We start from the raw sequence: 115,343 nt of genomic DNA, 5'->3' as shown, positions 1-115,343 counted from the left end.
AGCGGAGGTGTACCAATGATAGATAAAGATTTAGCAGCAAGATTAAAATCTTATCGGAATTTCAAACATTTGACACAAAAAGATGTTGCAGCATATTTAAAAGTACCTCATTCAGCTATTTCTGATATAGAAAACGGGAAAAGAGATATTACTGTTAGTGAATTACGAATTTTTTCTAACTTGTATGGTAGAAGTGTAGAAGAAATAATGAGCGGGAAAAAGTATGATTATTATAATATTGCAAATATTGCACGTCTTTTAACTGAATTACCTGATGATGATTTAAAAGAGATTATGTTTATTATTGAATATAAAAGAAAAAGAAACGAAGAAAAAATGAAGAAGTAATTTAACGCATTACTTAAATTTAAAAAAGCTGGGTTCATTTCAAGATCCAGCTTTTTTATTTTATAACTTTAACAACTTTTTAAATTCTTCTAAAACCAATTTACCGTCACTTAAAACTAGATCAGTACATTCTTGATAAGTTTCACTATTATAATATTTAACATCTACAATTTCATTTTCAATCGTAACTATTGCATATGTTCCAAAGCCATAAGAACCCCGATTTATCATCACACTACCAGGGTTAATGATATAATGATTATTTATATTGCTTAAAGAAGGGACATGAGTATGTCCATGAAAACAAATATTAATATTATGCTCTACCATATAATTATATAAATAATCATCTCCTTGATATACTTGATGTTGTTGTCCATGAACAACTAAAAAACGATAGTTATCTTTTTGAAACTCAATTTCTAAAGGAAAATCTGCCTCATCATGATTTCCTTTTACAGTAAGATATCCTTTAAGCAGTTTATTATCACGTTCTAGCGACGAATCACCACAATGGATATAAAAATCCATGTCTGGGTATTTCATTGTTATCTGCTCAAATAAATCGTTTTGTAAATGGGTATCACTAACAACTAACAATTTCATTTTAATAAACAAACCTCCTTTATTTATAATTATTCTTTATATATAATAACATGTAATTTTTTAGAATTAAAATATTTATATGTTTTATTAAAAATTTTTTATTGTAAATATTAAATGATTTAATCAAGATAATTTGTATTTTTGTTTATAAAAATAGATTAAAAGAAACAAGAAAGTGTTTACATTCTCATTTTTTCGGTGTAAAATTAACGTAGGTTGAAAAGAAGGAGTGTATATAATTATGAAAACTATTTTATTAGTATGTTCAGCAGGTATGTCTACTAGCTTATTAGTAACAAAAATGGAAGCTGCTGCAAAAGAAGCTGGTGTAGAATGTAAAATCTTTGCATTACCATTCTCTGATGCACCAAGAGTATTAGAAGAAGTTGATTGCATTTTACTTGGCCCACAAGTAAGATTCCAAAAAGCTGCAATCGAAAAATTAGCTGCAGGACGTAAAGCTGGTCCTATCCCTGTTGACGTAATCGATATGAGAGATTATGGAACAATGAACGGTAAAGCAGTATTCGAATCAGCAATGAAAATGATTGGATAATTAATGAAAAGGTATTGTTATAATACCTTTTCTATTATATTTAGAGGAGAAAAAATATGGCAACTAGAATTATGTTAGTTTGTGCAGCTGGTATGTCTACTAGTTTATTAGTAACTAAAATGGAAGTAGCTGCAAAAGAAGCCGGTGAAGAAGTAGAAATCTTTGCTTTACCTTTATCTGAAGGTGAAAAAATCATTAACACTGTAGATTGTGTATTACTTGGCCCACAAGTAAGATATGCAAAAAAAGAAGTAGAGCAAATCATCAAAGAAACAGGTAAAGATATTCCTTATGATGTAATTGAAATGAAAGATTACGGAATGATGAATGGTAAAGCTGTTTACGAATTTGCAAAAAAATTGATGGGTAAATAATTTAAAATGGGTGGCAATACCCATTTTTATTTTTACTAAATTTTATTCAAATTTTTATTTGGGGTTTTATAATATTTGTTACTATGATATAATATCCTAAATATTAGGAGGTAAATGATTGATGCAAAAAGGTATAATTACAGTAGTAGGAAAGGATCAAGTTGGAATTATTGCCAAAGTATGTACTTTTCTAGCTGAAAAGCAAATAAATATCTTAGATATTTCACAAACTATTATTCAAGGATATTTTAATATGATGATGATTGTTGAACTAACATCTGTAATTGATGAATTTGGTTCTGTTTGTGATGAATTAAATAATTTAGGGGCAGAAATAGGTGTAAACATTAAATTACAACATGAAGATATTTTTAATAAAATGCACCGTATTTAAGGAGATTAACGATGATTAATTTATTTGAAGTTACAGAAACAAATAAAATGATTGAACAAGAAAACCTTGATGTCAGAACCATTACACTAGGGATTAGTTTATTAGACTGTATGGATCATGATATCGATGTTTTATGTCAAAATATTTACAATAAAATTACAACAGTGGCCAAAGATCTTGTGGCAACAGGCAAACAAATTGAAATGAAGTATGGTATCCCAATTGTCAATAAACGTATCTCTGTAACACCAATAGGATTTATTGGTGCAAATGCATGTAAAAGCACTGATGATTTTGTAAAAATTGCCAAAACATTAGATGAATGCGCTAAAAAAACAGGGGTAAATTTTATCGGTGGATACAGTGCTATTGTTTCTAAAGGAATGACAAAAGCTGAAGAATTACTAATTCGCTCTATTCCTGAAGCAATGAAAGTAACAAACAATGTTTGTAGTTCTGTCAATGTTGGATCAACAAAGACTGGAATTAATATGGATGCAGTAAAATTAATGGGGGAAATTATTCATGATACTGCAGATTTAACTAAAGAAAATGATTCAATCGGCTGTGCTAAATTAGTTGTATTGTGTAATGCTCCTGATGATAATCCATTTATGGCTGGTGCTTTCCATGGGGTTAGTGAAGCTGATGCAGTAATTAATGTAGGTGTTAGCGGTCCTGGTGTTGTAAAGAATGCAATAAACAAAGCTAAAGGTAAAGATTTTGGTGAGTTATGTGAAATCATTAAAAAAACAGCTTTCAAAATTACTAGAGTAGGACAGTTAGTAGCTTTAGAAGCATCGGAAAAACTAGGTATTCCTTTTGGAATTATTGATTTATCATTAGCACCAACTCCAGCAATCGGAGATAGTATTGCTGATTGCTTAGAAGGAATGGGATTAGAAAGTGTTGGAGCACCTGGAACAACTGCAGCCCTTGCAATTTTAAATGATCAGGTTAAAAAAGGTGGCGTTATGGCTTCTTCTTATGTTGGGGGATTAAGCGGTGCTTTTATTCCAGTTAGTGAAGATCAAGGGATGATCGATGCTGTTAATCGTGGTGCTTTAACTTTAGAAAAATTAGAAGCAATGACTTGTGTATGTTCAGTAGGACTTGATATGATAGCTATTCCTGGTAGTACATCACCAGCTACAATTTCTGGAATTATTGCTGATGAAATGGCAATTGGAATGATCAATCAAAAAACAACTGCTGTTAGAATCATTCCAGTTATCGGTAAAGATGTCGGTGAAGTGGTAGAATTTGGTGGTTTATTAGGTTATGCTCCAATTATGCCAGTCAATAAATTTGATTGTGCAGAGTTTGTAAATCGTGGTGGTAGAATTCCTGCCCCAATTCATAGTTTTAAAAATTAAAAGACGAATTATCGTCTTTTTAAATTATTCACAAAGGAGTAAATATAATATGGATGAATTGATCGTTTTTAATCCTTTATATCAAGATGATGAAATTGAATCATGTTTTAACATGTATAACGAACTAATTAATGGGAATCTTAAAAACAGTAATAAATTTGTATCACTGTTAATAAAATTAGCTGAAAAATATAATTTATATGATAATTTATTTAATAGCTTACTAACTTATCTATTAATTAATAATGAAAATTCATTTACACTTGCTTTAGAAAGAAAAAAACCAATTTCTAGCAACTTAAAAGCAGTAGTAATGAATGATTTTAAAATTATATTTAACATGTTTAATACAAATTTTGAGATGTTAGAACCATTACAAAGAAATCTAATCAATAGTTTTACACCTTCTAAACCAGTAATTAATCAAGAATTATTTGAAGTCTCAACAACTTTACAAGAAAATCTTACAAAATGTAATAATGTAGATGACTTCTATACTATATTAGAAAAATTCTTTTTAACATACGGCGTTGGAAAATTTGGATTAAATAAAGCATTTCGCTATGAAAATAAAAAAATTGTGCCTATAATACATATTGGAAACGGTCGTTTAAACCAATTGATTGGCTATGAAACTCAAAAACAAACCCTAAGAAACAATACAGAAGCTTTCTTAGCGGGTAAAAAAGCTAACAATGTTTTACTATACGGTGATAGTGGAACTGGAAAATCTAGTAGTATTAAAGCTTTATTAAATGAATATTATAAAGATGGATTACGAATGATAGAGGTATATAAACATCAATTTAAAGATTTACCTAAAATCATTCAACAATTACAATCTCGTAATTATAAATTTATTTTATTCATGGATGATTTGTCATTTGAAGAATTTGAAATTGAATACAAATATCTAAAGGCTGTTATCGAAGGTGGCTTAGAGAAAAAACCAGATAATATTTTAATCTATGCAACTAGTAACCGTCGTCATATTGTTAAACAAACATGGAGTGAACGTGAAGACAAAGATGAGGTTAATATTAACGATGCTAAACAAGAAAAAACTTCATTAAGTTCTAGATTTGGTATTAAAATATTATTCATGCATCCTGATCGCATTAATTATTTAAACATTGTCGATGGACTAGCTAAGCAATATGGTTTAAAAATGGATCGTGACGAATTACATCAAAAAGCATTAACATGGGAAATTCGTCATGGCGGTTTTTCAGGAAGAACAGCTAAACAGTTTATTCATGCAATGCTTGGAAAATAGAGTCGAGGTATTATGAAAAAATTATTAATAAGTGATTATGATAAAATCAAAAAATATTTAGATGATGCTAACTATGAAGGCTATAACTCTAATTTTGTAACAATGATGATGTGGGATCATGAATATGAAATCTATTATGAAATTCATGATCATTACTTAATTATGTTGCATACATATTTAAACGAACACTTTTTCTCAATGCCTTTTTGTAAAGAAGAATATTATCAAGAAGCTATTGAGTATATGATGGAGTATGCAAATAATCATCATTTTGCTTTTAGAATAGATCTAGCAGTAGATAAATTTGTCGATAAAATTAAAGAAATTTACCAAGATAAATTCTTATATTTACATAATGAAGATAACGATGATTATGTTTACGAAAAAAAATCTTTAGAAACATTATCAGGTAAAAAAATGCAAAAAAGACGAAATCATTTTAATGCTTTTATAAAAGAACATCCTGATTACGTTTATAAAGAAATTGAAGATGAAGATATTGATAATGTTTTAAACTGTCTTAAAAAATGGGATACTGATCATAGCAATGAAAACAGTGTCGTATCTGAATTTATTGGTATCGTATATCTTTTAGTACATCGTAAAGAATTAAATATCAAAACAGGTTGTATTTATCTTAATGGTCAATTAGAAGCTTTTATAATTGGATCGCCATTAAAGCATAAAACAGTACAAATTCATGTTGAAAAAGCAAATAAAGAAATTCGCGGTTTATATGTTGCAATCGGCAAATTTTTCTTAGAGCAAAACTATGCCGATTATGAACTTGTAAACAGAGAAGAAGATATGGGGCTAGATTCTTTAAGACGAGCTAAAAAAATGCTTCATCCAATTAAAATGATTCATAAATATACAATCGTTACAAACAATCAATCAATTGTTAAAGCAAACAATAGCGATATTCCACAAATAATTGATTTATGGAAAAAAAGTTTTAAAGATGAAAATGAGCAATCAACTAAATTTTATTTTGATAAATGTTATCAAAATGAAAATACTTATTTATTGAAAAATAACCATCATCTTGTTTCAATGGTACAGATTGTCCCTTATACAATAATACTAGATAATAAGGAATGTTTGGCATACTTTATTTTAGGTGTGGCTACTGATAAGAATTACCAAAAACAAGGTTTAATGAAAAAATTAATGAATTATGTTTTAAACTTACCACAATATCAAGGACAAAAAATTCTATTACAAGCTTATCAACCAGAAATATATTATAATTTTGGATTTAAAGAAAATTATTTTCATAAGATAACAAAAGTTAATAAAGAGTACTATCAAAATAATAGTGATTTAAATATTATAACTGATTATGATTGTACTAAGTCATTATCTTTATATCAAAAATTTACCAAAAAATATAACGGTTATCGAAAACGTGATTTAGATTATTACAAAAATTATTTAATTGCTCGCAGTTTAGCGTATGATGAATCATTGAAAATATTTTATGATAAAACTAATGCCATCGGCTACATGATCTATAGCGAAGATGAAAATCAAATTAAGGTTTCTGAATTGATTTATGAAAATGACACTGCATTGAATAAAATGATTGCAGCAATTATTAATGATGATAAAGAATTAATAATTGAATCAGATATGCTTACAAATATTAATGGTGAAAGCCAGGTTATTTGTACAATGTTGACAAACTTCTTAAAAAATAGTTGTCAAGATAATAATTTTTATATCAACGAGTGTCTCTGAGATAATTTTTTATTGACTAACCAACTTCTACATTATAAAATAAAAAAGATTTAAAGGAGGTTAGTTAATGGACTATCAAGATCGTCAATTACATGAAGAGTGTGGTGTTTTTGCTGTATGTGGTTACGAAAATGCCGCAGCAATGTGTTATTATGGTTTACATAGCTTGCAACACCGTGGTCAAGAAGCCGCTGGTATTATTGTAAAAAATAAAGAAGCATTATCAATTCAAAAAGGTGAAGGCTTAGTTACTGAAGTATTTGATCAAGAAAAGATTTCTAAGATGATTGGAGATTATGCAATTGGTCATGTTCGCTACTCAACAGCTGGTGGTGGAGGAATTGCTAATGTACAACCTTTATTATTTAGAACATTAAATGGCTCATTAGGAATTGCTCATAATGGTAATATTGTAAATGCTAATATATTAAAAAGTGAATTAGAAAAAAAAGGAAGTATCTTTTCTAGTACTTCTGATACAGAAATTTTAGGTCATCTTATTATGCGTGAAAAAGGGCATATGATTGATCGAATCTGTAATTCATTAAATAAATTAGATGGCGCTTTTGCATTTTTAATATTAATAGAAAATGCTTTATATGTCGCTCGTGATAAATATGGTTTACGACCAATTTCTATTGGACAACTTCCTAACGGTGCTTATGTATTTTCATCAGAAACTTGTGCATTTGAAGTAGTAGGGGCTAAATTTTTAAGAGATTTAGAACCAGGGGAAATTGTTCGTGTAAAAAATGGTGAAATTAAATCAAAATTATATACAACTGATGTTGTAGATAAAATATGTGCAATGGAGTATATATACTTTTCACGCCCTGACAGTAATCTAGATGGTATAAATGTCCATACTACTAGAAAACTTGCAGGAAAACAATTATTTATTGAATCTCCAGTTGAGGCTGATTTAGTAATTGGGGTTCCAGATTCATCAATTTCTGCAGCTATTGGTTATTCTGAAGCTTCAGGAATACCATACGAAATGGGATTAATAAAAAATAAATATGTTGGAAGAACATTTATTCAACCGACTCAAGAAATGAGAGAACAAGGTGTACGAATGAAACTTTCCGCTGTTTCATCAATTGTAAAAGACAAACGTGTAATCATGATAGATGATTCAATCGTTAGGGGAACAACATCTAAACGAATTGTAAGACTACTAAAAGAAGCAGGGGCCAAAGAAGTTCATGTACGAATCGCTTCACCAGCAATTAAATATCCATGTTTTTATGGAGTTGATATGTCAACAATGGATGAATTAATTTCCAATCGCTTATCAGTTGATGAATTGTGCGAATATATTGAAGCTGATTCACTAGCATTTATTAGTGAAGAAGGGATTGATAAATCAATTCATTTCAACAAAGAAAAACATAAATGTGGTTTATGTCTAGCATGTTTCAATGGCAATTATGTAACTGATATTTATGATGCTTTTGAACATGATAAAGAGAAAAAAGGAAAAATATAAAATTAATTTACATAATAATAATGGTGCTTGTTTAAGCACCATTATTATTAAATTCTACAGGTGGAGTACCAATAATATCTTTATATCGACCAACAGGATTTATTTGATCAATATCAAATTAAATTCCATGCTCATACACCAATTGTAGAGATTTTTAAAGACAAAGTATTAACAGTTGATAATATGGATAAAAAACTATTTACAGAAGCTGATACAATAATTTCTGCTATCGGAAGAATTTCTGTAAAAAATAAGGAATTCGAGTAGTCTCAGTTGGTGCTGCTGTTAAACCACGAAAAGTAGATCAAGCAATACATGAAGCATTCTATGCAGGATTAAATATTTAATTTATAAAGAACAGGGGTAACGTAAATCGCTCCTGTTCTTATTATAATTATATATATAACTTCGCATAATGTATATTATGAAAATCTTTAACGACAGTTTTCTATCTATTCTCTATAAAATAATATGTACAGATAAGGAGAATAGTTTTATGGAAAATTTAGAAAAAGTTATGAAATTTATTGAAAGTGTTGATCGTGATTTAGATTATTTAATCGATTATTTATATCAAGAAGATGATATTTCTCTTTTAGAAGAAATGGAAGATTTATCTGATGATATTTCTAGAGTAATTCGACATTTAGAGAGATTAGGTGGTTTACATGATTAAATATCCACGTATCAATATTCGCAGTCAGTTGCGTATTTGGCTTAATAAACATGAATACGAGTTTATATCTAATGAACAGTTAACTCTTTTAGAAGAATGTGAGTTTTGTGAAGTTCGTATTGATGAATGTCATAGTTCTTTTTGTCGACATTGTTTTAATGTTTATGTAACATTTAAAAAGAATGGCGATACTCAAGATAGATGGTCTGGAGTTTATTTATTTCACATTCGAAAGGATGATTTACAGTGACATGTTATCATCCTTTGCACGCTTTTTTAGATGGTGTTAATCTTAAAAGCGGTAAACCAAATTATAAAATAACTTCTAATAAAGTAAAAAGTGTTATGTTTGATTCTGATACTAATCATTGGTATATGAGTGAGGACCCTAATAAATATCCTAATAATGAATATATTGATATTCCCTGTGGTAAATGTGTTGGTTGTAGATTAGATTATTCTAGATCCTGGGCTACTAGATGTATGTTAGAAGCTCAATATTTTTCTAGAAGTATGTTTTTAACAATTACATATGATGATGAACATGTTCCTCGTTCTTGTTATGAAGTACCGGAGACCGGCGAAATAAAAGATATTTTGACGTTGTCGCCGAGAGATTTCACTTTGTTCATGAAACGTCTTAGATATTATTATAGTGATAAATTTGGTAGTGAACTTCGCTTTTTTGCTTGTGGTGAGTATGGTTCTACTACCCTACGCCCTCATTATCATGCTATTGTGTTTGGTTTAGATTTAGATGATTTACAAGAAGTTAAACAAAGTCGTGGTGGTTTTCCTTTGTATCAGTCCGATTTAGTTGATAAAGCATGGGATAAAGGCTATGTCTTATTATCTGATAACAATTGGCAAACTGCTGCATATACCGCTCGTTACATTATGAAAAAACAGAAAGGTGAAGATGCTTCTGTTTATGAAGAGTTTAATATTGAACCTGAATTTGTTCGTATGAGTAGAATGCCCGGTATTGCTCGCCAGTATTATGATGATCATAAACATGAGATATACAAAAATGATGAAATTATTCTTAATGATGGTATGACAGTTAAGCCGCCCAAATATTTTGATGATTTGTATGCAGATGAATATCCTGAATTATTTGAGCAGGTTCGTGAAAAACGTATTCAAGCCGCTAAAATTTCGGATTCTACTAAAGAAGTTCTTTACGGTGATAAATATCTTCGCTTAGAACGTGAAGAAGTTAATAAAAAGAAATCAATTAGTAAATTGGTTCGTGAACTTTAAAGGAGGTGAAATATATGTCAAAAAAACGTACTGCAGTTCGTAGTCCTAAAAAAGATAAACAATTCTTTAATCGAACCGCTATGCAAACCAAAAGATTAAACGCACACCCACCAACATTTCGAGGAGGTATTAGATTATGAGTGACTTTTACATTATGTTAGTACAGTTTATTTTATTTATAACAGCTTTGTTTGTAGTTTCTATTGTGATATTTGGTGTTTATAGTTTAGCTAAAAATTTTATATTCAGTAGAAGAAAACGAATTAAACAAATCGATTATCAAGAGGAGAATTAAAATGAAATTTTTTGAAAAAATGTCAGATTCATTATTGAAAGTATATTGTGTTAAAGATGAAAAAGTTGGTCAATTTATTGACTCTTTGTCTGTTTTGCCTAATGAAGATTTAGCTATTCATAGTTTTGCTAATTCGTGTCTTAAAACCGACCCTGTTATTGGTCGCTTAGAAGATTATTCACTATATGAAGTTGCTTGTTTTGATGTTAATTCAGGTAAATTTTATTATGATGAACCTAAATTTGTTATCCATGGTTTAAATGCTCGTGCTTTAGCTCTACAACGTGTTAGAGATTTACATTTGGAAGATGAGGTGATTAATGATGATTCAAACGTGGAGACAGAGAGTAAACAATAGACAACATTATTGTATGCCTTGCGGTTGTAATATTCGTAAACAGTATATTTTAAATATAGATGAAAAAGGTTGTGAATATTTAGTTCATTCCGGTGATCATGACCAATATGCTGAAATCCAGTCTTATCGTGAGTCTTGTGATTTACAAATGATTTTAAATACTTTAGACCCTATGGCTGTAAATAGATACGTTTCTAGTTTTAAACCTGAAGATATCTTGAATGTTGGTCTAGTTGATATTGCTGCAATGCCTACCACTTATGGCGGTATGTTTAATTTAGTTAAAAAAGGTGAAAATTTCTTTAATGGTCTACCTGAAGAAATCCGCAGTAAGTTTAATTATTCTGTTAAAAAATTCTGTTCTAGCTTTGGTTCTGATGATTTTATTAATATATTTGGTCAATATATTCAATCTCAACAACCTCAACCACAGCCACAACCTCAACCACAGCCACAACCTCAACCACAGCCACAACCTGTCAAACGTGGTCGTAAGAAAAAAATTGAACCTGAAGGAGATGATGATTAATGTTACTTGACCAAAACTCTAGATTTGGTTTAAATCCTAATATGTCCGGCCAATATCGTTCTAAATTTGATATGTCACATTCTGTTAAAACTACATTTAATGTCGGTGAATTAATTCCGTTCGATGTATTAGAGATTTTGCCCGGTGATACTTTTAATATCGAAACTAATATGTTAGCTCGTCTACAAACACTAATTACTCCGTTAATGGATGATTTATATTTAGATACTTATTATTTCTTTGTTCCAAACAGACTTGTTTGGGACCACTGGAAAGAATTCATGGGAGAAAATAATGCTTCTTCTTGGTATCCTTCTACTACTTATACAATTCCTGTTATTGATATACCTGGTAATGCTGATTTACACGGCTCTATTCTTGACTATATGGGAATACCTACCGATACCGGTGATAATGCTGATGTATCTATTTCTGTTAATGCGCTTCCTATACGTGCTTACGGTCTTATATGGAATGAATGGTTTAGAGACCAAAATTTACAAGATCCTTTGTTAGTTCCTACAAGTGATGCTACTGTTACTTATGATAGGTCTAAGCCTGCTAATGGTGGTTTACCTCTTATGGCTAATAAATATCATGATTATTTTACATCTGCCCTACCTAGTCCGCAGAAAGGTCCTGACGTGACAATTCCCATGTTAGCTGACGCTGATTTTCCTGTATATACTCGTGATGAGACTATTCCTTATGCTGGTTCTTTCCCTGAAATGTTATACGGTCAAGTTAATGGCGCTTTACCTGAAGGACAACAGTATTCACAATTTTTAGATTTTGAAGATGGTGCTTTTCATGCTAGAGTTAGTAATACTCCTACCCCTAACGGTAGTAATGTTGGTTTGACTCCTATTAATCTTTGGTCTAACGTTCAAGGTTTACCAGTAGCCACAATTAACCAACTTCGTCTTGCTTTTGCTACTCAACAACTTTATGAGCAAGACGCCCGTTCTGGTACTAGATATGTTGAAATTATCAAAGGTCATTTCGGTGTTGAATCTCCTGACGCTCGTCAACAAAGACCTGAATTATTAGCATATAATCATATTCCAATTTCTATTAATCAAGTTGTTCAACAGTCCGGTACTAATGCCGATACGGCTTTAGGAGATGTTGCTGGTTTTAGTGTTACTGCTGATAGTGATAATTCTTTCGTTAAGTCATTTACTGAACATGGTTATATTATCGGTTTATGTTGTGTTCGTTATAATCATTCATATCAACAAGGTCTTAACCGTATTTGGTCTAGACAGTCTAGATTTGACTTTTATTGGCCTGTTTTTGCCAACCTTGGCGAACAACCAATTTTAAATAAAGAAATTTTTGTGAATTATGCTTTAAATAAATCTGATGAAGATAATGCAAATGAGCAGGTTTTCGGTTATCAGGAAGCTTGGAGTGAATATCGTTTCATTCCTAATCGTATTTCCGGCGAAATGCGATCAGATTTCCCACAGTCTTTAGATGTATGGGTCTTAACAGATGAATATGATCAGTTACCTGCCCTATCTGATGAATGGATTAAAGAAGACCCTAACACTGTTAATCGTGTCTTAGCTGTTACTGATGAAGTTTCTGCACAATTCTTTTGTGACATTTACTTAAAAATCGAAGCTACTAGACCGTTGCCGGTTTATTCTATTCCTGGATTAACTAGAATGTAGGTGATTTATTGTGAATATGTCTTCATTATTTAATCAAATGCAGTCTATCGCAGATAAAAATAATGCTGTTTCTGCTCATCAAGCTCAAAAACAAATGGATTTTCAAAGTTCAGAAGCTCAAAAATTACGTGATTTTAACTCATCTGAAGCGCAAAAAAATCGTGATTTTCAAGAACGCATGTCTAATACATCTGCACAGCGTTCTGTTAAGGATTTGCAAGCCGCTGGACTTAATCCAATTTTAGCCGCCACTTCAGGCGGTACTTCTGCTTCTACTCCGTCCGGTGCTTCTGCTTCACAAGGCGGAAGCCCTAGCGGTGCTAAAGGTGATGTTGACACTTCTGTTATTGCCGGAATGGCTTCTCTTGCTTCATCTGCTATAAATTCCGCAGCTGCTACTCAAGCCGCTTCTATTGCCGCTAATGCTTCTATGTATAATGCTCGTTTACAAGCTGAAACGCAACGTTATGCCGCTGACCGCGGTTATTGGGCGTCTAGACAGAATAGTCAAGATAGCTTATATTCTTCTCAGTATTCAGCTGATAAAAGCTATGCCGCTTCTAAATATGCTGCAAATAAATCTTCAGCTACTGCTATTGAAACTCAAGGATTAAATTCTTTTGCTGATTTAATCCCTTGGGCTTTTGAGCAAATAGGTAAATTTTTTGGCGGTAGAAAGAAAAAATGATGTATGTTATAATCTCCCTGAAGGGAGATTATTTTATGGAATGGATTTTATTAATTGTTTTCTTTATATTTTTATTTTTAGCATTTAGATGTTATAAAAATAAAGATTTTAAATATTTTGGATTTTATCTCGTAGTAATATTATTAGATTTTTTATTCGTTTGGTTTTGTATGATGATTTTTTGGTATGCCCATGTAATGGGTTTAACTTTATAAAAAAATTTATAACTATAAAAGAAGCTAGCGCTCTTATGGCGCGAAGCTTTTTTTATAGTCGGATTTGCGTAGCAAATTCTTGAGGAAAATTTTAATTTTCCGAACAGTCCACCCCATACTTTCTTGTTGTAATGGGGTGGACTGACAGGAATTATTATGATATAATATATCTAAGAGATAGATAGTTAACTACATTTCATTAAAAACAACATTCCGTAGTTATTCTTCAACAAATAATATATTCTTCAACGTTATTTCTTGTGCAGTGTTTGCATAATGTATATTATGAAATTTTTATGTATGGAATAATGTGAATAAAATGTGCACAATGTGAATAAAAAAGGAAATCTGTTAGATTTCCTAAATTGTATTAATAAATACAACCGTATTTAAAACAAAGAAAAATATTCCTACGATAATTAAATATATGTATATCTTAAATTTTTCATTTTTTCGATAATTATTAAATAAAGCTAATATTCCACAAACAATCAATGCAATCGCAATAATATAAAATAGAACTGTACCAATAAAAGTTCTTGTCAATATTCCTATTGCAAATAAGAAAGTTCCAATCCCATATGCTAATATTGACATTACAATTAATCTTTTAGTCTTATCTTCCATGTATACTCCTTAAATTATATTCTTTAAAATTGATTTTCCAATTTTAGGTAGTTCAACATTAAAGTTTTCTGCAATAGTTGCTCCGATTACTGAAAATGATTCCATTGGTGCTAAACAACGTGGCTGCAATAATTCTTTAGAATAAATGATCAAAGGAACTTGTTCACGCGTATGATCAGTACCTTTATATGTTGGATCATTACCATGATCAGCAGTTATCATTAATAAATCATCAGCTTGTAAATATTTCATCAATTCACCTAACTGTTCATCAAATTCGACAATTGCCTGACCATATCCTTGATAATCACGACGATGACCGTATTTAGCATCAAAGTCAACAAGATTAACAAAGCATAATCCGTTAAAGTTAGTTTTAGCTAATTCAATAGTTTTTTCCATACCATCTTTATTGCTAATAGTCTTAACACTTCTTGTTATTCCCTGATTAACAAAAATATCAGGAATTTTACCTACACCGATTACATCAAAATTATTCTCTTTTAAAGTGTCTAATACAGTTTTATCAAATGGGGCTAAGGCTAGATCATGGCGATTAGCAGTTCTTTCAAACTCCCCTGCTTTTTTACCAATAAATGGACGGGCAATAATTCTACCTACTTTCCATCGTTCATCCATTGCTAGTTCACGAGCAATTTGACAAGCTTCATATAATTCTTCTAGCGGTATTACTTCTTCATTAGCTGCTATCTGGAAGACTGAATCAGCTGATGTATATACAATCCAATCGCCTGTTTTAATCTGGTGTTCACCATATTCTTGAATAATCTCAGTTCCACTAGCCGCTTTATTACCAACACATTTTCGTCCTGTTTTTTCTTCAAATAAACGAATAAATTCATCAGGAAAACCAGTATCAGTAAAAGTGATAAAAGGTTTTTCTGTCTTTAATCCCATCATTTCCCAATGACCAGTCATAGTATCTTTACCATTAGAAATCTCACTTAAAGAAAGCGTATATCCTAATTGTAAGCTTAATTGATGAATACCTTTAAAGTCACCTAAATTACCTAATCCTAGTCCTTCTAAATTCACTACATCTAAACCATTACATTTTTCACAGATATGCTTTAATGTATTAGCACCATAATCATCATATAATGCACTATCACAAGCATTTCCAATCCCTAAAGAATCACAAACTATTAAAAAAATTCGATTATATTTCATCTTACCCTCCATATGTAAACTATTTATCATTATCAATTATCTTTTTCATTCTTGGATGAAACTGCTGGTATTCTTGTCTAATTTTCTGATTAGAAATATGCGTATAAATAGTAGTTGTTGAAATATCACTGTGTCCAAGCAACTCTTGAATCGAACGAAGATCAGCGCCATTTTCTAATAAATGAGTAGCAAAAGTATGTCGAAAAGTATGGGGAGAAATGTTTTTATTTACCGTTGTTGTATTAATAATTGTCTTAAGTATATGATAAAACTCTTGGCGACTTAATGGATTACCATGTTGATTGAAAAATAACAATGAATCATTTTTTAAATTTAATTCATCACGATATTCATTGATATACTGCGTTAATAATTTACCAACATATTTACTTATTGGAACTAGTCGCTCTTTATCACCTTTACCAATTACTTTTACAAACCCCATTTTAATATTTAAATCAGACATTCTTAAATTTAATAATTCTGAAACACGCATTCCTGTTGCATATAGTAATTCAACTAAGCAGCGATTTCTAGAACTTATTGCATCAACCACTTCAATACTATTTAAAAGTTCAGCCATTTCTGACTTAGATAATACCGTTGGTAATTTTTTATCTTTTTTTGGCAGCGTAAAACTACTCATCAAATTATTAGGAACAATTTTTTCTCTCACTAAAAAAAGATAAAACATCCGTAAAGATACAATTTTTCTAGAAACAGAATTAGTACTTTGAATTTTGCCTAGTTCTTTTAAATATAGGCGTATATGTTCTTTATCAATTTTTTCTACCTGATCTATTTCAAATTTTTCATTTATATATTTAAAAAACTTTTTAAGATCTCTATCATACGCACTCACCGTATTTTTGCTTAATCCTTTTTCAACTATTAAGTATTGCTTATATTCATCTAATACCTCTTTTGCTTCCATTTATCAACACATCCTGCCTACTTGGATATTATAACACGTTTAAAAATAATATTGCCAATGATTTGGTAACTAAAGTACATAAACTTTAAATGCCATTGACAGACTTACAATGATTAAAATAATAATAATATAATCTAATATATAATTAATTATTTTACGACTATTAAAAACTTCAGTTGTTAAAAATGATATTGTAAAGCAATTTAATGACAATCTAATGGCAATTATTGAAATTACATATAATAAGGCTAATTCTAAAATAAGTTGTGGAAAAAAGCTAAAAAAAAGCATTGAAGCACTAAATTTGTTTAAAGTAAAATAATAAATAGTAGCAATTGCAATCTGCATTCCCTTTGAAAAAATTACAAAACTATTTAAAATAACTCCTAAAAAACTTGTTGATATTATTAATGATAAAAGTATGTATAAACTAGTTATTGTTAAATAAAGATTGTAATTATTTGTTGCTGTATTATCTTTATAAAAAAATATATATTTATTTAATTGGACTATTGTTTCATTACCATAAAAATAAAATACAATTCCAAATAATAATCCACAAATAAATAAAATTGCTGCAAACGTATTAATTACTAATTTTTCATTTTTAAATATTTTGTTTAAAATACCCATAAGTTTTCCTCCGTTTATATAACTTATGAGCATTTTAAAATTTTATTCTTTTATTTTAAATATTTCTTTTGGGGTTGTTTTTCTTTTTTAGACAAAGCAGAAGCTTTAATAACTAATGGATGATCAAAGTTTTCATTAATTTTATCGATTAACTTATCTAAATTTTCATTTTTTATATTTGGTTGTTGCTCAACTTCAAAAATACTGATCTGCTCTTTTAAATTTTTCTTATTAATAGTGTTATTTAAACTGACCCCCAATAATCGAACTGGTCTACCGTTATAATTACTATCAAATAGCATTTTAGCAGTTGATAAAATTGTTTCATAATCATTGATATATTTAGAAACAGTTGTTTGTCTAGTAACACTTTCAAAGCGAGTATATTTAATTGTTATCGAAATCGAATTAGATACCAGGTTTCTTTTTAAAGCTCGTGTAGATACTTGTTTTGCTAAATTACTTAAAACTTCTTTTAAATATACTTCATCGTTAGTATCAGCTGGTAAAGTTGTTGAATTACCAACTGATTTTAACTCATTATGTCCATAATCAACCGGATTAGTATCGATACCATTAGCTTTTCGATAAACTAGTAAAGCATTTTTACCAATAACCTTTTTTAAATTATCATAATTTTTATAATCAGCTAAATCACCAATAGTATTAATACCAACCGCTCTTAATTTAGGCTGTGTTTTTTTACCTATACCAAACATATCTTTAATATCTAATGGCCACATTACTTCTTTTAAATTATTTCTAGTAAGAACAGTAATTCCCATTGGCTTTTTCATATCGCTAGCCATCTTAGCTAAAAACTTATTAGGAGAAATACCAATTGAGCACTGCAAATTTAATTGTTCATACACTTTAGTCTGGATATCTTTAGCTAAAACAACTGGATGAATTTTTTTCTCTTGAATAATTGATGTAACATCAAGATAACACTCATCAATACTAGCTACCTCTAATATTTCACTGTATGATGCTATTATTGTAAAAAATTCATTTGATAAACGATGATATAACTCAAAATCAGCGGGTAAAATAATTAAGTCTTTACATAATTGTTTAGCTTGAAAAAGAGGCATTGCTGAATGAATCCCGTATTTTCTAGCTTCATATGAAGCAGTTGTAATAATACTTCTTTTAGATTTTCCTGAAATTACGATTGGTTTCCCTTTTAACGAAGGATTTCTAGAAATTTCAGCACTAGCATAAAAAGCATTTAAATCAATGTGAAATATTACTTGCATCATCATTTACCTCCATTATCTAAATATTAAGGTGCTCATTTAGAGCACCTGTTTATTCCTGACTATCCATTTCTAACATCCAATCAATATACAAACCATATCCGGTCATTGGATTATTTCCTGATACATGAGTTACACAACCAACTATCTTATTATTTTGAATAATTGGTGAACCACTCATTCCTTGTACTATACCATTAGCTTTTTCAATAACCTCTTTATCAGTTACTGTAAATTCAATGCCCTTTTCTTTAACCGTATCTTGACTATTTAATTTTGTGATTTCAATTTCACATTTTACAATTTCATTACCTTCTAAAACTGTCAAGAAATAAGCTTTACCAAGTTTCGTTTCTTCAATAGTTGCAGTTTCCATCATTTCACGATTGGAAATATCATAATTATAAGTTCCATAGATACCAAATTGACTATGGCTGTTTATACTACCTATTTCAACATTGGAAATGTCTGCAATTTTATTTCCTGAAGATTGACTTGTTGCTTTTTTGATACTAGTTACATTACTTTCATAAATGCTTCCTTCTTGAAGCAAACTTTCACTATCTAGTTTAGAATCACTCATAGCATGGCCTAAAGCCCCAAATGAATGTGTTTCTGGATTATAGAAGGTCAAAGTCCCTACTCCACTAATAGAATCTTTTACATATAGTCCAGTTGAAAACTGTTGATTATCATAAACAACTTTTAAATCCTGATGAATTACATTATCACCACGTTTAATAGTTAAATCATATGTTAAATCATCAGTTTTATTTTTGATCACATATGTTAAATCTTCAATACAAGTTACTTTTTGATCATCAATGGCTGTTATTAAATCACCAACTTGAAAATCATTACTAATTGGACTATAACTTTTGTTATCGATCTCTATTGCATATCCACCAGTAATAACAACACCTTGATAATCTAATTCAATTCCAATTGAATCGCCACCAGGAATTAGTGATATTGCATAAGCGGCAACTGGATTAATAATGGTCAAAGCCAGGATCAAAGAAAGGAATAGCTTTTTAAAAAGCATAAAAACCTCCTTGTAGCATTAGCTACATTTTAGTTTGGCTATTATGTAATTATTTATTCGCTATTTTCTTTCAATTTTCGAGCGTGTTCAATCGATTCATGAGATACTTCTTTACCAGATATTAATTTAGCAATTTCCATAATACTTTCATCATAATTTAATTTAGTTATTGATACGTTAGTATCATTATCATTAGCTACTTTTTTAATTAAATAATGATTTTTAGCAAAAGCAGCAACTTGTGCTAAATGAGTAATACATAAAACCTGATGATCTTTAGCTATTTTTTTCATTTTAGCACCAATACTTTCAGCAACTTTACCACTAACACCAGTATCAGCTTCATCAAAAATTATAGTTTCAATAGAACTGCTTTTTAAAGATAAAATCTTAATTGCAAGCATAATACGTGACATTTCCCCACCAGAAGCAACTTTATTTAATGGTTTCAATGTTTGACCAGCATTAGTTGAGATTAAAAACTCTACTTTATCTTGTCCATTAGCTTGCAAATCAATTTTTTTTAAATCAATCTTAAACACAACTTTATCTAAATATAATGATTTTAACTCATTAGTTACGGCATCCGTAAACTTTTGCGCTTCTTGTTTTCGAAGCTCAGTTATAGCATCGGCCAGCTCTTTTGCTTCTTGAAATGCAATTGATAATTGTTTTTTTAGATCATTTAAAAATCTTTCACGATTATTAAAGGTTGCAATTTTCATTTCAATTTCTTTTTTGGCTTCTTTGATAGTTGAAATTGATGGTCCATATTTTCTTTTCAAGCGATTTAATTTAAATAAAATTTCCTGTATTTCATTTAAACGATACTCATCAAAATTAGTGCTATTAAATTCACTTATTACTTCATCATCTAAATCCATTAAATTATAGTATAAATCATACATTTTTTCATAGATACTACTATAATTAGGATTATCACTAATCGCTTCTAATTCATTAACGGCATTATTTAAATTTGCTAAAACACCATATTCACCATTAATATATTGGCGATAATTATTAATTTTTTCTTTGATTTTTTCATATTCTTGTAATTGTTTCTTTTCATAGTCAAGACTATCTTCATCAATTGTATCTAGATCAAGACTATTTATCTCATCTAATTGGCTTTGATAATATTCTAATTGCTCATCGCTTAGTTCCTCATTCAAAGCTTTTTGATAATCCCGATTTATTTCTCGATAAGTACGATATGCTAAACTATATTGCTTATTTAAAGATTCAATTGAAGAACCAATAAAATGATTTAAAATATCTAAATGATTATTAGAATCAAATAAACTATGAGTTTCAAACTGTGAATGAATATCAATCAACTCACTCATAATTGATTGCAATACCATCTTTGATACATTTCTATAATTGATTTTAATAACTGTACGGTTATCACGATTAAATGATTTTGATACTACTAGTTTATCATCAAATTCAATTCTAAATTCTTTTAATTTAGCTAAAACTGGTGAATTTTTAGCAATAGTAAAAACACCTTCAATAAAACACTCATCTTTACCAGCTTTGATAAAACTAGTTTGGCTTCTATTGCCCATTAATTGACCAATAGCATCAATAATAATTGATTTTCCAGCTCCAGTTTCTCCAGTTAAAACTGTCATATGATTTAAAAAATCCACCTCTAAACGATCAATTATAGCAAAATTTTCAATATAGATACTTTCTAGCATATTTTCACCTACCTTTTAAAACAATCATGCGCATTATTTACTACTTCATCGATATTTATGTCACTATTAAAAATACCGTCTTTAACAAATAAACCTAAAAATTCAATATTTCCTTCACCACCAGTTATTGGTGAAAATGTTAACTGTTCTAATTCAAAATTATTGTTATGAGCAAACTCAATTACATTTTCAATAACCTGATGATGAATCTTAGCATCTTTTACAATTCCTTTTTTTCCAACTTCTTCTCTTCCTGCTTCAAATTGTGGCTTAATTAAAGCAACAACCTGATCACTTTTAGATAAAATGTCTTTAAGTGGTTCAAAAATATATTTTAAAGAAATAAAGGATACGTCAATACTTGCAAATGATGGTATACCATATTCAAACAATTCTTTTGTTGCATATCTAAAATTAGTTTGTTCTTTTACGACAACTCTAGGATCATTTCTTAATTTCCAAACTAATTGATTAGTTCCAACATCAATAGCATAAACTAATTTAGCACCATTTTGCAGCGCACAATCAGTAAAGCCACCCGTAGAACTACCAATATCAACCATGATTTTATCTTTTAAATCTAAATTAAATTCTTTTATGGCTTTTTCTAACTTTAAGCCACCACGAGAAACATAAGGCAAAACTTTACCTTTAACATATAATTTTGAATCAACTGGTATTTTAGTGCCTGGCTTATCTATAATATCATGTTCATCATGTACTATTCCGGCCATTATCGCTCTTTTAGCTTTTTCGCGTGAATCAAAAAAACCTTGTTCAACTAATAAAACATCAATTCGTTCTTTCTTCATTAATAATCTCCTTTATCCGTTGATAAAAACTATCCATATCTAAACCTTCATCTTTTAAGATTTCATCAATAGTACCTTGTGTAGAATAATGATCATCAACACCAAAACTATAGATATTTTTCAAAATTTTATTTTGTGAATAATAATAAGCTATATTACTTGCAAGCGAATTGATCTTTAAATCTGTTTCATATACAACTAATGGCTTGTCATCAACAATATCTTGCAACATTTGTGTATCCATCGGTTTAATATATAAAGCATTTACTAACCTTATCTTTATTTCTTTATCCTTAAAATATTCATTAATACGTGTTACATTTTGGCCATAACTAATAACTGTAACATCATAGTCATTTGTTATGTCGATTTGCCATTTACCAATCGGTAAAATTTCATCCTCTTCAATTTCATTGTTTTCAATTTCACCACGAGGAATTCTTAAAATATAAGGGTGATCATTATTTTTTAAATATGTATTAATAAATCTTTTAGTATTAGCACTATCATTAGGCGCACAAATAATAACATTTGGTAATTGATTTAAAATTCCTAAATCAAATACTCCATGATGAGTTGGCCCATCAGCACCAACAAAACCACAGCGATCAACACAAATCAAACAACTTAAATCCATTCTAGCAAGATCATGATTTATTTGATCGTAGGCACGTTGTAAAAAAGAAGAATAAACGGAAATAAACGGCTTTTTCTTGGCTAATGATAAACCACAAGTAAAAGTTAATGCATGTTCTTCAGCAATTCCTACGTCAAAACAACGATCAGGATAATGTTTAAACAAGCTATCCATTGCTGAGCCATGAATCATTGCTGGAGTAATAGCGACAATATCCTGATCACTAGCCATTTTCATTTCAATATAATCAGCGACAACTTTAGACCAGCTAACTTTGCCATTCTTTCCAGGATTTTTTAAAGTACCATCAGCAATATTAAATGGAGCAATACCATGCCATTTTCCTGATTTATCATTTTCTGCAAATTTATAACCACGTCCTTTTTTAGTCACTACATGAACAACGACACTTGATTTACTATTTTTAGCCAAATTTAAAACTCTAATCAAATCATCAAAATTATGACCATTGACCGGCCCTAAATACTCAACACCAAAATCTTCAAAAATTGTATCATCAATTAAACCATGTTTAACAAAATCTTTGATTCTTTTAGAAACATTAAAAATCATTTGTCCAAATTTATTATGTGATGTTAAGTTACGATAATCTTCCTTTAAATTATTATAAGTCCCACTAATACGAACAGAAGAAAGAAATTCACCAAAACCACCGATACTTTTACCAATTGCCATTTGATTATCATTTAAGATAATAATCACTTTATTATTAATTGAACCTAAATGATTTAATGCCTCTAATGACTCTCCACCGACCATTGCAGCATCACCAATAACGGGAATAACATGAAAATTTTGATGATTTAAATCACGAGCTACTGCCATTCCTATTGCTGCACTTAATGCGGTAGAAGAATGTCCGGCTTCAAAGCAATCATGCTCGCTTTCACAGCGTTTTTGAAATCCCGAAAGTCCACCATACTTACGCAATGTGGCAAATTGGTTAGCACGACCAGTTAAAATTTTATGAACATATGATTGATGTCCAACATCAAAAAATATTTTATCTTCTGGCGAATTAAAAACATAATGCAAAGCTATTGTTAATTCAACTACCCCCAAATTACTAGAAAGATGCCCTCCAGTTTGCGAAATACTATTGATTAAAAATTGGCGTATTTCTCCAGCTAGTTCATTTAATTGTCTAATATCCAACTCTTTTAAAAAAGAGGGATCTTTAATTTTATTTAGATCCATTATTTCACTCTTTTCTGTAATTTTTCAATAATTTCTAAAATTAAGCCATGATTAATCCTTAATTTATATATTAACTCCATTGCCTCTTTAAATAATTTATTTACTTCCTGACTAGATTGTTCTACTCCCATTAAAGTAACATAAGTAGATTTATGATTTTCTATGTCACTTCCTACTTCTTTTCCTAAAATTTCACTATTTCCAACTACATCAAGAACATCGTCCTGGATTTGGAAAGCTAAACCTATTTTATATCCAATCTCTTGCCAGATTTTTTGATCAGCTTCATTAGCTATACAAGCTCCCATCATTAATGCAGCACTAATTAAGTCACCTGTTTTATGATGGTGGATCATATTTAGTTCTTGCTGGTTTGCTTTTTGGTGTTCAAATTTTAAGTCTAATGATTGTCCAAAAATCATTCCATTGATACCAGCTGCTTGATATAAAATTTTTAGTAATGCAACTTTTTGATTACTTGTAACATTAGTATTTAAAATAATATTAACAGCTTCATTCAACAAACCATCTCCAGCTAAGATAGCTGTTGCTTCATCAAATTGTACATGACATGTAGGTTTTCCACGTCTTAATGTATCGTTATCCATACCTGGTAAATCATCATGAATCAATGAATATGTATGAATCATTTCAATAGCACAAGCAATATCTAGATATGGATGCCAATCTAATCCATAACTATGAATAACTTGAAGCATCATAGCAGGGCGAATTCTCTTTCCACCAGCTTGCAATGAATACATCATTGCATCTTTAACTCTAGAATCTTGATATGGATTTAAAATTGTTTCTAATCGAGTGTTGATTTGTTCAACTATACTATCCATTTTTATCCTCTATTTCTAAATCTTCTAGTTTATCATCAACTAAAATTTTAGCTACTTTATCTTCAATATTATTAAGTTTATCATTACAAATCTTTGATAATTTAATACCTTCTTGAAATAAATCAACACTTTTTTCTAAAGAAACCTGATTATTTTCTAAAGCTGCAACTATTTCTTCTAATCTTTTCATTGCTTCTTCAAAAGTAATATTTTCCAATTCTATCCCTCCTATTTTATAACTGCTTTTTTCAAACCATCTTTCATTTTAATTTCAATTTCATCACCACTGCTTAAAGAATTACTTGAAGCAACAACTTGTTCATTTTTCAAAACAATAGCATATCCTCTTTCTAATGTTTTTAATGGTGATAAAGTATTTAGTTTTGAAATTAAAAACCGATATTTTTCTTGATTGATTTGCAATTTTCGCTTTATTTCCATATTCATAGTATGATCAATAACTTTTAATTGATTTTTTTGATTTGTCAAAAAAAGGTTAGTTTGATGATTAAAAACCTGAATCAAATTAGTAGTCTTATTTTTTTGACTATTCAAATTATCATTAAAAGCATAACAAAGTTTATCGTATAAATAATCAACTTTAGCTTTTTTATCCTCATACAATTTATTTGGATTTTTAAACAAGTAAAACGAACTTAAACGATTAAAATTTTCTTTATATATATTGATTTTTTGTTTCATTAATGTACTTAAAGTATACTCAACGTTTGCCACATTTTGCTTCAATTCCATTAAATCCGGAGTTGCTTTAATTGCAGCTGCAGTAGGTGTAGCTGCACGATAATCAGCAACAAAATCACAAATAGTAAAATCAACTTCATGACCCACTCCACTAATAATAGGAGTTTTACATTCAAAAATAGCTCGAGCTAACAATTCTTCATTAAAATTCCAAAGTTCTTCTAACGAACCGCCACCTCGGGCAATAATAATCGTATTAAAATTTAAACTATCGACATACTTTAACATTCGACAAATTTTTATATATGCATCTTTTCCTTGTACAGGTATTGGAAAAGCTACAATTCTAACAACAGGAAATCTTAACTTGATTGTCCTAACAACATCAGCCAACGCTGCACTTGGATAACCTGATAATACAGCAATTCTACTAGGGAACTTAGGAATCTGTTTTTTATTTTCAGGTGAAAATAATCCTTCCCCAGCTAGTTGTTTTTTTAATTGTTCATATCGTAAAAAAAGATTTCCTAGTCCATCTTGTTCCATTTTATCTACATAAAGCTGATATGTTCCGGCAACATCATAAATTGAAACACTTGCTTGAATAAATACTTTCATACCGTTAGCAGGCTCAAATGGCAATTTTCGAGCCTTTGAAGAAAACATAACAGCATTAACTCGAGAGTTTTCATCTTTTAAAGTAAAGTACAAATGGCCAGAACTATGATGCTTAAAATTGGAAATCTCACCCATTATGTAAATTTTTTGTAATTGACTATCAGCATCAATTTTTGCTTTTAAATAGCGATTTAAAGCAGTAACCGTTAAATATTTTCTTTCCACTATTTCACGACTTTATTTAATAATCCATTAATAAATTTATATGAATCATTATCACAATATTTCTTTGATAATTCTACTGCTTCATTGATAATTATTTCACGACTTTGATCAGTTTCTAATAACTCATAACAAGCTACAATTAATATTGCTAATTCTATTTTTGACAAGCGATCCACTGACCAGTTTTTCTTTAAATGTTTAGCAACTTCATCTTGATACTTGCCAATTTTATTTACAATACTAGTGATCATTAATAAACAATAATCATAATCGCTACGATCAGCACATAATTCTTTATCACTATTTAAATATTCTTTAATTTCTTCTTCACTTGTATCAACTAACAACTTTTGATAAGTTGCAATCACAGCTTTTTCACGTATTAATCTTTTTCTATATTTTCTCATTAAAACCGTCCTTCCAAAATATCTATCATGATTTTACCATATTTGGCATTTAAAATAAACGAATTTACAGCAAATAAAAAGATTATCAAATCGATAATCTTTAGAAATTAATTCCTTTAACATCAATGTTAATTTTAACATTTTTAATTCCTGTCATTTCAAAACAACTTTGAGCAATTTTGTTTTGTAGAGTTGTTGTTAATGTAGTAACATTTAAACCATAATTTACCAATATAGCAACAGTAATTGAAACATGATTATTTTTATTGATTGTTACATTAACTGGTCCATTTCCAGGAATAGGAATCATATTTCCTTCAAATTGAATACCTTCGATAGAATCTACTGCTTTTTCAACAATAGTTTGAAAAACATTTAATCCGATATTCAATTTTCCTAAATTTGATTCATTTTTTACTGAATAGTATTCTTGATTCATATCAATTACTCCTTTTATATACTATAATTGTATATAAAATCAAGACAAAATTCAAGTGTCACTAATAAACTTGACTTCTACTTGATATTCATTGTTAGTTTTTTCCATTATTGTTTTAATAATACTATTGGCATCACTGCTATTGGCTTCTTTTTTATCAACAACAACTTTAATTGTTTTATTTTCTACTTCTACAAAAGCACTTTTAAAACCAGCATCATTAATTATTTTAGTAATTTCTTTTTCTAAAGCTGCTGTTTCCTTAGCTTCACTAATAGATGCTAGAGCACTTGCAATTTCATCACTGCTACTTTCGCTTGAAGCAATGATTGCATTATTTTCACTAATCAAATCAGCTCGCTTTTGATCAAGTTCTTCTTGTAAAATTTCAATTTGCGATAATTCACCTCTATTTACTGCTACTTCATTAGTTTCTGTTTCTGGAGGTAGAAGAACATAATAAATTGAAAGTACTAAAATCAGACTAAATAATGTCAAAAATGTAATAGCTTGTCTATTCATATTATTTCTCCTTTATCACTATTTTATTATATGCATAAAAGAAAAAAATATGAAAAAACACTAGTTTTTAAACTAGTGTTAAGCTCTACCTTGATATTTTCCATCAACAGTATTTACAATTACAACTTCACCTTCTGAAATAAATAAAGGTACTTTAATTTGGAAACCAGTTTCAATAACTGCGTTTTTTGTTGCTCCAGTTGCAGTATCACCTCTTACAGCAGGTTCAGTTTCAATAACTTTAAATGGTACGTTAATTGGTAAAGCAACTCCTAAAACTTCACCTTCATAACTAGTTACTTCAACTTCATCACTTTCTTTTAAGAAATTGATTTCCCATTTTAAATTGTCTGCAGGAATTTCAATTTGTTCATATGTTTCATTATCCATGAATACTAAAGCTTCTCCAGAATTATACAAATATTGCATTTTGCTTTTATCAACATGCGCTTTTTTTACTTTGTCATTTCCACCAAAAGTAATTTCAGTAGTTGCACCAGTACGTAAATTTTTCATTTTAATTCTAATATTTGCAGCTGCACGAGCAGTTTTATTATGAGAATAATCTAATACTACGAATAAATTTCCATCATATTCAAATGTAACTCCTGGTCTTAAATCTCCAACACTTATCATTTTAAAATTCTCCTTATATGTAAATTACTTTGTAAGTATATCAAAAATATTATCTCAAGTGAAGTATTTTTACTAATTATTGATACTCAAAAGAAATTAGAATCAGTTTTTCTAAATCAATTTCTATTTCAAAACCATATTCATCGCTATCTCGAATTACTTTTGTTACAATATAATAATAACTCCCCATATCATCAACAGTATAATTAATCTGATAATCACCAACACTAATTTCATCGCTAAATAAAATACTATTAGCTATCGTTTCTTTATAGTAAGTTATTATTGCCAATTCAATCAGACGATTTTCATCAATTGCTTTTATTCTTGATATACCTCGACTATTTTCTATTACATTAGAAAAAAATGTTGTAATATTTAAAACAATGACCATAAAGATAATTAAAACAATTTGTAAAATAGTTCCCTTAGTTTTCTTCGATTTCTGCACTAGTTTCATTTTCTTCCTCGCTTATTTGATAATCACAGGCAATCAAATAAGTATAATTATTATCATCACGATTTAATTCCATATAAATATTTCTATCATTTTGATAAAAAGATAACTCATCTACATTATGAATCAAAATATCAAATCCTGGTTCTTTTACAACCCGACCATTATCAAGCGATATTGTAAACTGCTCATCATCTTCATTAGTATAGATTAAGCTATCAGATACTTGAATATCTTTAGCAGTAAATAAAATTTTACTAATTTGATTGGCACCTAGTGAGAAGCTGCTTGTAGTAATTTCAAGGTTATCTTTAACTGTAATAACTTTTAAAATTGGTACTGTATTTAAAATAATCAACAAGCATATCGATAATGAAAACAATACCTCTATTAAGGTAAAACCTCGTTTATCATTGTGTACAAATTGTTGCCACTCCATAACTGTCTTTCCTTGATTTTTTGCTGTTCTATATATTGCTTATATTCTTGTTGATTATCTTGATAATGATTTAAAGCCAAATTGTAACAGCTTAAAATAATTACAACACAGCTTACAAAAATATTAAACGCAAGTAAAGTTTCAACTAAAGTAGTTCCTTTTTTAACGAACATAAAAAGCCCCACTACCAACATTTAAAATAATTGTTTTAATTTCATTTGTATTGCCTAGTTCGATCCGACCGCCTGAACTAATATTGCCATTTTTATTAAAATGAAAATCATAGTAATATTTAAAGTAATAAGAAAAATTTAATAACAGTGTACGACTTTTGTTACCTTGACTATACGATATCTGATTTGATGAAATATTGATATCTACTTGATTGTGACTAGTTAAAGCTAACGTTTTTGCTTCCTCTAATAAAGATATAATCTGACTACATTGCTGTTCTATTGCAATTTTAGGACGATTAGAGATACTAAAATGTAAAGTAAAGACACTTAAGACAATCATAATACTTAATACAAATAACATCTCAACCATGGTAAATCCTTTTTTACCTAGCATATGCTTGACCATCACTGATATAAATTGATAAACCACTAGGACAAGTAGCCTGTTTTTGAGTTAAGTAAGGATGATCACCTGATGTTAAATCAGAAATACTAGTTGGTAATCTGCCATGCTCGATCTCATACAATATTATCTGTGAATTAACCACTTCGATTTGAGCGTCACAACTTTTTTCTTTAACAACTCGATTTTTACTAGTTACATTAGGAATAACCAATAACAAAATTACTAAAATAATTGAAATACAAAAAATCAATTCAATCAAAGTAAAACCTTTTTGCATCTTTTTCATTTTCCATCGCTCCCTTTATAAATTATTTACTACATTCATCATTGGAATAATAATGGAAACATAAACCATTATTACAAATACCGCAGTAAAACAATACACAAAAACAACTGCAATTTTAATAATTTTACTAATATGATGATTTAAATTATCAAGTGATAAAGTCAAATAATTGCTCATTGATTTTTGTTTTCGATTATCGTGATACAATAACTTAAAACATGTAACTAATAATGGTTCAAAATAGATAAATTCACTAATTATCTTTTCGAGATCTTCACCTTCTAAAATTTTTAAATAGATTTCATAGATTAACATTTTAATATCACTATCATCTATCTTTTGATAAAGCATAACAATAATATCAGTTGAATCATAACCAATTTCCAAAAGTTCATTGTAATAAAGGGCAAATTTTAATGAATAATACTTTTGGATAGTTGCTTTAGTTATGAACACGTGTTGAACTAAAAAATCCAATAATTGATAATACTGTTTTTTAATAGCATATATCGTTATTGATGAAGCTATAATAAGTATTAAAATTGCAAAAATAATTAAAATGGGAATTATTTTAAATAAGGTAAAAATAAGATTTGTAAAAAAACCAGGTGTGATATCAAATTCAAGAAAGAGCTGACTAACCGATGGTAATAATCCATAGACGATAAAAATTGAAAATGCAACTAAAAAAATAATCAAAATACATGGATATGTTAATTGTTTTTTTAGTTTTGTTTTTGTTTCACTCATTTTCTTCCATATTTTTAAACTTTGTAATATTGCTTTAGAAATATTATTATCTAAACGAAAGAACTTAAAAAATTCTATAAATAAATGATTAAAATTGCTTTGGATAATCGCTTCATCTAAACTATATCCCTCATTTAAAGCCTTTTTTATTGAGTTAATATTTGGATTTTTAGAGACTGCCTGACATAATTGTAAAATATCTTCAATTAAATAACCCTGATTTAAAAATATCGCTATATTTTCTAATAATCGATAATCATCATTCATATCCGATACCGGTTACTTGGCGATAATCAACCAAATCCTTCTCTAATAAATATTTTACATTTTCACTAAAAGTATGATATTTAAAATCCTGATTATTTAAATAATTTAAAACGTTTTTACGATCAATAAACTCAGGTAAAATCAATGGTTTATGACTATATTTATGATAAAGCATTTTTTGCGACAAAACACCAACCAAAACATCTTCAATATCTATTTTTAAAACTCCTAAATTCAATAATCTTCTAATTGCCATTAAACAATCACTTGAATGAAGTGTAGTTAAAACTAAATGGCCAGTCAATGCACACGTAATTGCCAATTTAGCCGTTTGTTCATCACGAATTTCACCTATCATAATTATATCGGGATCATGTCTTAAAATCTGTTTTAAAGAGTTTTGATAAGTAATTCCCAATTTTTCATTTATTTGTAATTGCAAACAATAGTCTTTCTTTATTTCAATAGGATCTTCTAGTGTAACTATATTCTTGCGTCGATATTGATTAATAGTATCTAACAATGCATACAGTGTAGTAGACTTACCAGAACCTGTTGCCCCACTTACAATAAATAAACCAGTATTTTGCAAAGTAATTGATTTTAGAAACTCTATAACATCATTAAATATAGTTAATTCTTCAATCGATAATATTTTATGATTGTTTAAAATTCTAATTACGATACTATCTAAATCTTTACCTGGTAAACTAGAAATTCTTAAATAATAGACTTTATTTTCATACGTATAATTTAAATGACCTGTTTGTGGGCGTAAACGATAATTCATGTCAATATTCGATTTAAATCGAATATAGTTAAATAATTTAGCTCCGATTTTAGTTTCAATTTGATCATGCAAAATCAAATCTCCTTGCTGTCGAAAAGAAATTGTACATCGATTTTTATTTAAAAGGTGGATATCAGTTGTTTTGCTTTCTATTGCTCGATTTAGAATTTTTTCAAAAAGTTCATCCATAAAATTCTACCTCCTACTTATCATTTACACCCCAAACTATAAAATTACTTGCTTAAAATAAAAAAAATCGTAAAAATTACGATTTTTGTAAATATGGATTAGATAATAATTCACTTTTTAAAGTGGAACTAGGTCCATGTCCTGGATATAAAGTTGCATCAAAATTAAATGTTTTAATTTTTTCAATTGAAGTTAATGTATCATATTTAGATGAATTTGGAAAATCAAATCGGCCAATAGAACCATTGAATAAAACATCTCCTGAAAAAATAACATTTTCATCTTCAAGATAAATCATTGAAGCACCGGGACAATGTCCTGGCAAATGAAACCAGCAAATTTTAAAACCGGAAATTTCCATATGCTCACTAGCTGGAGTCACTGGAGCGCTTAAACTAAATGGTTTTTCTAAATACGATAAATTTAGACGCGAATTTGTAAGCATTTCAATATCTTCATGATGAATATAAATTGGACAATGATATTTATCATACAAATAATCCACAGCGCCAATATGATCAAAATGCCCATGAGTTAATAAAATAGCATCTAAAACCAATTCATTTTCTTCTAAATATTTAGCTACTTTTTTTCCTTGTGCTCCCGGATCAATTATCATACAGTGATTTTCATCATTGCTAACAATATAACAGTTAGTTTGCATAACTCCTAAAACAAAAGTTTTTATTTTCATAATTAATGCTCCAATAAAGAAAAAAAGCCCAAGGGCTTATTTCTTTTCCTTATGAACAGTTTTTTTGTTACATCTAGGACAATATTTGTTGATTTCCATTCTTTCTGGATGATTACGTTTATTTTTTGTATTAATATAGTTTTCTTCACCACATTCAGTACATCTATAAATAATATTTTCTCTCATTATTTACACCTCCATCAGTAAACTTTCGACATATATAATATCATAGTCTTTTAATAATTACTAGCACTTTTTTTAATTTACGCCATACTTTTCTACATATTTATCAACAACCTGGCTTGAAACTAGTGGTGCCGAGCTACTTCCACCATTTGAAGCATAAGTTTGACGAAATGCTAAGCAAGCAAAAACTAATACTGGTTCTGATGATTCATCAGCTGCAATATAACCAATTTGTAAATGGTTTGGATAATCGTTTTCAGTATCAGGGTAATCATATATTTCAGCTGTACCAGTTTTAGCCCAAGTTGTATATGATTTTGTACTCCAATAAGAATGACATGTTCCTTGATCACGAGTTACACAAGCACGCATTCCTTCTTTAATTCGACTAAATGCTGTAGCTTGATTGCTTACATCATCTAAAACAGTAGTATCAGATGAATAATTGGTTCCAACATTACCTTCATCATCAGTAGTATAAGAATCTAAAAATAATTTTGGTTGTACACGTTTACCACCATTAGCTAAAGTACAAGCATATTGTGCCAATTGGATATTAGTATAAGCATCATATTGACCAATCATCGCATCTAATAATAGACCACTAGCACGATTATGACCGCGGTATCCAAGAGCTTCATTAGGAACATCAAGACCTGTTTTTACCCCTAAACCTAATTCACCTAAATCACGACGTAACGTATCAAAGGCTTCTTGATTAATTTTTAATGGTCCATCGTAAATATATTCAGCACCACCTAATAACATAGCAATTCTAAACATGTAAACGTTTGATGAATAAGCAATTGCATCAACTTCATTAATATTTCCAAATGATTTCCATGATTTTTTTTCTGTAGTATTTTTTATCTTAATCGGTTCATCCATAAAATACGTATTTGGAGTAATTAAATTATTTTTAAAACCAACATATAAAGAACCGCCCTTGATAGTAGATCCTATCAAGTTAGCATCTAAATAATTTCCAGCGGCGTAGTCTGATACTTCACCGGTTTCTTTATTTATAGTTTTACCAGACATAACAATAATTTCACCAGTTTGAGGATCCATTAGTGTTAAAAACATCTTATTAAAATGTTTATTATTGGCATTACAAGCCTTTAATTCATTTTCAATTACCTGGTCAGCAAATTGTTGCAATTCCCAATCGATTGAAAGACGAATATTAGCTCCTGCCGTTCCAGAAGTAACGTTAGTAATAACGGGATTACCGTCACTATCATAATCTAAAGTATAACTACTATCATTACCTCTTAAAATATCTTCATATTGTTGTTCTAATCCAGAAACACCAACACGAGCATCATTTTGATATCCAAGTGCTAATAGTTCATTTCTTAGCTCAGCTGGTAACCCTTGTTTTTTAGTTGTTACACTTCCTAAAACTTGAGAAAATGAAGAACCATATAATTTTTGTCTTGACCAGTCAGTAGTAATTGTAATACCCGGCAAAATTCCTGAATTTTCACCAATTATACTAGCTTCTTCATCTGTTAATCCTTCAGCTAAAACTGTAGAACCACTAGTACAGTTATTCATTAGATAATAAAAATGAGCATATTTAATATCATTTGCATCCATATATTGATTAATTAACTCTGGTGTAATTCGTTCAATCTGTAAATTATAGATTACTTTACTAGAGTTATCTTGACCTTGAGCCTGTTTTCTTTCTTCATCAGTTATTAATGAATCTGCCACATCTTCATGAAACATAATAAAATAATCTTTTTTTGCACGTTCACTAATTATATCAGTATTATTAACATCTAAATTAATAGTTTTAGCCAAAAAATTTGCTGACTCTTTTAAAACATCATCAGATATTTTTTTAGGTGCATAATATGTAGCACTTATTACATTGACATTATCTACTAATTTAGTGTAATTTCGATCAACAATTTCACCTCGAGGAGCATCAGTAGAATAAGTAGTTGTTCCATATTGTTCTAATTTGACTTCTAATTCATCTGCTTGAACAAATTGGATATATCCTAATCGAAAAGCCATGATAGATGTAAATGCAAGCACTACACAAAGTAATCCTATCAAACGACGACTTACGATATTATCTTGTTTATTTTTTTGATCACGCTCTTGTTCCAAAGCGCCATAAAAACGTACTTTAGGTATTTTCTTTTTAAAATTTAATCTCATCTAGATACCTCCATATTACGAACTTATTATAGACTAATTTAGATATTAAGTAAATTAAAACCGATAATTACCATAAAATTTAGAATCCACCCATAATTGTTTATAATTTTATAATAAAACCGTACGAATTTTTTCATACGGTTAATATTTTAAAATTTTGATATTTATTTTTATTCATCGTCAACAGAAAGAATCGCCATAAAAGCTTCTTGTGGTATTTCTACTGAACCAACTGCTTTCATTCGTTTTTTACCTTCTTTTTGTTTTTCTAATAATTTTTTCTTTCGTGAAACATCGCCACCATAACATTTTGCTAAAACATTTTTACGCATCGCCTTTATTGTTGTTCGAGCAATGATCTTCCCTTGTAAAGCTGCTTGAACAGGAACTTCAAACATCTGGCGTGGAATCAATTCTTTTAATTTTTCACAAATTATTTTTCCTCTACTATAAGCAAAATCTTTATGAACAATAGTTGAAAGAGCATCGACAACTTCACCATTTAATAAAATATCCATTTTTTGAAGCTTACTTGTACGATAACCGATTATTTCATAATCCAAAGAAGCATAACCTTTAGTACTAGATTTTAATTTATCAAAAAAGTCATAAACGATTTCTGATAAAGGAATTTCATAAATAATATTTTGGCGAGTATCATCAATATATTCAATATTTTGATATTCCCCACGTTTAGCCTGGCATAACTCCATAATTGCTCCAACAAACTCATTAGGTGTCATAATCGAAGCTTTTACATATGGCTCTTCAATATGATCTATTACTTGTGGTTCTGGCATTTTTGCTGGATTATCAACGATAACCTCAGTTTTATCTGTTAAATAACAATGATAAATTACTGAAGGAGCAGTTGCTATTAAATCAAGATTAAACTCACGTTCCAATCTTTCTTGAATAACATCCATATGTAATAATCCTAAAAAACCGCATCTAAAACCAAAACCTAACGCTTGTGATGTTTCTGGTTCAAACATTAATGATGAATCACTTAATTTCATCTTTTCTAAAGCTTCTCTTAAATCTTTATACTTCGCATTATCAATTGGATATAATCCACAATAAACCATTGGATTTAATTGACGATAACCAGGTAATTGGGTAAATGATTCATTTTCTAAAGTAGTTACTGTATCACCCACATGAATATCCTGAATTGACTTAATCGATGCAGCAAACCAGCCTACTTCACCAGTAACTAATTCATCTTTTTTAACTTCACGAGGTGTCCGTACCCCTAATTCTGTTACTTCATAAGTAGCACCAGTAGCCATGAATCTAACCGTATCACCTACTTTTATTTTTCCTTCTTTAATTCTTACAAAAACAATTACTCCCCGATAACTATCATAATAAGAATCAAAAATTAAAGCTTGTGTTGGATTATCGATACTACCTCCTGGAGCCGGGAACTCATGAACGATTTTTTCTAAAACTTCTTCAACATTCAAACCACTTTTAGCAGAAATCAAAGGAGCATGATCAGCTGGTAAACCGATAACATCCTCAATTTCTTTTATCGCCCGTTCAGGATTTGCACTAGGTAAATCAATTTTATTTATTACTGGTAAAATTTCCAGATTACTATCTAAAGCCAAATAAACATTTGCCAATGTCTGCGCTTCAACACCTTGAACAGCATCGACAACTAAAACAGCACCTTCACAGGCAGCAAGCGATCTTGATACCTCATAAGTAAAATCTACGTGACCGGGAGTGTCGATCAAATGTAACAAATATGTTTGGCCGTCTTTTGCAGTATAATTTAACTGTACTGCATTTAACTTAATTGTAATTCCTCTTTCACGTTCTAAATCCATACTATCAAGTAATTGTGCTTTCATTTCACGATCAGCCACAGCACCTGTGATTTGTAAAATTCGATCAGCTAAAGTACTCTTACCATGATCAATATGGGCAATGATTGAGAAATTTCTAATTTTACTTTGGTCAATAGCCATTTAATCACCCACTTTCGTTTAGTAATTATAGCAAAAATATATACCAAAGACAATCAGTATTTCTTACTAGTATTTAAAATATTTATCAAGTAAAGAAACTCTTTCAGCCACTACTTCAATCGTTGTAATTTGCTTTGAATCACCACATTCCAAATTTCGAGAGTGAAGCCGTCCTTTAATAGCTATCATACTACCTGGTTTAGCACAATCAATAATCATTTCTGCAATACCACGCCATAAAGAAACAACGATATAGTCACTTTCAAAGATACCTAATCCATTTTTATATCCCTTTTCAATTTGGATTGTCGCATTAGCAACTTTTACACCTCCTAAAGTCGTCTGCATTACTGGAATATCTACTAATTTTCCCACTAAAGCAACTGTATTCAACATCTAAACATACCTCCTTCATCACACGATTATAAGCGAGGGAAAATAGTATTTCAACACCCCTAAAATCACCACATTATCACATATTATAAAAATGTAGCATATTTGAAACATTTGAAACCGAATATGTCAAAATAACGACCAGAAATGTCATAATAGTCCTATTTGGTCTTTATAAATTTGGCTAAAAATATTTAAAAAAAATCACCTTAACGGTGATTATTTTTCATCTTCAACAACAACATAAGCAATAGCATAATCTTGATCATGGGAAATTGAGATAAATGTATTAGGAAAATTAATAAAGGGTTTTCCAGCTTCATCATTTAAAATCTCAATATCATGAAATGATACCATCTGATGTTCGATACCATAAGCTTTAAAAAAAGCTTCTTTACCGGCAAAACGCCCTGCTAAGTACTCACATTTATGTTTATCATTTTTTTTATTTAGAAAAACAGCTAATTCGTTTTTAGTTAAAATTCTACTTACTAGTTTTTCATCATTAATATTCAATCGTTTTAAATTTACGATATCACAGCCAATTCCAATAACCATGTTTAATCCTTAAATTTCTTTTCATATAGACTCATCAATTCATCCAATGACATATTATCGTCAATTTCATCAATTAATGAATCTTTATCATTACTATCATTAGATTCAAAATTTAATTTAAATTCACCAGTACGTTCTTCAATTATTTTTAACTGATCTTGTTCTTCTTCAATAATTTTAGCAATATTTCTTAAGTTATCTTCAACAGTAGGTAGTTTTTCAATTTGTTCCACTTTTTCTTCAATAACTTCTTCATCTTTAGTTTCATTAATTGAAGTCAATGTTGCTTGTGATTCGATTGGTTTTTTCTCTTCATAATCACCAAAGAAAGGACTAATAACTGGAACTAACTGATCAGTCTTTTTTCTTTTCGTTGGTTTAGCAGTTACTGTTTTAGCTGGTTTTTTTTCAATATCTTTTTTAGTCAAACCATTCATTGGTGAAATTACTTCACTCATTTGATAAACCATTTTAGGCTTTTCTTCAACAGTTGCTTTCTTTTCTACTGGTTTTGCTTTTTCTTTTGGTTTAGCTTTAGGAATTACTTCATCCTCTTGATTTTCATCTCTTTGAAATTCCTCATCATAAATTAATGGAGAACTGAATTTTTCTTTACGTCTTTGTTCAACAACAGGATCAACTTCGAAAATATCGTCATCTTCTTCATGTTTTTTAAACAAACCTCTAAACATTAAGAATTCCTCCTTTCAATTAAAAAAACGAATCTCCTACTTGATATTTATCTTCATCAAGAACTAAAATACCACGAACTTGTGGGGCATTTGGTAAATTCAATTCACGAGCTGAACAAAGCATTCCATATGAATCTACCTTTCTTAGCTTTGAAGGTTTAATGATCATACCACTTGGCATAATAGCACCGATTGTTGCCACAACAACTAATTGATTTAGTGCTACATTTGGTGCACCACAAACAATTTGTTTAGTTTCATTTTTCAAATCAACCTGACAAATATGTAAATGGTCAGAATCAGGATGATCTTCAATTTCAACTACTTTTCCAACGATAAATTTTGGATTACGATCAATAGTAACTGTTTGTAGATCGTATTTGCTTAAAATCTGATTAAATTTTTCAATTTGATCATCACTAAACTCTACTAAACCATCGTTTATTTTTCCTAAATGGCTACTTGCATTTAATAAATTGTAACCAATAATATTATTTTTTTGATCTTTTAAAACGACAAGATCATCATGTTTATCATACGAAAAAGTCTTTCCCTCACCTAATCTAGCTAATAAAATATCGCCTACATGTTCTAAATTATAAAATCCATGAAATAACATTTCTACACCTCTTATTTTAAACTATCAATAAATGCTTGTATTTCTTCTTTTGTTTTACGTAATTTACTTACAAAACGACCAATTTCTTGTTGATCATTATATCCAATAAATGATGGAATCCCTAAAATATCTAAATCTTTACACAAGTCAATCAAATTATCACGATTAACTACATAAAACTTAAATTCTGGATTATTATCAACAATTTCACCCATATATGGTTTTATAAACATACAATCAGGGCACCAATCAGCCGTAAACATAAAAATTGTTTTACCAACCCGTACTTTATCAAACTCTTCAATAGTTTTTATTTCTATTAATTTATCCATCTTCTCGATACCTAGCTACCAATTTATAAATTGGTCCTTTCTCACAAAATTTTTTTTCATATTCAGTCATAATATTAGTTTCATTTTCAGGACTATTATGTAAATCTAAGCTTACATATAATAAATCCATTGGATATTGATTTAAAGAAACTAATGAATATTCAAAAAGACCACGATTATCAGTTTTAAACTCAATTTCTCCTTTTGAAACTAATATATCCTGATACACTGAAAGAAATTGTTTCGATGTTAATCTTCTTTTAGCATGTCTATTTTTAGGCCAAGGATCACTGAAATTTAAAAATATATGATCAACTTCACCCTTAGCAAAAATATTTTTTAATTCAATTGCATCATAATGAATTAATTTCATATTACTTACTTTAGTTACCTGTTTATTCACCTTGTTGATTGCAGCAGCAAGAACACTAGGAAACTTTTCAATACCTATAAAATTAATATCAGGATAACGACAAGCATTTTGATAAATAAAATCTCCTTTTCCCATCCCAATTTCGATATAGATCGGATTATCATTACCAAATACCTCGTGCCATTTATTTTTACATTTTTCTGGTTCTATGATTACAAAAGAATCATTTTCTTTCATAATATCATAAGCTTTTGGATTATTTCTTAAACGCATTACAACTCCCCTTTACATATAAAGTAATTCTATCATAAATCATTCATCAAGTCGACTAATTCCATAGGAGATAATTCTCTAAAATCCCCCAATTCCAATGTTCGATCCAATTGTAAATTTTTTATTGAAAGTCTTTTTAAATAGATGACCTTTTTATTACATGCAGCCACCATCTTTTTTATTTGATGAAATTTACCTTCAAATATTTCTATTTTTACATTACATCCTGTTTCAGTTTCTTCTAAAATTTCTAAATTAGCTTCTTTACAGCGATATCCAGTATCTAAAACAATTCCCTGTTTAAATGCTGCAACATCCTCCTGGTCCATTTTACCTTCAATTGAAGCAAAATATACCTTAGAATGATGTCTGCTAGGTGCTAATAATCGATGGGCAAAATCACCATCATTTGTTATTAACAAAAGCCCCTCAGTATCTAAATCTAAACGTCCAACTGGAAACAAATCATAGTTTTCATAACCAAAAATTAAATCTAAAACAGTTGGATGTAAATTATCTTTAGTCGCACAAACATAACCTTGTGGTTTATTTAGCATCAAATATACATAAGGACGATATTCGATTACTTCACCATCAAAAATAATTTCATCTTGCTGGTAATCTACTTTATAATCATCATTTTTTATAATTTTACCATTTACAGTAACAAAACCTTTACGAATATAATTTTTGACCTCTTTTCGAGAACCAATTCCATAACTTGCTAATAATTTATCAAGCCGCATTTCCATATAACATTATATACCTTTCTACTTTTTTAGTATCATTTTCACTTAAATAATATGTTAAATAAACATATACGTTAAATTCTGATTTATTAGTAATTCCCGATAAATTTACTCCTTTATAAATTCCTTTTTCCTTATCAATTACATTAGGTACTAAAGAAAAATTATTTTCCTCTAATACCCCAAGGGTTGGTAAACTACTATTTTCATCATTTTCAACTTTTGCTATTGCTTGTAAATAATACATATTTACATTAGGACTGTCAATAATAACATCATAACGATATTCATTTTGATCAGTTTCGTTAACAACTAATCTAATTGAAAAATCAGTAATTTCAGTTTCAAAATCTTTAGCTTCATTTAACTTTTCTTCATATTTTTGATATTGTTTATAATATTTATTATCTATTTCAACTTCCTTATTTTCATTGCTGCAGCCTGTTAAAATCAATAAACTCATAATAACTAATAATATTTTTTTCATGCAATCACCGCTATCATTATATCATGAATTTTGTATCAATAGTAAATCTTTTAAAGTTTTATAAAAAAATAGGAACTTGACGTTCCTATCTACATTTAAATGTTTTACAAGCAGTTTCTTGTACCTCTCTTGCTTCATTACAATGACAATTGCATACAACGATTTCTTTAGCATTACAACTACAATTATCATTATAAACACAACTATCAACCTGACAACTTACACCTCGTGCCATGAAATCACCTCCATAGATAGTTTTACCGTTTTATTTTAAAACTATTCAAATTATTAAAAAAAAGGCTATCTTTAAATAGCCTTAAAAACTAACTATCCTCATATACAATCAAACAGCTAAAACTATATTCTAACTCATTTGAAAATGTCATTGCCACTTGATAATGCATTGATAATATAATTGGTTTTTTTTCGTTTAGAAAATCATTGATCTCATCTTCTAAATCTAATTCATGTGTCTTTTCAATTATTTTTACCTTCATGTAAAAATAATATTACATAACATTTAAAATAAATGTCATTATTGGTTGATTTCAACTTTAAAAGTACATTCAAATTCATGATTTGGTTCTAATGATACAATGCCTTCTTTATCTTTAAATTCACCATCAAAATCAACATAATCACTATGACCAACCCATGGTTCAATTGCAATTAAACCACCAACATGTTTAGCAGCCCATAATCCTAAATGATTAAATCCTTGCATATGAAATACTATTGATTTATTATGATTCAAAGATTTTAATGATACTGACTCTGATTTAAAATCTTTAAAAACAATAGCATCATTACTAAATAATTGTTGACGGACAAAAAATCTTCTTTCATTTTCAAAAAATGGAATAGTTGTACGTGACATTCCTTTTCTAGCAACATCAATTACTTTTTGTGATAAAGTTTCGTTTTCACTAAATTCTAAATAATAATCATTACTTGATTCATCATCCATAAATGGACAAGCAAATGCTGGATGTCCTCCAATTTGGAAATAAATTATTTTATCATCAATATTAGTAACTTTACAATTGCATACTAATACATTTTTTTCCAATTTATAAGTAACATCTAATTTAAATAAATAAGGATATTGTTTAGCAATTTCTTCATTTGAAGTTAATGTAAATACAACTTCTTCATCACTAATTTGATTAGCAACATATTCATTATGACGTGAAAAACCATGTTGCGTCATTGAATATACTTTACCATCAATACGGCATTCATTATTTTTTAAAGCACCTACTATTGGAAATAAAATCGGAGCACTATTTGCCCATTGAATAGGGTCACGACGCCACATATAGTTAATATGATCTTCTTGACCGACAATTTTAATGATTTCCGCACCTTTATTTGCTAGTGTAACTTCTAAATAATTATTTTTTAAAACAACCATACTAACCTCCTATTTTTATTTTGCCATCAACCATAGCAAAATCAACTCGAATATCATCATCAAACATAATGATATCGGCAGTTTTATTAACAGCAATTTCACCTAAATCAATTAAATTTAAGTTTTTTGCTGGATTGTAACTAGCTAGATTAACAGCTTCATAAATAGTTAAATCTAAATTTTTATAAGCATTTTTAACTGCATCATTTAAAGCTAAAATACTACCTGCTAATGTCCCATCTTTTAATCTAGCTGCATTATCATTAACATATACAGGCTGATTTCCTAATTTATATTGACCATCAGGTAATCCAGAAGCTTCAATTGAATCGGTAATCAACATTACTTTGTCTAAACCTTTTGCTTTTAATAATACTTTTGCAGCTGGGAAACTAACATGAATTCCATCTAAGATCAATTCAGCATATACTTGACCATGACTCATTATTGCCCCAACCACACCTGGATTACGATGTGTTAATGGTGTCATTGCATTATAAGTATGTGTACCAGAAGTAGCGCCAGCATTAATACCAGCTACTGCTTGGTCGTAAGTTGCATCAGTATGACCAATACTAACAGTTACTCCTTCTTTAACTAAATATTCAATTAGAGGTATGCACCCTTCTCTTTCAGGAGCTAAACTTAATTTTTTTACTGCCCAGTCATATTCACCAGTTAAAGCATGATAATTTTCAACAGTAGGTTCAATCATAAATTCTTCTGGTTGAGCTCCTTTATATTTTTTATTGAAAAAAGGCCCTTCCATATGTACCCCTAAAATTTTGCTACCATCTACTTTATCAATATTTTCAGCAACATTTTTAATTGCAGCATAAGTATCTTCAACCGACATTGTCATTGTTGTTGGTAAAATACTAGTAACTCCTGTTTTAATAGAAGCTGTCGTAATTGTATTAATATCATCAAAAGTAGGATACATAGTATCACTACCACCACGACCATGACTATGAACATCAATAAATCCTGGTGAAACATAACGTCCTTTAGCATCAATTACTGTTTCATCTTCAGGCTGACGTTTAGAAATTTCTGTTATTTTACTTCCACTAACAAAAACATTTGCATCAATTACTTGATCTTTTAAAATAACTTTCCCGTTTAAAATACAATATTTCATTATTATAATCCTCCTACATATAAAATATTATACCACAAAAACATCAAGATGAAACAACTATGATAATAAAGAAAAAAGGAATAGCAAAAATGCTATTCCGATTTATCCTGGTGATTTAAATCATTAATAATTTTTTCAATTCTATTTCCATATTCTAAAGATGTATCTAGAACAAATTTTAATTCTGGTACTTTTCTAATTGTTAGTCTTTTTGCAAGCAAAGAACGAATAAATCCCTTAGAACGTTCTAAAGCTTCCATTTTCTTATCATAATTAGTATCATCTTTTCCTAAAAAAGTAACATAAACTTTTGCAATAGACAAATCTTTAGTAGTTTCAACAGCTGTAATAGTACAAAATCCAATTTTTGAATTTTTTACTTCGAACTGAAGGATCTGTGATAACTCACGTTGAATTATCCCATTCATCTTATCTTTTTTTAAGACCATTAAATATCACCTACTTATTTTCTACTTCTTCCATAATATATCCTTCAACGATATCTCCTTCTTTGATATCATTGTAGTTTTCAATGCTTAATCCACATTCAAAACCTGATTGAACTTCTTTAACATCGTCTTGGAAACGTTTTAATGATGCTAATTTACCTTCATAAACAACAACACCATCACGAATTAAACGAACACCACAATTACGACGAATATAACCATCTGTTACATAACATCCAGCAATATTACCAATTTTAGAAATTCTAATTACCTGTCTAATTTCAGCTTGTCCAGTAATAACTTCTTGTACTTCAGGGGCAAGCATACCTTTCATTGCGGTTTCAATTTCTTCAACCATTTTATAAATAATGTTATGAAGTCTAATTTCAATACCTTCTTCTTCGGCTTTTTGTCGAACTTTTGCATTAGGACGAACATTGAAACCATAAATAATAGCATTAGATGCTGACGCTAATAAAACATCAGATTCTGAAATTCCACCAGCAGTTGAACGGATAACGTTTACTCTAACCCCTTCAACATCAATTTTTTCTAGTGAAGCTTTAACCGCTTCAGCAGTACCTTGAACGTCAGCTTTAACAATAATATTTAAATCGATAATTTCTCCTTCTTTAATTTGTGAGAATAAATCATCAAGTGATAAAGCTGCTCCAGTACTACGTTCTTTATCCTGTTTAGCACGTAAACGCGCTTCACCAACACTACGAGCTTGTTTTTCACTTTCAAAAACCATGAATTTATCACCAGCAACAGGAACATCATTTAATCCAGTGATTTCTACTGGAGTAGCTGGTAAAGCTTCTTTAATGATTTTACCACGATCATCTAACATTTGACGAACACGTCCATAACAAGTTCCAACAACAATTGGATCTCCAGCCCGTAAAGTACCATTAGAAACCAATAATGTTGCAACCGGTCCACGGCCTTTATCTAGTTTTCCCTCAACAACACTACCATATGCATAACGATTTGGATTAGCTTTTAAATCAGCTAATTCAGCTACAACTGTTAATGTTTCTAATAACTCATCAATACCGATTCCTTTTTTAGCAGAAATTTCGCAATAAACTGTATCTCCACCCCATTCTTCAGGTAAAAGACCTTGTTCAGCCATTTCTCCTTTAATTCTTTCTGGATCAGCACCTTCTTTATCAATTTTGTTGATTGCAACAACAATCGGTACATTTGCTGCCTTAGCATGGTCAATTGCTTCTTTAGTTTGTGGCATAACACCATCATCAGCAGCTACAACAATAATTACAATATCAGTAACTTGAGCTCCACGAGCACGCATTGCTGTAAACGCTTCGTGCCCTGGTGTATCTAAGAAGGTAACTTTTTTACCATTTACATCAACTTGATAAGCCCCAATATGTTGGGTAATACCACCAAATTCACCTTCAACAATTGCAGATTTTCTAATTGTATCTAGTAAAGTTGTTTTCCCATGGTCAACATGTCCCATAATAGTTACTACAGGACATCTTGGCACTAAATCTTTTTCATCATCTTGAACTTCTAATTCTTCAAAATTTACTTCACTTACTTCAACATGTTTTTCAGTATCAAAGCCATATTCTAAACAAATCAATTCGACTTGTTCATCTGTTAAAGAAGAGTTAATAGTAACCATCATTCCAAGTAAAAATAAAACTTTAATTACATTTGCAGGGGTTTGTCCAATTTTTTCTGCTAATTCACCAACTGTGATACCTTCTTCGTAAACGATAACACCATCTTTTACTTCTTTTTCATCTTTTTTAGTTGGAAAATTTGATTGTAATTGTTTCTTTTTTGGCGCACCCTTTTTATTTTTATTGTGTTTATTATGTTTTGCCATACATTCACCCTCCTATCTTTTCTTTAAATAATTTTGCAAATCCAGCATCCTGAATCCCAACAGCAACACGATTGTACTTACCAATGACTCTAGATAATTCTTGAATATTACTAGTAATAATATATTCCACATTATAACTAGTACATTTATCAACTAGCTTCTTTTTAGTATTAGCACTAGCATCTGTTGCAATAATTACTAAATGAACACGATTATTTCTAATCATCGTTATCAGCATTTCACCGGTAACAATTTTACGAGCTCTTGAAGCCAAACCTAAAATATTTAAAGCATTATTCATCGGCATATTTTTCCAATTCACTAAAAATTTCTTCAGGTATTTCTACTTGCAAAGCTCGAGCAAGTAGTTTTTTTTGTTTGGCTTTTTCAAAAGCAGCATGACTACGTTTTAAATAAGCACCACGACCATTCATTTTTCCAGTTGGATCTACAAATACTTCCCCTTCTTTATTACGAACAACTCTAATTAATTGTTGTTTTGGTAATTGTTCACCTGTCGCTAAACATTTTCTTAATGGGATTTTACGCATTCTACCACTCCTTATTTATCATCATAGTACTTATCGTATTCATCATAATCAATTTCTTCATCATACTTGCTGTATTCATCATCGTAGTCATCAAAATCATCATAATCATCATCATATGAATCAGTTACGACTTCATTTGTAGTTTCTTGAGGCTCAACGATTTCTTCTTCATGTGATTCTTCCATCATTTCTTGAGCAAATTCTTTTTCGAAATCATCATCTACTAAAGTTTCAGGTTCAGCTACTGTTTCAGGAAGATCAATTAAACCTAATTCTTTCGCTTCGCTAAGTGACTTAATATCAATTTTCCATCCTGTTAGTCTAACTGCTAAGCGAGCATTTTGACCACGTTTACCAATTGCCAATGAAAGCTGATCATCAGGTACAATTACTAAAGCACTATGTTTTTCTTCATCGATAGATACATGTTTAACTTCAGAAGGACTTAGTGCATTAGAGATAAAAACAACAGGATCGCTATTCCATAAAATAATATCGATCATTTCACCATTTAATTCATCGACAACATTTTTAACACGACTTCCTTTAGGACCTACACATGAACCAATTGGATCAATGTTCTCATTGCTTGTATATACAGCCATTTTACTTCTTTCACCAGGTTCCCTAGAAACAGCTTTAATTTCTACAGTTCCATCATAAACTTCAGGAACTTCAAGTTCAAATAGTCTTTTAACAAAGTTTGGTTCAGTACGACTTACAACTATTTGAGTACCTTTAGTTCCACGGTCAACATCACTTACATATACTTTTAAATGTTGTCCTTCTACTAATTTTTCACCAGGAATTTGTTTATTTCCAGCTAAAAAAGCACCAGTTTTTCCAATATTAATAATTGCGAAATTTGGTTCGACACGATCAACAATTCCTGTGATGATATCGTCTTTTTTATCTGCAAATTCATTATATAACGTTTCTTTTTCTGTTTCACGAATTCTTTGTCTAAATAATTGTTTTGTTTGAATTGCTGCTAAACGACCAATATGTTCAACATCAGCTTCAGTTTCTACTACATCTCCAATTTGATATTTAGGATTAATAGCTTGTGCTTCTTCTAATGATAATTCAATATCTTCATCTTCTAAATCATCAACAACAGTTCTTAATTCAAACAATCTAAATTTACCTGTTTTTTCATTAATTTCTACACGGACATTTGCATCAGAACTTAAATAATTCTTTTTATATGCTTTTGCAATTGATTCTTTAAGCATATCTAAAAAGACTTCTTTTTCAATTCCCTTTTCTTCAATTAATAAATTTAATGCATCCATGAATTTTTTTCCTGCCACTTTTTATTTCCTCCTAAAATTTAACAGCCAGTCTTATAAATTTAATATTGTCATAGTCAATTTTAATACTCTTTTTAATATTCTTAACTAAATATTCAAATTCAATCGTTTTATCTTCAATTCCTTTAATGTAACCTTCTACTTCATCCATTCCTGCCGTTGGATTGTAGAATTTTGCATAGACATATTTACCTATAGCTCCTGTTACTTGTTCAAATGTTTTTAATGGTTTTTCAATTCCAGGTGAAGAAACTTCTAAATAATATTCACCTTTAATTGGATCTGTTTCATCTAATTTTTCACTAATTGCCTCACTAACAGCAACACAAGTATCCATGTCTAATGATCCTAAGTTTTTTTCGACAAAAATACGTAAATACCATTCACCATTTTCTTGAACATATTCCATATCATCTAAATAAACATCATGTTCTTGTAAAATCGGTTCAATTATTGTTTTAATCTCTTGTAAAAGTTCCATCATCTCACCTCTATTCAATAATAAAGAGTGGGTTGCCCCACTCCGCTCCGTTATGAAACTACAATTATAATAACACACTTTTTTTATCAATGCAATATTTAAAAAAGTGAAAGCTGGTTTCTTTCCTGCATACCATCAAAAACACCCATTTTTGATAATGTTTTAATATGCGAGTTGTTTAATTTAGTTCTTTTTACCACATCTTCTTTAGATAAAAATGGACCATTTTTTCTAGCTTCAACAACAGTTGAAGCAACAGCATCACCTAAAGCATCAATAGCACTAAATGGTGGAATCAATCCTTTTTCATCATTTGGATCAAGAATAAATTTGTTAGCCTGTGAATACTCTAAACTAATTGGACTAAAATGATAGCCACGTTCGATCATTTCTAATGCAATTTCAAAAACATCCCATAGACCTTCATCTTTATTTGAAGCACTGTGTTCCTGGCGTAATTGCATAATTTCATTACGACGAGCCATGATCGCATCTTTACCTTTAATTAAAGTCTCAATTTCAAAGAAATCACAACGAGTTGAAAAATAAACAGCATAATATTCTCGAGGATAATACACTTTCCACCAGGCAACACGAATTGCCGATAATACATAAGCAACAGCGTGGGCTTTAGGGAACATGTATTTAATTTTTTTACAAGAATCAATATACCATTGAGGAACATTATGTTTTTTCATTAACTCTTCATATTGTTTTTCTGGGAAAACAGCTGGTGACTTACCTTTACGAACACATTCCATGATATCAAAAGCATCTTTATTTGGTAATCCTTTTTCAATTAAATATACCATGATATCATCACGACATCCAATTACTTCTGAAAGAGTACATGTTCCTGATTTAATAAGAGTTTCTGCATTTCCTAAGTAAACATCAGTTCCATGAGATAGACCTGAAATAATTACCAAGTCATTAAATGTTTTTGGTTTGGTTTGATCAAGCATCCCACGAACAAAAGTAGTACCAAATTCCGGTAAGCCTAAGGCCCCATTTTTACAACCAATAAAATCCAAATTACATCCTAATGCTTCACTGCTTGTAAATAAACTCATGACCTTTTTATCATTAGTAGGAATTGATTTAGGATCAACTCCAGTTAAATCCTGAAGCATTCTAATTACAGTTGGATCAACATGACCTAAAATATCAAATTTTAAGACATTATCATGAATAGCATGGAAGTCAAAGTGGGTTGTTCGCCAAGCTGCTGTTAAATCATCAGCTGGATATTGATAAGGTGTAAAATCAAAAACATCCATATCACCTGGAATTACAATTATCCCACCGGGATGTTGCCCCGTTGTTCTTTTAACACCACCGCAGCCAGCTGCTATTCGTTCTAATTCAGCTGATCGAATTGAATTTTCTTTACCCATCAACTCTGCATATCCCTTAGCATAACCATAAGCCGTTTTTTCAGCGACCGTAGAAATAGTTCCAGCTCTAAAGACATGATCTTCACCAAAAATTTCTTTAGTAAATGCATGAGCTTTAGCTTGATATTCACCTGAGAAGTTCAAATCAATATCCGGTACTTTATCAGCATTAAATCCTAAGAAAGTTTCAAAAGGAATATTATGACCTTCACCTTTCATGATTGCTCCACATTTTGGACAGGCTTTATCCTCTAAGTCGTAACCATCGCTGACAACACCTTCTTCTAAAAACTCACTATGACAGCAATTAGGACAAATATAATGAGGTGGTAAGGGATTAACCTCAGTAATTCCAGCCATCGTAGCTACAAACGAAGAACCTACAGACCCCCTCGATCCTACTAGATAGCCATCATCATTAGATTTTTTTACTAGTAAGTGAGAAATATAATAAATAACCCCGAATCCATGTTTAATAATATTACTTAATTCTTTTTCCAACCTTTTTTCAACTATTGTAGGTAAAGGATTACCATACATTTGATGGGCTGTATCGTAACAGATTTTCTTTAAATTATCATCAGCACCCGGAATTTTTGGTGTAAACAGTTTATCATGAACCGGTTTAATTTCTTCAACCATATCTGCAATTTTATTAGTATTTGTAACAACATATTCATAAACCTCATCTTGAGGTAGATATGGATAACATTCCATCATTTCATCTGTTGTTCTAAAATATTGACAAGGATTAGGCGCTTTTGGATCATGACGGTTACATAATGGATGAGCTCGATGTCCGATTCCAATCGTTGGATTAGAAATAAATACATCTCTAAATATCTTGTCTTTAGGATCCAAGAAATGCACGTCTCCAGTTGCAACAATTATTTTATTTAACTTTTTAGCACAATCAACTATTCGACAAAGCGATTTAATTAATTCATCTTTACTTTGTAATTTACCTCGATCAATTAAATGGTTATAATCATTAAGCGGTTGAATTTCGACATAGTCATAAAATTCCATTGCTTTTTGTAATTTATCATCAGATAGATTTAAAGCCGCTTCAAATACATCGCTATTATAACAGCTAGTACCAAACAATAAACCTTCACGGTAAAACTCTAAACGTTCTTTAGGAATTCTAGAACTTCCATGGAAATATACCGTATTTGATTCACTAACTAGTTTAAACATATTTTTTAACCCTTTTTTATTTAGAGCTAATGCTGTCATATGATATGGATAAACTATTTTATAAATATCATCACCTGTTAGTTCACATAAGTCTAATAAATTATATTTACCACCTTGCATTATCTGATGTAACATCATTGTAAATACATCAGCTAATACCTGCGCATCATAATCAGCACGGTGAGCAACTTCATCATCATAATTAACACGATATAAACGACATACATTTCCTAAACGATATGATTTTAATGGCTTTAAAATTGCTCTTGCTAAAGCTAAGGAATCAATTACAGGATTTTTTATTTCAGGCATATTATTACGACGCAAATTTTCATTTAAAAAACCAATATCAAAACTTGCATTATGAGCAACTAAAATACAGTCATCAAAAAAATCGATTATTTCTGGTAATACTTCAGCAATTGTTCTTTCATTTTTAACCATATCATTTGTAATATTAGTTAAATTGCTGATTCTTGAAGAAATAGTTTTTTCTGGATTGATAAATGTTTGCATCCGATCAATTACTTCACCGTTTTTTATTTTAACTGCACCAAATTCAGTTATTCCATCATGGATAACTGAAAGTCCTGTTGTTTCTAAGTCAAAAGAAACATAAGTAGCATGTTCAATAGAAGTATCAATAGGATTATAGACAATATTTAATACTGGATCGATCATATTAAATTCAATTCCATATATCATTTTTATACCTGCTTTTCCTGCTGCGATTTGCGCTTCAGGAAAAGATTGAACATTTTCGTGATCAGTAATAGCAATTGCTTGATGTCCCCATTTAGCAGCAGTTTGAACATACTGACTAATAGTGCTTATACCATCCATAGTTGACATTTTAGAATGAGTATGTAACTCTACCCTTTTTACTTCAGCTTTATCTTGTCTAGAAGCAGGCCCTTTAATTATTTCTAAGTCTCTAGCCATCATTACAGTTTCTTTAGAATAACTATCAAAACGAACTTCACCGCGAACTTTAACCCATATACCGCCTTTACCAACTAATTTTAATTCTTCTAAAGTATTTTTAGAGTTATTTTCAAATCTTTTAACAATAATTGAATCAGTATAATCAGTGACCCATAAACTTTGTATATGTTTTCCTGATTTAATTTTAATTAAATCAGTTTTAAAAACATAACCAGTAATAACAATATTATTTTCCATTGTCTGGTTAGTAATTTCTTCAATACGTAAAGAAATTGCATTATTTTTTTTTCTTGAATTGTTTCGATAATAATTATTATCCTGGCTAACTGGTTTTGTTTTAACCTCTTTAGGTTTTTCAATTACTGGCAATTCTGGATTTTCCATTTCAGCCTGAATATTTTTAAAAGTATTATTATTTTCATCAATAAAATATTCACAGTTTTTATTAATACCAATTCTAGAAAACATTTTTGTTATTTGACTATTTAATTGTTTTAATTGTTCTAATTGGATTTCATTACAAGTTTCAATTTTAATTTTATTTTCTACTTTAATACTATCGATTGTTAAAGTGGCACAAACAGGATATTCTTGTTTTAATTGTTCTAAAACATAACCAATGTATAATGATAATTGTTCTTGATCATAGTTATCATCTTGATAAGTAAGATGATAACTAACTGGATATGGAAAATGCTCTCTATTTGTAATTAATAGTTGAAATTCACTAAAAGGTAACATATGTTCAAATGATAAATAAAAAATATAACTATTATCTTTAGCGACGACAACTTTATCAATTTTCCCATTCTTTAATTCATCGGTACTTTGTTCAATTTTTAAATTTTTTAACAGTATTAAAAATCTATCTTCCATTTAATCACCCTTATTTTCTTTCATAGCAATCATTATAACATAATAAAATGGGAAAATTAATTCCCATTATCCTAATATTCGCGAAACATCATTAATTGTTACATATATTAATAAAGCAAAAACTAACGCTAAACCAGCTAACTGTAAAGCATAGCGCAATTTTAGCGGTAATTCACGACCTATCATTTTTTCAACCAAAGCAAAAATTACCTGGCAGCCATCAAGACCTGGAATCGGTAATAAGTTAAAAATACCAACGTTAGTTGAAATCAATGCTAAAAAGATCAATAACTGACTTATCGAACCGGTCGCCGTTATTTGAGCAGTAGTTGAATAAATACCAGCTGGCCCCGATAATTGTCCAATCGTATTAGCTGTATCAGTAAATAATTGTCCTAAAGTAGTAAAAATCAATAGTGATAATGTCTTAAACTGATCAAAAGCATAATTTACCGCTTCAAAAAAGCTAAGTTGTCTTGTTCCTGAAATGACTCCTAATATAAACATTCCACTTTCTTCACTATATTGGGCATTAACCTGTTTTGTTAATGTTTTTGAATCACGAACTAATTCAACCTCGACAGTTACAGTTTTATCATCAGATTCAATTTTTCCCATTACCTCACGAATATCGTCATAAGAACCGATAATATATTCTTCACCATCATAAGCAATTTTAGTAATACGGTCTCCCGCTTCAATTCCAGCCATCATCGCAGGACCATTATCACTAACCGAACCAATTACAGGTGTATTGTCTTGAACTTCAATGAATGAATATACCCCAATTAGTATTACAATTGATAAGATAAAATTCATAAAAACTCCTGCTAAAAAAACAACAACTTTTTTCCAGCAGCTGATTCCATTAATTGTTCTTTCAAAAGGGACATCCTTAAATTCTTCTATTTCATTATCAGCTTCACCAGCCATTGAAACAAAACCACCAATAGGTAAAGCTCGAATTTCATATTCAGTTTCCCCTATTTTTTTAGAAAATAATTTAGGCCCCATTCCAATAGAAAATTCACTGCAATAAACTCCAAAAGATTTAGCAGTTATAAAATGTCCAAACTCGTGAATTAAAACGACAATTCCTAAAATTAAAATAAATACAATTATATTTATTAATGTCTGCATTAATCTTCTCCTATCTCTTTTAAAACAAAATTTCTAGCCCAGCTATCAACCTCAACTAACTGTTCTAATGTAGGATCACTAATTACCTGATGTGCTTTTAAAGCTTTTTCAACAAGTTCTTCAATTTGTAAAAACTCAATTTTGTTATTTCTAAATAATTCGTTAGCCATTTCATTAGCACCATTTAAAACACATGGCATGCTCCCGCCTGTTCTTCCAGCCTTGTAAGCTAGCGCTAAAGCTTTAAAACGATCTAAGTCTGGCTTTTTAAAAGTCAATGAAGCTATTTTAGCTAAATCTAAACTTTCCCCATTAACCAAAACATCACGATCAGGGTATGTCAAAGCGTATTGAATTGGTAAACGCATATCAGGATTACCTAGTTGTCCAATTACTGAAGTATCAACAAATTCTACCATTGAATGAATAATACTTTCAGGATGAATTAAAACATCAATTTGATCATATGATACATCAAATAACCATTTAGCTTCAATAACCTCTAAACCTTTATTGAATAACGTAGCACTATCAATTGTAATTTTCGCTCCCATTGACCAATTAGGATGGTTTAATGCTTCTTCAACAGTAACACCAATTAATTCATCACGTGATTTATCACGGAAACTGCCACCACTAGCCGTTAAAATTATTCTTTTTATCTGTTGGTGCTTTTCACCATTTAAAGATTGAAAAATTGCTGAATGTTCGCTATCTACTGGTAATAAACGAACATTGTTTTCTTTAACCAGTTTAGTAATTATATGCCCAGCAACTACTAATGTTTCCTTATTTGCAAGAGCAATATCTTTTTTTGCTTTAATTGCTTCAATAGTCGGCACTAGTCCAGCAAAACCAACAATTGCATTTAAAACAATATCAATTTGTGGTAAAGTTGCTATTTTTATTAGACCTTCTTGACCATAAGTTACTTTTAAATCAGGATATTTTTCTTGTAAATATTGAGCATCCTTTTTTTGAACAACGCAAACATACTCAACATCGATCATTTCAAGAATTTCTTCTACCTGTTTAATATTATAGCCTGCGGACATAGCAACAATTTTAAATTTATCTAAGTGATTTTTTACTACATCAACAGTTTGCATTCCTATTGATCCCGTAACTCCTAAAACTGTAATATTTTTCATTTTATAACCTCACCATAACTAAAAAGAAACTAAAAACCACACAATTAAATACTATACTATCAATACGATCTAAAATTCCACCATGTCCTGGTAATAAATTAGAATAATCTTTTACTCCAAAATGACGCTTAACAGCACTAAAAACTAAGTCACCAATTTGTCCTGTAATCGTTAAAACAAAGAATGCTGGAATTAAAATCATATTACTATCTAGATAACCTAAATAACTTGCATATCCTACAGATAATAAGGTACCCAAAACAATGCCACCAATTGATCCTTCAATAGTTTTTTTAGGTGAAAGTCGTGGTATTAATTTATGTTTACCAAAAAGCACTCCCGTGAAATAAGCTCCTGTATCACTACCATACGTTGCAAGAGCTAATAAAATAACATATTGAAAACCATATTGATTACGAATTACTAACATTGCATGTAAGCCAGCTGCAATTAATACTCCCATAGTAAAAATATAACCAGTTCTTTCAATTGTTAATGTTTCATCAAATATAGTAGCTGCAAATAAAGCAACCATAAACACTAAAATTCCATACGATGCAATAAATAAATCATTTAAATCAAAAATAAATCCATATAAGAAAAACAATAAAACAATTACATATAAATATATTTTTATCCGTGGTCGAGTACAAATATGTAACATTTCATATACTGATAAAGCTAAAACAACTCCTATTAAAGCTTTAAAATAATATCCTCCTAAAACCACACAAGGAATTGCGATAATCATTAAAACTATCGCAGTAATAATTCTCTGCTTCATTATTTTAAACCTCCAAAACGGCGATCTCGATTTTGATATAACCAGATTGCTTTTTTCAATTCTTCTTCATTAAAATCAGGCCAATAAACATCAGTAAATACAAATTCAGCATAAGCTAATTGCCATAGTAAAAAATTAGACAACCTTTGCTCTCCACTTGTTCTGACCATTAAATCAACATCTGGTAAATCCTTAGTCATTAATTCATGATTAAAGATATTTTCATCAATATTATCAATTGATAATTCATCATTTTTTACCTTCTGTGCTATTTTTTTAGCTGCCCATACAATTTCATCTCTACCACCATAAATAAACGCAAAACACAAAATAAGGCCAGTATTATGACTTGTTTTTTCAATCGCCTTATTAATAATATCTTGGGTTTCTTGAGGAGCCATTTCTAAATGACCGATAGTAGTAATTTTGACATTGTTTTCCATCAATTCTTTCATATAAGACTCGAAAAAATCTTTTGGTAATTTAAATATATATTGCACTTCCTGATTAGGACGAGCAAAATTTTCAGTCGAAAAAGCATAGACAGTCATTGCTTTAACTCCTAATTTATTGCAGCTTAATGCAATATCTCTAATTGTTTTAGTTCCCTCATGATGACCATAAGTACGAGGCATCTTTCTTTGCTTAGCCCAGCGCCCATTTCCATCCATGATAAAAGCAATGTGTCCAGGAATATTATTCATATCAAGATCTTGATAATTTATTTCATTATTCTTCTTTTTAAAAAACATCTACTAATCCTCCTGTATGACTCGTCGAGATTATACCACAAAATGCGGGTAAAAAAAAGTCTAAGCTAAATCATGAATACAACCAAACAATCTTATATAATTGATTTTAAACTATATTATTATAAAAATTTAAAATACAAACAATACCAAAAACAAAATAAAAAGGACGCTAAGCGTCCCAATTTATTTATTATACAGTCATAATATCTTTTTCTTTGTTTTTAGCAATTTCATCAATTTCTTTAACAAATTTATCAGTTAATTTTTGAACTCTTTCTTGACCATCTTTTACTTCATCTTCACGAGCATCAGTCTTTTTTATTTCATCATTAGCATCACGACGAATGTTACGAATAGATACTTTTGCATGTTCTGCAAATTTCCATACATTTTTAGCAAACTCACGACGTCTTTCTTCTGTTAATGCTGGCACCATAATTCTAATTAATTCACCATCATTTTGTGGTGTTAATCCTAATCCAGCTTCATAAATAGCATGTTCAATATCTTTAATACTAGATCTATCATAAGGTTTGATTACTAATTGACGACCTTCAACAACAGAAATACCAGCAATTTGATTAACTGGTGTTGGTGAACCATAATAATCTACCATAACACGATCTAACATATTAGGGTTAGCACGTCCAGTTCTAATTGTTGATAAATCACGTTGAAAAGCTTCAATTGCTTTTTTCATTCTTTCACTTGCATCTTCTAAGATTAAATCTATCATTTTATTTTCCTCCTGAAATTGTTGTTCCAATAACTTCGCCATTACATGCTTTAGCGATATTACCTTCTTCTTGCATATTAAATACACATAAATCAATATTATTATCTTTACATAATGTAATTGCTGTTTGATCCATAATCTTTAAATCTTTTTGTAATACATCAAAATAAGAAATTGAATCAAAACGTTTTGCATTAGGATCAACTTTAGGATCAGCTGAATATACACCATCAACACCATTTTTAGCCATTAAAATTACATCAGCATTGATTTCGGCTGCTCTTAAAGCTGCAGTTGTATCTGTTGTAAAAAATGGGCTTCCAGTTCCCGCACCAAAAATTACAATTCGTCCTTTTTCCAAATGACGGATAGCACGGCGGCGAATATAAGGTTCTGCAACTTGACGCATTTCAATTGCTGATAATAATCTTGTTGGAACTCCAATTGTTTCTAATGCGTTTTGAACTGCTAAACCATTCATTACTGTTGCAAGCATTCCCATATAATCTGCACTAGAGCGGTCCATTCCCATATCGGCACCAGTTTTACCACGCCATAGGTTACCACCACCACAAACAATTGCGATTTCAACACCTAGTTCTTTAGCATCTTTAATTTGACGAGCAATGTCAGCTACAGTATGTGCATTAATACCTGTTTTATCATCTCCTGCTAAAGCTTCTCCACTTAATTTCAATAATACCCGATTATACTTCATATTAGTCTCCTTGTTTTAAATTTATAAAAAGATTCATGCCCAATGAACATCTCATTATAATTTTATAATGATTCTTTTCTTAAAAAAATTTATCACATTTTCTAATAATAGTCAAGGTAGGCTTAAGTCATAAAAAAACACCATCTAATGATGGCGTTTTAGACTTTTTAAGCTTTCATTTGAGCAGCAACTTCTTCAGCGAAGTTTTCTTCTCTTTTTTGCATTCCTTCACCAACTTGGAATCTTACCATTTCAAGAACTTTACCTTCTCCTAAGTATTTACCTACAGTTTCATCAGGATTTTTAATAAATTCTTGATCAACTAAACACATTTCTTTTAAGTTTTTGTTTAATCTTCCTTGTACCATTTTTTCAACGATATTTTCTGGTTTAGGTTTAGCAGCTTGTTCATTTTCAGCTAAAGCTTGTGCTTTTAATACAGATAATTCATGATCTAAAACTTCTTGAGGAATAGCTGTTCTATCAATATATGTTGGATTTGAAGCAGCGACATGCATAGCTACATCACGAGCTTTTTCAGCTGTTGTATTAGCAACTTTTACAACTGAAGTCATTTTTCCACCCATGTGTGAATATGCACCGAATTCTTCATCAGCATTTTTAGTTAATACTTGGAATCTTCTTAAGCTGATTTTTTCTCCGATTTTTCCACTAGCTTCTGCAATTACAGTAGCTAAATCTTTTCCTTCAACATTAACTGCTAATGCAGCTTCTAAATCAGCAGGTTGATTATCAACAACAGCTTTTGCAATTGTGTTTACTAAAGCTTGGAATTCAGCGTTTTTAGCTACGAAATCTGTTTCAGAGTTTACTTCAACGATAGCAGCTACATCACCTTCTACAACAAATGCAGTTAATCCTTCAGCAGCAATACGATCTGCTTTTTTAGCAGCTTTAGCAATACCTTTTTCTCTTAGCCAGTCAAATGATTTTTCGATGTCACCATCACAAGCTTCAAGAGCTTTTTTACAATCCATCATTCCAGCACCAGTTTTTTCACGTAATTCTTTTACTAAACTTGCAGTAATTTTCATTTCTTTTCTCCTCTTTATGTATTTTTTATTTAAAAAAGGGAAAGACTAGCTTTCCCTATATTTTAATTATTCTTGAGTTCCAGCTGTTTCTTCTTTATTAGTTGTTTTTGGAGCGTTATTTCTCTTAGGATTAGGTTTTCCACCTTTATTTCTAGGAGTTCTTCTTTGATTATTTTCAACAGAAGTAATAGCATCATTCATAGATACTTCTTTATCATCTTCATCTTTAACATATGCAACAGTTAAAGGTTCATTTTTAGCTTCACAAATTGCATCAGCCATTGCAGCAACAATTAATTTTACTGCTCTGATTGCATCATCATTAGCTGGGATAACATAATCTACTTCATCAGGATCACAGTTTGTATCAACGATACCAAATACTGGAATACCTAAAATTCTAGCTTCAGCTACTGCGTTGTGTTCAGCTTTTGGATCAACAACAAAGATAGCGTTTGGTAATCTTCTCATTTCTTTGATTCCACCTAAGTTCTTTTCTAACTTAGCAGCTTCTTTTTTAAGTAAAATTACTTCTTTTTTAGGTAATAAATCGAAAGTACCATCTGCTTCCATTTTTTCTAATTCAACTAATCTTCTAATTCTTTTTTGGATAGTTTTGAAGTTTGTTAAAGTACCACCTAACCAACGAGCATTAACATAGTAGCTTCCAGAACGGATTGCTTCTTCTTTAACTGCTTCTTGAGCTTGTTTTTTAGTACCAACAAATAAAACTTTTCCACCTTTAGCAACGATTTCGTTCATTGCTTTGTAAGCTTCATCGATTTTTTTAGATGTTTTTTGTAAATCGATAATATAAATACCATTTCTTGATGTAAAAATGTATGGAGCCATTTTAGGATTCCATCTTTTTGTTTGATGTCCGAAATGAACACCTACTTCTAATAATTTTTTCATTGAAATTACTGACATGTAACTTCGTCCTCCTTTTTGTTTTTTCCTCCATTATTTCGAACATTTATCACCTTTTGGCACTAGATAAATGAATCCATAATGTGTGTATTTTTCATACGTGTGATATTTTAACATAAAAATTTAGATGATACAAGCATATTTTTACTAAAATTTATCGCATTTATTCAATATTTCTAGGATGAGTTTCTTGGTATACTTGTTTTAGATGTTCCTTTGATATATGCGTATAAATTTGCGTTGTAGATAAATTTTCATGCCCTAACAATTCTTGAACCGTTCTAATATCCGCCCCAGCATTTAATAAATGGGTTGCAAAAGAATGACGGATCGTATGAGGATGAATTTTTTTTGTGGGATCATATTGTTTCATCAATCGATCAACAATGTTTTCTACCCCACGATTAGTTAAGGGATTGCCAAATTTATTTACAAATACAAAATTATGTCCCTCATTTTTAGCCATTAGGTTCACTCTTGCTTCACTTAGATACTTAATTAACCAATCTCGCGTATACTCATTAAAAGGAACATAACGGTCTTTGCCACCTTTTCCATGGATCAACAATAACATTTGACCTAAATCAAGATTAGATAATTGTAAATTAACAACCTCAAAGCATCTTAATCCTGAAGCATACATCAGCTCTAACATTGTTTTGTTTCTAATTCCTAAATCATTTTTAGTATCGATGCTATCTAAAAATCCCATCATTTCTTCTACAAACAGAAAATCAGGATTTCTTTTAGCTGTTTTTTGTGATTCAATTAATAAAAACGGATTATCATCAACTAATTCTTCTTTTAGTAAATAATTATAAAAACTTCTTAGGGCACTTAATTTATGATTTATAGAAGATTTAGCTAAATTTTTATCATATAATTTTGTTAAATAACCCCGTAAAAGTTGATAACTAACTTCTTGATAACTATCTATTAACTCTGATTTTAAATAGTTTTTAAAATGCTCGATTTCTCGATGATATGACTCGATTGTCTTATCAGAATAATGTCGTTGATATTGTAAAAAATCTAAAAACTGGCTAGCATATCTATCCAAGTCCGTTTTCATCAATAAACTTCTCCATCGTTGCGATCGCCCTATTAGCATAGGCTTCTTTTCTTTGCTTTTTCTTAACCTTTGTTTCAAGTTCTGGTAAGATTCCAAAATTAGCTTTCATTGGCTGGAAATCTTCTTCGCTTGCATTAGTAATATAATTTACTAGCGCTCCCATAACTGTTTCTTGCGGAAATTTCAAAGGATTTTTACCTTCTAACAATCTAGCCATATTTATTCCAGCTACCATTCCACTTTGAGCCGATTCAACATATCCCTCTACTCCGGTAATTTGTCCAGCCATAAAAACTTCCATTGATTCTTTTAATTGATATGTATTTAATAAATGTCGTGGTGAACAAATATAACTATTACGATGCATTACACCATAGCGAACAAACTGGGCATTTTCTAAACCAGGGATCATTTGAATAATTCTTTTTTGCTCTGGCCAAGTTAAATGAGTTTGAAAACCAACAATATTATACAAACTTGCTTGAACATTATCTTGACGAAGTTGAACAACTGCATAAGGTCTTTTTCCATCTGGGGTATTTAATCCGACTGGTTTCATTGGTCCAAATAAAAGTGTTTGTTTACCGCGACGAGCCATTTCTTCAAAAGGCATACACCCTTCAAAAAACTTTTCTTCAAATTCTTTAGGTTTAACAACCTGAGCATTGATTAAATTATCATAAAAAGCATTAAATTGTTCCTCATTCATTGGACAATTAATATATTCATTATCCCCTTTATCATATCGCGATTTATAATAAGCAATATCAAAATTAATACTTTCTTTAGTTATGATCGGTGCTGCGGCATCAAAAAAATAAAAGTATTCTTCACCAAGTTTTTCTTTTATCGCTAAAGCTAAAGCATCACTTGTCAAAGGACCAGAAGCAATAATAGTTGGACCCTCAGGAATAGATTTAACTTCCTCATGAATCACCTCAATTAATGGATGATTTGAAATATATTCAGTAATTGCTTTAGAAAAATTCTCACGATCAACCGCCAACGCACCACCAGCTGGAACCTGATGCTCTCTAGCATATTTAATAACAATACTATCAAGCAGTTCCATTTCCTTTTTTAAAACACCAACAGCATTATTTAATCCATCAGCGCGAAGCGAATTAGAGCAAACTAATTCTGCAAAATTCCCGCTATGATGAGCAGGAGTCATTTGATTAGGTCGCATTTCATACAAACGAACCTGATATCCTCTTTTTACTAACTGATGACAAGCCTCTACACCTGCAAGGCCTGCTCCAATTACATTTATAACTTTTTCCATTCTATCACCTTTATTTATTCTATCATTTCTTTAACGAAAACAAAAGCAGAACCGAAGTTCTACTTTATAATCGTCTTACACTTAGGATAATTTGAACATGCTTTAAATTCACCCCAGCGTCCTTGTTTAATTACAACTGGTGAACCACAGTTAGGACATACTTCATCTGTCATAACCGGTTCTTTCTTCTTGGAATTTTTGATATATTTACAATCTGGATAATTTGAACATGCTTCAAATCTACCAAAACGGCCATTTTTAAAAACCATCTTACCGCCACATTTTGGACATGTTTCTCCAGTATATTCTAATTTAACTGGATCTTTCTTTATATATTTACATTCCGGATAGTTTTCACAAGCCACAAATGTACCATAACGTCCTTTACGCTCTACTAGATCATGACCACACTCTGGACATTTTTCACCAGTTTTCTTAGGAGCAATGACTTCCATTTTATCATATGCTTCATCCAATAATGGCTGGAATTTATCTAAGAAAGTTCTTAGGGCGTGAGCGTATTCATCATTTCCTTCTGCAATATCATCTAGCTCGTGTTCCATTTTAGCAGTATATTCAACATTGATAATATCATTAAAATACTGTGTCAAACGATCACTTGTTAAGATTCCTGTTTCAGTTGGTTTAAATGCTTTATCAACCAATTCAACATATCCACGAGTTTGAATAGTATCTATGATCAAAGCATAAGTACTAGGACGTCCAATTCCTAATTCTTCCATTTCTCTAATCAATCTTGCTTCACTATATCTTGCAGGTGGTTTAGTAAAATGTTGTGTCTTTTCAACTTTTTTACTTTCCAGCATTTCTTTTTCATTTAGTTCTGGCAAAATTTCATTTGTTTGTTTTTCATAATCTCCATATACTCGAAGATATCCATCAAATTTGATTACTGAACCATTTGTCTTGAATTCATAACCATTATTTAATAACGTAACCGAAGTAGCATCAAATTTAGCTGGAGCCATTAATGATGCCATAGCTCGCGCATAAATAAGTGCATATAATTTATATTCTTCTGGTTTTAAATATTTTTTTACACTTTCTGGTGTTCTAAGAGCACTTGTAGGTCTAATACCTTCGTGGGCATCTTGAACATTTTCTTTTTTCTTACTAACTTTAACTTTTCCAACATACTCTTTTCCGTACTTTTCACTAATATACTCTTGAGCCAAACTTACAAACACATCTGATAATCGTGTTGAATCAGTTCTCATGTAAGTAATCAACCCGACTGTTTCGTCTTCTAGGGCAACCCCTTCATATAATTTTTGAGCAATTGACATAGTTCTTCTTGCTTTAAAACCTAATTTTGAAGAAGCTTCCTGTTGTAAAGTTGAAGTAATAAATGGTGGTTTTGATTCTCTTTTTTTAGTTGTCTTTTTAACATTAGCAACTTCGAATTCTTTATTTAATGATTCATAAATCGCATTAGCTTCATCACCATTTTTAATTTCAATTTTTTTGTTATTGTATTTTGTTAATTCGCCAGAAAACTCAATTTGATTTTTTTCAAACTCAGCTTTAATTTTCCAATATTCTTCAGGAACAAAAGCTTCAATTTCCCGTTCTCTTTCAACAATTAATCTAAGAGCAACCGATTGTACTCGCCCGGCACTTTTAGACTTGATTTTCTTTTGTAATAATTTTGATAACTTAAAACCAATAATTCTATCTAATACCCGTCGTGTTTCTTGAGATTTAACTAAATTCTGATCAATTTTACGAGGATGTTTTAAGGCATCTACAACAGCATCTTTAGTAACCTCATTAAAAACCACACGATTTTCTTTATCCATATCAACATTTAACACTTGTGCTAAATGCCAAGAAATAGCTTCCCCTTCACGATCAGGGTCGGTAGCTAAATATACATCATCCGATTCTTTTACTAATTGTTTTAACTCTTTTACGACATCTTTTTTGTCTTTATTTATAACATATTTAGGTTCGAAATCATTTTCAATATCTACCCCTAAACCCTCTTTACCTGAAGTAGCCAAATCGCGTACATGACCTTTAGATGAAGTAACAACATAATCACTTCCTAAATACTTTTCAATAGTTTTTGATTTAGACGGCGATTCGACAATGACTAATTTTTTACTCATCTCATTACCTCCACGTGATTAACTCAATTATTATTTTTTTTTAAACATTTGTCAATAAAAATTTTTACAATCACCTTAGCCATCAATAATATCCGCAACATTTAAAACTAATTTAGCACCTTGCTGTATCAATGAATTACAACCAGGTGCATCATCAATCCTACTAGGTATCGCAAAAATATCTTTGCCTTGCTCTAAAGCATGTCCTACTGTAATCATCGTACCACTTTTACGATTTGCTTCAACTACTAATATCGATTCACTTAATCCAGAAATTATGCGATTGCGACGTGGAAAATTTTCCTTTCTAGGTACTAAATCACCCGGATATTCACTAACAACTAAATAATTCTTTTTTAATGTTTGATATAGTTTTAAATTAGATTTAGGATAACAATAGTCAATTCCGCTTCCTAATACCGCAATAGTTTGGCCCTGGTTTTCAATTGCACTTTGATGAACAATCGCGTCTATCCCTAAAGCCATCCCACTTACAACAACATAATTTTCATCACTTAATTCATTGGCAAACTTTTTAGCCATTTTAACTCCATAACTGCTTGGTCTTCGCATTCCGATAATACCAATACACTTTTTGTTTACTAGTTGTAAGTTTCCATGATAGTACAATACAAATGGTGGACAGTTAATTTGTTTTAATGATTCAGGATAATCATCAGATATTAAAGTTGTATAGCGGGATTTTAATGTTTTAAATAATTGTTCTTTTAAATTCAAATCTACTTTTTCTTTTTGTTCAAGAGCTTTAAATATTTTATCAAAATCGCCTTGATACTTTAAAGAAAAATATAACAAAATTTCTTCCATAGAATTCACCTCTATATTATATATCCCGCTAAATAAAAAATTACTTTTTAATCAATTAAAAAAATGTCATTAAAGATCAAATGACATTTGTTTCGACAATACTTTAGCTACTGGAGCAAATGATTTTCGATGAATTGGACATGGCCCAAATTTTTCTAAAGCTTCTTTATGTGCTTTGGTAACGTAACCCTTATGTTTTTCAAAGCCATATTCTGGATATTGTAAAGCATGACTAACCATTAAACGATCACGAGTAACTTTGGCAAGTATACTAGCAGCAGCTATTGAAATGCTTTTAGCATCACCTTTAATAATAGCCAGATGATCTTGATAATTTATTGGCATTGCATCACTAAGCGCAAACATATTTTCCTGTTTTAACACTTCCACACACTTTTCCATTCCTTTTTTGCTGGCTTGATAAACATTTAATCTATCGACATCTTCTACACTAATGATTTCAATATTATAAAATAATGCATTTTCAATAATCAAATTATATAAAAAATCTCTTTTTTTACTACTTAACTGCTTAGAATCATTTATTCGTTCATCATAATACCCTTTAGGAAAAATAACACCAGCAACAACTAATTCACCAGCCATCGGTCCCCGACCAGCTTCATCTAAACCGATTATATAATCATAACCAGCCTGATAATATTTTTCTTCATACTCATAACGTTTCATCAGGTAACTCCCAAGTTATTTTTCCTAATTCGCCATTAAAAATATCATTGAAAAAGATTTCCATAACACGATCATAATCAGTATAACCACGGATTGGTTTAATTTTACGATTTTTAGCAATATCATCATATACTTTTTCAACCCAATCACTATCAAAATCAATTTCAACATTATAGCGTTTACTGATAACATTATCGTAATTTTTTTGTAAATATTCGACTGCATAAATAAACAATTCATCTAATGGTAAAATATCTTGTTTAATTGAACCGATTAAAGCAATATTGCGTGCTGTATCCAAATCATCAAACTTAGGCCACAATACACCCGGAGTATCAAATAATTCAAAATCTTTATCAACGCGAATAATCTGCTGGGCTTTTGTAACCCCTGGACGATTCCCAGTTACTGTGGCTTTACGTTTAGCTAAACGATTGATGAAAGTTGATTTACCAACATTAGGAATTCCTAAAACCATCGCTCTCATTGCTCGTGGTTTTAACCCTCGTTTAGCTTCTTTTTCCATTTTTTCTTTTAATATTTCTTTACATGTATTAATAACTAATTGATATTCATTAAAATTTTTCAAGTTTACACTTAACGCATACATACCTTTTGACTGATAATATTGTAACCATTTTTGAGTTAACTTTTCATCAGCCAAATCTTTTTTGGTCATAACGATTAGACGTGGCTTATTTTGACAAATATCATCAAACATAGGATTTTTTGATGACTTTGGTGCTCTAGCATCAACTAGTTCAATAATAATGTCAATTAACTTTATTTTTTCAGATATTTCCCGTCTAGCTTTGGCCATATGACCAGGAAACCATTGGATCTGTTTAGACATATTCTCACCTTCTTAATCTATAAATTTCATATTATTAAAAGGAAAAACTACCAATCCTTTTTTACCAACAATATCATCATAACTAAAATTACCTAGCGCTCTAGAATCAGTAGAATGAAGACGATTATCTCCCAAAACAAAAATTTCATCATCCTTTAAAGTTATTTCAAAATCGTTAGTAAAACGATCAGTCTGATAATTACTTTTAGCTTCTTCAATATAATTTTGATCTAAAAATGGTTCCGCATAATAAACACCATTAATATACAAACGATCTTCCCTATATGTTACTGTTTCACCAGGCAAGCCAATTATTCTTTTTACAATATCTTTATCTAGAACATCACATTCTAAAACAACAACATCAAAACGTTGGATATCTTCTTTACTTAAATACATTGCATTGACTACTGCAAAATCACCATCATTTAATGTTGGATACATACTTTGACTATCTACTCTAACAGGAATAATTACTCTAGTAAAGATTATTGTGGTCACTAATACAATTACAATAATCTGGATTAGAAATTTTATAAGCTGTTTCTTTTTTTTCATATACGAACCTCCTGATGTTAGTTCTATTATACAAAAAAACAGAAAAAAAGAAATGGGTAAGTCCCATTTCTATTTTCTAATTTCTTTAATTCTTGCAGCTTTACCTGATAAACCACGTAAGTAATGAAGTTTAGCACGACGTACTTTACCAATTTTAGCAACTTCGATATGATCAATAATTGGACTATGAATTGGGAAAGTTCTTTCTACACCTACTTGGTATGAAATTTTTCTAACAGTAAATGTTTCAGAAATACCTTTACCTTTTCTTGCAATACATACCCCTTCAAATAATTGGACTCTGAATTTGTCACCTTCCTTGATTTTAACGAATACTTTTAAAGTATCACCAGGTTTAAAATCAGGGATGTCATTTCTCATTTGTTTTTTTGTAATTTGTTCAACTAATTGTAAATTCATCTCTATTTCTCCTTATCAAAATTTTGTCTTCAGTGTTCATTCGATTAACCAGCGGAACACCTGCGTCATACGACTTGTCCATTATATACTATACTATTTTAAATTGCAATCATTTTCTTTGATTTTTTTCAACATTTCTATACTTTCCTGGTCGAATTTGTAATCTTCTAATAAATCTGGCCGCCGCAAATAGGTCTTTTTTAAAGCTTGATATTTTCGCCATTTACGAATATTTTCATGATGACCGCTCATCAACACTTCTGGAACATCATTGCCATCATAACTAGCAGGACGGGTATATTGAGGATATTCAAGAAGTCCCTGACTAAATGAATCATCCTGATGACTAGCTTGCCTTATCGCACCATCTAACAGTCTAATAACTGCATCACTAACCACCATACTACCTAGTTCACCACCTGTTAAAACATAGTCACCAATTGAAAGTTCCATATCAACATAATCACGAATTCGTTCATCAAAACCTTCATAGTGGCCACAAATAATTATTAATTGTTTCTTTTTAGATAAATCAACAGCAACCCCATGATTTAAAGTAACTCCTTGGGGTGACATTAAAATAATAAAGCTTTCATCACTAGCAATCGATTTTAAACATTCAACAATTGGTTCACACATTAAAACCATTCCTTGCCCACCACCATAAGGATAATCATCTACATGTTTATGTTTATCTTTGGAAAATTCTCTAAAATCATGAAGATTTACAGTTACTAATCCCTTTTCTAGCGAACGTTTAATAATTGAAGTTGTTAAAAAACCAGTGAACATTTCAGGAAACAGTGTTAAAATATCAATCTTCATCAATAAACCCTTTTATTAATTTAATCGTTATTACTTTATTTTCTAAATCAACTTCATGAATAAAAGCATCTACATAAGGAATTGCAATTTTTTTACCGTGATTATCAATATTTAAAATATCATGAGCAGTATTGTCATATACTGAAGTAACAATACCAATTTCTTTACCTTCTGTACTAACTGCTTTCATCCCTACTAAATCACTATAAAAATATTCGTCTTCATCTAATAAACTTTGATCTTTTTCACCATAAACAAATGAACCAACATATTTTTCAATCAAGTTAATATTTTGATGATTTTCAAAAGAAACCAAATAATTACCTTTATGCATTCTTACAGTAGCGATTTTTAAAACAATCTCTTGATTTTGTGATTTTATTGTTAAATCATTTCCGACTTTAAAACGTTCATCAGCAAAATCACTATTTGAGCGGATTTTCACTTCACCTTTAAGACCATGAGTCCCCACGATCTTTCCAACTTTAATTTTGTCCATATTACCTCCAAAATAAAAGATGTGCTAAGCACATCTATTTAGTCATACGATTCAAACTTAATATCTAATTTTTTGTCAGTCATTCGACCAGCTACTGACATTAACTGTCTAATTGAATTAGCCATTACTCCCTTTCGTCCGATTAATCGTGCAATATCACTTTTTGCTGAATAAACATATAATACTACAACGTCTTCATCTAACGAAGGCATCTGACGAACTTCTAAATGCTCTTTGTCATTTACCAATTCAATTGCGATATCTTTTAGAATCTTTGCATAATCCATGATTATTTACCAGATTTTGAATCAGCGAATTTTTTAATAATTCCTTCTTTAGATAATAAGTTTTTAACAGTATCAGATGGTTGTGCTCCGTTATTTAACCATTTTAATACTTCTTCTTCTTTGATTGTAACTTTTGCAGGGTTAGTGCGTGGATCATAAGTTCCTAATAATTCAATAAAACGCCCATCTCTTGGTGCTCTTGAATCAGCTGCTACAATTCTATAGAAAGGTGCTTTTTTTGCTCCCATTCTTAATAATCTTAATTTTACTGCCATTTATATTTCCTCCTATTTATTACTTTTTTAATTTGACTTAATCAATTTAGCATATAAAAAATAAGGTGTCAAGCATTTTTACTTAACACCTTTAATTTTTTATCTTTTTTTCTTTTTATGACGAATTTTTTTACGATTAGCATTACCAACATGAGGATTTTTTCTTGAACGACCAGGCATTGGCATACCAGTACTTGGATCTAAATTACCTAGTTTTTTCATCATTTTCTTAGATTCCTCAAATTGTTTTAATAAACGGTTGACTTCAGCAATATCTTTTCCGCACCCTTTAGCAATACGTTGTTTTCTTGACAATGTAATAATACTAGGATCACGACGTTCCTCTTTAGTCATTGAATAAATTATTGATTCAGTAACTTTTAAACGTCGTTGTGATTCATCGTCGTCAATTTTTGGCATTTTAGGCATTCCAGGAATCATTTTCATAATTCCAGATAATGGACCTAATTTTTGAATCTGATGCATTTGTGTCAACATATCATCTAAACCAAATTGTCCAGTTTGCATCTTTCTAAATGCTTTCATCGTATCTTTTTCATCATAGACATCTTGTACTTTTTCAACTAAAGATACAACGTCTCCCATTCCTAAGATACGATCAGCCATTCGATCAGGATAGAATAAATCAATTGCATCAAGTTTTTCACCAGTACCGATGAATTTAATTGGTACATGTGTAATATGACGAATTGATAAAGCACCCCCACCACGAGAGTCACCATCTAATTTAGTTAAAACTGCCCCAGTAATTCCTAGTTGTTCATTAAATGAGCTAGCAACATTAACAATATCCTGTCCTGTCAAAGCATCAACAACTAATAATATTTCATGAGGATGAGCAATTTCTTTGATATTAGCTAACTCATGCATCAAAGGCTCATCGATATGTAAACGCCCAGCAGTATCGATAATGATTACATCATTATTATTTTCACGAGCATATCCTAAAGCTTCTTCTACAATTGATTCAGCAGATTGACTTGTTCCCTTTTCATAAACGGGAACATTTAACTGTTCACCTAAAGTCTTTAACTGATCAACGGCAGCTGGACGATAAATATCAGCAGCAACTAATAATGGTCGTTTACCATGCTTTTTAGCAATTAAATTAGCAATTTTACCAGAAGTTGTTGTTTTACCAGACCCCTGTAACCCTACCATCATAATGATAGTTGGTTTACGATCATAATTAATTTCTGAAACAGTTGTTCCAAGTAAAGTAACTAATTCATCATGAACAATTTTTACAACAACCTGTCCTGGTTTCAAAGAACCTAAAACATCTTGTCCTAAGGCCTTTTCTTTAGTAGCTGCAATGAATTCTTTAACTACTTGATAGTTAACATCAGCCTCTAATAAAGCTAAACGAATTTCGCTTAGCATATCTTCCATATTTTTTTCAGTTAAACGCCCTTGTCCAGAAAACTTCTTTATCGTTCCCTGCAGACGTTCTGATAACGAATCAAATGCCATAAATACCCCTTTCTATATCTTCCTTAGCATCTCTAAGTATTCTTCTACATCTTTATGTTCACTAGCTATATCATCTTCAATTCTTTGAATTAAGTCAAGTCTTTCTTGATGTTTTTTCATCAATTGCAATTTTTCTTCATATTTTTCTAAACTATGAACTGCTTTTTTTAAATTATCATAGACTGCATTGCGACTAACATTTAAAATTTCAGCTATTTCTGATAGTGAATAATCATCTTGATAATAATATTCTAGATATAGTTGTTGTTTTTGTGTTAATAATTCACCATAACAATCAATCAATAGATTTACACGTTGTGTTTTTTCTAAACTAGATTCCATTTTTAAGCCTCTACTAAATTTTTACACAATCCATAAATATATTGTTCAAGATCAAATTCTTGTAAATCATCAACACTTTCACCTAAACCAATGAATTTTACTGGTATATTTAACTGATCTTTGATTGAAAGTACAATACCACCTTTAGCAGTACCATCCATTTTAGTTAAAACGATTCCGGTAACATCAGTAATCTTAGAAAACTCGATTGCTTGAGAAACACCATTTTGTCCTGTTGTTGCATCAATTACTAGTAATGTTTCTTGTGGTGCATCAGGAATTTCTCGTTTAATAATACGATTCATTTTTTCTAATTCTTTCATTAAATTAACTTTATTTTGTAACCGTCCGGCAGTATCACAGATTAAAACATCAACATTTTTTTCTTTAGCTTGTTTTAAAGCATCATAAACAACAGCTGAAGGATCGCCACCTTCTTTACCTTTAACAATATCAACGCCAACCCGGTCAGCCCATACTGCTAATTGATCAATTGCCCCAGCTCTAAATGTATCACCAGCGGCAACCATAACTGACTTTCCTTCATCTTTCATGATTCGATGAGCTAGTTTTCCAATAGTTGTTGTTTTTCCAGCTCCATTTACTCCAACCATTAAGATAACTGTTAAACCTTCTTTAGCATAATTGATTTTTGTTGTCATTACACTATCATTAGCATAAATAACAAACATTTTATCAATGATAATTTCATTAATTTCTTTTGGATCAGTAATATTTTGTAATCTGACTTCGTTTTTTATTTCAGAAACGATTTTTAAAACCATTGAAACACCAACATCAGACATAATCAAAACATTTTCTAATTCTTCAAAATATTCATCATTTATTTCTCTAAAACGTGCTGCTAATTCATTAATACGATCAGATAAAGTTGTATTAGAACGATCTAAACCAGCAACATATTTTTCATTTTGTTTGGCTGATTTACCAACAAACTTTTCTTTTATTTGACTAAAAAAACCCATATTACCCTCCTTAACTTGGATCAGATAAATCAATTGCTTCTTCTAATTTTACACTTACTAATTTAGTGACCCCTTTTTGTTGCATTGTTGCACCATAAAGTAAATCGCATTCTTCCATTGTTCCTTCACGGTGTGTTACAACTATAAACTGTGTTGTTGATGAAAATTCTCTTAAATATTTAGCAAAACGCTCAACATTGGCAATATCTAAAGCTGCTTCAACCTCATCAAGAATACACATTGGAATTGGTTTAACTCGTAAAATTGCAAATAAACAAGAAATAGCTATTAAAGCTTTTTCACCACCAGAAAATAAAGAAATGTTTTGAACCGCTTTACCCGGTGGCTGTACATCAATATCAATTCCTGTTTCTAAAATATTAGTTGGATCGCTATATTTTATTTTAGCCTTACCACCACCAAATAAACTTCTAAAAACATGATTGAATTCAACGTTAATTTTCTCAAATGTTTCTGAAAAACGAGTAACCATTATTTCATCCATTTCTTTAATTGCTGCTAAAATACGATCTTGAGCTTCAAGTAAATCAATTCTTTGAGTATTCATATTTTCATAACGTTCACTAATTACTTTGTATTCCTCGATTGCATCAAGATTAACGTTTCCTAATCGTTTTATTTGTGTTCTTAAATCATAAACTTCCTCTTTAGCTTGTTCAACATTAATTTCTTCTTGATATTGTTCAACAGCATATTCATAAGTCATATGATATTCATCATTTAATCGTGTTAAATAGTTATTAAGCATTGTTTCTAATTTAGTAGCTTTAATAGTGTTTTCGTTAATTGCATTTTGAATATCTTTTTGATCTTTACGAATTGTTCTAAGCTCAACATCTAAAGCTTCATTTTCATTAGCGTAAGCCATACGCATCTCACGTTTACTTTTAATTTCTTCAGTTAACATATCGCGATATTTAATCGCTTCATTTAGCTGATCAATTAATTTATTTTCGGTTTTACCGGATTTAAAATCATCTAATTCAATACTTTGTTCTGTCAATGATTCATATTCGGTTTTAGTTTTAATCAACTCTTCTTTTTTACTTTGAACTACTACTTCAAGTTTAGCATAAGCCATTTGTTTTTGAAGTAAGATATGTGAAACATCTTTAATTTCATTATCTAAAGCGTTGTGCAATTTTCGCTTTTTTACAAATTCTGTTTCTTGTTGTTCTAAAGTAATAGCTAATTGTTCTAATTCTCGTTTTTGTACTAACGAAGAACGTTGCTGATTAATACTTCCACCCGTTAAAGAACCACCTACATTTACAATATCTCCTTCAAGAGTAACAACTCGATAACGAGCAAAAACTGCTTTACTAATTGCGTTAGCTGTCTCTAAATCTTTAGCGACAATTATGTTTCCAAGCTGATTTAAGACAACATTACCAATTTTATCATCATAAGTAATGAAATCACTAGCTACTCCTAAAAAACCAGCCATTGTGTTACATACTTCTAAATGTTCTAAACGAATTTGTCGTGGTTTCATTGTTGATACTGGTAAAAATGTTGCTCTCCCTGCTTTGTTATTTCTTAAAAACTTAATTGTTTCACGAGCAGTTTGATCATCGCTAGTTACAACAAATTCAATGGCCCCTCCTAAAGCTGAAGAAATAGCCAGTTCATAACCCTTTTGGGTTGTAATCAATTCACCTAAAACACCGATAATATTACGATTACTTTTCGCTAAATTTAATACGGTTTTAATACTTTGATGATAATTAGATTTATTTTCAATAGCATCTAACAGTATTTCTTTTCTTGATCTGTTTTTGTTGATTTGACTTGATAATTGATTTAATTCATTTTTTAACTCTGTTAATCTTTTGTTTCGATTTTCCTGATCACGAGTTAATTGTTTTAAATCTTGTTCCGTGCTATTTAAACGCTCAACTCGATCGTTGTATTCATTTACAATATCACTTAAAATTGCTTTCATATTAGCAATATTTTCTTGTAAATTTTCTTTGCTTGCTGATTGTAAAGCATGTTTTCTTTTTTGATCGATTTCTACTTTAGCAGTTTCTAATTTTGATACATTAGATACTGCTTCTAATAACTTACTTTGTAATGAATTTACTTCTTGATCTAATTGATACATTTTCTTTTTTATATCATCATTACTATTTTCTTTCATTAAAATGTCAGCATCTAATGAAGCCTGCTGCTCATTTAAATCCTTGATTTCTTTACTTAAAACATTAAGGCTCTTTTTAGCTTCAGTAATTTCTTTTACTAGAACATTTACCTCAACTGCTGTTAGTTTTTCTTTAAGCTCAAGATATTTTTCAGCCTTATCTTTTTGCCTTTTTAAAGGACCAACCTGTTTTTCTAATTCAGCTACAATATCTCCAATTCGCTCTAAATTTTCTTTAGTCCGCTCTAATTTACGAATTGACTCAAGCTTTCTTTTTTTATATTTAGAAACTCCAGCAGCATCTTCAAAAATTCCACGTCTTTCCTCTGGCTTATTATCCGCAAAAGAAGAAATATTCCCTTGTGAAATAATTGAAAGTGAATCCTTACCTAACCCTGTATCCATAATCAAATCAACAATATCTTTTAAACGACACTGTTGCTTGTTGATTAAATATTCCGCTTCATTATTTTGTCGATAAAGTCGTCGTGTAATTTCTACTTCATTGTAGTCATATTTCATAAATCTATCACTATTATCAAATACTAATGTTACTTCGGCAAGATTTTGAGCCCGGCGATCTTCACTTCCAGCAAAAATTACATCGCTCATATTAGCACCTCGCAATGATTTTACCGATTGCTCACCTAAAACCCAGCGTACTGCATCAGAAATATTTGATTTCCCACAACCATTAGGTCCAACTATTCCAGTTATCCCTGGTTTAAATTCAATATCAACTTTATCAGCAAATGATTTAAAACCGTGTATTTCGATTCTTTTTAAATACATTTATACCCTCTTTTCACTATCTTAAAATCACCTTACCATCTTCAAAAGCATCAACAATTGCTAATGATTCTACTTGATATCCTTTTTCTTCAATTAATTTACGTCCATCTTGGAACCCTTTTTCAATTACTATTCCAACTCCAGCTACACTTGCACCAGCTTGATTAATAATATCAATCAAACCTAATACTGCTTGTCCATTAGCCAAAAAGTCATCAATAATTAAAATATGATCATCTTTATCTAAATATTTTTTACTTACAATTGCATCATAATCAATTCCTTTTGTAAATGAATGTACTTTAGATGTATATAAATGAGTACTTGTTGTTTTAGCTGTTCCCTTTTTAGCAAACACAACAGGTACATCATCAAATTCAAAAGCTGTTGCTAGAGCAATACCAATTCCTGATGCTTCAATTGTAAGAATCTTATTGATCTTAACATCTTTAAATCTTTCTTTAAATTCTTTTGCTATTTGACGATATAGTGTACAGTCAATCTGATGATTCAAAAAGCTGTCTACACGCAAAATATCTGGCATAATAACAATTCCGTCTTTTAAAATTCTTTCTTTTAATAATTCCATTACTAGTCCTTTCTATTTAAAGATAACTTATCCTTTAAATCAATAAATTTTCGTTCACTTGGTAATCTTACAATAAATGTAGAACCAACGTCCACTTGAGATATTACATCAATATTACCATGATGTAAATCAATAATTGATTTAACTATTGATAATCCCAAACCATTTCCTTCAACAGAGCGTGCTTTTTCCTCACGGTAGAACCGCTCAAAAATATGTGAAATAACTTCTTTAGACATTCCATGACCGGTATCTTCAATCGATACTTCAACATCACGAGCAGTCTTTTTTACACTGACAGTAACTAAACCACCATTATCAGTATATTTGATAGCATTTGAAATTAAATTGATCCATACTTGTTCTAATCGCTGTTCATCACCATAAATCATGATATCCTTACGAGGCTGCTCAAATTGAATCTCAATATCCTTTAAAATTGCTTGATTTTCTTGAGTAGAAATAACACGATCTAACTGTTCGACAATAGAATATGTGGTAAACTCCAATTCAACATCTTCACGCTCTAACAAAGTTAACTGCAACATATTTTTAGATAACGTTGATAAACGCTTTGATTGAAACAAAATAATGTCAGCATATTTTTGTCGTTGTTCCTTTGGTAAATCCTCTTCTTTTAATATATTAGCAAATCCCTGGATAGCCGTTAATGGTGTTTGAAACTCATGAGATATATCCGAAATAAATTTCTGTCGAATTTCTTCTTGTTTAGCAAGCTGTTGGGCCATCTGGTTAAATCCCTGATTTAATTGCGATATTTCATCATCACCAACGTAATTAACGCGAACACTATAATTACCTTTTGATAATTCTTTAGTTGCTTTTGTTAGTCGCGTAATTGGCTTAACAATGATATCAGCTATCGCTAAAAACACCAGGTTTCCTGATAAAAATACACAACCAAGAATTAACACTGCTGAATTAGCAAAAATTCTTTTTTCATAACTAGTATCTTTTTGGATATATACATAAGCATTGCTATCACCAATTTCAATTAAACTGCCATAAGTTTGATAATTGTTTTCTTCACCATAAACACCATTTTTATTTTCATCAAAATAGTATGACTGCATCTGCTTTTCATCAGGAGCATGCGTAGTTGTCTTACCAAAAGTCAAATAACCAATTTCTGGTGAAAAAATAGTGGTATTAACTTGCGTGCTGTTTGAATATTTACTTAATACATCATTTAATTTAGTTCTATCTGTGCTATTTATCACACTAGCAATAAAATCACTGGTTGCTGATAATTCAGTTTGCGCCATATCATCAATCTGGTCATAATTGCTTTTTAAAGCAATAATCCCTGAAACCGAAAAACTAAAAATAATCGTAATTAAAAAACCACAGATTAGTTTTCCATAAATTGATTTCATCATTCTACTTCGACCTTATAACCTAACCCTCGTACCGTTACTACTTTAAAGCCTGGTAAATGCCCCAAATTTTCACGGATTCTTTTAATATGAACATCGACTGTTCGATCAAAGCCATCATAATCCATTCCCCAGATTTTTTCAATTAACTGTTCCCTACTAAATATCTGATCAGGATGTTTAGCAAGTTCAAAAACTAATTCAAATTGTTTTAATGGTAAATGAATCGTTTCATCATGATAACGAATCTCATACTTATCACCATCAAATTCAACATCATTTAACTTAACAATATTAGAAGTATTTACGCTATAACGTTTTAATACAGCTCGAACTCGTGCCATTAATTCAGTTGGATCGAATGGTTTAACAACATAATCATCAGCCCCTACTGAAAAACCACGCAGCTTATCTTTACTTTCACCTTTAGCTGTTAACATGATTACTGGAATATCCTTAAACTCTTTTAAGTTTTCAACCAATTCAAAACCATCCATTACAGGCATCATTACATCAATGATCCCTAAATCAATATATTCATTTTCAAATATTTCCAATGCTTCTTCGCCATCTCCAGCTTCTAAAACTTCAAAGCCTTCTTTATTTAAATAAAATTTAATTAATTCACGAATGTCTTTTTCATCGTCTACTACTAAAACTTTTGCTTTCAATCTTAACACCTCAATTCATTGTAAGATTATATCATATTTTATTACCTAAACAAATAATCATTTAAAGTTATTTGTTATTTCTAAACCCTAATTTCAAATAATGTATCGATAAATTATAATTGTTTATAAAAATCATTAGTAAACTTTCTTTAAATTAATAATTATGTTATTAAACTTTTAAATGAAAACAACCGTTTTAGTTTTATTAACAAACTTAAATCATATTATTTATCATTTTTGTTTGTTATAATATAACTAGTTATACAAAGGAGTTTTAAAGTGAAAGCAACAATATATTTGAAAGTTTATGAAAACTTTGATATCGATGGTAAAATCATTTATAAAGAGTTAACTAAGGGAGTTGACCAGTATTATTGTAATGCTGGTTATAATTTAACGTGTGAAAATAGTAAGATTATAAAAATTCAAGAAGTAAGCAACAATATTAAATATGTTTCAATTGAACACGAGCAAAACCTAACAATATATTTTAAAGGTATATTAAATGTGCCTTTAAAAACCAGTCAAACTAAAACTAAAAATTATCTAGAAGCTAATATTGAATCAGCTATTATTCCCTTATTAACTAATCTATCAAAAAATGATTATGAAATATTTTTATCTTTACCAGATGATTTTAGAGCTGTTGGCTTTATCAAAAAAGAAAATTACTATTATCGATATTTGACAAAGACTTTTGACATTGCTTTGATTATTTATCATAAAGATGTAGCTTATCAATACTCGTTAGACTCTATAAACATCCTTGCTCATAATTATCATCCGATCGAAAAAATCAAACAAATGGCAAAAATTGCCAATGATATTTATAACAAATACACCAAATTATTTTCACCATGTGCTTTTGATCATGTCAATATCGTTTTAAACCCACGTTTTGATAACGGCGCCTACGTTCGTAATAATCTGGTTTGCTTAGTTGATCAAATTGAAGGATTGGATCAGCAAACATTTTTGCATTTAGCCCATGAAATTTCTCATTTGTGGTGGCAAAATTCTGATTTATTGTTTAATAGTCTTTGGATTGATGAAACATTTGCCCAATATAGTGCCTTATTATTAGTAAAAGAAAAATTTGGATCATCAGTTTATCAACAAATAATTGATCAATTCCAAGCTAAGAGTGCTACAATGGCTTCTCTAGCAAGTATTCAATCTAATATAACTGACCGTTTTGCAATTCATTACTATAAGGGTCCTTGTTTATTTGATGAACTAGCAAAAACTATTGGTGAGTGTCAAATGATCGAATTAATGAAAAAATGTTATCAAGAAAAAATCAGTACTAGTGAACAGTTTTTAAAACTTTGTCCTGAATTTAAAAAATTATATTATCGCTAAAAAGCAGTTTAATGACTACTCATCAAACTGCTTTTATATTTAGCTTGCAGGATCAACTGGAATTAATCCAACTGACTCAATGATCTTGCGACCATCTTCACTATAAATATATTTAAATAAATTTTGTACTTGTTCACTTTGCTCTTCGATAGTTCCTTTTGTTGCCATTACAAATGGTCTTTGTAATGAGTAGCTTCCATCTATGATAGCTTCATCTGTTGCATAAACACCATCGATTGCTAAAGTCTTGATAGAATCATCTACTACATCTAAAGAAACATAACCAATTGCTCCAGGAATAGATCTAACTTTAGCTACAATTGGTCCTGACTCGTTTACTTCATTTGCATACTCACATTTTTCTTCAAGTCCTAATATTTCTTCAAAAGCACTACGTGTTCCCGAACCAGCTTCACGACCAATGACAACAATTGGTAAATCATCACCACCAACTTCTTTCCAGTTTCTAATCTTACCAGTATAAATATCAATTAATTGTTCTTTTGTAAGATTATCTGTCTTATTATCAGTATCAGTTACAATTGCAATCGCATCAATAGCAACAACATTTGAAACTAGACCTTGTTCTAATTCACTTTCTTTTAATTCACGAGATGAATTACCAATATTACTTTTCCCATTGATTACAGCTTCAATACCAGCACTTGAACCAGTAAACTGGGGTTCTAAACTTAACTCTGGATAATCATAAACAACACCATCTTTAATAGCATTTACCATTTTTTCCATTGAAGTTGAACCATTTAAACTGATTTTTTGTGTTTCGACATCAGCAGAAGCTGATAATCCAATCATTGCAAAGCAAACTGCTAATACAACAATTACTATTCCAAATTTTTTCATCTATGTATGTCCATCCTTATAAAAATTAATTTTACAAGTCATAGTTTATCAATTTTAACTATAAATTTCATTAATTTTTACCTTGATTTTTGTTAAGATTAAGTTAAAGGTGGGAAATATAACAAAAAAACTGGTGCAATCACCAGTTTATTTAAATTCAATTTTAGTAATAACTTCACTTTCATCTTTACTATTTACATATTCAATAGTTACCGTATCACCAGCTTTAGCTAATGGAAGACGATTTGAAAGACTAATATCACTAATAAATATTGTATCATTACCATCTAAGGTGAAATAATACGTACTATTGCCATCAACTACTGCTTCACTAATAGCACTAATTGTTCCCGTCAACTCAGTTGATTGATATTCATTTGAATCAGTTGTTTTACCATTAGCCTCTAACAATGCATAATAAGCTTGTTCAGCTTCAACAACACTATCGCCAGTTGCTACAATTTGATAGTTTTCAACACTTACAAATGCATATTTTTTTACCAGGTTAGCATCATCTTTTAAAGACAAGAAGTAAGTTGGCTGGCCTCCTGCATTTATCAAAATCGGGAAAGTAGCTTTATATTTTAAATTTTGTACTTGCCCTTCTGCTGATGACATAGCTGAATATTCTTCAGCACCAGGGATATCATAAAATTTTCCTTCTTTTGTTCGCAAGTTAATCATTGCAAACCCAACATTTGATGCATCATTAGATACAGAAGTTAATCCAGTATATAAATATACATCATCATTTAAAGCTACGTAATTATAACCAGATGTTGGCTGTAATACGCCTTTTTGTGAAAATATTGTATTAAAAAAACCATTTGTATACTTTCCATAATTTTCTAATTGAGAAATTATTAATTCTGAAGGATAAACACGGTCGACCCATTCAGGAACATCTTTTATATCATAATATTGATGATCACCATTTATAGCATTCACTAATACTGCACCAGTAATATCTTTCCCACCAAATAATCCGATATCATAATTATAGACTGGCGCTATCCAATATGGGATTCCTTTATCATTAATTTCAAAAGCTAAACTATCAAACATAAATGTTGGATAATTAGCTCTTAAATGACGTTGAATTTTACGTCCAAAATGTTCTGACTTAGAATATTTCATCCCTTCATCTAGTTTAACTACCTCAGATTCTTGAGTTACCATATTAACTCTAATATATGCTGGTAACCCATCACTACGGTTTGTAAACCATTTAATAATATTGCTGTATTCTAAAGGTGTTACCCGATATGGGGTATCTTGATAATTTATTTGTTCATAAGATTCATCAACTTCAAACTGTGATACATAATCAACCATCTCACCCATTTTTCGATCTCCAAGCTTAATAGCACTTTCACGATCAACAACTGGAATCGATTGATAAGAAATTGTTTTATTATCTTCATAAAAATCAGCATTTTCATCTAACTTTAATTGTTGTTGATATTTTTTAGCATTAAAAATAGGTGAACTGATTAAAGTACCAACTCCTAAATACACAATTAAAATTGGAATAATTGCTATCAGTACTTTTGATAATTTATCAATATAACCTTTAAATAAACGATAAAGCAAAACAAATAGAAAAAGCAAAAAGCAAAAAAAGCCAACAAACTGCGGTGAACGTAAATTAATTGGTAATAATAACAAATACTCTAAAAAAATACCAATTACTAAAGTAATTATTAATGCTTTCAACAAAGCAAATTTTTTAGGTTGTTTTACAACCTGACTTCTAAAATGAAAATTTTCAACAAAGTTTGAAAATAAATCTTTTATTTTATTCATTGATTAACTCCTTTAAATCCCTTAACAAGTCATCTAACTGTTCAATATTTTGTAATTTAGCACCACTTGCTAATAAATGACCACCACCGTTATATTTTTCAGCTACTTTATTAACTGGATATTTGCGCGAACGTAAACTAACACGCCAATTTTGATCAGCAGTATTTTCAGTAATTGCCATCCAGATATAATATTCTTCAATTCCAGATAACATATTTACATAATCCGAACCGCGTTCACGACTAATTTCTAACATTTTTAAATCTTCATTAGTTAAAATATAATATGCAATATTACCATCAACATGATAATTATTTAAAATAAATTTATTAACATTTAAATCTTTTGCCTTTTTTAAATACATTCGATCATACAAAGATACAATATCAATACCAGTTTCAATTAAAGCACTTGCTGCCTTGAAGGTTCTTTTATCAGTACTTCGATATAAAAAGCGAGCTGTATCACCAATAATACCTAAATATAAAGCTCCTGCTCCAGCTTTTGAAATCTGTAACTTTGTATTTTGATACAGATCCACTACTAGCTGACTTGCAGAACTAGCTGTACTATCTTCAAAGTTAATTTGTCCATAACTATCTACAACTATATGATGATCTATTTTAATTATTTCTTTACACAATTTATAATTTTGATCATCTATTCTTTCTTGATTAGCAGTATCTAAAACAATACCAAGGACATCCTTACTATAATTAACATCTCGATAATCTACTAAAACATCATATTTTGCCACTAATTCAGAACTAAACTCACCACAGACATAGACATTTTTATCAGGATATGTTGTCTTGATTAAATCATACATTCCAAACTGGCTTCCAAAAGCATCAAAATCCGGATTTATATGACGATAGATTGCAATATCATCATATTCTTCTATTTTTTTAACAATTTTATCATACATTTTTTATTCCTCTTTTCATAAAAAGACTATATCATATTTAACTAACTTTATAAACAAAAAAACTCTGATTATTAATCAGAGTTCTATAAACCTAAAATTCTAACAGTATCTCGAGCAATCATTACTTCTTCGTTAGTTGGAATTACCATAACTTCAACTTGAGAATATTTTGAAGAAATAACTCTATTTTCTTTTGATCTTTGATTATTTCTTTCTTCATCTAGATGAACACCTAAAGCACGAGAACAATCATCAATGATCAATCTTCTTAAATATGCAGCATTTTCACCAACACCTGCTGTAAAGGCAATTACATCAACACCACCAAGTTCAACAAAATAGCTTCCAATATACTTAGAAACAATTCTTGCATATAAAAGACTTGTCAATAAAGCTCTATCATCACCTTTTTTAAATAAAGCATTTTCAATATCTCTTGAATCTGATGAAATTCCTGACACACCAAGCATACCTGATTTTTTATTATATATCTCTAATACTTCATCAGCAGTTTTATTTAATTTTTTACACAAATATGGCATAACTGAAGGATCTACGTCACCTGTACGAGTACCCATCATTACTCCTGCTAATGGTGTAAATCCCATTGATGTATCAATACATACACCATCTTCAACAGCTGAAATACTTGCACCATTTCCTAAATGACAAACAATAATTCTTGAATGTTTTGGATTTCCTAGCATTTCAATTACTGTTTGTGATACATATTTATGACTAGTTCCATGGGCACCATATTTACGCACTTTTAAATCAGTATAATATTCATATGGTAATGGATATAAATAGCGTTCTTGATCTAAAGTTTGATGGAAAGCTGTATCAAAAACAAAAACATGTTCAACATCTGGTAAAGCTTTTTTAAAAGCATTATATCCAATGATGTGAGCTGGATTATGTAATGGTGCTAGCTCAGATAATTCTTCTACTTTAGCAACAACATCCTCATCAACTTTTATTGAATCATTAAAATATTCGCCACCATGAACAATTCGGTGACCACAAGCATCAATATCACTTAATTTTTCAACTACTTTACAATCTACTAAAGCATCTAGTAATAGTTGCACAGCAACACTATGATCTTTAATTGGGCATTCTTTTTGATATTCTCGCCCATTATATTTCATTTCAAAATTTCCTTTTTCTTGTCCAATTCTTTCTACTATTCCTGAAGTAATTACTTCTTCACTAGGCATATTGATCAACTGGAATTTTAATGATGAACTCCCAGCGTTTACTGCCATTACTTTTACCATTAATTTTTCCTCCTCGTATATACATATCACTATTATTTTACATAAATTTTTATGTAAACTCAATATATTTTGAAAGCACTTCCATTTTTTTGCGATAAATACAAGAAAAATTAATGTAATAAATATTTCTATATAATAATATAACTAAACAAAAAAGTAGAAAACCCTAGAAGATTTTCCAGGGCTTTCTATAAGTACTTGGATTATTTTGATTGATTAAAATTAGATGAACTCATTTGCTTTTGGCCCATTTCTACTAATCTTTTAGTGATTTCGCCACCAACAGAACCATTAGCACGAGCAGTTGTATCAGGACCTAAATTAACGCCAAATTCATTTGCAATTTCATATTTCATTTGATCAATTGCATTTTGTGCTCCAGGAACAACTAATTTGTTTTTACTAGAGTAACTTTGTGACATTCCTTTCACCTCCTGACACTTATATTTTGTGTCAGTTTTTTTTTAATATACAACAAATATATTTTTTTATTTAATAATAATTATAAAAATAAAAACCCTAGAAACACTCTAGGGTTAATATACTTATTTAGAACGATTATATCCATTTGATGAACTCATTTGTTTTTGGCCCATTTCCACTAATCTTTTAGTGATTTCGCCTCCGACAGAACCGTTAGCGCGAGCAGTTGTATCAGGACCTAAATTAACACCAAATTCATTTGCAATTTCATATTTCATTTGATCAATTGCATTTTGTGCTCCAGGAACAACTAATTTATTTTTACTTGAATAATTTTGTGACATGTATTTCACCTCCTGACAACTATATCTTGTGTCAAAAGTTAAAAAACATACCTGATTTTTTCAATTTTATTTTATTATTTAAAAAATATCATCATTCTTTTTATAATTATCATCAATTATAATTTCTTCAACTGTATCTACACATTCATTTACTAATGTTTCAAAATCAAATTCAGCTTCAAAAGCTTCTGCTTTATAAGATTTTGGTTTAGTAGCTGGTGCTTTAGGTGTAAAGATAGTACAACAATCTTCGTGAGGTCGAATTGAAATTTCATAAGTATCAATTTTAGTTGCAATATCAATAATTTCTAGTTTATCCAAACATAAAACTGGTCTTAAAACTGGTAATTTAACAACTTCATTGATTACTTGCATACTATTTAAAGTTTGTGACGCTACCTGTCCAATACTTTCACCATTGACTAAAGCTAAACAATGATTTTTTAAAGCTATTTTTTCACTAATTCGATACATCATTCTACGCATAACAGTCATTGCATAACTTTCATCACAATGATCATATACGGCTAATTGTAATTTTGTAAAATTTACAATATGAACTTTAATTTTACCATGGGTAAAATGTCTTAACTTATCAACTAAATCTAATACTTTTTCTCTAGCTAGTTCATTTGTATATGGCGGTGCTGCAAAATGAACACATTCAATATCAACACCTCGTTTTAATGTCAAATAACCAGCTACTGGCGAATCAATTCCTCCTGACATCATTAAAAGAGCTTTTCCACCAACGCCAACAGGATAACCCCCAGCTCCTTTTATAATATTATCCATTACATAAATCGCATCATGACGAATTTCAACAGTAACTAAAATATCAGGATGATGAACATCAACCTTTAATTCTTTACTTGTATGATGGAAAACATAAGTAGCTATTTCACGATTAATATCTTGTGATTTACCAGGAAAATTTTTATCAGCTCGTTTGGTATTAATTTTAAATGTTTTACCACTATTATTTTCAATAATCTGTAATACAGCTTTTTTAGCTAATTCCAATTCTTTTTCCATTTTATAAGCAACTGAAAAAGAATAAATACCAAAAACTGTTTTAAGTTTAGCACAAACAGCATCGTGATTAGCACCATTTAAAATAATATACATTCGATCATGTTGTAAATCATATGTTAATTGTTTAAATTCAGCTAAAATTTCTTTAGTATTTTTTAAAAGACGATTAGTAAATAATTTTCGATTTTTACCTTTTGTTGTTAGTTCTCCAAAACGAACTAAAATATAATTTGCTTCCATATATTACCTCTGTTTCTTCAATCTAGCCATACTATCTTGTAAATAATAACAAAATTTATCAATATCTTCTTTACTAGTATGTTCACTAAAACTAATTCTAAGCGCACTTGAACTAATGGCTTCATCTAAATTTAATTGTTTCATTATTCTTGAAATATTACTTGTTTTAGAAGAACATGCACTTCGAGTTGATAGATATATTTCTTTAGTTTCTAAATCATGTAAAATAACTTCTGGCTTATAGCCAAGACACGAAAAATTAATTATAGTATCAATACATACTTTTTCATCACTATTTATTACAACACCGTCAATTTCTTTTAAACATTGACGACAATATTGATTTATTTTTTTTATATGTGCACTTTTTTTATCAAAATTTTCTAAAGCTAATCGCAGTGTTTTTGCAAATACAATATTTGTACATGCATTAGAAGTTCCACCTCGTAATCCAAATTCTTGTTGTCCACCACTAATTAAAGGAACAATTGTTGTTGAACGACGTTTAAACAATAATCCACTGCCCTTTAAACCATAAATCTTATGAGCTGAAAAAGAAGCTAAATCAACATCATTCAAATCAATTGGCAGTTTACCTAAGGCTTGGACCATATCAAAATGTAGTTTAACCCGATCGTGTTTTTTTACAATTTTCTTTATTTTTTCAATCGGATTTATAACCCCAATTTCATTATTAACATACATGATCGATACTAAAATAGTATCATCGCGAATACTATTTTCTAACTGTTCTAAAGAAATACAACCACGATTATCAACTGGCAAATAAGTTACTTCAAAGCCAAAAACTTCTTCTAACTCTTTACAAGTCTCGTATACTGAAGAATGTTCGATTGCGGTCGTTATAATATGTTTACCACGATTTTGATATTGAAAAGCCACACCTTTAATAGCCATGTTATTAGCTTCACTACCACAACTAGTAAAAATAACTTCATCTTCTTTAACATTTAAATAATCACTAATTAATTTACGTGAATGTTCCATTAGACGATTTACTTCGATTCCTTTATCATACATAGAATCAGCATTATAAAAATATTTAGATAATAAATTATGATAAGTATTTAAAACATCTTGATTTAAAGGTGTTGTTGCCACATAGTCTAAATATATCATTTTTACCCCCTATTTTATTATATGCAATTAAAACACAAAGTCATGACTTTTGTCTATAACTTTGTGCCGTTTTTATTAATTAACATCTCATAAGAACCTGGTTTGATTTTTTCAATTATATCTACGGCTGTAGTCAAAGCTTTAGTATACTCACCATTTCGATATAATAATTCTGCTTTAGTTAATTCTGTATTTACTTCTAAAAATGATGTTCGATAACGATTACCATAAATAATGGCATCTTCAACCATCTCTGCTGTAACAATCAAATTATGAACATTATCATATAATTTATAGATAACATCTCTAGCCGCGTCTACTTGAACAGATAGACGATTTAAATCAATTGGACGATGGCGAATGAACTTTAAGATTTCATCAGCTTTTTGATAAGAGTCATTAATATAATCTTTATATGATTCATTAATCATTGGTAAATGATTATTTTTTATTTCTGATTTAATTTCCAATAAAACAATATTAATATTTTCTAATTCATCTAAAGCTCTTTTTTCTTCTAAACGTAATGAATTTTCTAATTCAATATATTTATTTAATTCATCATCAAATGGTTTACAACGTTCAATTAGTTTTTCAAAGCTTTCAATCATAGCACTATATGAAAAATCATTACTTTCAATAACTGTAGTTATTTTTTCTAAATCATCTAAAATTTCTTTGAAATTCTCATAATCTTCTTTTACAGTAATTTGATAATCTGTCAATAAGTAATTTTCTTGTAATTCTTCAAATGAATTAATAGTCTTTTGTAATCCTTCATCTAGATGACCAATATGCTTATAGCAATTATTACGAGCTTCTTCATATAAATTATAAGCATTTTCTTCTTTTTCAAAATCAGCTGCTAAACTATTTATATCATCAGTCATTGTTTCAATAGCACTACCAACATTTTCTAGATCCAAATGTTTAATCGCTTGAATTGTTTTTTCTAAATCGGTATGAATTATATTATAACGTACAGTTGTATCTAATTTTTCAATTGAAAAATTTCTTTCTCGCATCTCTTTGATCGTTTTATTTAATTCATCTAAACGTTTTGGAATATATTTACGAACTATTGAAATATAAGTAGGCAAATCTCTAATATACGTATTTAACAAATCAATATCTTTATCAATTTTATTTGTTGATACTTTAGCATCATCAAAACGTTGTGTATTCATTAACGTTTCTAATTCTACAAAACGTTGATCGATATCTTCGATCATTGCTGGTACTGCTGGAACAAAATCCTCAATTTTAAATCTAACAGCAGCATAGTCGTCAGTTGTTTTACGATATTTTTCTTTTACTTTAATTATTGCCACTCTTTGAACGTTTTCAATTTCCGTAATCACTTCAATTTCTTTCAAAAGATTTTGAGAACGTTTTTCATAGTCAACGATTAACTCTTTTAATTTATTTATATCTTTACGAATTCCTCTTATTTTACGATAAAATAACCGTTCATCAATATCATTCATCAATGGTGCTATTTCATTGCCTTGTAATTCAAGCAATTCATTAAATTCAAGTTCGAATTCTTCATACTTTTCCATTACATCAGGCATATTTTTACCAATTGATTTAATACGCCCTAAACGATATTGAATCGGTAAAGTTTTAATAGCATTCATATCATTTTCTAAATCAACTATTTCTTTGCGATATGACTTTAATTTAACGATCCAATAAACTAGTAAAACCAGAATAATCACTAGTAAACTTACCCCAACAATAATAATATTTTGGGCCCCAAATTGTTCAATTATATTATCTAAAAAGTCCATTATACATCCCTCTTTTTTATTCTTACTAATAAAGTATACCATAACTGCTATATGTTGTCTAAGTAATATCTTAACTGATTTTAAATTTTCTTTACAAGATTTAATAATTTTGTCATATTATAAATATAGATATATTAAATGGAGGATAAAATGAATAAAAAAATATTAACGCCGCTTCGTTCTTATAGTAATGAACGAGTATATTATATTTACAAAGAATATTTACACATGTTTAAAAAACATAATTTTGATGTTATCGCTATTGGTAATATTAGTGATGAAACACTAGATTTTTTGTGTTCTTGTTGTGATGGACTGTTATTAAGCGGTGGCAAAGATCTTGATCCCACATTATATAATCAGTCATTAAACCCTAAAACAAAGAAAGAAGTTTTAGAATTAGAACAGTTAGAAATGCGATTAATAAAAAAGTTTGCCAAATCAGGCAAACCAATTATCGGTATCTGTCGTGGTCTTCAAAGTATAAATGTTGCTTTTGGTGGTACTTTGATTCAAGATATACTAGAAACCAAAAAATATGATAATCATTTACAAGAACAATTTCCTGGTTATCATCATTTAGTAAGAACTAAAGAAAATACTTTAGTAAATAAATATCTTGGCTCTAGTTTTATGACTAATTCCTTTCACCATCAAGCTATCGATCAAGTTGCACCAGGATTCACTATTTCTGCTTATAGTAAAGATGGTATTATTGAAGCAATTGAAAAAGATAATATTATTGCCTTGCAATGGCATCCTGAAAAGATTAATGATGAAATACAAGATCAAATCATGCTTCTTTTTAAAAGTTTATTTGATTAGTTAACTATCTGACTATCTTTTTTATTAGCGACAAACATTGCAATTACCATTAATACCATCGCTAAAAAACGGTTTAAATCGAATGATTCTTGTAATAATAAAGATCCTATATATGTAAAAACTGGATTTAGTCCTAACAAAAAACTTGTTTTAATACTGCCAATTTTTAAAACAGCCTGAAAATAAATAATTTGTATAATAGCAAAACCAATTCCTGAAAATAAAATAAACAATAACCATAAAGATAATGGAATCATATTTAATTGGCTATTATTGTCTATAAAAATATTTAAAATTGTCAATTCAATAAATGCATATAATAAATATTGAAAAGTAAACGGTAAGTTATCATCCTTTTGTAAATGATGTTGCATTATTAAATTACCAAAACTATAAAAAATTATTCCACCAATCATCAAAAGATGACCTAGCGACAATTTTGAAAGATCAAAATTAATCGACATAAAAAAAGCAACACAAGCAATTATAACCGCAATGATTTGATTTTTAGAAATGTGCTGATGATAAAAAAGCCATGCCAACAAAACTGTTACTAGTGGTGCTAATGAATTAATAATCGCATTAGAACTGCCAGATATTAAATTAATTCCTGCAAAAGTTAAAATAAAATTTAATGTAATTGAAAATAGCGAAACAACTATTCCTATTTTAAAGGGATAGTTGTTTAATGCTATTTTTTTATATCTCATAATTAAATATACCGCTATTAATGAAAGCAATACTTTCAAATCAGCTAAAAAAAGCGAAGAAGTATGCTCAAGCATATATCTCATTACTAATACATTACTTCCCCATAAAAAACTGGCAAATATTAACCATCCATATAACATATCTATCACCATTATGTATTATTACCAGTTATTTTCTATTTAAAAAAGATATTTAACTATCAACAATAGTCAAATATCTAATGCTTAACTAAATTCATCTATAATTTTTTGTTTATCTGTTTTAAGCTGTTCTATCAAATCATCGATAGAAGGAAACTTTTGTTCCTTACGGATCCGTTTTAAAAAGATTACTTTTGCCATTTTACCATAAACATCCTGATCAAAATCAAAAATATTAACTTCTAATGATATTTGTTTTAATGCTGTAAAGGTTGGATTATAGCCAAGATTAGCCATACCTAAATATTCTTTGCCATCAATAATTACTTTTGAAGCATATACCCCACCTTTAGGTAAGACATAATTATTAGCATCAACATTAATAGTAGGAAAGCCAATTTTATGACCATTTTTTCGACCGTGGATTATTAATCCTGAAACCTGATAAGGGCGATTTAATAATTTGGTCGCTAACTCTACTTCACCTTGCGATAAAATTTCTCGCAAAAAAGATGAAGATATTTTATGATGTTCATATTCTAACTTGTCAATAACACTGACTTCATAATTATTTTCTTTATATTTAATTAAAAAATTACAATCCCCTTTACCTTGATTACCAAAATGAAAATCAAAACCACATACAACATGTTTTATTTTAGTTTTAATTAGATATTCATCAATAAACTTATCGGGTTCCATACTAGCAAGTTTATTACTAAAAGATAAAACAAATAAATAATCAAAATCATACTTTTTCATAAAATCAATTTTATCTTCTAAACTCATCAACTGTTTAAAATGCTGATTAGATAAATAAGCTTTAGGCTGGACATCAAAAGTTAATAATCCTTTTTTTAAACCAGTTTTATTGCAGATAGAAATCACTTTTTCAACCAGTTTTAAATGTCCTAAATGCATTCCATCAAAAAAGCCTAAAGCTACACAACTATCTTCTAAATCAAATTTTGATTGTTTATTTAAATAAATAACTTCCATTACCACAAACCTCTAATATTTTTTAGATAACCATTACCGTCTGGTCCATAAATAGCTAAAACTTTATTATTTTGATTATAAATAGCTACTTGATGATTAATCTTAGATTTAATCTTTTTACCATGATATATTATATTTTCATCATCAACAACTAACTTAGGATAATTGCTTAATGCTTCTTCCATTGAAAGCATTTCAAACTCGCCATTTTCAATTTCTTCTAAACTATAACTATCGCTCAATGAAAAATTACCTGATTTACTTCTAATTAAACTATACATATGCCCTGGATAATCAAGTTTTTTAGCAATATCAAAACATAATGAACGAATATATGTTCCTTTTGAACAGCCAACTTTAAACTTAACTAAATTATCGACTATCGAAATTAATTCAATGTAATCAATAGTTATAACTCGTTTAGGAATTTCAACCGTTTCATTATTACGAGCATATTCATATAGTTTCTTTCCTTTTACTTTAATTGCTGAATGCATTGGCGGAATTTGTTCTTGTTTTCCGACAAAGCTATTTAAGCAAGCTAGTATTTTTTTATCACTAATTGGTACATATTCTTTAGTTGCTGTAACTTCTCCACTAGCATCATAAGTATCAGTAGCGGTTCCTAAACTTAACGTCGCTATGTATTCTTTATTATCTGCTGTTAAAAACTGTAATAGCTTAGTTGCTTTATTAACAGCAACAACTAAGACTCCTGTTGCATCAGGGTCAAGAGTTCCACAATGACCAACTTTTTTTGTTTTAAAAATTTTTCTAATACGATTTACCACATCGTGGCTTGTCATTCCTGCTGGTTTATTTACTATAATTACTCCATCCATTTTATCACCTTCATCATTTTACCTATCTTTTATCTAAATTGCAAATTATTTATACAAAAGTATTATACGTCAGATTTAACTAAAATATCTTTACTAAATTAAATTTTTTTTATAGAATAAACAAGGTGATAAAAAATGACAATGAAAAAAGTTTTAGGATGTATCCGTAAAGCTGATGAAGAATTTAATTTAATTCAAGATGGCGATAAAATATGTGTGGGCGTTTCTGGTGGTAAAGATTCGACATTACTTTTATATTGTTTATCTTTATATAAGAAATTTTCAACTGTAAAATTTGATGTAATTGGCGTTCACATTGAAATGGGTTTTCCTAATATGGATTTTAGTGAAGTTGATGCTTTTTGTAAAAAAAATAATATTGAATTATATCATGAACCAAGTGATGTCTATGAAATTTTAAAACTTAATAAAACACCTGATGGACGATTACAATGTTCATTATGTTCAAAATTTAAAAAAGCTTTAGTTATTGATGGGGCCAAAAAATACAATTGTAATAAAGTCGCTTTTGCTCATCATGGTGATGATGCAGTAGAAACTTTATTTATGAATATGTTTTATGGTGGTAAAATTGCGACCTTTACTCCTAAAATGTATTTATCTAGAACTGATATGAATTTTATTCGTCCTCTTGTTTATGCCTATGAATCTGATATAGTCAGTGCTGTAAAAGAAGCAAATGTTCCAGTTGTTGTATCTACATGTCCAGCTGATAAACATACCAAAAGAGAAGAATTTAAACAGCTTTTAAATGATTTATATAAAAAATATCCACAAGCAAAAAACAATCTATTAACCAGTCTATCAAACGAAGAAAATACCATGTTATGGCATAAAACACCAAGAAAAAAATAAACTAATATCCAAGGGGTATATCCCCTTTTTTTGTTAGATATTAGTTAAAGGTTTTTGATATAGATTTTTAAAATTAATAGCGATTAATGAAGCGTAGATGTTTAATAATAAATTAGATGAAAAATTATATTCATCATCTAAAAAAATATTTTTATAGACAAAAGAATAGATATCAGTTTTAATGGTAGTAATCAAATAAATCCGTGGTGGATTATTTTTATTGATAATATTTTTTCTTGGTAATATTTTTTCAAAAAACGAACCCGTCGCTGAAAAAACTATTATTAAATCTTGATCAGTAGCATTTTTTAAAATTTGATTTATTTTCTTTGGTTCCATTATTGCAAAAGCATATTTTTTAAACGTCATTAAATCATTAGCCAAAGAAATCATAATTCCTGCTGACTGTTGTAATCCCATTAAATAGACACGTTGATATTTATTTATATCCTGCGTAATTTCATTTAATAAAGTTCGATCTAAATGTTTTTTTAATAAAGTCATTTTATCAATCGATTCATCAATAAAATTAATAACATCATCATCAGTAGTTTGTTTAAAAGAATATTTTTGTGATACAGTTTTCCCTGGTTTATAACTACGGATCAAGATTTTTAATGCTAAAAAATCTTCCAATCCAATCTTTCGACAAAAACGACTAATTGACGCCTTAGAAACATTACAAGCCTTAGCAAGTTCAACAGTTGAAATATTATCTAGATCTTGACTATTTTTTATTATATAATCGGCAATAATATAATTTGTCGATCCGGGTTCTTCTTTTTCTATTACAGCAAAAAGTATACTAGATAAATCCATGATTTTCACCTCTTGTTTTAATCATAGCATAATTGCAAACAAAAGAAAAATCTTAGGTTACCCTAAGATTTATTTAAAATACTAGCACCACTAGTTTCAATAACTTCTTTATACCAGTCATAGCTATCCTTTTTAGTTCTTTTTAAAGTTCCGGTACCATCATTATTACGATCAACATGAACAAAACCGTAACGTTTCCTCATTTCACCAGTTCCGGCAGAAACAATATCAATTGGACCCCAATATAAATATCCCATTACTTCAACACCATCTAAAACAGCTTCATAAACATATTTTAAATGATCTTCAATATATTTTTGGCGTTCTATATCATTTATTTGACCATTTTCATCAACTTTTTCATCTAAACCAATACCGTTTTCAACAATAAATAATGGTAAATGATAACGATCATATAAAACATTTAAAACATATCGAATCCCTTTTGGATCAATTGGCCAGCACCATGGTTCAGGTGAACATCCAGTAAGATATGGATTTTCTTTACCCACTAAACCACCAGTATTACCACTTAATGAAACTTCATGATCATATGTTGCTGAACGATAATAACTAAATGAGAAGAAATCAACAGTATGATCTTTTATCAATTGTAATTCTTTTTCATCAGTGACCGGTGTACAATCATGTTCTTGCCAGATTCGTTTTACATAACCTGGAATAATTCCTAAACAAAAGACATCGCCAAAGTAAAAGTTTGCTTTTCTAACTGCATCGTAAGCACCAAAAACATTATCTGGATCACAATTATATGGATATGTTGCTACAGATGAACTTGTAAGCATGCAGCCAACTTTAGCGTCAGGATCAATTTCACGACAAATCTTAACAGTCCATGCGTTAGCAACACAAATATTATAATATGCTTGCCATTTTTCTTTTTCAGTAATTGAACCAATTGGATCGTTTTTATCACTTGGATTAATATTTAAAACACCACCAGCTACCAATGGATTGTTCATCATATTATTTACTTCGTTAAATGTCAACCAGTACTTAACTTTACCTTGATAACGTTTAAAAACTGTTGTTACATAACGATTCCAAAAATCAATTAATTTATGATTGCTCCAACCACCATATTCTGTTAATAAATGTAGTGGTGTTTCATAATGACTTAAAGTTATTACTGGTTCCATTTTTAGTTCAATCATTTTATCAATTAATCGATCATAAAATTCTAATCCCGCTTCATTAGGTGTTTCTTCATCACCATTAGGAAATATTCTTCCCCAAGCAATTGAAGTTCTAAAACAATTAAATCCCATTCCTGCCATTAGTTCTAAATCTTCATTATATCGATGATAAAAATCAATCGCTTCATGAGATAAATAGACTTTATTAGGATCTAATGCCATTTCCCATTTATTTGTAGTATCATTCCATTTTAACCCTGGATCCTTAGAACCAATCCCTACCATAATATCAGTTACATTTGGTTCTTTGCCATCTTCTAACCAGGCTCCCTCACATTGGTTGGCAGCAACTGCTCCACCCCATAAAAAATCTTTTGAAAATTGTTTCATTATTTTTGCCTCCTATATACTAATAAGATATCAGAATTATATATAAGAAAGTTATTTTTTTCATATTTTGTTCACTTGTTTCACAAAATGAAAAAATCATGGTTTCCCATGATTTTATAAATGTTTAATTACAAAATAATTCTTTTTACCACGACGAATTACAGTTGCTTCATTGCCAAAAGCATTAGCTTTACTTACTACAAAGTCAACATCTTTAATTCTTTCACCATTAACTAAAATAGATCCACCATTAACAAATTCGCGAGCTTCACGTTTACTTTTAGCACCACCGCAAGTAATTAAAGCATCTAAAATATTTAAATCTTCATTCACTTCAACACTAGGTACACCTGCAAAACATTCTTTTACTTGCTCTAAAGTTAATGATTGAATTTGTCCAGAAAATAGCATTTTAGAAATATTTACAGCTTCTTCATATGCTTCTTTACCATGCAAGAAAGTAATTACTTCACGTGCTAAAGCTTGGTGTGCTTCTCTTAAATGTGGTTGTTTTTTGTTCTTTTCTTCTAATTCCATTATTTCTTCTGGAGTTAAGAAAGTTAAGAATTTTAAGTAATCAATTACTTTATCATCTTCTGAATTAATAAAGAATTGGTACATTTCATATGGTGATGTCTTTTTACGATCTAACCAGATAGCTTTACCATTAGTTTTACCAAACTTAGTTCCATCACTTTTAGTTAACAATGGCATTGTAAATCCATAAGCTTCTTTACCATCTTTTTTTCTAATCAATTCAATACCAGCAGTAATATTTCCCCATTGATCTTGACCAGCTACTTGCATAACACAATTTTTATTATTATATAACCATTCAAAATCTAAAGCTTGCATAATCATATATGAAAATTCTGTATATGTGATTCCGGCATCTAAACGACGTTTTACGATATCTTTATTCAACATATAATTTACATTGAAATATTTACCATAATCTCTTAAAAAATCAATAAAGTTGATATCTTTAGACCAGTCATAATTATTTACTACTTCAAAACCAAAAATATCTTGTGCTTGTTTCTTTAAACATTTGAAATTATGTTCAACTGTTTCTTTAGTAATCATTGGTCTTTCTGTATCTGGTTTAGGATCACCAATCAAACCAGTTGCTCCTCCAACTAATAAAATCGGATTATGCCCAGCTTCTTTTAATCTTTTAGAAATCAAAAATGATGAAAAATGACCAATATGTAAACTATCACCAGTAGGATCTGTTCCAATATAAAAAGTCATACCACCATTATTTAACTTTTCTTCTAAATCTGGTGAACTAACATCTTTAATTAGTCCACGCCAAACTAATTCATCATAAATTTTCATTAATAAAATCCTCCCTATATAAAATAAAAGAGATTTCATCCTAAAGGACGAAATCTCGCGGTACCACCTTTATTCATACATCTAGTATGCTCTTGATATTGATAACGGAATTACCCGTCTAGACTTTTCATCTAGAGACTCCAGAGTGTATTCATCAGTAGTACATCCTTGTTTCCACCAGCCACAAGGTCTCTTAAATGCCTATTTTGACTACTATTTTCCTTCAACGTCGTAATAGAATTATATGCTAAAAAAAATATTAAGTCAACCCGATTATAAAATTAAGTTTTAATATCTTTGTCATAGTTTATCTGTTCTGTGAGGTCAAAAATATACTTATTAATTTAACTGCTTTTATATTTATGAGATTTGCATATAAATTCTAGATCCATAATCACCTGGTCGCATATCTTCCTCGGTTATTGGTACTTCTGTAAAAGTGATCTTTTTTTCTTTAGTAATACCATTATTGTATTTAATTTCCATTTTAATTTGATAATTTAAAAGTTCATCTTTAATAAATCTTGTCATATTTTTTTCATTTTTATAATATGACAATTCATCTTTTCCATATGAAAAACTAGTTACTATTTGCATTTTTGATTGATTATCAAATTGTTTATCATATGGCATCATTAATTCTTTTTTGTGGTTGATCCTAATCCAGTAAATCCAGCCATACTCTTTTATTGATTCTTGGCTAAAGTTTGTTTCTGCCATTTTTTTATCATATTCAATCGACATATCAAAAGAATTATCATTATAATATTGTTCTAAATCATCTGCAAAATTATATTTTTCCTTAAACATGTTAAGATCCTTATCTCGAAACTCGTTAAATTTTTTTAAAACAGTATTACCATTGTCTTCTTCGATTAATTTATTATAATCTCCCTGGAACTCATCAAACGACTCTAAAAGATAAAAATTCAAACTATCACCATTTACAACAGAATATGTTATCTCTTTAATATTATCACCAGTAATAACTATATCAAATGGTAAATATGATTTACCATTAAATCCACTTTCATCACTGTTTATTTTATTACTAACTCTCCACGATATTCCAAACATATCTTCAGTCATATCAATTTGTACTGGTTTTTCTATATTATAATTTTGTTCATTTGCATAAACATTGGTTATAAAATAATCTGAATCAATATTAGTTGTTTCTTTTACATTTTCATCTTTTCTTAAACTAAAAATACCAATTGTTAAACAAATCACTACCGGTACAGCCAAAAATTTATAATACCTTTTAGGATTTTTTTTGCTTTTTAAACACATATCCAATTTTTGTTCAGGAATTATAATACCATCTATAACTTTCTTTAAATCATCTTGTTTCATTTTATATCTTCCCATTCTATTTTTAATTTTTCTCGTTCTCTTTTTAATCTTTGTTTAACCGCAGCTTCTTTAATATGTAATATTTTAGCTATTTCCTTAATTTTATATCCTTGATAACAATACAGATATATAACACCCTTATATTTTGGTGCTAATTTAAATACTAGTTCTTTAAGTTGAATGTCGACATTTTCATTACAATAATATTCTTCATTAAAAGAAGTTACATTTCTTTTCCAATAACTTTTTAAATTATTCTTGCATAAATTAATACTTACTCTTAATAGCCAGCGTTTAAGATGCTCTTCATCATTAAATTTCTTTTGTTTCGATAATTTTAAAAAAGTGTTTTGAACTACATCCAAGGCATCTGCTTCATTTTTCAAGTACAAAAAAGCTGTTTTATATACCATTTCCCGATACCGATAAAAAATTGATTCAAGCGCTTCATTATCCATGAATATCCTCCCTTCACCTAATAAACAATTCAAATCCTTAAATAGTGACAAATAATAAAAAAAGACTTTCTTTACGAAAGCCTAATCATCTTTTGTTGAATCACGTTTAATAAACATGTGCTGTACTGCAATTTCTTTTGATTCAATTTCTTCATCTTGTAAAAACTTAGTTAAAAGTCTAACTGCTAATGCTCCCATATCATAAACTGGAACATTCATTGAAGATAGAGTTGGTTTACACATAATCGAATAACTAGTATTCAACATACCAACTACTTCCATTTCATCTGGAATTTTAATTCCATTTTCTTGAGCTGCATTAATTACAGCAACACCATCTTTGTCATAACCACAAAATACTAAATCATGTTTATGAGTTTTAAAATATTCGATAAAGTTTGGATATGTGTTTTCATAATGACTTGAACTTGTTAGAATCTGGTTTGTTGTAAATTCCTTGTTATGCTTTTTATATGTTTCTTTAATTCCTTCAATAATTTCATCACTTTTAATTAAATTTTGTTTTGGTAAAATATAAATAATATCATCTTTACCACGATTTAAATAGCGATCAACAATTTCCTCAGCTGCCTTTTTAACATCAATATAGATTGATCCAATATTTTCACCAGAAATCTTTTTACCAATAACTACAATTGGTAAATTGTATTTAACAATTGAATCAATAGTTTCATCAAGATTATCGTTGTTAAAAAGTATTACACCATCAACACGTGATTTTACTAATCGTTCAGTAACATCAGCAACAGTATTTTCATCACCAATATCATCTGTAGTATACATGTTAATATTGTAATCTAAATGTCTTCCGGTATCACCAATTCCACCAATCATATCTTTAACATGGGCAAACAATGATTGCGGAAAAACAATTGCAATTGTTGTTGTTTTACTCGTCGCTAAGCCTCTTGCTATATCATTTGGTTTAAAATCTAGACGTTCAATTACATCCAAGACTTTTTGCTTTGTCTTTTCTCGGACAACATTAGACCCGTTAATTACCCGAGAAACAGTCGCAAGAGAAACTCCTGCTTCTCTTGCAACATCATAAATAGTAACTTTTTTCATTAGTCTTTTAGATCTTCAATGATAACATCTAATTCATCTTCGATGTCATCAATTACACCATCAAATTCATCTACTTCGTTAAAATCCTGGTCTTGAATTTTTGTCTTGATTTCTTTTAATTTAGTAGTTACTTCATTACTTACTTTAGTAACTGATTCTTTAAAATTAGCATATTCTTCACTAGATTTAACTGAAACAGCTAATTCTTCTAATTTTGATTTTACTTCATTAATTTTTTTTCCAGCGTTTTCTTTAAACTCATCAGCATCAAATTCATCAATAGCTAATTTAATTTCATCAATTGTATTATTGATTAATTCTTGAATATCTTCTTTTGAGATATTTTGTGCTTTATCATATAAATCTTTTGATTTATCCTTAATATCTTTTCTTAATTCACTACCTTTTTTTGGAGCACATAACATTCCAATTACGGTTCCAATTCCAATTCCAGCAATTAATTTACCTAATTTCATTTTTTATTCACCTTTCTAAAACAATTTTCTAATAAATCTAATAATCATACCAAATGGGCTAAATTTTGGACGTTCAGGATCAAAGATACTTGCGATAGTTTCAACTGGTACATTCAATAAATCTAGCTTGTATGTAATATCATCCATTACTTTTTCTGCTTTATTTATCGTACTTTGCGCCATTTCAACAGTTTCACCAACTTGTTTAACTGTAGTAGCTGAACGCAATAACAAAATACCTAATGTTACTAGAGCAAATGCACCAGCCAAAATTAAGACACAATAACATATATCGATTGCAGTCATAGCATTACCTCAACTTTCTAAAAATCATTATAACATATTTCTAAATTCTTACATAGATTTTTTTGCGGCAATAACTTTTTCTTCTAGTTTATAAATATCTTTACTAGACATAAATAAGAACACAACATTATCATATTTAGCTAATTCTTTAGCTGCTTCGTCGTCTTCACCGATTACTTTAGAACGAGGTAAGTTTTTAGCAATATCGTAAATATCAATATCGATGCCTTCCTCTTTAACCGCATTTTCAGGGAATGGACAAAAATATGGATAATCCGCTAAATCCATCGCCTGAGCAAACTCAACAGCAAATCGAGCTCCTCTTGAATAACGATCTGGCTTAAACACAGCTACGATTTTTTTACCAGGATATCTAACCCGAGTAGCTTCAATTACATATTTAATTGCTGTTGGATGATGAGCATAATCATCAACATATATATTGTTACCAACTTCAGTAACTGTATACCGTCTTTTAGTACCTTCAAATGTAGCCATTTTTTCTTGCATATATTCATAGCTCATATTTTCTAAATATCCAAGAGTAATAATCGCTAATGAATTATATAACATATGCATTCCATAATATGGCAAATTAAAATGTCCAAATAATTCATTATGAATATATACATCAAATGACAATCCATCATGGTTTTCAATTACATTGACTGCTCTAACATCATTATTGTCATTTAAACCAAATCTCATAACTCTTTTTTTGAAATTGATTTTTTTGATATTTGGATCATCACCCCATACAATTACTGTATCTTTAACTTGATTAGCAAATTTTTCAAAAGATTCAATATATCTTTCTAGATTACCAAAGTAATCAACATGATCTAATTCAATATTATTGATAATTGCATATTGTGGATAATAATGTAAAAAATGATCTTGGAATTCACAAGATTCGGCAATAAAATATTTACTATCTTTAGTTGCATAACCAGTACCATCACCAATTAAAACGGTAGTTTTCGCAAAATCTTTAAATAAATGATAAGCCATACCCGTAGTAGTTGTTTTCCCATGAGTACCAGCAATACTGATAGAAATAAAGTTTTCCATGAATTTTCCTAAAAATTCAAAATAACGATAACATTTAACATTTGGATTTGCTAGTGCTGCTTTTACTTCTTCATGGTCATCACCAAAAGCATTTCCAATTATAACTGTATAGCCATCTTTAATGTTATTTGGATCAAAAGAATAAATAGGGATATTTCTCTTTCTTAATTCATCTTCAATAAAAATATATTTATCAATATCACTACCACAAACATCATTTCCTAGTTCATGAAGGATTTCGGCTAATGGCGCCATCCCTGAACCTTTTATACCTATAAAATAATACATATTGTCACCTCACCATCTCATTTTAGCACAATTTATGATAAATGTATTTAATAGTCAAGAAAAAATTATTACTTTTTAATGATAGAAAATGATTAAAAGTATTAAACTTTTAATCATTTACAACTATTAAATCCTTAGAATAACTATTTAATACTTGGCATCCATCTTTAGTAACTAAGACTAAATCTTCAACTCGAACACCAAATTTACCAGGTAAATAAACACCAGGTTCAATAGAAAAAGTCATTCCTTCTTTAACTTCTAAATCAAAATTAACTGAAACATCACCATATTCATGAACATCTCTACCAATGAAATGTCCTAAACGATGATTAAATTCTTTTCCATATCCAGCTTCACTAATAATATCACGTGCTGTTTTATCAATGTCGCAAAGTTTTACGCCAGGTTTGATCATTGCTTCAGCTGCTTCATTAGCCTTACGAACTAACTGATAAACCTTTTTAGCTTCTTCGCTAACTTCTTTGTAAAATACTGTTCTTGTCATATCTGAACAATAACCATGGTATTTACAACCCATGTCAATTATTACACTATCTCCTGGTTTTAATTGACTGTCATCATTTTCATGATGAGGATTAGCACCGTTAGCCCCAAAAGCTACAATTGGCTCAAAACTATTTCCAGAAGCGCCAAGTTCTTTATAAATATCTTCTAACTGATCAGCAATTTGTTTTTCTGATAAACCAGTACCAACTAATTTGATAATTTTGTCAACTGCTTTATCATTGATTTTACTTGCTTCAATCATTAATTCTTGTTCTTCTTTATCTTTGACCATTCGAACATAATCAACACATTTAGAACCATTGACAAATTTTGTATCTGGCATCTTTTCCATTAAACTAAGTAAAAAGTGAGCACTCCAATGTTTATCGACACCAACAGTTTTAGCTCCAGCTATTTTACTTGCGATACTAGCTGTTGGATCATCGGTATCACTATGCCATGCAATTTCAATTCCTAAATCATTTTCCACAAAGAATAGTTTATTGAAAAATAAACAATGATCACCATTAGCCCCTAGCATTAAAACATACATTCTTTCTCCAGGATTATTAACATAATTAATTAAATAATCAATTGATGATGGTTCACTAATTAATAAATAATCTAGATTATTTTCTTGCATGTTTTTTACAACTTCATTAATTCTTTGCTTATTCATCTTCAATCACCGCAATCTTTAATTCGTCTAATTGTTCTTGATCAACAACACTTGGAGCCTTAGACATTGGACAAACTGCACTAGCATTTTTAGGGAAAGCAATTACTTCACGAATATTTTCACTACCAGTTAAAATCATTGCTAAACGGTCTAATCCTAAAGCAAAACCACCATGAGGAGGTGTTCCATATTGGAAGGCTTCTACAAACCATCCGAATTGACTTTCAATTCGTTCTTGAGTAAATCCTAATGCTTTAAAAGCACGTTCTTGTAAATCTTGTTCATAAATTCTTTGAGATCCACCACCTAATTCAAAACCATTTAAAACAATGTCATAAGCATCAGCTAAACAATGAGCTGGATCATTTTCAATTTTATCAATATCTTCTTCTTTAGGTCTTGTAAATGGATGATGTACTGCATAATAACGATTAGTTTCATCATCAAATTCAAACATTGGGAAATCAACTACCCATAAATATGCAAATTCATTTGGATCATATAATTTTAATTCCTTACCTAAATGATTACGTAATGCTGCAAGAGAACTACAAACAACATCATATTTTACATCACTTACAAATAACAATAAATCATCATCATTAGCAGCCATTGCTGTTAATAAACGTTCCATTTGTTCATCGTTAAAGAATTTAGCAATAGGACCTTCCCCTTTACCATTTTTAACTTTTAACCAGGCTAATCCTTTAGCTTTATATGTTTTTACAATATCTGTTAATTTATCAATAGCTTTACGAGAAAAATTATTAGCTTGACCTTTAACATTAATACCTTTTACATAACCATTAGCTTCTAACGCTGATTTAAAGACCATAAAATCAACATCTTTAACTGTTTCATTAAGATTTACTAATTCTAAACCAAAACGAATATCAGGTTTGTCGATTCCATATTTTTCCATAGCTTCATGCCAAGTCATACGAGGTAATGGCAATGAAATTTCAATTCCTTTGACATCTTTCATTACTTGAGCAATCATTTGTTCTCCTAAAGTAATGATTTCATCAGTTGTCATAAAACTCATTTCAACATCAATTTGAGTAAATTCAGGTTGACGGTCAATACGTAAATCCTCATCTCTAAAACAACGAGCAATTTGATAATATCTTTCAAATCCAGCAACCATCAATAATTGTTTAAATAATTGTGGTGATTGTGGCAAAGCATAAAATGAACCATTATGAACCCTTGAAGGAACTAAAAAGTCTCTTGCTCCCTCTGGTGTTGAACGATTTAAATATGGTGTTTCAATATCAATAAAATCATGTTCATCTAAAAAATTACGAATACTGCGTGTAATTTTATGACGAGTAATTAATTTTTCTTGCATTACTGGTCTTCTTAAATCTAAATAACGATATTGCATTCTAGCATCGTCACTAGCATCAGTTTCATCAGTTGTATAAATTGGGGTAACTTTTGCTGTATTGATAATATCAATACTAGTTACTTCAATTTCAATATCACCTGTTGGTAAATTAGGATTCTTAGAACTTCTTTCAATTACTTTTCCAACAACGTGTAAAACATATTCATTTTTTATTTCACGAGAAATTTCTTCCATTGATTCATTTAATACAATTTGTGTAATCCCATAACGATCACGTAAATCAATAAAAACTAAAGCTCCTAAATTTCTCTTTTTAGCAACCCAGCCTTTTAATTCAACTGTTTTACCAACATCACTAATTCTTAATTCACCATTATTGTGAGTTCTATTCATGACTATGTCCCTCCATATGATCTTCAATATACGCTACAATATTTTCAATTGGTACTACATCTTGTGTTTTTGAATGAGTACATTTAATATTTACAACTTCTTGTTCAACTTCTTTATCACCAATGATCATTGCAAAATGACTATTTAAACGATCAACAGTTTTAAATTGAGCCTTCAATGAGCGATCTTGATAATCCATATCAACAGTAAATCCATTAGCTCTTAACATAGTTGTAATTTGCATTGCTAAATCTTTAGCAGCTTTACCTAATGGCATAACATAAACATCTAAACCATCTTCTTCTTGTAACTGATCATCCATAGCAATTAATAATCTTTCCATACCAAAAGCAAAACCAACACCTGGAGCTTCTGGTCCACCTAATTCTTGAACTAAACCGTTATAACGACCACCACCGCCAACAGTTGAACCAGCTCCTAAACGAGGATCATCAGAAATAACTTCAAATACTGTATGACAATAATAATCTAAACCTCTAACTAAATTAGGATCAACTACATATTCAATTTCTAATTCGTCTAATAGTTGACATACTTTTTCAAAATGAGCTTTACTATGTTCATTTAAATAATCTAATGTTTTTGGTGCTGTAGCCATCGCTGGATGATTACGATCGACTTTACAGTCGAGAATTCTAAGCGGATTAGCTTCATAACGATTTTTACAATCACTACATAATTCATCTAAATATGGCGCAAAGTGAGCTTTTAACGCTTCACGATAAGTATCACGACTTTCATTATCACCTAATGTATTAATATGTAGTTTAACACCCTTTAACCCTAAAGCTTTAACTAAAGTTACAGCCATTGTCATACATTCAACATCTAAATATGGTGATTCATAACCAATCATTTCTACCCCAAATTGATGGAATTGTCTTTGACGACCATTTTGAGGTCTTTCATAACGAAACATTGGACCAATATAATATAACTTACTAATTTTATCAGGATTAGCATACATCTTATGTTCAACATATGCTCTAGCTACTCCAGCTGTTCCTTCAGGACGTAAAGTAATAGAACGCCCTTTTTTATCAGCAAAAGTATACATTTCTTTACTAACAATATCTGTTGTATCACCTACTGAACGGCAAAATAAATCAGTATGTTCAAAGATAGGGGTTCTAACTTCTTTAACATTATAATTAGCACAAATTGTTCTAATTAGCTGTTCTAATGTTTGCCATTTATTACTTTGTTCTGGCAAAATATCTACAGTTCCACGTGGCGCTTTATAATTCATCTTTTTCCCTCCTTAATAATATAAAAACGTCCTTAAAAATAAGGACGTTAACTAACGCGGTACCACCTTAATTCGTGTTTTTTGACACGCACTCTTGTCTTAACGCAACAAACGTTTACTCCTACTGTCTTTCAAAGTAACTCCTCCCAAGTGTCCCATAATCTTCTTTTAAATACTTTCACCAGCCGTATTTTCTCTACATAAAAGAATTAATTATTTAATCTTGTTCATCGGATTAAAATGATTATATATAAAATTTTAAAAAAAAGCAACCCATATTAATTTTGAGTTACTTTTTTATTTAAAATTATCAGTAAATAAATAAAAATCTCTCATTTATCAACTAATGAATAATTCTTTTTATTTCATAGATTCCCTGGATACGATCAATATTATCAATTGCTTGTTGTAATCTTGAAGCATCCTCAACAGATATTTTCAATTTTATGATTGCTTTCATATCTACAACATCCGCATTAATTTTTAAAATATTGATTTTCATTTGTCCAAGAGCCGTTACAACATCATTTAACAAGTTAGGACGATCCAACCCAACAATTTCTAAATCAGCTTGAAATCTCATAGTAGTAATTGATGCAAAATCCCAATAAACATCAATTAACCGAGCTTGAATATCCGGCTGCTGGATATTAGGACAATCTTTTCGATGAACTTTAATTCCTTGTCCTTGAGAAACAAAGCCGATAATGTCGTCACCGGGAATTGGATTACAGCACTTAGATAATTGAATTTTAAGACCATCGATTCCTTTTACAACTACCCCAGAACTATTTCTAGCTGATTGCATCCTTTCATTAGCTTGATTATTACGTTGTAGCATTTTAGAAATACTATCAAAAAAGCCAGATTTTTTAGGAGCAACACGATCAAGAACATTCATAACCGGTAAACTTTTCTTACCAATGAAATATAAAATATCATCAAAGCTACGAGCTCCAAAAGATCCTAAAAAAGTCTTATAAGTATCACTATCCATATATTTCTTTTCATCTAAGCCACGTTTACGAATCTCATCGCGAAGAATTTTACGACCATCTTCAATAACATCTTTTTTAGTTTCGGCTTCACGTTTAGCGATAAATTGACGAATTTTATTTCGAGCACCAGCTGTTCGTACAAATTTTAACCAGTCTTCACTTGGACCTGGTGATTGTTTATTTGTTTTAATTTCTACAACATCACCAGTTTTTAATTTTGTATCAATTGGCACCATAACATTGTTTACTAAAGCGCCAACTGCTTTATGACCAACTTCAGTATGAATACGATAAGCAAAATCAATCGGTGTAGCCCCATTTGGCAATTCAACGATTTTTCCTTGTGGTGTTAATACATAAACATTTGCTTCAAAAATATCATGTTTTAATGAATCATAATATTCTTTAGCATCACCATCTTTAATATCATCACTTAAAGAAATAAATTCACGTAACCATTGCAGCTTTTCACCAATTTCCTGTTGTTCTCTTTTAGATGAATACCCACGGTTTTCTTTATAGCGCCAATGAGCAGCTATCCCAAGTTCTGCTAACTCATCCATTTCTTCAGTTCTAATTTGGATTTCAAAAGTATTACCATCTTCACCAATTACAGATGTATGCAATGATTGATACATATTAGGTTTAGGCATTGCAATATAATCTTTAAAACGACCTGGAATTGGACGATATTGATCATGAATCAACCCTAAAATACTATAACAGTCCATCTTATCTTTAGTAATTATTCTTAAAGCATATAAGTCATATAGTTCATCAAAACGTTTCTTTTTTACAAACATTTTTTTATAAATACTATAAATCGACTTAGCTCGTCCTAAGATTCGATATTGATAGTTATTTTCTTTCAGCATTTTTTCAACTGAAGCCATCATCTTAGCAACAGATTCTTTACGTTCTTCTTGTTTAGTTGCTAATAATTTAGATATTTCATTATAAGCAATCGGATCTAAATAATACAAACTTAAATCTTCTAATTCCGTTTTAATATCATTAATCCCTAAACGATGAGCAATCGGTGTATAAACCTCTAAGGTTTCTCGCGAAATCTTTTTTTGTTTTTTAGGTGGCATATACTGCAAAGTTCGCATATTATGCAACCGGTCTGCAAATTTAATTAAAATAACTCGAATATCTTTAGCCATCGCAATGTATATTTTACGATGATTTTCTGCATAGACATCAGCTTCATCTTTAAATGGCATTTTACCAATTTTAGTAACTCCCTCTACTAGACTAGTAATCTCTTCACCAAATTGATCAACCATTTCTTCATGGGAAACGCCACAATCTTCCATGACATCATGTAATAAACCAGCAGTTATTGTTGCCGGACCGGTTTGTAAAGTAGCCAAAATATAAGCAACCCAAATTAAATGATTAGTATATGGTTCCCCGCTTTTTCTTTTTTGTCCAGCATGTTTTTCCATAATATAATCATAAGCACGATTGATTAGAGCAATGCTGTCTTGATTTGTAATATATTTACCACATACTTCTAAAACATCATCAATTGTTACGGTATCGCCAGCTCCTTTAAACTCTGCCATATTTTCACCCCCCTATTATTAAAAAAGAGAGTAACTCTCTTTTTTAATACTTTAACATTGAATAAACATTATAACCTTGAAGACGTTTACGTCCTTCTAAAGCTTCTAATTCAATAAAAAATGCAATTCCAGCTACTTTTCCGCCTAATCGTTCAACTAATTTAACTGTTGCTTCAACAGTTCCTCCAGTAGCTAGTAAGTCATCAACAATAATAACATTTTGTCCAGGTAAAATACTATCAGCATGCATAAATACTTCATTAGTACCATATTCTAAATCATATTTTTCACTTATAGTTTCCCGTGGTAATTTACCTGGTTTTCTTACAGGTACAAACCCTGCATTTAACTGGTAAGCAACTGGGCATCCAAATAAAAAACCTCTTGCTTCTGGTCCAGCTACAATATCAGTTTTTACACCAAGATCATTAGCCCAAGCAACGAAACGATCAATTGCTTCTTTATAAGCATCTTTATCTTTTAATAACGGTGTAACATCTCTAAATAAAACTCCTTCTTCAGGAAAATCCTGGATATCCGCAACATATTTTGATAAATCCATCTCTATTCCTCCACAATCATATCCTATGATTAACAATTATAACATTTTTATAGTCTAATTAAAACCATTTATATCTTCGATAATTAAATTAACTGATTCGATATTATTAAAAACATTAATACTAAATTTCCCGATAACATCAATACTTTTTACATTTTTATATTTATCATATAAATCTCCGTGATTAAAAAACAATGCTTGACCTCTAGTTTTAGGTAAATCTAAATCAAATCTTATATGTTTACCATTTGAAAGAGCAGTTACTTTACTTACTGGCAAATTAGCTACAAAAAAGCTCATTTCCTCATTTCCCTTACCTAAAGGTTCTAATAGCTGTAACTGTTTTACATTATTTATTTTAATTTCATTAATCTCTACAGCAATAACATCAACAGGGGGAGTTTGATAGTTTGCAAGTAATTGATCAAGATATATATCTAAACGCTCTTTTAATTTTTCAACATTATCTATACTTACACTAAAACCACCAGCTAAAGCATGACCACCATAACTGTCTAAAACATCTTGAACTTGTTCAAAAATCTGATTCAAAGGAATTCCTTCAATTCCTCGAGCACTACCTTTATACATATTTTTATCACTATCAAAAGTCATGACAAAACTAGGTCGATTAAATTGATGCGTATACTTTCCAGCAACTAATCCTATTAAACCTTCATGTAATTCACTTTGATAACAATATAAATACTGGTCATTTGGTTTAAGTGTTGAAAGAACCTGCTTATATTGCTGATTAGTCATGTTTTGTCTTTTTGAATTAATTTCAACAGCTTTTTGACTTACAGCTTTCAAAATACCAATTGAAGCATCCTGACGAAAATATTTAACTAAATGATTAGGACTAACGATTTCACTTAACCGTCCAAAAGAATTAATTTTAGGGGCAATTGTATAACCTATTTTAGTGACATCATAACCAGAACTATTACCTAACAATAATTCTAATTGGGGATATTTATTATTTTTCATAAATAATAATGCTCGTTTTACTAAAGCTCGATTTTCATCTAATAAAGGCATCATATCTGAAATTGTTGTTATGGCTGCCAAACAAAATAAATATTGATCATGTTTGTTTAATAAAGCACTGGCTAGTTTATAAGCAACAAATCCACCGGAAATCTCTTTAAAAGGATAATCTGGTGATATTTTTGTATGAATAATTGAAAAAGCATCAGGCAATTCATCATCATAATTATGATGGTCAGTAACAATGACATCAACACCTAACTCATTAGCTCGTTCTATTGCATCATAAGCTTTAATACCATTATCTACAGTAATTATCAAACTATAATTTTTACTTGCGATCTGTTCTACCCTATTTACATTTAAACCGTACCCATCTTCTTGACGATTAGGAATATGATATCCTACTTCAATACCTAGTTGTCTAAAAGCGTCAACTAAAATAGCAGTCGCTAAAATCCCATCACAATCATAATCACCATATATACAAATTTTTTCTTGATTTTCAATTGCTTCTTGAATTCTCTCTAAAGTTATTTCAGCTTCAGAAAACAAAGAAAAATCATGATACATCAAACGATTAGATAACATTAATTCAATATCTTGTTTTGAATATTGTTTATAAGCAAATATTTTTGCAAGCAATGAATTAATCTGATATTCCTGCATATAATCTTTATAGTCCAAATCATTTATAATTCGCCAGTTCATAGAAACTCCTTTCAAATAAAAATAGTTGCAATGCAACTATTTTGAAATAAAATCCGAAAAATCATTTATACTCAAATGCGATGCTTCTTTAACTACTTGTAAACTTAAATAGTCAAAAAGCTCAGAAAAGTTTAAGTTCATAATATCATCAACAATCTCGCACATTGGAATTGAATCACGTTGTTTCCATTTGCATTCAAATAAATAATCTTTTATTTGTTGTTCAGTAATATTATGAATATCATGTTGTCTAAAATCACGGGCTTTTAATTTAATTAAAAAATTTAGGTCTCTTTTATTAAATTTAAAATCATTACCAGTTTTCACTATTAGCCCTCCGTTTCAAAAGTCACTTACATATTATATGACAAATTTCATCAGAAAGGAAGTGCTTTATGAAAAGAAAACTAATAAATTCTTTCATCATTCTTTCCGCAAGTTCTGCGATCACTAAACTATTTAGTATCCTTAATCGGATGATTTTAGCACGACAATTATCACAAGAAGCAATGGCTTTATATTTTCTAGTTATGCCTACTGTTTCTTTATGCATAACTTTAGGACAGCTAGGCATTCCTTCTGCTGTTTTTCGTCTTATTGCCAATCCTAAATACAATAATAAAAAAATAATCATTTCAGCAATAACTATTAGTCTATTTGCGGGTATCATAGTAATTAGTGCCCTGTTATTTTCTAGTCAATTTATAAGTCATAATTTATTAAAAAATGATGATGCTTTTTATCCACTACTATCACTAATTTTATTTATCCCACTAGTTGGAATAAGTGGGATTATTAAAAATTATTTTCTCGCTAAACAAAATGTATTTTTAGTTGCTAAAGCGGGTTTTATCGAAGAAGCAGCACGTTTAAGTTTTAGTTATATCATGATCAAATCATTTTCATATTTAGCTAACAATTATTTAGTAACTTTTGCAATGCTTGCTATGTCTGTTGGCGAACTGGCTTCTATTATCTATTTACTTACAAGATTAAACAAAAAACATTTAGTTATTTTAAACAAACAAGAATTAGCAGCTAATTTACAAATTAAGGATATGCTTAATATTGCGATGCCTTTAACCGGCTCTAGACTTTATCAATGTTTAATCAGTTTTTTAGAACCAATTGTCTTAGTTTATGTTTTAAGTAAAATCGGTTTAGATAAAACCACAATTCATAATCAATATGCCATAATTAGTGGTTATGTTATTTCCTTACTTGTAACACCAACATTTTTTAACGGGGTGATTTATCGTTTAATTTTACCTATTATTACTAATGATGTTGCCTATCATCAAATCAAAGCAGCTCGCTATCACCTTTTAGTTGCCTTAATAGGAAGTGTCATGATCAGTATTCCATTTACCTTGATTTTTTATTTTTTTCCGAAAAATTGTTTACAACTTCTATACAATACCACAAGTGGTGCCAATTATCTTAAATATATGGCAATTCCATTTACGATCTACTATTTAGGTACACCACTAAGTGCTCTTTTACAGGCTCTAAATAAAAATAAAGCAATGTTTATTATCAGTATTATTCAATCCACCTTACAAATAATATTAATATTTATTCTTAGTCCGTATTTAAAAGCATTTAGTATTGCCATTAGTACTTTAATAGGGATTATTTTTTCAACAATTGCTTCAATGATCATTTGTTACAAATATCTGTTTATTGAAAACAAATAAAAAAAGTCCAATCATTTTGGACTTATTTATTTTGACTATGTAACCATTTAGAAAAAAGAGCTAATCCAGCTTCAATATCTTCGCTTTTATTAGCAAAGCCAAAACGAAGATGATATTCATTACCAAAGCAGGCTCCAGGAACAAAAAATACTCCAGTATCTTTTTGTAACTTTTCACATAACTCTCTTGATGGTATTGGTAAATGATACTTTAAAAAAGCTATCGTTCCTACAGTTGGTACAACACAATCTACCAATGGTTCTTTTTCTAACCAGTCAATTAAGATTTTTCGATTTTTTTCAATAATGTTACGACTTCTTTTTAATATTGTATTATAGTTTTCTAGAACAATTGATCCTAAATAATCTGATAAATAACCAGTTGAAATGATATGATAATCACGGCGATCATTAATTAATTTAATGATTTCATGATTAGCCTTGATCCACCCTAATCTAAGTCCTGCAAATGAAGTGATTTTCGATAATGAAGATGTAGAAATTCCTAAATCATAAAGATCACTAATAGAAACTTCATCATCCTTTAATCCTTGATAAACTTCATCACAGAAAATATAAATATTTTTTTCTTTAGCAATTTCTATTAATTGCATCAAAAATTCTTTAGTATATTTAGTACTAGTAGGATTATTAGGATTGACTAAACAAATCATTTTTGTCTGCTCATTAATTGCCTCTTTAAATTCATCGATATCAGGAATCCAATTATTTTCTTCTTTTAATTCAATCAATGAAGTTGCTACTTGCAATGATTTAGGAAATGAGTAGAACTGCTGATAAGTAGGAGTAACTGTTATAATATGATCACCTGGATTTAATAAACTAATTAATACTAACTCGTTTGCATTTATACACCCTTGCGTGATTGTTATATTATCAATATCTCCTGTTTTATACAATTTACAAATCTGACTTCTTAATCTTTCACTACCAACAATTGGACCATAATCCAGTTTTGTTGTTAAAATATCATTAAGAATTTTATCACGATTACCACTTAATTCTAATAAATCATTTATGCTCATTGAAGCAACACAAGTTTCCGCTAAATTATAGCGATAATCAACTTCATGTTCTGTCATCCATAATTCAACATCAAATAAATCAATTTTCATTAGTGCATCACCTTGCTTAAAAAGTCAATAGCCCGTTTAGATTTTGGGTTAGTAAAGAACTCTTCAGCAGGTGCCTCTTCAATAATCCGACCTTCTTCTAAGAAAATTACACGATCTCCAACATTTCTAGCAAAACCCATTTCATGAGTAACGACTACCATCGTCATTCCTTCTTTAGCTAGTTCTTGCATTACTTCAAGAACTTCAATAACCATTTCTGGATCTAGGGCACTAGTTGGTTCATCAAAAAGCATAACTTCAGGATTCATACATAGAGAACGAGCAATCGCTACCCTTTGTTTTTGTCCCCCTGAAAGCTTATTTGGATATTCATTTTGTTTATCTAATAATCCAACGCGGTCTAAATATTTTTGAGCAACAGCAATTGCTTCATCTTCACTGCGATTTAAAACTTTAATCTGTGCTAAAGTTAAATTTTCTAAAACCGTCTTGTGTGGGAATAA

General features: G+C 29.8%; 126 protein-coding genes and 2 other annotated features (1 of these 128 only partly in view). Of the genes, 22 read left to right on the top strand and 104 right to left on the bottom strand.

All coding sequences use genetic code 11. From position 1 onward, the window contains the following. Positions 1 to 15 precede the first annotated feature (15 nt). A complete protein-coding gene (locus tag B5E92_RS00900; RefSeq protein WP_087298531.1) occupies positions 16 to 348 on the top strand; it encodes a helix-turn-helix domain-containing protein in 333 nt (110 codons plus the stop codon). A gap of 60 nt (positions 349 to 408) precedes the next feature. Here the strand turns inward: B5E92_RS00900 and B5E92_RS00895 are convergent, their stop codons facing one another. After that, entirely contained in the window at positions 409 to 954 is a 546-nt protein-coding gene (locus B5E92_RS00895; protein WP_087298530.1) for a metallophosphoesterase, read from the bottom strand. 241 nt (positions 955 to 1,195) lie between these two features. Here B5E92_RS00895 and B5E92_RS00890 point away from each other — a divergent pair, with 241 nt between their 5' ends. The 17 genes from B5E92_RS00890 (at position 1,196) to B5E92_RS00820 (ending at position 13,862) form a co-directional block, all read left to right on the top strand. Next, entirely contained in the window at positions 1,196 to 1,510 is a 315-nt protein-coding gene (locus B5E92_RS00890; protein ID WP_087298529.1) for a PTS sugar transporter subunit IIB, read from the top strand. Positions 1,511 to 1,566: 56 nt separating this feature from the next. Then, on the top strand, positions 1,567 to 1,884 hold the full coding sequence (locus tag B5E92_RS00885; RefSeq protein ID WP_087298528.1) for a PTS sugar transporter subunit IIB: 318 nt from the start codon (positions 1,567 to 1,569) through the stop codon (positions 1,882 to 1,884). Positions 1,885 to 2,005: 121 nt separating this feature from the next. Then, the gene (locus B5E92_RS00880; protein WP_087298527.1) at positions 2,006 to 2,278 is read left to right on the top strand and encodes an ACT domain-containing protein; all 273 of its coding nucleotides are present in this window, start codon (positions 2,006 to 2,008) and stop codon (positions 2,276 to 2,278) included. A gap of 11 nt (positions 2,279 to 2,289) precedes the next feature. After that, positions 2,290 to 3,654: a PFL family protein gene (locus B5E92_RS00875; protein ID WP_087298526.1), complete on the top strand. Its 1,365-nt coding sequence runs from the start codon at positions 2,290 to 2,292 to the stop codon at positions 3,652 to 3,654. Positions 3,655 to 3,703: 49 nt separating this feature from the next. Next, a complete protein-coding gene (locus tag B5E92_RS00870; protein WP_087298525.1) occupies positions 3,704 to 4,930 on the top strand; it encodes an ATP-binding protein in 1,227 nt (408 codons plus the stop codon). 12 nt (positions 4,931 to 4,942) lie between these two features. Then, a complete protein-coding gene (locus tag B5E92_RS00865) occupies positions 4,943 to 6,670 on the top strand; it encodes a GNAT family N-acetyltransferase (protein ID WP_087298524.1) in 1,728 nt (575 codons plus the stop codon). Between the two features lie 67 nt (positions 6,671 to 6,737). After that, complete coding sequence (gene purF / locus B5E92_RS00860; RefSeq protein ID WP_087298523.1) at positions 6,738 to 8,159, top strand: amidophosphoribosyltransferase; 1,422 nt, start codon at positions 6,738 to 6,740, stop codon at positions 8,157 to 8,159. A 496-nt stretch (positions 8,160 to 8,655) separates the two neighbouring features. After that, a complete protein-coding gene (locus B5E92_RS00855; RefSeq protein WP_087298522.1) occupies positions 8,656 to 8,835 on the top strand; it encodes a hypothetical protein in 180 nt (59 codons plus the stop codon). Next, positions 8,828 to 9,085, top strand: a complete 258-nt coding sequence (locus tag B5E92_RS00850; protein ID WP_087298521.1) for a hypothetical protein — start codon at positions 8,828 to 8,830, stop codon at positions 9,083 to 9,085. Before B5E92_RS00855 ends, B5E92_RS00850 begins: the two co-directional genes overlap by 8 nt. Continuing rightward, a complete protein-coding gene (locus B5E92_RS00845; protein ID WP_087298520.1) occupies positions 9,082 to 10,098 on the top strand; it encodes a hypothetical protein in 1,017 nt (338 codons plus the stop codon). Before B5E92_RS00850 ends, B5E92_RS00845 begins: the two co-directional genes overlap by 4 nt. A gap of 14 nt (positions 10,099 to 10,112) precedes the next feature. Further along, positions 10,113 to 10,238, top strand: a complete 126-nt coding sequence (locus tag B5E92_RS15875) for a hypothetical protein (RefSeq protein WP_255376177.1) — start codon at positions 10,113 to 10,115, stop codon at positions 10,236 to 10,238. Continuing rightward, a complete protein-coding gene (locus B5E92_RS15440) occupies positions 10,235 to 10,393 on the top strand; it encodes a hypothetical protein (RefSeq protein WP_158095174.1) in 159 nt (52 codons plus the stop codon). The genes B5E92_RS15875 and B5E92_RS15440 overlap by 4 nt, the downstream gene beginning before the upstream one ends. Before the next feature lies 1 nt (position 10,394). Beyond that, the gene (locus B5E92_RS00840; protein ID WP_087298519.1) at positions 10,395 to 10,751 is read left to right on the top strand and encodes a phage ORF5 protein; all 357 of its coding nucleotides are present in this window, start codon (positions 10,395 to 10,397) and stop codon (positions 10,749 to 10,751) included. Continuing rightward, a complete protein-coding gene (locus tag B5E92_RS00835; protein WP_143357560.1) occupies positions 10,717 to 11,280 on the top strand; it encodes a hypothetical protein in 564 nt (187 codons plus the stop codon). The genes B5E92_RS00840 and B5E92_RS00835 overlap by 35 nt, the downstream gene beginning before the upstream one ends. Then, positions 11,280 to 12,959: a major capsid protein gene (locus B5E92_RS00830; protein ID WP_087298517.1), complete on the top strand. Its 1,680-nt coding sequence runs from the start codon at positions 11,280 to 11,282 to the stop codon at positions 12,957 to 12,959. Before B5E92_RS00835 ends, B5E92_RS00830 begins: the two co-directional genes overlap by 1 nt. Positions 12,960 to 12,969: 10 nt before the next feature. Next, a complete protein-coding gene (locus B5E92_RS00825; protein ID WP_087298516.1) occupies positions 12,970 to 13,647 on the top strand; it encodes a hypothetical protein in 678 nt (225 codons plus the stop codon). 35 nt (positions 13,648 to 13,682) lie between these two features. Further along, entirely contained in the window at positions 13,683 to 13,862 is a 180-nt protein-coding gene (locus B5E92_RS00820) for a hypothetical protein (RefSeq protein ID WP_087298515.1), read from the top strand. A gap of 360 nt (positions 13,863 to 14,222) precedes the next feature. Here the strand turns inward: B5E92_RS00820 and B5E92_RS00815 are convergent, their stop codons facing one another. The 73 genes from B5E92_RS00815 to B5E92_RS00455 all read right to left on the bottom strand — a co-directional run bounded on the left by B5E92_RS00815 (position 14,223) and on the right by B5E92_RS00455 (position 78,653). After that, a complete protein-coding gene (locus B5E92_RS00815; protein WP_087298514.1) occupies positions 14,223 to 14,489 on the bottom strand; it encodes a hypothetical protein in 267 nt (88 codons plus the stop codon). Positions 14,490 to 14,498: 9 nt separating this feature from the next. Beyond that, entirely contained in the window at positions 14,499 to 15,680 is a 1,182-nt protein-coding gene (locus B5E92_RS00810; RefSeq protein ID WP_087298513.1) for a phosphopentomutase, read from the bottom strand. Between the two features lie 19 nt (positions 15,681 to 15,699). After that, a complete protein-coding gene (gene xerD, locus B5E92_RS00805) occupies positions 15,700 to 16,614 on the bottom strand; it encodes a site-specific tyrosine recombinase XerD (RefSeq protein WP_087298512.1) in 915 nt (304 codons plus the stop codon). Between the two features lie 69 nt (positions 16,615 to 16,683). Next, the gene (locus B5E92_RS00800; RefSeq protein ID WP_087298511.1) at positions 16,684 to 17,247 is read right to left on the bottom strand and encodes a hypothetical protein; all 564 of its coding nucleotides are present in this window, start codon (positions 17,245 to 17,247) and stop codon (positions 16,684 to 16,686) included. A gap of 50 nt (positions 17,248 to 17,297) precedes the next feature. Further along, positions 17,298 to 18,509 carry a DNA polymerase IV gene (locus tag B5E92_RS00795; protein WP_239406363.1) on the bottom strand — a complete coding sequence of 404 codons (1,212 nt, stop codon included), beginning with the start codon at positions 18,507 to 18,509 and terminating at the stop codon, positions 17,298 to 17,300. A 49-nt stretch (positions 18,510 to 18,558) separates the two neighbouring features. After that, on the bottom strand, positions 18,559 to 19,551 hold the full coding sequence (locus tag B5E92_RS00790) for a SpoIVB peptidase S55 domain-containing protein (protein ID WP_087298510.1): 993 nt from the start codon (positions 19,549 to 19,551) through the stop codon (positions 18,559 to 18,561). 53 nt (positions 19,552 to 19,604) lie between these two features. After that, on the bottom strand, positions 19,605 to 21,260 hold the full coding sequence (recN, locus tag B5E92_RS00785) for a DNA repair protein RecN (protein ID WP_087298509.1): 1,656 nt from the start codon (positions 21,258 to 21,260) through the stop codon (positions 19,605 to 19,607). Positions 21,261 to 21,268: 8 nt separating this feature from the next. After that, entirely contained in the window at positions 21,269 to 22,072 is an 804-nt protein-coding gene (locus B5E92_RS00780) for a TlyA family RNA methyltransferase (protein WP_087298508.1), read from the bottom strand. After that, positions 22,053 to 23,927 carry a 1-deoxy-D-xylulose-5-phosphate synthase gene (gene dxs / locus B5E92_RS00775; protein ID WP_087298507.1) on the bottom strand — a complete coding sequence of 625 codons (1,875 nt, stop codon included), beginning with the start codon at positions 23,925 to 23,927 and terminating at the stop codon, positions 22,053 to 22,055. Before dxs ends, B5E92_RS00780 begins: the two co-directional genes overlap by 20 nt. Further along, a complete protein-coding gene (locus tag B5E92_RS00770; protein WP_087298506.1) occupies positions 23,927 to 24,775 on the bottom strand; it encodes a polyprenyl synthetase family protein in 849 nt (282 codons plus the stop codon). The genes dxs and B5E92_RS00770 overlap by 1 nt, the downstream gene beginning before the upstream one ends. Continuing rightward, positions 24,768 to 24,992, bottom strand: coding sequence for an exodeoxyribonuclease VII small subunit (gene xseB, locus B5E92_RS00765; protein ID WP_087298505.1), 225 nt, complete (start codon positions 24,990 to 24,992; stop codon positions 24,768 to 24,770). The genes B5E92_RS00770 and xseB overlap by 8 nt, the downstream gene beginning before the upstream one ends. 11 nt (positions 24,993 to 25,003) lie before the next feature. Then, the gene (gene xseA, locus B5E92_RS00760; RefSeq protein ID WP_087298504.1) at positions 25,004 to 26,320 is read right to left on the bottom strand and encodes an exodeoxyribonuclease VII large subunit; all 1,317 of its coding nucleotides are present in this window, start codon (positions 26,318 to 26,320) and stop codon (positions 25,004 to 25,006) included. Next, positions 26,320 to 26,727: a transcription antitermination factor NusB gene (nusB, locus tag B5E92_RS00755; RefSeq protein WP_087298503.1), complete on the bottom strand. Its 408-nt coding sequence runs from the start codon at positions 26,725 to 26,727 to the stop codon at positions 26,320 to 26,322. Before nusB ends, xseA begins: the two co-directional genes overlap by 1 nt. Before the next feature lie 100 nt (positions 26,728 to 26,827). Then, entirely contained in the window at positions 26,828 to 27,166 is a 339-nt protein-coding gene (locus B5E92_RS00750) for an Asp23/Gls24 family envelope stress response protein (RefSeq protein ID WP_087298502.1), read from the bottom strand. Positions 27,167 to 27,217: 51 nt separating this feature from the next. Beyond that, a complete protein-coding gene (locus B5E92_RS00745) occupies positions 27,218 to 27,688 on the bottom strand; it encodes a SpoIIIAH-like family protein (protein ID WP_087298501.1) in 471 nt (156 codons plus the stop codon). Positions 27,689 to 27,766: 78 nt separating this feature from the next. Continuing rightward, positions 27,767 to 28,324: an elongation factor P gene (efp, locus tag B5E92_RS00740; RefSeq protein WP_087298500.1), complete on the bottom strand. Its 558-nt coding sequence runs from the start codon at positions 28,322 to 28,324 to the stop codon at positions 27,767 to 27,769. 76 nt (positions 28,325 to 28,400) lie between these two features. Continuing rightward, positions 28,401 to 28,784 carry a hypothetical protein gene (locus B5E92_RS00735; RefSeq protein WP_087298499.1) on the bottom strand — a complete coding sequence of 128 codons (384 nt, stop codon included), beginning with the start codon at positions 28,782 to 28,784 and terminating at the stop codon, positions 28,401 to 28,403. Next, positions 28,753 to 29,220 carry a prepilin-type N-terminal cleavage/methylation domain-containing protein gene (locus tag B5E92_RS00730; RefSeq protein ID WP_087298498.1) on the bottom strand — a complete coding sequence of 156 codons (468 nt, stop codon included), beginning with the start codon at positions 29,218 to 29,220 and terminating at the stop codon, positions 28,753 to 28,755. Before B5E92_RS00730 ends, B5E92_RS00735 begins: the two co-directional genes overlap by 32 nt. Further along, a complete protein-coding gene (locus B5E92_RS00725; RefSeq protein ID WP_087298497.1) occupies positions 29,172 to 29,393 on the bottom strand; it encodes a hypothetical protein in 222 nt (73 codons plus the stop codon). The genes B5E92_RS00730 and B5E92_RS00725 overlap by 49 nt, the downstream gene beginning before the upstream one ends. Further along, complete coding sequence (comGD, locus tag B5E92_RS00720; protein WP_087298496.1) at positions 29,383 to 29,790, bottom strand: competence type IV pilus minor pilin ComGD; 408 nt, start codon at positions 29,788 to 29,790, stop codon at positions 29,383 to 29,385. Before comGD ends, B5E92_RS00725 begins: the two co-directional genes overlap by 11 nt. Further along, positions 29,780 to 30,088 carry a competence type IV pilus major pilin ComGC gene (gene comGC / locus B5E92_RS00715; RefSeq protein WP_087298495.1) on the bottom strand — a complete coding sequence of 103 codons (309 nt, stop codon included), beginning with the start codon at positions 30,086 to 30,088 and terminating at the stop codon, positions 29,780 to 29,782. The genes comGD and comGC overlap by 11 nt, the downstream gene beginning before the upstream one ends. Positions 30,089 to 30,103: 15 nt before the next feature. Next, the gene (locus B5E92_RS00710) at positions 30,104 to 31,105 is read right to left on the bottom strand and encodes a type II secretion system F family protein (protein ID WP_087298494.1); all 1,002 of its coding nucleotides are present in this window, start codon (positions 31,103 to 31,105) and stop codon (positions 30,104 to 30,106) included. Then, positions 31,098 to 32,084 (bottom strand): ATPase, T2SS/T4P/T4SS family, encoded by a 987-nt coding sequence (locus tag B5E92_RS00705; protein WP_087298493.1) that lies wholly within the window; start codon positions 32,082 to 32,084, stop codon positions 31,098 to 31,100. The genes B5E92_RS00710 and B5E92_RS00705 overlap by 8 nt, the downstream gene beginning before the upstream one ends. Before the next feature lie 76 nt (positions 32,085 to 32,160). Next, a complete protein-coding gene (locus B5E92_RS00700) occupies positions 32,161 to 32,778 on the bottom strand; it encodes an MBL fold metallo-hydrolase (protein WP_087298492.1) in 618 nt (205 codons plus the stop codon). Between the two features lie 36 nt (positions 32,779 to 32,814). After that, a complete protein-coding gene (rpmG, locus tag B5E92_RS00695; RefSeq protein WP_087298491.1) occupies positions 32,815 to 32,964 on the bottom strand; it encodes a 50S ribosomal protein L33 in 150 nt (49 codons plus the stop codon). A gap of 72 nt (positions 32,965 to 33,036) precedes the next feature. Further along, positions 33,037 to 35,142, bottom strand: coding sequence for a penicillin-binding protein 2 (locus tag B5E92_RS00690; protein WP_087298490.1), 2,106 nt, complete (start codon positions 35,140 to 35,142; stop codon positions 33,037 to 33,039). A 170-nt stretch (positions 35,143 to 35,312) separates the two neighbouring features. Next, positions 35,313 to 37,121 carry a translation elongation factor 4 gene (gene lepA / locus B5E92_RS00685; protein WP_087298489.1) on the bottom strand — a complete coding sequence of 603 codons (1,809 nt, stop codon included), beginning with the start codon at positions 37,119 to 37,121 and terminating at the stop codon, positions 35,313 to 35,315. A gap of 66 nt (positions 37,122 to 37,187) precedes the next feature. Then, positions 37,188 to 37,517, bottom strand: coding sequence for a single-stranded DNA-binding protein (locus B5E92_RS00680; RefSeq protein ID WP_087298488.1), 330 nt, complete (start codon positions 37,515 to 37,517; stop codon positions 37,188 to 37,190). A gap of 216 nt (positions 37,518 to 37,733) precedes the next feature. Further along, positions 37,734 to 38,072: a holo-ACP synthase gene (gene acpS, locus B5E92_RS00675; protein WP_087298487.1), complete on the bottom strand. Its 339-nt coding sequence runs from the start codon at positions 38,070 to 38,072 to the stop codon at positions 37,734 to 37,736. Positions 38,073 to 38,074: 2 nt separating this feature from the next. Continuing rightward, positions 38,075 to 38,764 (bottom strand): hypothetical protein, encoded by a 690-nt coding sequence (locus B5E92_RS00670; RefSeq protein WP_087298486.1) that lies wholly within the window; start codon positions 38,762 to 38,764, stop codon positions 38,075 to 38,077. 19 nt (positions 38,765 to 38,783) lie between these two features. Then, positions 38,784 to 39,383 carry a YtpR family tRNA-binding protein gene (gene ytpR, locus B5E92_RS00665; protein ID WP_087298485.1) on the bottom strand — a complete coding sequence of 200 codons (600 nt, stop codon included), beginning with the start codon at positions 39,381 to 39,383 and terminating at the stop codon, positions 38,784 to 38,786. A gap of 11 nt (positions 39,384 to 39,394) precedes the next feature. Further along, complete coding sequence (locus B5E92_RS00660) at positions 39,395 to 39,715, bottom strand: thioredoxin family protein (RefSeq protein WP_087298484.1); 321 nt, start codon at positions 39,713 to 39,715, stop codon at positions 39,395 to 39,397. Then, the gene (gene trmB / locus B5E92_RS00655) at positions 39,708 to 40,361 is read right to left on the bottom strand and encodes a tRNA (guanosine(46)-N7)-methyltransferase TrmB (protein WP_087298483.1); all 654 of its coding nucleotides are present in this window, start codon (positions 40,359 to 40,361) and stop codon (positions 39,708 to 39,710) included. The genes B5E92_RS00660 and trmB overlap by 8 nt, the downstream gene beginning before the upstream one ends. Positions 40,362 to 40,393: 32 nt before the next feature. Then, positions 40,394 to 41,113 carry a pseudouridine synthase gene (locus tag B5E92_RS00650; protein ID WP_087298482.1) on the bottom strand — a complete coding sequence of 240 codons (720 nt, stop codon included), beginning with the start codon at positions 41,111 to 41,113 and terminating at the stop codon, positions 40,394 to 40,396. Then, complete coding sequence (locus B5E92_RS00645; RefSeq protein WP_087298481.1) at positions 41,097 to 41,597, bottom strand: membrane lipoprotein lipid attachment site-containing protein; 501 nt, start codon at positions 41,595 to 41,597, stop codon at positions 41,097 to 41,099. Before B5E92_RS00645 ends, B5E92_RS00650 begins: the two co-directional genes overlap by 17 nt. 85 nt (positions 41,598 to 41,682) lie before the next feature. Beyond that, complete coding sequence (locus B5E92_RS00640; RefSeq protein ID WP_087298480.1) at positions 41,683 to 41,832, bottom strand: DUF1540 domain-containing protein; 150 nt, start codon at positions 41,830 to 41,832, stop codon at positions 41,683 to 41,685. A gap of 88 nt (positions 41,833 to 41,920) precedes the next feature. Continuing rightward, the gene (locus B5E92_RS00635) at positions 41,921 to 42,094 is read right to left on the bottom strand and encodes a sporulation protein Cse60 (RefSeq protein ID WP_087298479.1); all 174 of its coding nucleotides are present in this window, start codon (positions 42,092 to 42,094) and stop codon (positions 41,921 to 41,923) included. 38 nt (positions 42,095 to 42,132) lie between these two features. Continuing rightward, positions 42,133 to 43,011, bottom strand: a complete 879-nt coding sequence (locus tag B5E92_RS00630; RefSeq protein ID WP_087298478.1) for an aldose 1-epimerase family protein — start codon at positions 43,009 to 43,011, stop codon at positions 42,133 to 42,135. Position 43,012: 1 nt separating this feature from the next. Continuing rightward, positions 43,013 to 44,152, bottom strand: a complete 1,140-nt coding sequence (nagA, locus tag B5E92_RS00625; RefSeq protein WP_087298477.1) for an N-acetylglucosamine-6-phosphate deacetylase — start codon at positions 44,150 to 44,152, stop codon at positions 43,013 to 43,015. Positions 44,153 to 44,244: 92 nt separating this feature from the next. Continuing rightward, on the bottom strand, positions 44,245 to 44,601 hold the full coding sequence (gene rbfA, locus B5E92_RS00620) for a 30S ribosome-binding factor RbfA (RefSeq protein WP_087298476.1): 357 nt from the start codon (positions 44,599 to 44,601) through the stop codon (positions 44,245 to 44,247). A gap of 10 nt (positions 44,602 to 44,611) precedes the next feature. Further along, a complete protein-coding gene (gene infB / locus B5E92_RS00615; RefSeq protein ID WP_087298475.1) occupies positions 44,612 to 46,465 on the bottom strand; it encodes a translation initiation factor IF-2 in 1,854 nt (617 codons plus the stop codon). Positions 46,466 to 46,469: 4 nt separating this feature from the next. Next, positions 46,470 to 46,787 carry a ribosomal L7Ae/L30e/S12e/Gadd45 family protein gene (locus B5E92_RS00610; RefSeq protein WP_239406362.1) on the bottom strand — a complete coding sequence of 106 codons (318 nt, stop codon included), beginning with the start codon at positions 46,785 to 46,787 and terminating at the stop codon, positions 46,470 to 46,472. Further along, entirely contained in the window at positions 46,759 to 47,016 is a 258-nt protein-coding gene (rnpM, locus tag B5E92_RS00605) for an RNase P modulator RnpM (protein ID WP_087298473.1), read from the bottom strand. The genes B5E92_RS00610 and rnpM overlap by 29 nt, the downstream gene beginning before the upstream one ends. Before the next feature lie 11 nt (positions 47,017 to 47,027). Further along, positions 47,028 to 48,329 (bottom strand): transcription termination factor NusA, encoded by a 1,302-nt coding sequence (nusA, locus tag B5E92_RS00600; RefSeq protein ID WP_087298472.1) that lies wholly within the window; start codon positions 48,327 to 48,329, stop codon positions 47,028 to 47,030. Positions 48,330 to 48,342: 13 nt separating this feature from the next. Then, the gene (gene rimP / locus B5E92_RS00595) at positions 48,343 to 48,810 is read right to left on the bottom strand and encodes a ribosome maturation factor RimP (protein ID WP_087298471.1); all 468 of its coding nucleotides are present in this window, start codon (positions 48,808 to 48,810) and stop codon (positions 48,343 to 48,345) included. 98 nt (positions 48,811 to 48,908) lie between these two features. After that, complete coding sequence (locus tag B5E92_RS00590; protein ID WP_087298470.1) at positions 48,909 to 53,228, bottom strand: PolC-type DNA polymerase III; 4,320 nt, start codon at positions 53,226 to 53,228, stop codon at positions 48,909 to 48,911. Between the two features lie 66 nt (positions 53,229 to 53,294). Further along, a complete protein-coding gene (locus B5E92_RS00585; RefSeq protein ID WP_087298469.1) occupies positions 53,295 to 54,368 on the bottom strand; it encodes an RIP metalloprotease in 1,074 nt (357 codons plus the stop codon). Continuing rightward, on the bottom strand, positions 54,368 to 55,519 hold the full coding sequence (locus tag B5E92_RS00580; protein ID WP_087298468.1) for a 1-deoxy-D-xylulose-5-phosphate reductoisomerase: 1,152 nt from the start codon (positions 55,517 to 55,519) through the stop codon (positions 54,368 to 54,370). Before B5E92_RS00580 ends, B5E92_RS00585 begins: the two co-directional genes overlap by 1 nt. Position 55,520: 1 nt before the next feature. Next, positions 55,521 to 56,303 (bottom strand): phosphatidate cytidylyltransferase, encoded by a 783-nt coding sequence (locus B5E92_RS00575; protein WP_087298467.1) that lies wholly within the window; start codon positions 56,301 to 56,303, stop codon positions 55,521 to 55,523. Further along, on the bottom strand, positions 56,303 to 57,055 hold the full coding sequence (locus B5E92_RS00570; RefSeq protein ID WP_087298466.1) for an isoprenyl transferase: 753 nt from the start codon (positions 57,053 to 57,055) through the stop codon (positions 56,303 to 56,305). Before B5E92_RS00570 ends, B5E92_RS00575 begins: the two co-directional genes overlap by 1 nt. Positions 57,056 to 57,245: 190 nt before the next feature. Continuing rightward, on the bottom strand, positions 57,246 to 57,791 hold the full coding sequence (gene frr / locus B5E92_RS00565; RefSeq protein WP_087298465.1) for a ribosome recycling factor: 546 nt from the start codon (positions 57,789 to 57,791) through the stop codon (positions 57,246 to 57,248). Position 57,792: 1 nt separating this feature from the next. Further along, a complete protein-coding gene (gene pyrH / locus B5E92_RS00560; protein ID WP_087298464.1) occupies positions 57,793 to 58,509 on the bottom strand; it encodes a UMP kinase in 717 nt (238 codons plus the stop codon). 167 nt (positions 58,510 to 58,676) lie between these two features. Next, the gene (gene tsf, locus B5E92_RS00555) at positions 58,677 to 59,564 is read right to left on the bottom strand and encodes a translation elongation factor Ts (protein ID WP_087298463.1); all 888 of its coding nucleotides are present in this window, start codon (positions 59,562 to 59,564) and stop codon (positions 58,677 to 58,679) included. Positions 59,565 to 59,630: 66 nt separating this feature from the next. Next, positions 59,631 to 60,494 carry a 30S ribosomal protein S2 gene (gene rpsB / locus B5E92_RS00550; RefSeq protein WP_087298462.1) on the bottom strand — a complete coding sequence of 288 codons (864 nt, stop codon included), beginning with the start codon at positions 60,492 to 60,494 and terminating at the stop codon, positions 59,631 to 59,633. 163 nt (positions 60,495 to 60,657) lie between these two features. Further along, a complete protein-coding gene (xerC, locus tag B5E92_RS00545; RefSeq protein WP_087298461.1) occupies positions 60,658 to 61,566 on the bottom strand; it encodes a tyrosine recombinase XerC in 909 nt (302 codons plus the stop codon). Continuing rightward, the gene (gene trmFO / locus B5E92_RS00540) at positions 61,547 to 62,851 is read right to left on the bottom strand and encodes a methylenetetrahydrofolate--tRNA-(uracil(54)-C(5))-methyltransferase (FADH(2)-oxidizing) TrmFO (RefSeq protein WP_087298460.1); all 1,305 of its coding nucleotides are present in this window, start codon (positions 62,849 to 62,851) and stop codon (positions 61,547 to 61,549) included. Before trmFO ends, xerC begins: the two co-directional genes overlap by 20 nt. Positions 62,852 to 62,910: 59 nt before the next feature. Beyond that, entirely contained in the window at positions 62,911 to 64,983 is a 2,073-nt protein-coding gene (topA, locus tag B5E92_RS00535; RefSeq protein WP_087298459.1) for a type I DNA topoisomerase, read from the bottom strand. Between the two features lie 75 nt (positions 64,984 to 65,058). Beyond that, positions 65,059 to 65,811 carry a DNA-processing protein DprA gene (gene dprA, locus B5E92_RS00530; protein ID WP_087298458.1) on the bottom strand — a complete coding sequence of 251 codons (753 nt, stop codon included), beginning with the start codon at positions 65,809 to 65,811 and terminating at the stop codon, positions 65,059 to 65,061. 69 nt (positions 65,812 to 65,880) lie between these two features. After that, positions 65,881 to 66,501 carry a ribonuclease HII gene (locus B5E92_RS00525; RefSeq protein ID WP_087298457.1) on the bottom strand — a complete coding sequence of 207 codons (621 nt, stop codon included), beginning with the start codon at positions 66,499 to 66,501 and terminating at the stop codon, positions 65,881 to 65,883. Next, the gene (gene ylqF, locus B5E92_RS00520; RefSeq protein WP_087298456.1) at positions 66,488 to 67,354 is read right to left on the bottom strand and encodes a ribosome biogenesis GTPase YlqF; all 867 of its coding nucleotides are present in this window, start codon (positions 67,352 to 67,354) and stop codon (positions 66,488 to 66,490) included. The genes B5E92_RS00525 and ylqF overlap by 14 nt, the downstream gene beginning before the upstream one ends. A 12-nt stretch (positions 67,355 to 67,366) precedes the next feature. Then, the gene (gene lepB / locus B5E92_RS00515) at positions 67,367 to 67,912 is read right to left on the bottom strand and encodes a signal peptidase I (RefSeq protein WP_087298455.1); all 546 of its coding nucleotides are present in this window, start codon (positions 67,910 to 67,912) and stop codon (positions 67,367 to 67,369) included. 69 nt (positions 67,913 to 67,981) lie between these two features. Next, positions 67,982 to 68,332: a 50S ribosomal protein L19 gene (rplS, locus tag B5E92_RS00510; RefSeq protein WP_087298454.1), complete on the bottom strand. Its 351-nt coding sequence runs from the start codon at positions 68,330 to 68,332 to the stop codon at positions 67,982 to 67,984. 93 nt (positions 68,333 to 68,425) lie between these two features. Then, positions 68,426 to 69,157, bottom strand: coding sequence for a tRNA (guanosine(37)-N1)-methyltransferase TrmD (gene trmD / locus B5E92_RS00505; RefSeq protein ID WP_087298453.1), 732 nt, complete (start codon positions 69,155 to 69,157; stop codon positions 68,426 to 68,428). Then, the gene (gene rimM / locus B5E92_RS00500; RefSeq protein ID WP_087298452.1) at positions 69,147 to 69,656 is read right to left on the bottom strand and encodes a ribosome maturation factor RimM; all 510 of its coding nucleotides are present in this window, start codon (positions 69,654 to 69,656) and stop codon (positions 69,147 to 69,149) included. Before rimM ends, trmD begins: the two co-directional genes overlap by 11 nt. 38 nt (positions 69,657 to 69,694) lie before the next feature. Then, on the bottom strand, positions 69,695 to 69,943 hold the full coding sequence (locus B5E92_RS00495) for a KH domain-containing protein (protein WP_087298451.1): 249 nt from the start codon (positions 69,941 to 69,943) through the stop codon (positions 69,695 to 69,697). A 2-nt stretch (positions 69,944 to 69,945) separates the two neighbouring features. Continuing rightward, positions 69,946 to 70,218 carry a 30S ribosomal protein S16 gene (gene rpsP, locus B5E92_RS00490; protein WP_003538218.1) on the bottom strand — a complete coding sequence of 91 codons (273 nt, stop codon included), beginning with the start codon at positions 70,216 to 70,218 and terminating at the stop codon, positions 69,946 to 69,948. A 99-nt stretch (positions 70,219 to 70,317) separates the two neighbouring features. Beyond that, positions 70,318 to 71,712 (bottom strand): signal recognition particle protein, encoded by a 1,395-nt coding sequence (gene ffh, locus B5E92_RS00485; protein WP_087298450.1) that lies wholly within the window; start codon positions 71,710 to 71,712, stop codon positions 70,318 to 70,320. Between the two features lie 12 nt (positions 71,713 to 71,724). Next, positions 71,725 to 72,054: a YlxM family DNA-binding protein gene (ylxM, locus tag B5E92_RS00480; protein WP_087298449.1), complete on the bottom strand. Its 330-nt coding sequence runs from the start codon at positions 72,052 to 72,054 to the stop codon at positions 71,725 to 71,727. A 2-nt stretch (positions 72,055 to 72,056) separates the two neighbouring features. After that, positions 72,057 to 73,040, bottom strand: coding sequence for a signal recognition particle-docking protein FtsY (gene ftsY, locus B5E92_RS00475; RefSeq protein WP_087298448.1), 984 nt, complete (start codon positions 73,038 to 73,040; stop codon positions 72,057 to 72,059). A 10-nt stretch (positions 73,041 to 73,050) separates the two neighbouring features. Beyond that, complete coding sequence (locus B5E92_RS00470) at positions 73,051 to 75,996, bottom strand: chromosome segregation protein SMC (RefSeq protein WP_087298447.1); 2,946 nt, start codon at positions 75,994 to 75,996, stop codon at positions 73,051 to 73,053. A gap of 16 nt (positions 75,997 to 76,012) precedes the next feature. Beyond that, positions 76,013 to 76,585 (bottom strand): xanthine phosphoribosyltransferase, encoded by a 573-nt coding sequence (locus tag B5E92_RS00465; RefSeq protein WP_087298446.1) that lies wholly within the window; start codon positions 76,583 to 76,585, stop codon positions 76,013 to 76,015. A gap of 2 nt (positions 76,586 to 76,587) precedes the next feature. Further along, a complete protein-coding gene (locus tag B5E92_RS00460) occupies positions 76,588 to 77,985 on the bottom strand; it encodes a HAMP domain-containing sensor histidine kinase (protein WP_087298445.1) in 1,398 nt (465 codons plus the stop codon). Next, positions 77,982 to 78,653, bottom strand: a complete 672-nt coding sequence (locus B5E92_RS00455; protein WP_087298444.1) for a response regulator transcription factor — start codon at positions 78,651 to 78,653, stop codon at positions 77,982 to 77,984. The genes B5E92_RS00460 and B5E92_RS00455 overlap by 4 nt, the downstream gene beginning before the upstream one ends. A 279-nt stretch (positions 78,654 to 78,932) precedes the next feature. Here B5E92_RS00455 and B5E92_RS00450 point away from each other — a divergent pair, with 279 nt between their 5' ends. Continuing rightward, positions 78,933 to 80,015: a M1 family aminopeptidase gene (locus B5E92_RS00450; RefSeq protein WP_087298443.1), complete on the top strand. Its 1,083-nt coding sequence runs from the start codon at positions 78,933 to 78,935 to the stop codon at positions 80,013 to 80,015. Between the two features lie 39 nt (positions 80,016 to 80,054). On the opposite strand, the gene B5E92_RS00445 is transcribed toward B5E92_RS00450, so the two are convergent. The 9 genes from B5E92_RS00445 to B5E92_RS00405 form a co-directional block, all read right to left on the bottom strand. After that, entirely contained in the window at positions 80,055 to 80,879 is an 825-nt protein-coding gene (locus tag B5E92_RS00445; RefSeq protein ID WP_087298442.1) for a phosphate ABC transporter substrate-binding protein, read from the bottom strand. Between the two features lie 147 nt (positions 80,880 to 81,026). Continuing rightward, entirely contained in the window at positions 81,027 to 82,685 is a 1,659-nt protein-coding gene (locus B5E92_RS00440; RefSeq protein ID WP_087298441.1) for a hypothetical protein, read from the bottom strand. After that, positions 82,678 to 83,613, bottom strand: coding sequence for a bifunctional oligoribonuclease/PAP phosphatase NrnA (locus B5E92_RS00435; protein ID WP_087298440.1), 936 nt, complete (start codon positions 83,611 to 83,613; stop codon positions 82,678 to 82,680). The genes B5E92_RS00440 and B5E92_RS00435 overlap by 8 nt, the downstream gene beginning before the upstream one ends. Positions 83,614 to 83,696: 83 nt before the next feature. Then, positions 83,697 to 84,893 (bottom strand): acetate/propionate family kinase, encoded by a 1,197-nt coding sequence (locus B5E92_RS00430; RefSeq protein ID WP_087298439.1) that lies wholly within the window; start codon positions 84,891 to 84,893, stop codon positions 83,697 to 83,699. A 203-nt stretch (positions 84,894 to 85,096) separates the two neighbouring features. Beyond that, on the bottom strand, positions 85,097 to 85,315 hold the full coding sequence (locus B5E92_RS00425) for an alpha/beta-type small acid-soluble spore protein (RefSeq protein ID WP_087298438.1): 219 nt from the start codon (positions 85,313 to 85,315) through the stop codon (positions 85,097 to 85,099). A 123-nt stretch (positions 85,316 to 85,438) separates the two neighbouring features. Then, the gene (locus B5E92_RS00420; RefSeq protein ID WP_087298437.1) at positions 85,439 to 85,660 is read right to left on the bottom strand and encodes an alpha/beta-type small acid-soluble spore protein; all 222 of its coding nucleotides are present in this window, start codon (positions 85,658 to 85,660) and stop codon (positions 85,439 to 85,441) included. A 78-nt stretch (positions 85,661 to 85,738) separates the two neighbouring features. Further along, on the bottom strand, positions 85,739 to 86,935 hold the full coding sequence (gene thiI / locus B5E92_RS00415; RefSeq protein WP_087298436.1) for a tRNA uracil 4-sulfurtransferase ThiI: 1,197 nt from the start codon (positions 86,933 to 86,935) through the stop codon (positions 85,739 to 85,741). 3 nt (positions 86,936 to 86,938) lie between these two features. Next, on the bottom strand, positions 86,939 to 88,075 hold the full coding sequence (locus tag B5E92_RS00410; RefSeq protein ID WP_087298435.1) for a cysteine desulfurase family protein: 1,137 nt from the start codon (positions 88,073 to 88,075) through the stop codon (positions 86,939 to 86,941). A 53-nt stretch (positions 88,076 to 88,128) separates the two neighbouring features. After that, positions 88,129 to 89,868 (bottom strand): septation ring formation regulator EzrA, encoded by a 1,740-nt coding sequence (locus B5E92_RS00405; RefSeq protein WP_087298434.1) that lies wholly within the window; start codon positions 89,866 to 89,868, stop codon positions 88,129 to 88,131. 150 nt (positions 89,869 to 90,018) lie between these two features. Here B5E92_RS00405 and B5E92_RS00400 point away from each other — a divergent pair, with 150 nt between their 5' ends. Next, the gene (locus B5E92_RS00400; RefSeq protein ID WP_087298433.1) at positions 90,019 to 90,693 is read left to right on the top strand and encodes a gamma-glutamyl-gamma-aminobutyrate hydrolase family protein; all 675 of its coding nucleotides are present in this window, start codon (positions 90,019 to 90,021) and stop codon (positions 90,691 to 90,693) included. Here the strand turns inward: B5E92_RS00400 and B5E92_RS00395 are convergent. From B5E92_RS00395 to truB, 3 genes are all read right to left on the bottom strand, one after another. Next, complete coding sequence (locus tag B5E92_RS00395) at positions 90,690 to 91,544, bottom strand: DMT family transporter (RefSeq protein ID WP_087298432.1); 855 nt, start codon at positions 91,542 to 91,544, stop codon at positions 90,690 to 90,692. The genes B5E92_RS00400 and B5E92_RS00395 overlap by 4 nt on opposite strands. Before the next feature lie 84 nt (positions 91,545 to 91,628). Further along, a complete protein-coding gene (locus tag B5E92_RS00390) occupies positions 91,629 to 92,543 on the bottom strand; it encodes a bifunctional riboflavin kinase/FAD synthetase (protein WP_087298431.1) in 915 nt (304 codons plus the stop codon). Then, the gene (gene truB / locus B5E92_RS00385; RefSeq protein WP_087298430.1) at positions 92,543 to 93,385 is read right to left on the bottom strand and encodes a tRNA pseudouridine(55) synthase TruB; all 843 of its coding nucleotides are present in this window, start codon (positions 93,383 to 93,385) and stop codon (positions 92,543 to 92,545) included. Before truB ends, B5E92_RS00390 begins: the two co-directional genes overlap by 1 nt. A gap of 135 nt (positions 93,386 to 93,520) precedes the next feature. Between truB and B5E92_RS00380 the strand changes: the two genes are divergently transcribed. Beyond that, entirely contained in the window at positions 93,521 to 94,261 is a 741-nt protein-coding gene (locus tag B5E92_RS00380; protein WP_204215145.1) for an ATP-binding protein, read from the top strand. Positions 94,262 to 94,294: 33 nt separating this feature from the next. On the opposite strand, the gene B5E92_RS00375 is transcribed toward B5E92_RS00380, so the two are convergent. From B5E92_RS00375 to B5E92_RS00300, 16 genes are all read right to left on the bottom strand, one after another. After that, entirely contained in the window at positions 94,295 to 95,080 is a 786-nt protein-coding gene (locus B5E92_RS00375) for a MurR/RpiR family transcriptional regulator (RefSeq protein ID WP_087298429.1), read from the bottom strand. Between the two features lie 62 nt (positions 95,081 to 95,142). Continuing rightward, on the bottom strand, positions 95,143 to 96,627 hold the full coding sequence (locus B5E92_RS00370) for a glycoside hydrolase family 1 protein (protein WP_087298428.1): 1,485 nt from the start codon (positions 96,625 to 96,627) through the stop codon (positions 95,143 to 95,145). Between the two features lie 114 nt (positions 96,628 to 96,741). Next, on the bottom strand, positions 96,742 to 97,968 hold the full coding sequence (gene tyrS, locus B5E92_RS00365) for a tyrosine--tRNA ligase (protein ID WP_087298427.1): 1,227 nt from the start codon (positions 97,966 to 97,968) through the stop codon (positions 96,742 to 96,744). Between the two features lie 40 nt (positions 97,969 to 98,008). Then, positions 98,009 to 98,204 (bottom strand) — a binding site (T-box leader). A gap of 124 nt (positions 98,205 to 98,328) precedes the next feature. After that, positions 98,329 to 99,324: a hypothetical protein gene (locus B5E92_RS00360; RefSeq protein ID WP_087298426.1), complete on the bottom strand. Its 996-nt coding sequence runs from the start codon at positions 99,322 to 99,324 to the stop codon at positions 98,329 to 98,331. Then, positions 99,321 to 99,782: an RNA polymerase sigma factor gene (locus tag B5E92_RS00355; protein WP_087298425.1), complete on the bottom strand. Its 462-nt coding sequence runs from the start codon at positions 99,780 to 99,782 to the stop codon at positions 99,321 to 99,323. Before B5E92_RS00355 ends, B5E92_RS00360 begins: the two co-directional genes overlap by 4 nt. A gap of 81 nt (positions 99,783 to 99,863) precedes the next feature. Beyond that, on the bottom strand, positions 99,864 to 100,871 hold the full coding sequence (locus B5E92_RS00350; protein ID WP_087298424.1) for a LacI family DNA-binding transcriptional regulator: 1,008 nt from the start codon (positions 100,869 to 100,871) through the stop codon (positions 99,864 to 99,866). Beyond that, complete coding sequence (locus B5E92_RS00345) at positions 100,871 to 101,347, bottom strand: YtxH domain-containing protein (protein WP_087298423.1); 477 nt, start codon at positions 101,345 to 101,347, stop codon at positions 100,871 to 100,873. Before B5E92_RS00345 ends, B5E92_RS00350 begins: the two co-directional genes overlap by 1 nt. 15 nt (positions 101,348 to 101,362) lie before the next feature. Further along, positions 101,363 to 101,653 carry a DUF948 domain-containing protein gene (locus B5E92_RS00340; RefSeq protein WP_087298422.1) on the bottom strand — a complete coding sequence of 97 codons (291 nt, stop codon included), beginning with the start codon at positions 101,651 to 101,653 and terminating at the stop codon, positions 101,363 to 101,365. Positions 101,654 to 101,701: 48 nt separating this feature from the next. Beyond that, complete coding sequence (gene murC, locus B5E92_RS00335; RefSeq protein ID WP_087298421.1) at positions 101,702 to 103,012, bottom strand: UDP-N-acetylmuramate--L-alanine ligase; 1,311 nt, start codon at positions 103,010 to 103,012, stop codon at positions 101,702 to 101,704. Positions 103,013 to 103,121: 109 nt separating this feature from the next. After that, positions 103,122 to 104,201, bottom strand: coding sequence for a Xaa-Pro peptidase family protein (locus B5E92_RS00330; protein ID WP_087298420.1), 1,080 nt, complete (start codon positions 104,199 to 104,201; stop codon positions 103,122 to 103,124). Further along, complete coding sequence (gene aspS, locus B5E92_RS00325) at positions 104,194 to 105,945, bottom strand: aspartate--tRNA ligase (protein ID WP_087298419.1); 1,752 nt, start codon at positions 105,943 to 105,945, stop codon at positions 104,194 to 104,196. Before aspS ends, B5E92_RS00330 begins: the two co-directional genes overlap by 8 nt. Then, positions 105,938 to 107,215 carry a histidine--tRNA ligase gene (gene hisS, locus B5E92_RS00320; RefSeq protein WP_087298418.1) on the bottom strand — a complete coding sequence of 426 codons (1,278 nt, stop codon included), beginning with the start codon at positions 107,213 to 107,215 and terminating at the stop codon, positions 105,938 to 105,940. The genes aspS and hisS overlap by 8 nt, the downstream gene beginning before the upstream one ends. Positions 107,216 to 107,252: 37 nt before the next feature. After that, positions 107,253 to 107,455 (bottom strand) — a binding site (T-box leader). A gap of 103 nt (positions 107,456 to 107,558) precedes the next feature. Then, positions 107,559 to 109,784: a bifunctional (p)ppGpp synthetase/guanosine-3',5'-bis(diphosphate) 3'-pyrophosphohydrolase gene (locus B5E92_RS00315; protein WP_087298417.1), complete on the bottom strand. Its 2,226-nt coding sequence runs from the start codon at positions 109,782 to 109,784 to the stop codon at positions 107,559 to 107,561. A 43-nt stretch (positions 109,785 to 109,827) separates the two neighbouring features. Continuing rightward, positions 109,828 to 110,346, bottom strand: coding sequence for an adenine phosphoribosyltransferase (locus tag B5E92_RS00310; RefSeq protein ID WP_087298416.1), 519 nt, complete (start codon positions 110,344 to 110,346; stop codon positions 109,828 to 109,830). 54 nt (positions 110,347 to 110,400) lie between these two features. After that, a complete protein-coding gene (gene recJ / locus B5E92_RS00305) occupies positions 110,401 to 112,047 on the bottom strand; it encodes a single-stranded-DNA-specific exonuclease RecJ (protein ID WP_087298415.1) in 1,647 nt (548 codons plus the stop codon). Between the two features lie 36 nt (positions 112,048 to 112,083). After that, complete coding sequence (locus B5E92_RS00300; protein WP_087298414.1) at positions 112,084 to 112,374, bottom strand: post-transcriptional regulator; 291 nt, start codon at positions 112,372 to 112,374, stop codon at positions 112,084 to 112,086. Positions 112,375 to 112,442: 68 nt separating this feature from the next. Between B5E92_RS00300 and B5E92_RS00295 the strand changes: the two genes are divergently transcribed. Further along, complete coding sequence (locus B5E92_RS00295; RefSeq protein WP_087298413.1) at positions 112,443 to 113,744, top strand: oligosaccharide flippase family protein; 1,302 nt, start codon at positions 112,443 to 112,445, stop codon at positions 113,742 to 113,744. Between the two features lie 22 nt (positions 113,745 to 113,766). Here B5E92_RS00295 and B5E92_RS00290 read toward each other — a convergent pair whose 3' ends face one another. Together B5E92_RS00290 and B5E92_RS00285 are read right to left on the bottom strand one after the other, a co-directional pair. Next, positions 113,767 to 114,879, bottom strand: coding sequence for an aminotransferase class I/II-fold pyridoxal phosphate-dependent enzyme (locus B5E92_RS00290; protein WP_087298412.1), 1,113 nt, complete (start codon positions 114,877 to 114,879; stop codon positions 113,767 to 113,769). Next, positions 114,879 to 115,343, bottom strand: partial view of an amino acid ABC transporter ATP-binding protein gene (locus tag B5E92_RS00285; protein WP_087298411.1) — the 3' portion only. It continues 261 nt past the right edge of the window; the window shows 465 of its 726 coding nt (coding positions 262-726); its start codon lies beyond the right edge, outside the window — the gene reads right to left on this strand; its stop codon occupies positions 114,879 to 114,881. Before B5E92_RS00285 ends, B5E92_RS00290 begins: the two co-directional genes overlap by 1 nt.

The organism is Erysipelatoclostridium sp. An15 (assembly GCF_002160675.1).
In the GTDB taxonomy this organism is placed as follows: Bacteria; Bacillota_I; Bacilli_A; order Erysipelotrichales; family Coprobacillaceae; genus Thomasclavelia; species Thomasclavelia merdavium.
The sequence above is the reverse complement of the archived record's forward strand: the minus strand, read 5'-3'. Positions and strand labels throughout refer to the sequence as shown.

Bases quoted from the DNA above. Each gene is read 5' to 3' on its own strand.
- B5E92_RS00660 (WP_087298484.1), bottom strand. From the start codon at position 39,715: ATGGATAAATTAATAGAAATAAAAACTATTGAAGAGTTTGATAAAGTA.
- comGC (WP_087298495.1), bottom strand. From the start codon at position 30,088: ATGAAAAAGATGCAAAAAGGTTTTACTTTGATTGAATTGATTTTTTGT.
- B5E92_RS00745 (WP_087298501.1), bottom strand. From the start codon at position 27,688: ATGAATAGACAAGCTATTACATTTTTGACATTATTTAGTCTGATTTTA.
- B5E92_RS00460 (WP_087298445.1), bottom strand. From the start codon at position 77,985: ATGATGAAATCAATTTATGGAAAACTAATCTGTGGTTTTTTAATTACG.
- rpsP (WP_003538218.1), bottom strand. From the start codon at position 70,218: ATGGCAGTAAAATTAAGATTATTAAGAATGGGAGCAAAAAAAGCACCT.
- nusB (WP_087298503.1), bottom strand. From the start codon at position 26,727: ATGAGAAAATATAGAAAAAGATTAATACGTGAAAAAGCTGTGATTGCA.
- B5E92_RS00400 (WP_087298433.1), top strand. From the start codon at position 90,019: ATGAATAAAAAAATATTAACGCCGCTTCGTTCTTATAGTAATGAACGA.
- trmD (WP_087298453.1), bottom strand. From the start codon at position 69,157: ATGAAGATTGATATTTTAACACTGTTTCCTGAAATGTTCACTGGTTTT.
- B5E92_RS00380 (WP_204215145.1), top strand. From the start codon at position 93,521: ATGACAATGAAAAAAGTTTTAGGATGTATCCGTAAAGCTGATGAAGAA.
- B5E92_RS00575 (WP_087298467.1), bottom strand. From the start codon at position 56,303: ATGAAGCAGAGAATTATTACTGCGATAGTTTTAATGATTATCGCAATT.
- B5E92_RS00445 (WP_087298442.1), bottom strand. From the start codon at position 80,879: ATGAAAAAATTTGGAATAGTAATTGTTGTATTAGCAGTTTGCTTTGCA.
- B5E92_RS00895 (WP_087298530.1), bottom strand. From the start codon at position 954: ATGAAATTGTTAGTTGTTAGTGATACCCATTTACAAAACGATTTATTT.
- B5E92_RS00435 (WP_087298440.1), bottom strand. From the start codon at position 83,613: ATGTATGATAAAATTGTTAAAAAAATAGAAGAATATGATGATATTGCA.
- B5E92_RS00525 (WP_087298457.1), bottom strand. From the start codon at position 66,501: ATGAAACGTTATGAGTATGAAGAAAAATATTATCAGGCTGGTTATGAT.
- B5E92_RS00855 (WP_087298522.1), top strand. From the start codon at position 8,656: ATGGAAAATTTAGAAAAAGTTATGAAATTTATTGAAAGTGTTGATCGT.
- dxs (WP_087298507.1), bottom strand. From the start codon at position 23,927: ATGGATCTAAATAAAATTAAAGATCCCTCTTTTTTAAAAGAGTTGGAT.
- B5E92_RS00875 (WP_087298526.1), top strand. From the start codon at position 2,290: ATGATTAATTTATTTGAAGTTACAGAAACAAATAAAATGATTGAACAA.
- B5E92_RS00405 (WP_087298434.1), bottom strand. From the start codon at position 89,868: ATGGACTTTTTAGATAATATAATTGAACAATTTGGGGCCCAAAATATT.
- B5E92_RS00630 (WP_087298478.1), bottom strand. From the start codon at position 43,011: ATGGTTGTTTTAAAAAATAATTATTTAGAAGTTACACTAGCAAATAAA.
- trmB (WP_087298483.1), bottom strand. From the start codon at position 40,361: ATGCGTTTAAGAAATAATCCAAAAGCTTATGATATTATGAAAGAAAAT.
- B5E92_RS00340 (WP_087298422.1), bottom strand. From the start codon at position 101,653: ATGACTGCAATCGATATATGTTATTGTGTCTTAATTTTGGCTGGTGCA.
- xerC (WP_087298461.1), bottom strand. From the start codon at position 61,566: ATGAAAACGGACTTGGATAGATATGCTAGCCAGTTTTTAGATTTTTTA.
- B5E92_RS00585 (WP_087298469.1), bottom strand. From the start codon at position 54,368: ATGCAGACATTAATAAATATAATTGTATTTATTTTAATTTTAGGAATT.
- B5E92_RS00350 (WP_087298424.1), bottom strand. From the start codon at position 100,871: ATGAAAAAAGTTACTATTTATGATGTTGCAAGAGAAGCAGGAGTTTCT.
- recN (WP_087298509.1), bottom strand. From the start codon at position 21,260: ATGCTAGAAAGTATCTATATTGAAAATTTTGCTATAATTGATCGTTTA.
- B5E92_RS00870 (WP_087298525.1), top strand. From the start codon at position 3,704: ATGGATGAATTGATCGTTTTTAATCCTTTATATCAAGATGATGAAATT.
- rnpM (WP_087298473.1), bottom strand. From the start codon at position 47,016: ATGCGTAAAATCCCATTAAGAAAATGTTTAGCGACAGGTGAACAATTA.
- B5E92_RS00770 (WP_087298506.1), bottom strand. From the start codon at position 24,775: ATGGATAGTATAGTTGAACAAATCAACACTCGATTAGAAACAATTTTA.
- B5E92_RS00815 (WP_087298514.1), bottom strand. From the start codon at position 14,489: ATGGAAGATAAGACTAAAAGATTAATTGTAATGTCAATATTAGCATAT.
- lepA (WP_087298489.1), bottom strand. From the start codon at position 37,121: ATGGCTATTGACCAAAGTAAAATTAGAAATTTCTCAATCATTGCCCAT.
- rpmG (WP_087298491.1), bottom strand. From the start codon at position 32,964: ATGAGAGAAAATATTATTTATAGATGTACTGAATGTGGTGAAGAAAAC.
- B5E92_RS00290 (WP_087298412.1), bottom strand. From the start codon at position 114,879: ATGAAAATTGATTTATTTGATGTTGAATTATGGATGACAGAACATGAA.
- efp (WP_087298500.1), bottom strand. From the start codon at position 28,324: ATGATAAGTGTTGGAGATTTAAGACCAGGAGTTACATTTGAATATGAT.
- B5E92_RS00360 (WP_087298426.1), bottom strand. From the start codon at position 99,324: ATGAAACAAGATGATTTAAAGAAAGTTATAGATGGTATTATAATTCCT.
- B5E92_RS00725 (WP_087298497.1), bottom strand. From the start codon at position 29,393: ATGTTCGTTAAAAAAGGAACTACTTTAGTTGAAACTTTACTTGCGTTT.
- ffh (WP_087298450.1), bottom strand. From the start codon at position 71,712: ATGGCATTTGATTCGTTATCAGAACGTCTGCAGGGAACGATAAAGAAG.
- B5E92_RS00470 (WP_087298447.1), bottom strand. From the start codon at position 75,996: ATGTATTTAAAAAGAATCGAAATACACGGTTTTAAATCATTTGCTGAT.
- ylqF (WP_087298456.1), bottom strand. From the start codon at position 67,354: ATGTCTAAACAGATCCAATGGTTTCCTGGTCATATGGCCAAAGCTAGA.
- B5E92_RS00410 (WP_087298435.1), bottom strand. From the start codon at position 88,075: ATGATATATTTAGACTATGTGGCAACAACACCTTTAAATCAAGATGTT.
- B5E92_RS00390 (WP_087298431.1), bottom strand. From the start codon at position 92,543: ATGGAAGTTATTTATTTAAATAAACAATCAAAATTTGATTTAGAAGAT.
- frr (WP_087298465.1), bottom strand. From the start codon at position 57,791: ATGATAGATTTAATCTTAGAAGATGCAAGTGAAAGAATGAAAAAAGCA.
- B5E92_RS00395 (WP_087298432.1), bottom strand. From the start codon at position 91,544: ATGTTATATGGATGGTTAATATTTGCCAGTTTTTTATGGGGAAGTAAT.
- B5E92_RS00425 (WP_087298438.1), bottom strand. From the start codon at position 85,315: ATGTCACAAAGTTACTCTAGTAAAAACAAATTAGTTGTTCCTGGAGCA.
- B5E92_RS00790 (WP_087298510.1), bottom strand. From the start codon at position 19,551: ATGCTTTTTAAAAAGCTATTCCTTTCTTTGATCCTGGCTTTGACCATT.
- B5E92_RS00590 (WP_087298470.1), bottom strand. From the start codon at position 53,228: ATGGAAGATAGATTTTTAATACTGTTAAAAAATTTAAAAATTGAACAA.
- B5E92_RS00710 (WP_087298494.1), bottom strand. From the start codon at position 31,105: ATGAATGATGATTATCGATTATTAGAAAATATAGCGATATTTTTAAAT.
- xerD (WP_087298512.1), bottom strand. From the start codon at position 16,614: ATGGAAGCAAAAGAGGTATTAGATGAATATAAGCAATACTTAATAGTT.
- B5E92_RS00310 (WP_087298416.1), bottom strand. From the start codon at position 110,346: ATGGATTTATCAAAATATGTTGCGGATATCCAGGATTTTCCTGAAGAA.
- hisS (WP_087298418.1), bottom strand. From the start codon at position 107,215: ATGAATTATAAAGCGCCACGTGGAACTGTAGATATTTTGCCAGAACAA.
- ytpR (WP_087298485.1), bottom strand. From the start codon at position 39,383: ATGTTATTTCATGGATTTTATAATTTAGAACATGTAGGCGATATTTTA.
- acpS (WP_087298487.1), bottom strand. From the start codon at position 38,072: ATGGTTATTGGAATTGGCTGTGATATCGTAAATTTAAAACGATTGAAT.
- B5E92_RS00635 (WP_087298479.1), bottom strand. From the start codon at position 42,094: ATGAAGGTAAAAATAATTGAAAAGACACATGAATTAGATTTAGAAGAT.
- B5E92_RS00295 (WP_087298413.1), top strand. From the start codon at position 112,443: ATGAAAAGAAAACTAATAAATTCTTTCATCATTCTTTCCGCAAGTTCT.
- topA (WP_087298459.1), bottom strand. From the start codon at position 64,983: ATGAGTAAAAAATTAGTCATTGTCGAATCGCCGTCTAAATCAAAAACT.
- B5E92_RS00465 (WP_087298446.1), bottom strand. From the start codon at position 76,585: ATGGAATTATTAAAAGAAAGAATTTTAAAAGACGGAATTGTTATTATG.
- rimM (WP_087298452.1), bottom strand. From the start codon at position 69,656: ATGGACAAAATTAAAGTTGGAAAGATCGTGGGGACTCATGGTCTTAAA.
- ftsY (WP_087298448.1), bottom strand. From the start codon at position 73,040: ATGGGTTTTTTTAGTCAAATAAAAGAAAAGTTTGTTGGTAAATCAGCC.
- B5E92_RS00865 (WP_087298524.1), top strand. From the start codon at position 4,943: ATGAAAAAATTATTAATAAGTGATTATGATAAAATCAAAAAATATTTA.
- B5E92_RS00890 (WP_087298529.1), top strand. From the start codon at position 1,196: ATGAAAACTATTTTATTAGTATGTTCAGCAGGTATGTCTACTAGCTTA.
- rimP (WP_087298471.1), bottom strand. From the start codon at position 48,810: ATGGAACTTTTACAAGAGATTAAAACAATAATTGAACCGATTTTACAA.
- murC (WP_087298421.1), bottom strand. From the start codon at position 103,012: ATGTATTATTTTATAGGTATAAAAGGTTCAGGGATGGCGCCATTAGCC.
- comGD (WP_087298496.1), bottom strand. From the start codon at position 29,790: ATGCTAGGTAAAAAAGGATTTACCATGGTTGAGATGTTATTTGTATTA.
- B5E92_RS15440 (WP_158095174.1), top strand. From the start codon at position 10,235: ATGAGTGACTTTTACATTATGTTAGTACAGTTTATTTTATTTATAACA.
- lepB (WP_087298455.1), bottom strand. From the start codon at position 67,912: ATGAAAAAAAAGAAACAGCTTATAAAATTTCTAATCCAGATTATTGTA.
- B5E92_RS00375 (WP_087298429.1), bottom strand. From the start codon at position 95,080: ATGGATTTATCTAGTATACTTTTTGCTGTAATAGAAAAAGAAGAACCC.
- truB (WP_087298430.1), bottom strand. From the start codon at position 93,385: ATGGATGGAGTAATTATAGTAAATAAACCAGCAGGAATGACAAGCCAC.
- ylxM (WP_087298449.1), bottom strand. From the start codon at position 72,054: ATGGAATCTAGTTTAGAAAAAACACAACGTGTAAATCTATTGATTGAT.
- rpsB (WP_087298462.1), bottom strand. From the start codon at position 60,494: ATGTCAGTAATTTCAATGAAAAAATTATTAGAAGTAGGTGTTCATTTC.
- B5E92_RS00650 (WP_087298482.1), bottom strand. From the start codon at position 41,113: ATGGAAATGCGGCTTGATAAATTATTAGCAAGTTATGGAATTGGTTCT.
- B5E92_RS00735 (WP_087298499.1), bottom strand. From the start codon at position 28,784: ATGAAACTAGTGCAGAAATCGAAGAAAACTAAGGGAACTATTTTACAA.
- B5E92_RS00370 (WP_087298428.1), bottom strand. From the start codon at position 96,627: ATGAAACAATTTTCAAAAGATTTTTTATGGGGTGGAGCAGTTGCTGCC.
- rbfA (WP_087298476.1), bottom strand. From the start codon at position 44,601: ATGGTCTTAAAAAAAGATAAGATGAATGGGATAATTCAACGTGAGTTA.
- aspS (WP_087298419.1), bottom strand. From the start codon at position 105,945: ATGAATAGAACTCACAATAATGGTGAATTAAGAATTAGTGATGTTGGT.
- B5E92_RS00355 (WP_087298425.1), bottom strand. From the start codon at position 99,782: ATGGATAATGAAGCGCTTGAATCAATTTTTTATCGGTATCGGGAAATG.
- B5E92_RS00640 (WP_087298480.1), bottom strand. From the start codon at position 41,832: ATGGCACGAGGTGTAAGTTGTCAGGTTGATAGTTGTGTTTATAATGAT.
- B5E92_RS00810 (WP_087298513.1), bottom strand. From the start codon at position 15,680: ATGAAATATAATCGAATTTTTTTAATAGTTTGTGATTCTTTAGGGATT.
- trmFO (WP_087298460.1), bottom strand. From the start codon at position 62,851: ATGGAAAAAGTTATAAATGTAATTGGAGCAGGCCTTGCAGGTGTAGAG.
- B5E92_RS00780 (WP_087298508.1), bottom strand. From the start codon at position 22,072: ATGAAGAAAGAACGAATTGATGTTTTATTAGTTGAACAAGGTTTTTTT.
- B5E92_RS00670 (WP_087298486.1), bottom strand. From the start codon at position 38,764: ATGTTTAGAGGTTTGTTTAAAAAACATGAAGAAGATGACGATATTTTC.
- B5E92_RS00850 (WP_087298521.1), top strand. From the start codon at position 8,828: ATGATTAAATATCCACGTATCAATATTCGCAGTCAGTTGCGTATTTGG.
- B5E92_RS00700 (WP_087298492.1), bottom strand. From the start codon at position 32,778: ATGAAAATAAAAACTTTTGTTTTAGGAGTTATGCAAACTAACTGTTAT.
- B5E92_RS00570 (WP_087298466.1), bottom strand. From the start codon at position 57,055: ATGTTTTTTAAAAAGAAGAATAATGAAATAAATTATCAAGATCTTGAT.
- B5E92_RS00800 (WP_087298511.1), bottom strand. From the start codon at position 17,247: ATGGGTATTTTAAACAAAATATTTAAAAATGAAAAATTAGTAATTAAT.
- B5E92_RS00495 (WP_087298451.1), bottom strand. From the start codon at position 69,943: ATGGATTATGCAAAGATTCTAAAAGATATCGCAATTGAATTGGTAAAT.
- thiI (WP_087298436.1), bottom strand. From the start codon at position 86,935: ATGGAAGCAAATTATATTTTAGTTCGTTTTGGAGAACTAACAACAAAA.
- tyrS (WP_087298427.1), bottom strand. From the start codon at position 97,968: ATGAAAATTTATGATGAATTAGTTTGGCGTGGACTAATTAAAGATGTT.
- B5E92_RS00580 (WP_087298468.1), bottom strand. From the start codon at position 55,519: ATGAAAAATATTACAGTTTTAGGAGTTACGGGATCAATAGGAATGCAA.
- B5E92_RS00420 (WP_087298437.1), bottom strand. From the start codon at position 85,660: ATGTCACAAAATTATTCAAGTAAAAATAAATTAGTTGTTCCTGGAGCA.
- B5E92_RS00835 (WP_143357560.1), top strand. From the start codon at position 10,717: ATGATTCAAACGTGGAGACAGAGAGTAAACAATAGACAACATTATTGT.
- B5E92_RS00840 (WP_087298519.1), top strand. From the start codon at position 10,395: ATGAAATTTTTTGAAAAAATGTCAGATTCATTATTGAAAGTATATTGT.
- dprA (WP_087298458.1), bottom strand. From the start codon at position 65,811: ATGGAAGAAATTTTGTTATATTTTTCTTTAAAGTATCAAGGCGATTTT.
- B5E92_RS00690 (WP_087298490.1), bottom strand. From the start codon at position 35,142: ATGAGATTAAATTTTAAAAAGAAAATACCTAAAGTACGTTTTTATGGC.
- B5E92_RS00830 (WP_087298517.1), top strand. From the start codon at position 11,280: ATGTTACTTGACCAAAACTCTAGATTTGGTTTAAATCCTAATATGTCC.
- B5E92_RS00885 (WP_087298528.1), top strand. From the start codon at position 1,567: ATGGCAACTAGAATTATGTTAGTTTGTGCAGCTGGTATGTCTACTAGT.
- nagA (WP_087298477.1), bottom strand. From the start codon at position 44,152: ATGAAATATTGTATTTTAAACGGGAAAGTTATTTTAAAAGATCAAGTA.
- B5E92_RS00750 (WP_087298502.1), bottom strand. From the start codon at position 27,166: ATGAATCAAGAATACTATTCAGTAAAAAATGAATCAAATTTAGGAAAA.
- rplS (WP_087298454.1), bottom strand. From the start codon at position 68,332: ATGAATTTACAATTAGTTGAACAAATTACAAAAAAACAAATGAGAAAT.
- recJ (WP_087298415.1), bottom strand. From the start codon at position 112,047: ATGAACTGGCGAATTATAAATGATTTGGACTATAAAGATTATATGCAG.
- B5E92_RS00315 (WP_087298417.1), bottom strand. From the start codon at position 109,784: ATGGCAGAGTTTAAAGGAGCTGGCGATACCGTAACAATTGATGATGTT.
- B5E92_RS15875 (WP_255376177.1), top strand. From the start codon at position 10,113: ATGTCAAAAAAACGTACTGCAGTTCGTAGTCCTAAAAAAGATAAACAA.
- B5E92_RS00795 (WP_239406363.1), bottom strand. From the start codon at position 18,509: ATGATGCAAGTAATATTTCACATTGATTTAAATGCTTTTTATGCTAGT.
- B5E92_RS00880 (WP_087298527.1), top strand. From the start codon at position 2,006: ATGCAAAAAGGTATAATTACAGTAGTAGGAAAGGATCAAGTTGGAATT.
- B5E92_RS00680 (WP_087298488.1), bottom strand. From the start codon at position 37,517: ATGTTGAATACAGTTGCTTTAGTGGGAAAATTAGTAGATATTCCAGTA.
- B5E92_RS00440 (WP_087298441.1), bottom strand. From the start codon at position 82,685: ATGAATAAAATAAAAGATTTATTTTCAAACTTTGTTGAAAATTTTCAT.
- B5E92_RS00705 (WP_087298493.1), bottom strand. From the start codon at position 32,084: ATGGATGAACTTTTTGAAAAAATTCTAAATCGAGCAATAGAAAGCAAA.
- tsf (WP_087298463.1), bottom strand. From the start codon at position 59,564: ATGAAAATTACTGCAAGTTTAGTAAAAGAATTACGTGAAAAAACTGGT.
- B5E92_RS00820 (WP_087298515.1), top strand. From the start codon at position 13,683: ATGGAATGGATTTTATTAATTGTTTTCTTTATATTTTTATTTTTAGCA.
- B5E92_RS00730 (WP_087298498.1), bottom strand. From the start codon at position 29,220: ATGGAGTGGCAACAATTTGTACACAATGATAAACGAGGTTTTACCTTA.
- B5E92_RS00345 (WP_087298423.1), bottom strand. From the start codon at position 101,347: ATGAAATTAGGTAAATTAATTGCTGGAATTGGAATTGGAACCGTAATT.
- infB (WP_087298475.1), bottom strand. From the start codon at position 46,465: ATGGCAAAACATAATAAACACAATAAAAATAAAAAGGGTGCGCCAAAA.
- B5E92_RS00330 (WP_087298420.1), bottom strand. From the start codon at position 104,201: ATGAATAAGCAAAGAATTAATGAAGTTGTAAAAAACATGCAAGAAAAT.
- purF (WP_087298523.1), top strand. From the start codon at position 6,738: ATGGACTATCAAGATCGTCAATTACATGAAGAGTGTGGTGTTTTTGCT.
- B5E92_RS00430 (WP_087298439.1), bottom strand. From the start codon at position 84,893: ATGGTAAAAGTAATGGCAGTAAACGCTGGGAGTTCATCATTAAAATTC.
- B5E92_RS00645 (WP_087298481.1), bottom strand. From the start codon at position 41,597: ATGAAAAAAATATTATTAGTTATTATGAGTTTATTGATTTTAACAGGC.
- pyrH (WP_087298464.1), bottom strand. From the start codon at position 58,509: ATGAAGTATAATCGGGTATTATTGAAATTAAGTGGAGAAGCTTTAGCA.
- B5E92_RS00900 (WP_087298531.1), top strand. From the start codon at position 16: ATGATAGATAAAGATTTAGCAGCAAGATTAAAATCTTATCGGAATTTC.